We start from the raw sequence: 113,742 nt of genomic DNA on the forward strand, positions 1-113,742 counted from the left end.
CGAGGATTGAGTTACTCCAGGCGTAGCGCGAGCACCCGCATTTTTGGCCTAGACTGAACATTTGCTTCATTCGAACGATGGGGTGATTTCCGGATTCGGAAACCGAACAGGCCGTGATTACTCTGGCCTATAACCTTGCCCCTACGCGTGCGGCCGCATACGGTCATATTGGATTCCCACTTGTTCCGACCAGATGGCTCGGCAAATCGCCGATGCTGCTGGGCGGTTTGGGTCCGGAGGTGAAGGTGTCCGATGGCCAACAATGATCCCTCACAGGAGCCGCGACGGCCGGTCGACTTGCGCGGACCTCACGTCGCCGTCACGCCGGACGCGGTCGTCTTTGCCCTTGGCGAGGAACAGCGCGAAGCCGCGAAGCAATGCATGGAGAAGAACGGTAGGGTGACCTTCACGTTCCGCGAGATCTCGGTCACCGACTTACTCGAGCTAAAGGCCCTCGACGGGCCTGACGGCGGAGTCATCGTCGACTGACCGCTCGCTGCTTCGGGGGACGAGGCCTTGGGATGACGATGCTGTCGCAACCGAGCTTGGGCGTGGCCTACAGCAGTCGGACGCCAGGTTTCCTGGCCTCCAATCCGGATGCGGTTGATCACGTGGAGTTGCCGTTCGAGTTGCTTGAACACGCGCCAAAAGTCAGCGAGATCGCGAGGGCCAAGCCGGTCATCCTCCACTGCGCGAGCCTGTCGATCGCAGGATCCCTCCCGGCGCCGCCGACAACGCTCGCAGCGATCGACGACTGGAGCGCTCGACTCGCCTCGCCTTGGATCGGCGAGCACCTGTCGTTCATCTCCGCCGATCGAGCGGCGTCTGGCGAACACACCGATGAGTATGCGCCGGGCGAGCCGTACAACATCGGGTACACGGTGGCACCGCCGTGGAATGAGCACACGCTCCGGACGGTCGTGGCCGCTGTCGAGGCCGCCGGCAGGCGGCTTCGAGCGCCGCTGATTCTTGAGAACCCCCCGATCTACTTCCCGATCCCTAGCAGCACGATGACCCAGACGGAGTTCATCGGTGAGCTGTGTCGACGATCACCGGTCGGGTTGTTGCTCGACCTCGCCCACTTTTACATCACGTCGCGCACGATGGGCTTTGATCCGCTGCGCGAACTGCTCGCGCTACCGCTCGAGCGGGTTGTCGAAGTTCACATTTCCGGGGTCGATGAGGAGGTTGGCGCGTCGTGGGACAACCATGCGAGCCGGGCTCCGGACATCGAGTTCGAGCTACTCCAGCACGTGCTCGCCCATGGCGGCGTTCGCGCCATCACTTTGGAATACAACTGGTCTGCAGAGTTCCCGAACCGCGTACTCCTCGAAGAGATCGCTCGAGCACGTTCGGTCACATCTCAGGTTGCAACGTGACTACTGCCACGGCCGGTGCGGTAAACGCGATCTTGGCAAGGTCCATCATGGACCCGGCCTTCCTCGCAATGATGTGCACCGATCCAACGTCAGGGCTCCTTGGCCTCGACTTGGACGACGCCACCCGCTCCGACCTGCAATGCCTCGATTGGTCGCGGATCCGTCACTTCACTGGGTTCATCACTAAGGTGCACCACAACGACCTCTGGCCAGTCCTTCCCTACACCCGCGCCATCCTCAAGGCGTACCGCTTCGAGATCGAGTTCTTCGCACGCTATCGGCCGACATATCTACAGTTGCGCGCAACCGCAAGCACACGAAACGACAAGATCTCGAGGTTCCTGCGGTTCCTCGAATCGGAGATCTCGCCGCGTGACTTTCCGGGTCTGACAGACGTCGCTAGGCATGAGGAGGCACGGTGGCTTGCCGGAGCGGCAGGAAGCTCGACCAGAGGTCTATCCGACCCGGGAGCAGGCGAAGGGCTGGCGACCCGGAGCTCCCGTGACGGCTTGCGGCTCGTTCCGTTCGTGCGCGGAGTCCTTCGGATTGTCAGATTCGATACGGATCCTGAGGCGTCGATCAGGGCAATCAACCAAGGATGCTTCGGGGCGGGCGCGGTCATCACGCGGTCCCGTTGGATCGGCTACTGGATGGATCCACGCAAAGGTTGTGTCAGGCTCTTGGAACTCGACGCTGGCACGAGCGGGATCCTGGCCCAGGTCGATGGTCGACGCTCGCTTGCGACGGTGAACCGCCGTGCCGGCATGGCCGTTCCGATGACCAGAGGCGTTCTGGAAGTAGCCCAGACACAGGGACTGGTGGGTATGGATCGACCGATGCGATCGGGGAGTCGCGATGCGTCTCGTCCTTGTTGACAACCTTCTGCTGGAGCAGGGCGGCTGGACGCACCACTTCGATCTCCAACCGCACCTGGGACTGATCTCTCTCATCGCGGTCGCCGAAGCAAACGGCCATCAGGGGATCCTCTATGATCCGAAACTCGCTATCGCCCGCGGCGAGCTCGCATTAGACGCGTCCCTGTACATGGCGATGGCCGAGGCGATCCGCCGGCGCAAGCCCGATGTCGTCGGCTTCACGACCCTCGGCTGCAACTTCATCTGCACCCTAAAGGTGGCCGCCTATCTGAAGCGAGCAGATCCGGGCCTGCCGATCATCGTTGGCGGTCCCCATGTCTCGATTCTTCATCGGCAGGTGACGGAGCGCTTTCCGCAGTTCGACGTCGTCGTCCGCGGCGAAGCCGAGGCCTCTCTGCCGCGACTCCTGGAGGGTCTTCGCTCGGGAAACCTCGACGAGGTTCCGGGAGTGACCTTTCGCCACGATAATGAGATCGTTGAGACTCCCCAGAGTCCGCAGCTCATGGACCTCGACGAGCTGCCTTGGCCGGCCTTCGACCATTACCCGATCGAACAGGTCGGCCTCCGCGCCATCCGGGTCGAGGCCGGTCGAGGCTGTCCGTTCGACTGCACATTCTGCTCGACTGCTAGCTTCTTCGGGCGGCGGTACCGCCTCAAGTCATCTCGGCGCCTCGTGGCCGAACTGGATTTCCTCCACGCGCAATACGGCATCTCGGAATTCGCCTTGATGCACGACCTGTTCACGGTCAGCAAGGCCAAAGTCCGAGAATTCTGCGACGCGGTGGAGGATCGTGGTTACGGCTGGCGCTGTTCGGCACGGATGGATTGTGTTGATGCCGAGCTGCTTGCGCGGATGCGCGCTGCGGGCTGCCAGTCGATCTACTACGGCGTCGAGACCGGCTCACGGCGGATGCAGAAGATTGTGTCAAAGCACCTAGATCTGGATCTGTACGAGCCCATCCTTGACACGACGATCGCGCTCAACATGCGACCTACGGCGTCCTTTATCACAGGCTATCCTGAAGAAGAGCACGAAGACCAGGCGCAAACGCTCGATGCGATCGGTTCAAGCATAGGGCGCTATCCGGAGAGTCTGACCATCCAGCTCCACCTGCTCACACCTGAGCCAGGGACCGCGTTGATCGACCAGTTTGGTGACCGCCTCGCATACGACGGTCATATCTCCGACTTCAATTTCCCCACCCTTGAACCCGACGACGCCGACCTGATGGCGGAGCACCCGCAGGTCTTCATGAATCATCACTACTACCCTGGCGCACTTCCGCGCCGCCAGCATGTGTTCGTCACATCGGCCTACCTGTGCCTCTCCCAGCTAGGCTTCGTGCTCCTTCGGTATCTACTAGCCGACTTCGGCGGGAGTCTTAGCAGACTGATCTTCGCGATGCAGGATTGGACGGATCCGTCGGAGCCGGATCGCGTCGACCCCGATCTGATTGAACGCTTCATCACGCGGCGAGATTCGGGGCAGATGACCATCGGGTGTCGCTCGTGCGTTACCGGCTCGTGTGCGCGGAGTTGGTCAGAAGGGCGGAACGAGGATCGCAGTGGAACCGCCGCGAGTCGGGCGCGGCCAGCGAGTTGTCTGAGGCGCGGCACCGGCTTGCCTACACAGCCGTGGTGTTCTCGGGCGCCCATGCGGCCGCCGAGATCCTGGATCGTCTTGCGAAGGACTCCGATCCAGGTGCCATGCCGGTCGAGCTGCTAATGGAGCGGTCCGATTGGCTGTTGGTGGCGGATGATCAGCGTCATCGCCGGATCCGGAACTTCGCGCTGAATGCGGCAAGCCGCGCGCTCGTCGACTTTCTTGCTCAGGGGCGAGCGGTGGACGAGATCTTGAGAGCCTTCGGGCCGCCGTTGTTCGACGCGGACCAAACGATGGCCGCGCTGGGCTGGCTTCAAGGGCTGGGTGCGCTGGAGCCGGAAGGTCTAGCGTTGGATCTGCCTCCTGCGACTGGAGCTTCGGCCGCATGGGCGCCCGAGCACCCAATCTCGGCGGTGGCCGAATCTCCCATCGTATAGCGACTCATGGCTGGGCAAAGCGTCTTCGAGGTCATCGAGGGGTACTACCTTGCGCTGATCCTCGATGCTTTCCTCCGTACAGGCATACTCGATCGGTTGCGTGACGAGATAACCACAGGCGAGGCTGCCGTCCTTCTAGACGAGGATGAAGCGGTGGCGCGCGCGCTCCTGGAATTCGCGGCCGAAAGCTCCGACATTGTCGAGCGCGCACCCGCCGGAACGTATCGCCTTCGGGCGCGCTATCGTTCATGGTCATCGTTGCCCTTTCATCTCCACAAGCTGGTTGGCGCATACGGGCGACTCCTGGCGCAGTTGGGCGCAACGGCGAGCGCGCCTCAGGTGCCCGCGACCACGAGTCGCCTCGCCCAGGCCTACGCAGGGTTGCACCAGGAGGGGGCGACACTCGTGGGTGTGCTGCTCCGTGGCAGCGACGTACGTTCGCTCCTGGACATCGGATGTGGGCCGGGCCGATTGCTCGTGGAGCTGGCCGGGAGGGACGAAGCCTTCCGAGGCTGGGGCATCGACACTGACCCTTCGATGTGCAGCTTCGCAACCGAGCGCATCCGATCAGCTGGCCTCGATGGCCGCGTGTCAATCTGCCAGCACCCGTTCGAGGACGTGGAGTCACTCCAGATGTCGGGGCTCGACGACGTCGCCGCGATCCATGCCGGCAACGTGCTCAACGCCTTCTTCTGGCCGAGTTCGGCGCGGGCAGTTGACGTCGTCTCCGGCCTCACTCGCCGGTTCCCGGGTCGTCGGCTCTTCGTCAGCGACTATTACGGTCAACTGACCCACCGCCGCCGGATTGGGGTTGAGTATCGCCAGACCTTGCTCCAGGACGTCGCCCAGGCGGTCTCACATCAGGGCATCCCACCGCGCGACCGGGACGCTTGGTTGTCCATCTATCAGGATGCCGGAGCTGTCCTCCAGGACGTCGTCGAAGGCTCCGAGGCGGGTATTCGATGGTTCCTTCACACTGTCCGCCTGGGATTCCCCGCCGCAGGGGTCTAGCGAAACCGATCCGCCTGATGCGGCCAAGGAATGGCCTACGAAGGCCGCCGACCTCGCCAACACCGACGCCATGATCACCCTCGGCGTCCTGTTGGCCAGGCGGCTCGAGTCGCCGGATCTGGAGGGTGCTCGGGAGTGGTACCGCAGGGCCGCCGATGTCGGCGACAGGGGCGCGATGAACGATCTCGGGTTCCTGGCGGGCAGAGAGTGGTTGGACAGCCGGATTTCACGAGCTTGATGTCGCGGACCGCTGCGGGCCGCGGACTGCGTGGCACTTCCCCTACCGGCTACGTGAGTAGACAATCGAGCAGCCTCGACCCGACGGGGGCAGCCCTTCGGACGTCTAATCTAGGTGACGAGGTGGGCCCCGGCACTCTCGAGCAGCTGTCGTCAGGCTGCGGACCGCGGAGGGAGAGGAGCGATGGCAGGCTGTAGGCTATGCCCGCGCCCCCGTAGCTCAGGGGATAGAGCAGTGGTTTCCTAAACCATGTGCCGCAGGTTCGAATCCTGCCGGGGGCACTAAATGAGAGCACGATGCATGGTCGTCAACTGACGGAGTCAAGCTTGTGGCGCGGCCGTACTGATGACCTTGGCTCGGCGGTACTGCTTGGCATCCACAAGCCCGCTGTCCTTGAGTGACGCGATCGCACGACTTACGGTGCCTACGGATACTCCGTGGATAGCGGCGAGGTCTCTGGACAGTGGTAGTTCGGCGCCGATCGGGTACTTGCCGGCCCCGATCTCTGTCTGCAGCGTTGCCGCGAGTAGCTCGTACGCGTGCAGCGGCCGATGATGATTCTCATAGCTCGGGCGGGGAATTGTCTGGGCGAGTACGTCGGCCGCGGACTGGTCGGCACGGTCAGTCCAGGCCACATAAAACCTTAATGTTGTCGCTGCACTCGTGTGTCCGATCCGACCTTGCACGGTCTTGATGTCCACGCCGGCCGACAGCAGTTCGGTCGCGGAGTAGTGCCGAATCGAATGCAGGCGGGTGCTGCGGAGCCGGTGTCGCGTCGCGGCCCGGCGATACCGCTGTGTTGCCGTGTTGGGTTTCAGGGCGGACGAGAAGTCCGGGGAGCCGGAGAACATAAAGGCGTCTGCACTCAGCTCAAGACCAAGCCGCTTGCACTGCTCAGCGCACTGTTCCCGGTAGCTCTCCAGCAGCTCCATGGTCAGGTCGTCCAGTGTGACGTGGTGGTGCTGCTTCCGCTTTGTGACGGTTTCCAGGACCCGCCCGGCGAGCTGATCGCCGGCGCGCTTGATGTGCAGCCGTTTGCGGTCGGTGTTGAGGTCGGTCCACCGCAGGACGCACATCTCGCCACGTCGGCTGCCGGTGATCATGGTCAGCCAGAGAAATAGGCCCCAGTCGAGGCTCTTGAAGGCCTCGTTCATCAACGGGGTCAGCTCGTCAGGTGTTGGCGGGTCGGGCTCGGGTTGGTCGAAGCCCGGTGGATCGGCCATGGCGGGAACGTTTGTGCCGACGTAGCCCCACTTGAGCCCCTGCTTGAACGCCGCTGTGAGGATGAAGTGGATCGCCCGTACCGAGCTGTTCGCGAGCGGCTCGCAAACGTGGTCCTTTGCCTTATGGTTCGTGCCGCGGACGTTGTTGAATCGGCACGATTGCAGCAGGGCGTAGTACCCCTCCAGGAACTCAATCGAGGCCTTCGGATCAGCAGTGAACTTCTTGGCCTTCGCGACCTCGAAACGTGGGGCGATGTAGTCGCGGATCAACTGGTCTCGGCGCTGACGGGTGCGGCGCGCCTGGGTCGCCCGGACAGCACACCACTTGTCGATCAACTCTAGGACGGTCAGGTTGGTCCGCGCGTGCTTCTGCTCATCGACCTGGCTGAGCAGCCGCGTCAGTTCCACCTCGGCCTGATCCCAGTCGTCGACGGGCTCAGACTTCAGTACCAGGCGTTTGCCGGTGAGGGGATTGGTGCCAGCGGACACGATGGCGCGGAACGTTCCGTTTGAGCGCTCCTCGATGTGCCCCCGCCGCTTCGATCGCTTCGCCATGGCCGCAGAGTAGCAGGCATCTGTTCCCAAAACCGTTCCCGAGCGGGTTGTCTACGGGCTAGGCACGGCACATTTCCGCAGGTCAGAGGCTGCTCCGAGACCAATCTCACGCCTGCGACGCACGGTTTAGGAAACCGACGCTCTATCCCCTGAGCTACGGGGGCGCACGCGGGGACAGCTTAGCGGAGTTGGGGGGTGGGTCAGCCGGTCAGGGCGGTGACGCCGAGGTGGCCGGTGATGGAGTTGTACCGCTCGGCGTACAGGGTGGTGCAGCGGGAGGCGGCGCAGCCGGCGCCGGCGAAGGTGATGCCACGGATCGTGGCGGAGCTGGTGCCGCGGCGGGAGTACACGGGACCGCCGGAGTCGCCGCCGACGATCGCGACCAGGCCGCCGCGGGTGGCACGGATGACGTACGTCGTGCAGCCGTCGGCGTCGCAGTACTTCGCCGACGTCGAACGGACCGTGAGACTGCAGAGCGACGTACTGAAGCTGCCGGACTGGCAGATCACCGTGCCGACGCCGGGGTCGCCGCCGCCGGTGACGGTGCGCGTGTTGACGGTGTCGCCGGGGCCGTCGGTCCAGATCTTGGCGCCGTACGTGCTGCCCGTGACCAGGGACTGGTCGTAGTCCGGGTAGTTCGTGCGCACTGTGGTGGTGCCGTAGTAGTTGGTGCCTGACTTCCAGACCGTACCGGGGCCGCCGCAATGCCCTGCGGTGACGGAGCCGCGCTGGCCGTTGGAGCGCCGTACGACGGAGAAGCCGGCGGAGCAGTTCTTGAGTGCGGACGTGATCCGAGCACCGCCCCAGTGGCCGCCCTTCGGGGTGTCGCTCAGCCGGGATGTGCGTGCGAGCGAGCCGGCGACGAGCTGTACGCCGGGCAGGTCGCGGAGGCCCGCCAACGAAGCGGGAGAGGTCGTCGCCTCGTCGTACTCGACGACGACGTTCTCGCTCACCGGATCGAGGTCGGCGGCGTATGTCGTACGCGACGCGTCGGAGGACCACGAACGGTTGCCGACTGCGTTCCAGGCATCGGCGATCGACTGGGCCGAACGACAGCTGCGCTCCACCTTCACCAACGGCTTGCCGGCCGCGGGCAGGTTGCGGGCCATCGCGGACTCGTACTTCTTCGCATCCAGCTTCGCCGAGTCCACGACCACCTTGTAGCCGGTCGTGGCCGAGCCGACCACGCCGATGACACCCTGGCTCAGCCCGTACGGCAGACCGGAGGTCGGGCGGCCGGTCGCGTCCAGCGGTTCGAGGGACCGGACCGCGGCGGAGATGCCGTCTCCGAGCGATTCACCGAGCGGTCGCGCATCGGACGCCGACGTCGGCTGCGCCAGCCGCGTCGCGTCGGTCGAGCTAACACTCGGTTGCGCGTGGGAGCACACCGCGGCACCCGTCACCGCGCCCGAGGAAGGGGCGGTGAGGGCGATCGCGAAGAGTGAGATGGAGCCGAGTGTGACCAGCGGGACGGTGACAGAGAGTCGCACAAAGCTCCCCAGATCGGTGGACCAAACCACTAGATGGTCCGTTCAAGGACTCCGTTCCGTCAAGACCTGATCACCGTCCGCGAACAGATCCGGCTACCCTGCGCGAGCGTAACTGGCAAGTTGACGCCCGTCGGCGCCGAAGAACTGCAGTCTGTCGGCGCTGACCGCGATCCGCTTGGCGGCATGCAGTACGCCGGTGTGCGGCACGTTCTCGCAGCCGACCAGGTGCTGCGGACCGGACGTCGCGCTGAACGCGCCACGCTGACCGATGCTGTACGTCCCCTGCAGTCCGTTGCAGCCGTCCGAGCCCGTCCACGTCCCGTCCGCCTTGAACACCAGCACCGGGTCGTCCGGGCGGGCGGCCTGGAGCGTCTTGGCGCCGACCATCTGCACCGGGCGCCAGGTGCCGGCCACGGTCTGGGCCGAGACCACCTGTGATGTCGCACTCGCCGAGGCCGGCGCCTGCCCGGTGGCGACCGGCGGTTGCGTCGGCTGGTTCCGGGACCCGGCCAGCCCGAACCCGGCGACCGCGATCGCAGCCACCGCGACGGCGGCTGTGCCGGAAACGACCCAGGTACGGCGCTGTGCGCGACGGGCGCCCGTGGTGGCGCGCTCGGTCAGGTCCACGGCCTGCGGCACCGAGGCCGCGGCGCGTTCGAAGGTACCTCGCAGGTCATCCTCGAGATCGGTGTTGCTCACGACAACCTCTCATCAACACGGTTGGACTCGCCGGCCCCTGAATAGGCCGGCCGCCGCCGGAGCGACGCGAGCGCCCGGCTCGCGGTCGCGCGCACGGAGGACGGTTTGATGCCGAGCATGTCGGCGATCGTCTGGTCGTCCAGGTCCTGGTAGTAGCGCAGGACCAGGACGACGCGTTCCCGGGCGGACAGCGTCGCCAGCGCGCGCCACAGGTCGTCGGAGTTGGCGACCCGCGTGGCGTGGTCCGGCACGGTGCGCTGCGGGTCGAGGTCGGCCGTCGGCGCCTCGGTGAACGAGCGCCGGCGCGTCATCGACAAGTACTCGTTCACGAGGATCCGCCGGACGTAGTGATGCGGATCGTCCGCGTTGCGCACCTTCCGCCAGGAGCGGAACGCCTGCATCAGCGCGATCTGCGCCAGGTCCTCCGCCCGCTGGTAGTCGCCGGAGACCGTGAACCCGAGCCGCACCAGTTCCTGTCCACGGGCGGACACGTACTCCTCGAACTCCACTCGCCACTCCCTGGCTGGGCGTACAACTCCTCACATCTATTAGACGCATCGAGCCGCCCACGTGCTGCAACCGTTCCCGCACAGTTCGATCTCTAGTCGAGCAGGAACTCCCGCACCGCCGCCTTCCCACGCGGGTCCCGTTGCACGCTGTGACCGCTTCCGGGTACGACGACCAGCTCGGCGTGCCGTGCGTGCGCCTTCTCCCACCTGGCCCAGTCGAGCGGGCAGAACAGATCGTTGCTCCCGTGCAGGATCAGCGTGCGCGGGGTCAGTTCCTGTCCGGACGGGTACGTCGACACGCGGTCAGCCGGCCAGCGTAGACAGCCCTGGACCATCAGCTGGTTGTGTGCGGTCGCCATGTCGTACGGGTACAGCTGCTCAGGGTCGAGGCGCCGTACCGCGTCGTCGAGGGCGGTCTTGCGGTCGGACTTGCCGGACCAGGGAAAGCGGAGGTCCGAGCAGAGGGTGGCCATGTGCAGGCCCGCGGACAGCGTGCCGTAGGGCAGGCCCTTGCTGGTGGTCCGTTGGAGCAGCTTCTTCAGACCCATGTCGTCGCCGTTGCGCGCGGAGTGCAGTACGGCTGGGATGCCTTTGAGAGACGGGTTGACCGAGTTGAGGCTCGCGACCGCCAAGGTCTCCATCAGGTCAGTGCCGCTGACGCCGTGTTGCACCAGCCACGCCAGGTCCGCCACCGGATCCGTCTTGCACGCGGCGTCCTGGTGGCACGCCGCCTTGAGGACACCAGCGGTCGCGGCCATCAGATCCAGACCCATCGGGTCGAATCCCTTGTGCGGTACGACGGAGTCCAGCACGAGCGCCTGCACGTGACCCGGGTACTTCAGTCCGTACTGCGCCGCGGTGAAGCTGCCGTACGACGTCCCGTCGATCGTGAGCCGGTCCACCTTGAGGAACTGGCGCAGCTGCTCGATGTCGTCGACGGTGTCAGGGGTTCCGTAGTACCCAGCGCCGGAGCCGAGGTGCTGGGCGCACTCGTCCACAGCCGTGGCCGGTGGAGTCAGGAAGTCCGAACCGCCCACAGTCTCTTGCAGAGAAGGGCAATTGATGCCGTCAGGACCTGTGCCGCGCTGGTCGAACATGACAAGTCGGTACTCGCGCAGCACGTCAGGGTGCACGTTGCGCCGCAGGTTGGCGAGGAGCGGTACGCCGGGCTGTCCGGGACCACCGGTGAGCAGCAGGAGGACACCGCGGGACGCGTCCACGTTGTCGGCGGCGATGACGGCGAGGTCGAGCGACGGGCCGTCCGGGTGTTGCCGGTCGAGCGGGACGTGCAGCGTCGTACAGGTGAAGCCAGGCGTACAGGACGTGTTCTCTGCCGCCGGAGCCGAGCAAGCGGTGCAGGCCAGGGCGAGCGCGCACAGCAGCCGGATCGTTCGCATGCGCCCTCCCTCAGTGCGAGGGTGCGACACACGCGGCGGCCACCGCAACCTGCCTCGCGGGTCGACCTCGAAAGGGACCCGCAAGGCAGGCGCGGGTAGACCCCACTTCGGACGGCTTCGGGGTGCGCGTCCGGCGCGGGGTCAGCGCAGGCCGAGCGACTTCGTCAGCTCGGCGGTCACCTGGCGCGGCGCCGGCAGCGTGCCGGGCTTGCCCTGGCCTTCCAGCGAGGTCGCCACCAGACGGTGGCAGCCGAAGGCTTCAGCGGTGAACGACAGGACGCCGCGGTCGTTGTCGGTGAACCGCAGCACGTACGTGGGGCCGAGCTCCTTGGTGCACATGCTCGGCTTCTTCGCGACGGGTTTCGCCGCGTTGACCAGGGCGAGCAGGTCGGTCGCCTGCTTGCCCATGCGCTTGGTGGTGATCGTCGCGTAGTCCTGCCCGGTCGCCTGTGCGTCGTACTGGCAGATCGTCACGCTGACGGGGTTGAACTTCGAGGTGGCCGCGCCCTGGCCCCACACCGCCTTGTCGGTCGCGGCACGGACGGCCGTGATGGTTTCGGGGCAGTCCGTGCTCGGTGTACCGCTGGGACTGGCTGACGGGGTGGGCGACGGCATGGTCACCGTTTGGGTGGGCTGGGCGGCGGGCGGGGACGAGGCGTCCTCGGTGCCGCAGGCGGCGGCAACTCCGAGCACAGCCACGACAAGCGTCGCACCGATCAGGCCCCGTGTCCGTTGTGCACTCACGACTCGGTCCTTCCGGGTTGGCAAGGTCCACCATCATGGTGGAACGGGGTCACACCGCGCGTGCCGCAACATCACGGCGGCGCGTCTTTCCGGTCACGCCGCGGGATCGAGCCCCAACCGTGGCGCAGCTGTAACGTGCACGCGCTGGTCACCTACCTCCGGGTCACCGCGCAGCATTCCCGGAGGGCCCCGGTGACTCGGTAGCCTGGAGGCATGACGAGCCCGTACGAAGACGACGAGCCGCTGCTGCCGGAGCAGACGCGGGACGACGACCCGCGGACCTGGGGTGACAACGACTTCAGCAGCGACGACGACGAGCGCATCCTGAACGAGGTCCCCCCGCACCACGGATGACCGCGTCGGTTTTCCTCGTCCACGGCGGTCTCTGGGAAGCCATGGACGCCGAAGCGTTCTGGGGTACGACGGGAATCACCGACGGCCTGTCCGCGGCACTCGTGCCGGAGGGCATGGCAGTACTGGCGCCCGACCGGCTGCAGCGAGCCAGTGCGTGGGACGTCGAGGTCGCCGCGCTGGGTGAACAGCTGGCGAAGCGTTCCTGGCCGGTAAGAATCGTTGGAGCCTCCAATGGATGTACGGTTGCGGTGCTGCTGGCGTTGAGGTTTCCGGAGCTGGTTGATCGCCTCCTCCTGGCGTGGCCCGCGACCGGCGACGACGCCGCGGCGAACGAGCGCGCTCACGCCGGGATGGTGAATCGCGGGTGCCCGCCGGAGGTCGCGGACGAACTGCTCGCGGGCGGCATCCTGCGCGGTGTGACGGATGAACAGGTGGCCTCGCTGGCGCGAATTCGGGTGGGGGTCCTGCCGTCGGTACCGGAGAACGCTTCGCATCAGCGGAAGACGGTTGACGCCTTGCTGCGGTCGATCCGGGGGAGTCGTGAGCTGGTCGGGTGTCCCGAACCGCCGACACCCGCCTTTCGGATGAGCAACGACCCGCCGTACCTGGATCAGCTGCTGCGAACGATCGTGGAGTTCGTCAACTGAGGGGATGGGCGGGAGCTTCTGGCGCCCGGTCCCACACTGCTGGATGCGTTGTGCCGGTGAGCAGGCGGGCGTTGGCGAGCTCAGGGGCTGAGGTTGTACGCCCACCTGCTGAGGCTCACGACTGGCGGCTGCGCAGCAGGTCGCGGATCTCGGTCAGCAATTCCTGTTCGGTGGTCAGCGGGTCCGGCTCCGGCTCCTGCCCGCGCTTGCGGCGCTCGGCCAGCTTGTTCAGCGGCAGCACGATGAAGAAGTAGACGGCCGCGGCGACGAACAGGAAGCTCAACGCCGCGTCCAGGATCAGGCCGATCGAGAACTGAGCGCCGTTGATCTTGAAGTTCCCGACACCGGTGAGGTCCGCCTTGCCGAAGATCGCCGCGATCAGCGGGTTGATCAGCCCGTCGACGAGCGCGCTGACGATCTTGGTGAACGCGGCGCCGATGACGACGGCGACCGCGAGGTCGACGACGTTGCCGCGCATCACGAATTCCTTGAAGCCCTTGAGCATGTGGTGCCCTCCACGAAGCGGGTGGTTGTACCCGGACAACGTAGGGCTGCACCCCCGTCAGGGCGAGGGAGCGCGCCGGAACACGACACATCGTGCCGGCACAATCTCGAAGAGTGATCAGCTCGTGTCCGGCGTCAGTGCCACGGTGATCCGTGAGTTCGAACTGGCCTGAGCCAGTCGGGTGGCGACTTCCGGTGTGGTCGCCACCACGATCAACGCGCCCGACGTGGCCGATCGCGGCGTCGGCAACGCGACGACGGGCACGGCGCGGGCGAGCTGGCTCGCGGCGCCGGCGGTCGTGCTGTCGGCGGCGTACAGGTTGATGCGGTCGCCGACTCGGAGGAGCGCGGTGATGTCCGCGTCGTCGACGCGGAACGGATAGGCGAGTGAGCCGGGCGGCACGGCGGGTGGTGCCAGGAATCTGGCGTCGGTGAGCGGTTCGCCGGCTCTGACCGGTCCGCTGAGCACGCGGGTCGTCAGTTCGCTGCCGGGTCCGAGAGCACCGGCGGGCACGGAGCCGGGCGGCAGGTCGACGGTCCGCAGGTCGTCGCGCGCCGGGACGACGCCGCCGGTGAGGTCGCGCGCGGCGGCCAGCACCGCGACCGTCGGTGGGGGCGCGGGGGAGAGGGCCAGAAGTCCGAAGTACACGGCGGCCGCGGCGGCGACGCCGGCGAGGAGCCGACGGTGCCACCGGGCGGCACGCAGCAGGTCACGAAGCAGAGAAGGGATTTTCATGCCGGAGAAGATACGAGTTTCGCCGGCAGCCGCCCTTCAGTTATCCACAGGGTGCGCGGTCAGGCCGCGCTGGTGCCCGAGGACGAGCTGCTCGAGCCCGAAGAGGAACTCGAGGACGAGGAACCCGAGGACGACGACCCGGAGGAACCGTTCGACGACGACCCCGAGGACGCGGACCCCGACGAGGACGATCCGGACGACGCGTCGGCCTTCGCCGGCACCGTGCTCTTGCCGGACGACCGGCTGTCGGTCCGGTAGAAGCCGGAACCCTTGAACACGACGCCCACGGCGTTGAAGACCTTGCGCAGGCTGCCCTGGCAGTTCGGGCACACGGTCAAAGCATCGTCCGTGAAGCTCTGGCGCACCTCGAGCGCTTCACCACAGTCGGTGCACTGGTACTGGTACGTCGGCACTGTCGGTTCCCTTCAAGCCGCTGGCACTCCTACTACCCGACTGCTAATAATGCGCCAGCGGACCGAAGTATTCCAAACCCGGTCTCACGTACCTCAACTCTGGGTCCCTGTCCAGCCGACGCAGAGCAACGCAAAGTTGTGAGGGACCCCATTTGGGGTGGGCGGGGGGATTCTCTACGGTTGGTCCGTGCCACGCCTGCTTCGAGTCGTCGTCATCAGCGGAATCGCCCTCGCCACGGTCCTCCTGGTGATCGCCGGTACCGTCGTCTTCGTCGTCCGCCACTCGTTCCCGACGTACGACGGAACCATCGAGCTGGACGGCCTGGACGCCGAGGTCAGCGTGGTCCGGGACACCAACGGAATCCCGCAGATCTACGCCGACACCCCGGCCGATCTGTTCGCGGCGCAGGGGTACGTGCACGCGCAGGACCGGTTCTTCGAGATGGACTTCCGCCGGCACGTCACGTCCGGCCGGTTGAGCGAGCTGTTCGGCAAGACAGCGCTCGAGACCGACAAGTTCGTCCGGACGCTCGGCTGGCGGCGGGTGGCGGAGAAGGAGTTGCCGCTGCTCAGCCCGACCACCCGGCAGTACCTCGACGACTACGCCCGCGGCGTCAACGCGTATCTGACCAAGCACAGCGGCTCCGCCCTCAGCCTTGAGTACGCCGTCCTGTCCCTCCAGCCCGGCGGGCCCAAGAACTACACGCCGGAGCCGTGGACCGCGGCCGACTCGTTGTCCTGGCTGAAGGCGATGGCGTGGGACCTGGGCGGCAACCTGGACGAGGAGGTCACCCGGACGAAGCTGCTGGCCGCGATGTCGGCGCGCAACGTCGAGAGCCTCTACCCGCAATACCCGTACGACCGGAACCAACCGATCCTCTCCGCCGGCTCGGTCGGCAGGGACGGCAAGTTCACCACCTCTCCGGTCAGCACCGAGGTCCGGCGGAGCATGCTCACCCAGGACCTGCTCAAGTCGCTGGACTCGGTGCAGAAGGTCGCCAAGGGACTGCCTGAGCTGCTCGGCCAGGGCGACGGCGTCGGGTCGAACTCCTGGGTGGTCTCCGGTGACCACACGACCACCGGCAAGCCGCTGCTGGCCAACGACCCGCACCTCGGCGCTACCATGCCGGGGATCTGGACGCAGGTCGGCCTGCACTGCAACAACGTCGGCAAGACATGCCCGTTCGACGTCTCCGGCTTCAGCTTCTCCGGTCTGCCCGGTGTGGTGATCGGCCACAACAACGCGATCTCCTGGGGCTTCACCAACCTCGACCCGGACGTCCAGGACCTGTACCTGGAGCGGATCGAGGGAAACAACGTCCTCTACAACAACAAGTGGCGAGCCATGGCCACCCGCGAGGAGACGTTCAAGGTGGCCGGCCAGGACGAGCCGGTGAAGATCACCGTCCGCGAGACCCGGCACGGTCCGCTCATCTCGGACGTCGACGAGGACGAACGCAAGGTGGGTGAGTCGGCTGCGGCGCAGGCGAAGTACCCGACGGCGTACGGCGTCGCGCTGCAGTGGACCGCGCTGAACCCGGGCCGGACCGCGGACGCGCTGTTCGCGATCAACACCGCGCAGAACTGGACCCAGTTCCGGGCCGCCGCGCAGCAGTTCCAGGTGCCTTCACAGAACCTCGTGTACGCCGACACCGACGGCCACATCGGCTACCAGGCGCCCGGACTGATCCCGATCCGCACCACCGGCCGCGGCGACTGGCCGGTCCCGGGCTGGGATCCGAAGTACGCCTGGAAGGGGTACGTGCCCTTCGACGCGTTGCCGAGCGAGTTCGACCCGGCCGACGGCATCATCGTCACCGCGAACCAGGCGGTCGTGCCGAACACGTACACGTACTACCTGACCAACTCCTGGGACTACGGCTACCGCTCGCAGCAGATCCTCGACCGGATCAAGGCGGCCGGGAAGCTGGACGCGAACGCGATGGCGTCGATCCAGCTGGACACCAAGAGCAAGGCCGCCGAGATGCTGGTCCCGTACCTGCTCCGGATCAGCATCGACGACGCGTTCGACAAGCAGGGTCAGGACGTCCTGCGGAACTGGGACTTCACCCAGCCGCCGGACTCCGCGGCCGCGGCGTACTTCAACGTGGTCTGGCGCAACCTGCTCGCGCTGACCTTCCACGACCAGCTCCCCGAAGACACCTGGCCGGACGGCGGCTCGCGCTGGTTCGAGGTGATCCACACGCTGATCGGGCAGCAGAACAGCGGCTGGTGGGACAACATCGGGACGCCGCAGCGGGAGAGCCGCGACGACATCCTCCGCGAGGCCCTGATCAACGCCCGGACCGAGATCACCCAGAAGATGGCGCGGGAGCCGGCCAACTGGCAGTGGGGCCGGCTGCACAAGCTGACGCTGACCAACCAGACGCTGGGCAAGTCCGGGATCGGAGCGGTCGAGAAGATCTTCAACCGCGGCCCGTACGAGCTGGGCGGCGGTACGTCGATCGTCGACGCCACCGGCTGGGACGCCGCGAAGGGGTACGACGTGACCGCGACTCCGTCGATGCGGATGGTCGTGGACCTGTCGGACTTCGACAAGTCCCGCTGGGTCAACCTGACCGGTGTATCAGGCCATGCTTTCTCGTCGAACTACACCGACCAGACCGACCTGTGGGTCAAGGGCGAAACCCTCCAGTGGGCCTACACCAAGGGCGCCGTGGAGGCGACCCGCAAACACTCCCTGACCTTCACCAAGCCGGACAGCTAAAGGCCACCTGCGAACGGCATGGCTCGCCACTGGGTGGCGAACATGCGGATGCCGTCGGCCAGGGCTGGGAACTGCGGGACCAGGGGAGTGCAGACCAGGACCTGCAGTGCGCGTGCGAGGTCCATCACCTGCTGGACCTGCGGGTCCAGCGTCGGGAAACCGCGGGAGCGTGCTTCCTCGTCGTACGCGTGACACAGGTCGGGGCCGAAGCCTGCGAGGTCCCACTCGAGCGGGCCGATCGTCACGTCCTCGAAGTCGGCCCACAGCGGGCCGTCGACGGTAGTGATCAGGTTCCACGACGGTGCGTCGCCGTGCAGGGGCTGCACGGTCGCGGACGGGAAGACCGCCTCGAACCCGGCCCTGCTGGTCAGGATCGGCTCCAGCACCTTCCACTCGGCTCTTGCCCGGTCCACGTCCTCCTGCTCGAGCAAACCCGGCACTGCCTCGGCCGCTGCCAGGCCCGGGCCGATCAGCCGCAGGGGAGTCATCCAGGGCAGCTCTCCCGGGTACTTCGCGAGCAGGGCATGTAGCTCGGCTACGCGGGCGGTTGCCCCGATGTAGTCCGGTTCAGCTGCCTTGTCCACCTCGACGTACGTCCAGAACGTCATGGACAGTCCGTCCTGCTCCTTCGGCTCCAGTGGTACCAGCGGACTCGGCGGCACCACGGGGAGTCCCTGTTCCGCCAGCCAGGCCACCACGTCCAGCTCGCGCTGCTGGCGTCGTACGGCGGGCTCTGGTTCCTGTAGGCCGGCTGGGGGGTTCATCGGTACCCGTGCGACCACCGGGGACGGCAGCAGGTGCACGACCGTCGAGAACGCCTCGTAGAGGACTGTCGGGTCGGTGACCGTGAGGCCGAGGGTGCGTGCGGCTGTGGCTGCGGCTTGGACCGCGGTCTCAGTCATCCCGTGATCCTCGCAGAGGGATCAAGCGATTTGGCGTCAGTGCTGCGTCCACCGGCTGGTCGTGGGGGTCGTTCGGCAGGGCATCGACGATCTCCGTGTCGTAGACGGCGGCCCAGACCGGCGTATCGGGGCGGACGCGGGCGAGAGCGCGGTCGTACGAGCCGCCGCCGCGGCCGAGGCGCACGCCGTCATGGGTAACCGCTACGGCCGGGCAGATGACCAGATCGGCAGTAGCGATCGCGTCGGAGCCCAGGTCGGTCGGCGGCTCGGACAGACCGAGCCGGCCAGGCACCAGGTCGGCTGCGCCGGGTGCGACACCCCAGCCCAGGTCGTTGTCGGCGTACAGGATCGGCAGGAGCACCTCGCGGTCCGTCGCGAGCAGCCAGTCGATCAGCGCCCCGGTCTGCGGCTCGGGCCCTCTCGACACGTATAGCGCGATCCGGTGCACGTCCGGCAGTACCTGTTGGGCGCTCGCCAGTAGCCCCTCCGCCCGGGACCGCAGCCTCCGAGCGTCGAGGAAGTGCTGCCGCGCCACGGCCTTCGATGGGAACACCTTCTGATCGTAGGAGCGTGACGCGCGCAACACTGGGATTACCTGCCGTCCCCTAGGGTTGGTGCATGGGTGAGGTGGGTCTCAGACAAGCGCAGGAGAAGATGCGCGCCGCCGGTGCTGCCGACGTCGCGATACGCGTCTTCACGCACTACTACCGGCTGCTCGAGTCCGGACAGCAAGGAAAGATCCGCGAGGACGACATCGAGCCGGTGGGCGACCTGCCACACCTGGACCACCTGGACACCGACCCGGACGCGCTCCGCGCCGCTCTGGCCGAGACGGTGGTCATCAAGCTCAACGGCGGCCTCGGTACGTCGATGGGCGTCACCGGCCCGAAGTCCGCGCTGCCGGTCAAGGACGGGCTGAGCTTCCTGGACATCATCGCCCGGCAGATCCTGAGCACCCGGCGCGCGTACGACGTACCGCTGCCGCTGGTGCTGATGAACTCGTTCCGCACCAAGACCGAGTCGCTGCAGATCCTCAGCGAGTACGACGGACTCGCGGTGGACGGCCTGCCGCTGGACTTCCTGCAGAACATGGAGCCGAAGCTGCTCGCCGACGACCTGACGCCGGCCGAGTGGGAGCCGGACCCGGAGCTCGCCTGGTGCCCACCCGGGCACGGCGACCTGTTCACCGCGTTGGTTGCCTCGGGCACCCTCGACGCGCTGCGGGAGCACGGTTTCCGGCACGCGTTCATCTCGAACGCGGACAACCTCGGCGCCACCCCGGACCCGCGGATCGCGGCCTGGATGGCCGAGCACGACGTACCGTTCGGGATGGAGGTCTGCCGGCGGACGCGGTCCGATCGCAAGGGCGGGCACGTCGCGGTGCGGAAGTCCGACGGACGGCTGATCCTGCGGGACAGCGCGCAGGTGGCCGACGAGGACACGCAGTACTTCCAGGACGTCACCCGGCACCGGATGTTCAACACGAACAACCTGTGGATCGACCTGGACCGGCTCGCCGAGCTGATGGACGGGCACGACGGGATCCTCGGGCTGCCGATCCTCGTGAACCGCAAGACCGTCGACCCGGCCGACCCGTCCTCGCCGAAGGTGATCCAGCTGGAGACCGGGATGGGTACCGCGATCGAGACCTTCGACGGGTCGCAGGCGGTGATCGTGGACCGCAGCCGGTTCAAGCCGGTGAAGACGACGAACGACCTGCTGGTGCTGCGCTCGGACGTGTACGACCTCGACGAGACCGGCGATCTGACCACGACCCACGAGGGCGACGAGCCGTACGTCGACCTGGACCCGGAGTACTTCAAGATCCTCGCCGACTTCGACGCGCGGTTCCCGGCCGGGGCTCCGTCCCTGGTCCGGGCCGACCGACTCGCGGTGCGCGGCGATGTTGCCTTCGGCAAGGATGTGGTGGTGGTCGGCGACGTCGAGGTGACCGCGCCGGACGGTGAGCGCCGGGTGATCCCGGACGGGACCGAACTGCGTTGAGTGTGGGCGACCTGCTCGTCCGGCCGCTGGAGCCCTACGACACCGACGAGGCCGCTGCGGTCTGGTGGCGCTCACGGCACACCGAGGACTCCCAGTTGCCGCCGGCGATCCACACCGCGGAGCAGGTCGCCACGTGGTTCGCCGACGTACTGCTCCCGGACGGGCAGACCTGGGTCGCCCTCGACGACGGCCGGATCGTCGCGGTCCTCACCCTCGACGGCGACGACCTCGACCAGCTGTACGTCGCCCCGGAGGCGGCCGGCCAGGGCATCGGCTCCGCCCTCGTCGACCTCGCCAAGGATCTTCGCCCCGGCGGTCTGGCGTTGTGGACGTTCCAGACCAACACCCGCGCGCAGGCCTTCTACCTGCGGCACGACTTCCGCGAGGTACGCCGTACCGACGGCTCGGCGAACGAGGAACACGCCCCGGACGTCCGCATGGTCTGGGGCAACCACCCGGAATCGGACCTCACCTAGAACTCGACCGGACTTCTTCGAGCACCCTTCCGGAACTTGGCGTCGAAACCTCGGACGCGTGGATTAGGGTCGAGCTCGTGAGACGGAGTGTGGATGAGCATCTAGAGGTCGTACTTGGACGGGTGGCGGCCCTGCCGGCGTTCGACCAGCCGTTGATGGACGCGGTCGGGCTGGTGCTCTGCGAGGACATCGTCTCGGGGGTGAGCCTGCCGGGGTTCGACAACTCCGCCATGGACGGGTACGCCGTCCAGGCGGGTGACCTGGCCGGGGCCTCGGACGAGAACCCGATCAGACTGCCGGTGGTCGGGGAGTTCCGGGCCGGCCGCAGCGAGCCGATCGTGGTGACCCCCGGGACCTGTGTGCGGATCATGACCGGTGCGCCGATGCCGCGTGGGGCGGACAGCGTCGTGCCCGTCGAGTGGACCGACGGCGGGACGGTCAACGTGCGGATCACGCAGCAGCCGTCCCTCGGTGCCTCGGTGCGGCGCGCGGGCGAGGACGTGACGGCCGGGGCGCAGGTGCTCGACCGCGACACGGTCCTCGGTCCACGGCAGATCGCCGTACTCGCCGCGGTCGGGCGGGCCCGGGTGAAGGCGCGTCCGCGACCGCGGGTCGTGGTGATCTCGACCGGGGCCGAGCTGCGGGAGCCGGGGAGCCGGCTGGGCGACGGGCAGATCTACGACTCGAACAGCTACACCCTGGCGGCCTGCGCGCGGGACGCCGGGGCGGTGGTGTACCGCGTCGGCATCGTCGACGACGACCCGAAGCGGATCATGGACACGCTGTCCGACCAGTTGGTGCGTGCCGACCTGGTCATCACCACTGGCGGCGTCAGCATGGGCGCGTACGACATCGTGAAGGAGGAGCTCTCCAAACTCGGCACGGTGGACTTCCCGCAGGTGGCGATGCAGCCGGGCAAGCCGCAGGGGTTCGGCGTGATCGGTGAGGACGAGGTGCCGATCTTCACGCTGCCAGGCAACCCGGTCTCGGCGTACATCTCGTTCGAGGTGTTCGTCCGGCCCGCGCTGCGCAAGCTGATGGGGCAGATGCCGTACCGGCGGGCTCTGGTTCCGGGTGTGACGCTGGACGGGTTCAGCTCGCCCGCGGGGAAGCGGCAGTTCGTCCGCGCTGCGGCCACCTCCGGCGACGAGGGCTGGATGGCCAGTACAGTCGGCGGGCACGGCTCGCACCTGCTCGGCGGGTTGAGCCGGGCGAACGCACTGATCGTGGTGCCCGAGGACGTCACCTCGGTCCGCGCCGGCGATCACGTCGAGCTGATGCTGCTGGATAAGGAGACCGGATGACGCAGGACCCGGGCGCGACGACCACCGGCTCCGGTACGCCGGGACCGGGCGGGTTGACGCACGTCGACGAGACCGGGGCCGCGCGGATGGTCGACGTGTCCGCGAAGGACACCACGGTCCGGCGAGCTGTTGCCAGCGGCAAGGTTCTGGTCTCGGCCGAGGTCGTGGTGGCGCTGCGCGGTGACGGCGTACCGAAGGGGGACGCGCTCGGCGTCGCCCGGATCGCCGGGATCATGGGCGCGAAGCGGACGCCGGACCTGGTCCCGCTGTGCCATCCCATCGCGATCACCGGGGCCAAGGTCGACCTGGAGGTCGCGGACGACGCCGTACTGATCCGGGCTCAGGTGAAGACCACCGACCGGACCGGCGTCGAGATGGAGGCGTTGACCGCGGTCGCCGTCGCCGGTCTCGCCGTGATCGACATGGTGAAGGCACTGGATCCGGCTGCGGTGCTGACCGACGTACGGGTGGAGCTGAAAGAAGGCGGTAAGACCGGGCACTGGGAGCGGCCGTGAAGGCTCTCGTCGTCAGCGTCTCCAACCGGGCGGCCGCTGGGGTCTACACGGACACCACAGGTCCGCTGATCGCATCGCGGCTTGCTGAATGGGGCTTTGACGTCTCAGGACCTCAGGTGGTCCCGGACGGTGCACCGGTGGGTGAGGCGCTACGGGCGGCGGTCGAGGCGTCGTACGACGTAGTGCTGACGACAGGTGGTACCGGGATCTCGCCGACTGACGAGACACCCGAGCAGACGGCTGCCGTGCTGTCGAAGGTCGTGCCGGGGATCGCTGAAGCCATCCGGGCGTATGGCGTGGCGAACGGCGTACCGACGGCTGCGCTGTCCCGTGGGCTCGCAGGCGTCGCGGGTACGACGGTCATCGTCAACCTGCCTGGTTCGCGGGGCGGTGTGAAGGATGGTCTCGCCGTACTGGAGCCGCTGCTGCGACATGCGGTCGAGCAAGTGCACGGTGGGGACCACGTGCGGACGGACGTCGACTGATGGCAGTCGTGCAGTGGCCTGTGGAGCTCAAGCACGGGCAGGTCGGGTTGCGGCCACTGCGGGCCGGCGACGGAAGCGAGTGGGCCGCCGCGCGCCAGCGGAACGTCAGTTGGCTGCGGCCCTGGGACGCGACCCAGCCACCCGGTGCGGACGACGGCGCGCGAACGTTCCGCGCGATGGCACGCGACTGGAACCGGCAAGCGCGGTACGGACGGATGCTGCCGTTCGTCATCACGTACGGCGGTGCTGCGGGCGCCGGCGCACGATCGAAATGGCCGCTGGTCGGACAGCTCACCGTGTCCGGAATCACCTACGGTTCAGCGCGTTGGGCGAACCTCGGCTACTGGGTCGACGAGCAGTACGCCGGTCGCGGCATCGTGCCCACCGCCGTCGCGATGGCCGCCGACCACTGCTGGTTCACCCTTGGCCTGCACCGGATCGAAGTGGCCATCCGCCCGGAGAACAAGGCAAGTCTGCGGGTGGTCGAGAAGCTCGGCTTCCGGTTCGAAGGCGAGCGGCCGCGGTTCCTGCACATCGACGGCGACTGGCGCGATCACCGCATCTTCGCGCTCAACGTCGAAGAGGTCGGGCCCGGTCTCGTAGCGCGATTGCCCTGACTACGCTGCGTGCTGTTCACATCAGTCACACGAGTCTTCTTGCGACACACCGTGCCACGTACCCCATCTGGCCCTATCCGCACCTTAGCGTCGTCGCATGGGGACGACAGGGCTGATCTATGTGGCGATCGTCGCCGCGTGGGCCGCCTACCTCGTCCCGATGTGGCTGAAGCGGGGCGAAGAGGCGCGGCGCCGTCCGGTCGTGCCGTCGTCCGACGAGGCGCGCGTGCTGTCCCGCGACCCGTCGCGGACCCGGTACGTCGTACGCCCGGCCGCAACCACCGCCGCCGACGACTCGTCGCCACCGAAGCGGTACGTCCCCAATCGAGCCCGCCGGGTGGCCGCCATGCGCCGTCGGCGGGTGCTGTCGATCCTGACCCTTTCACTGCTGTCCGTCGTGGCGCTCGCCGGTCTCGGGATGCTGCCGTGGTGGACGGTGGCGATCCCGGGCACGCTGATCGCCGGCTTCGTCGTACTCACCCGAGTGCAGCTGCGCCGGCAGGCCCGCGCGCGGATGCAGGCCGCCGCCGAACGTCGTGCCCGCGCGCAAGCTCGCCACGACCGAGGCCCGGCCGGCAAGCCCGCGCCGTCGCCCGACGAGGAGATGACCATCGAGGTCAAGCTCCCCGCCGAGCCCGCCCCGAAGCCTGCCGCGGCTTCGACGAGGGAGGAGAAGCCGGCCGCCGAGGGCCTGTGGGACCCGGTGCCGGTCACGCTTCCGACGTACGTCATGAAGGAAAAAGCGCCCGACCGGACGGTCCGGACCATCTCCCTCACCGACGACGAAGTCTTCTCCAGCGCCCGTACGACGGACCCGTCCGAGAAGCCCGCGCCAGCCGAAGCGCCGGCCCCCCAGCCGGCCGAAGAGGTCGAGGTGAAGCGGGCCGTCGGCGACTGATATCCGGTTTTAGTCTGCGGGCCTCTACGTGTTAGAGTTTCGCGGTCGCCAGGGAAACCAGGCGACCAGCTTTGGGGCTGTGGCGCAGTTGGTAGCGCGCTTCGTTCGCAACGAAGAGGCCAGGGGTTCGAATCCCCTCAGCTCCACGAAGCCGATAGGCGAGGTGTGTCGCGCAGTTCCTGCGCTGACCGCCTCGCCTTCGTCGTGTTGCGCGACTGCGCTCCGCTCGCCGCAAGCGGCGGCTCCGCCACCCGCACCCCCTTGCGCCTTCGCTTAGCTCGGCTCCTAGGTCGGGTTGGGCGGTCAGTTCGGCTGCGGGGTTGGGTTGGACGGTCAGCTCGGCTGCGGGGGGTTGGGTCGTGCGGTTCGCTCGCCAGCTGGGCTGGGTTGGTCGGTTCACTCGCCAGCGTGGGTTGGGTTTGTTGTTAGCTGAGTGCTGTGGTTGCTGCTCGTAGTTCTTCCAGGGCGGCCAACGTGTGAGGGGCTAGGCCAGCTTCGTCTTGTTCTAGGGCTGTCCAGGTGGCGTAGCCCTGTTTGAAGGCTAGGACTCCTAGCTCGGCTGCTAGGTGGGCTATGGGGTCTGAGACGCCTCTTGATTTCAGGGCGTCTGTCATGGCTTTGGCTAGGCCTACCGTTTTCAGGGCGTCGCGTTGTTGGAGCTCTGTGCTGGCGGCTATGGCTGCTTTTAGGCGAGGGGCCAGCTCTCGGTTCATGGGCCCCATCTCGTTCGACGCGCGTTCCAGGCCGCCTGCTACTGCTTCCAGCGGGGTGGCGGAATCGGGAGCCGTGGTGATGCCTTCGACCAGGAGGCGGCAGAGGGTTTCCTGGCCGGCTACCAGGAGTTCTCGCTTGTCGGGGAAGTGGCGGAAGAACGTGCTCTTGGTGACGCCGGCGCGTTCGGCGATCTGGGCGACGGTCGTGGCGTCGTACCCCTGGTCGGCGAACAGGTCGACCGCGGCCAGGACCAACCGATCGCGCGCACCGGGTTGCCATCGAGCCATGACGCCCATTCTAGGTGATGGGACCTTTGTCCCGTCGAGTGCTACGGTGATGAGACAAAGGTCCCATGACATCGAGGAGCGTCTCATGCAGGTCTTCGTCACCGGCGGCACCGGCCTGATCGGTTCGGCCGTCGTCCGCGAGTTGCTCGACAACGGGCACTCCGTGCTTGCGCTCGCCCGTTCCGAATCGTCCGAGGCGGCTCTCCGGGAGGTGGGTGCGGCGACCGTTCGCGGCAGCCTTGCCGACCTGGATGTACTGCGTACCGGTGCGGCCAAGTCCGACGGTGTGATTCACCTTGCCTTCAGCAACGACTTCAGCAGCCCGGAGGCGCTCGCGGCGGGGGTCGCCGAGGAGAGCGCCGCGCTGCAGACCTTGGGGGACGAGCTGGTCGGCAGCGATCGTCCGCTCGTCACGGTGTCGGGTACGCCGTGGGTGCCCGGCAGGCCGTCTACGGAAGCTGACCCGCTGCCCCTCGATGGACCGGTCGGTGGTCGCGGCCGCTCCGTCATGGCGACGCTGGAACTGGCGTCGCGCGGTGTCCGAAGTGCGGCTGTCCGCATGCCGCGCACTGTCCACAATCAGGGCGACGGCGGATTCGCCGGCTTGCTCACGCAGATCGCGCGCCAGAGCGGTGTCTCCGGGTATCCCGGTGACGGTACGCAGCGTTGGCCCGCCGTACACGCGCTTGATGCAGCGGTCCTGTTCCGGCTGGTCCTCGAGAACGCGCCGGCGGGAACCGCCTGGCATGCGGTGGATGACGAGGGTGACGCCGTACGCGACATCGCAACGGTCATCGGCCGGCGCCTCGGTCTGCCGGTCGAGTCTGTCCCCGAGGCGACGTACGGTCCGCTCGGCCCGATCTTCGCAACCGACCAGCCGTCGTCCAGCGCCCACACCCGCCAGACCCTCAACTGGAACCCCCAGCACCCGAGCCTGCTCGAGGACCTGGAGAACCTCCAGCCCTGAACGCCGCTTCGCGCGGGGGATGGGCCGTCCGTCCAAATATGAGACATCAGCTAATCTTGACTCATTCCAGAAAACACGGGAGACTCTGGGCGTGCCGTCGGTTGAGGAGCTTCAGGGGTTGTTGCGTGGGGCTTCGTTGCGGGTGACTCGGCCGCGGCTGGCGGTGCTGGCCGCGGTGTACGGGCATCCGCATGCGGACACCGATTCGATTATCGGTGCCGTGCGCAACGAATTGCCGCAGGCGTCGCACCAGGCGGTGTACGACTCGCTGCACACGTTGACAGCGGCGGGCCTGGTACGGCGGATCCAGCCGCTGGGATCGGTGGCGCGGTACGAATCGCGCGTGGGTGACAACCATCATCACGTTGTCTGCCGGTCGTGCGGCGCCATCGCCGACGTCGACTGTGCGGTCGGGCATGCGCCCTGTCTGACCGCGTCCGACGACCACGGGTTCGTCGTCGACGAGGCCGAGGTCATCTATTGGGGCCGGTGCGCGGACTGCGCACGACGTACCTGACTTCCTTTGAAAACGTCCAGTCCTGGAAGGAATCTGATGTCCGAGAACCATGAGCCCCTGCCCGGCGAGGCCACCGCGGAGAGCCGCGGCGACGGCGAGACCGGTGGCTGCCCGGTGAACCACGGTCAGGGCGTGCACCCGACCAGCGGGAACGCCAACCGTGAGTGGTGGCCGAACCAGCTGAACCTGAAGATCCTGGCCAAGAATCCGGCCGTTGCCAACCCGCTCGGCGAGGAGTTCGACTACGCCGCCGAGTTCCAGACCCTCGACCTTGCCGCCGTGAAGGCGGACATCGCCGAAGTACTGACGACCTCGCAGGACTGGTGGCCGGCCGACTTCGGGAACTACGGCCCGCTGATGATCCGGATGGCCTGGCACAGCGCCGGCACGTACCGGATCCACGACGGCCGCGGTGGCGCGGGCGCCGGGCAGCAGCGGTTCGCGCCGCTGAACAGCTGGCCGGACAACGGCAACCTGGACAAGGCCCGCCGGCTGCTGTGGCCGGTGAAGAAGAAGTACGGTCAGAAGATCTCCTGGGCCGACCTGCTGATCCTCACCGGCAACGTCGCGCTGGAGACCATGGGCTTCAAGACCTTCGGGTACGCCGGTGGTCGCGAGGACGTGTGGGAGCCGGAGACGGACGTGTACTGGGGTCCGGAGACCACCTGGCTGGACGACAAGCGGTACTCCGGTGACCGCGACCTCGAGCGCCCGCTCGGTGCGGTCCAGATGGGCCTCATCTACGTGAACCCGGAAGGCCCGAACGGCAACCCGGACCCGGTCGCGGCGGCTCGCGACATCCGCGAGACGTTCGGCCGGATGGCGATGAACGACGAGGAGACCGTCGCGCTGATCGCCGGGGGGCACACGTTCGGCAAGACCCACGGTGCCGGCCCGGCGGAGAACGTCGGTGCGGAGCCCGAGGGCGCCCCGATCGAGCAGATGGGCCTGGGCTGGAAGAGCGCCTACAACACCGGCAAGGGCAAGGACGCGATCACCAGCGGCCTCGAGGTCACCTGGACCACGAAGCCGACCCAGTGGACGAACGACTTCTTCGAGATCCTGTTCGGCTACGAGTGGGAGCTCAGCAAGAGCCCGTCCGGTGCCAACCAGTGGGTCGCGAAGGACGCCGAGGCGATCATCCCGGACGCGTACGACGGCCCGAAGAAGCTGCCGACCATGCTGACCACCGACCTGTCGCTGCGGTTCGACCCGATCTACGAGCCGATCTCGCGACGGTTCAAGGACAACCCGGACGAGTTCGCGGACGCGTTCGCGCGCGCCTGGTACAAGCTGACCCACCGCGACATGGGCCCGCGCGTCCGGTACCTCGGCCCCGAGGTCCCGAGCGAGGTGCTGATCTGGCAGGACCCGCTGCCGGCCGTCGACCACGAGCTGATCAACGACGCCGACGTGACCGCGCTGAAGGCCGCGATCTCCGCATCCGGCCTGTCGGTGTCGCAGCTGGTCTCGACCGCGTGGGCGTCGGCTTCGACGTTCCGGGGCAGTGACAAGCGTGGTGGCGCCAACGGTGCGCGCATCCGCCTGCAGCCGCAGATCGGCTGGGAGGTCAACAACCCCGACCAGCTCGCGCAGGTACTGCGGACGCTCGAGGGCATCCAGCAGTCGTTCGGGAAGCCGGTCTCGCTGGCCGACGTGATCGTTCTCGCCGGCGGCGTCGGTGTGGAGATCGCGGCGAAGAACGCCGGGTACGACGTCGTCGTACCGTTCACGCCTGGTCGGGTGGACGCGTCGGCGGAGGAGACCGACGTCGACTCGTTCGCCGCGCTCGAGCCGGTTGCGGACGGGTTCCGCAACTACTACGGCAAGGGCAACCGGCTCCCGGCCGAGTACCTGCTGCTCGACCGCGCGAACCTGCTCAAGCTGAGCGCTCCGGAGCTGACGGTCCTGGTCGGCGGCCTCCGCGTTCTCGGTGCGAACTACGACGGTTCGAAGTACGGCGTACTGACCGACAACCCCGGCACGCTCACGAACGACTTCTTCGTGAACCTGCTCGACCTAGGCACCGAGTGGCACGCCACGGACGAGAGCCAGGAGACGTTCGAGGCCACCGTCAACGGTGAGGTCAAGTGGACCGGCACCCGCGCCGACCTGGTCTTCGGCTCGAACTCCGAACTCCGCGCCCTCGCCGAGGTCTACGCCAGCGACGACGCCAAGGAGAAGTTCGTCAACGAGTTCGTCTCCGCCTGGCACAAGGTCATGGAACTCGACCGCTTCGACCTCCACCGCTAAGCAGCACGCTGCAGGACTCGCGGGAAAGAATTTGTCACCAGTTGCAACTTTCTTTCCCAACTGTCTGACCGGAAGGCCGGCTCCGTCGATGGAGCCGGCCTTCTGGCTACCGCGGCCTCAGTTGCTGCAGGAGCGCGGCGGCGTCGACGGCTGTGCCGAGCCGCCGTCTGGGTCGACCAGGACGGGTCGGAGGTCGGTTACCCGGAGGGGGATGGAGCGGCTGAAGTCGAGAGGGATATCGCCCTGCATGCCGCCGCCGGTCCAGTGGACGGTCCAGTACGCCGTCGCCGTGACGTTGTACGCGCCGGCCTTCTCGCACCGGGAAGCCTTGCTGTACTTGTAGCCGCACGTAGGGGATGAGGGCACGTCTTTTAGCGACTTGCCGACCGCCATCTCGCGGGTGAACGCGGTGCCAGCGCCTTAACAAGTGACGGTGTCACCGGCACCCATCGACCACTCGATGCGGTCAACGGTGCCCGTCGCGATGATAGAGACGCCGCCGAGCGCCGCGGTCTTCGTCTGCGGTCCAGTCGTCGTCGGCCCAGGATCGGTCACCCACATCCAGATCGGCACGTTGACGATGCCGACGTGGTCCGCACTCTGCACGTACGGCGAAACTCGCAACTGCGGCGCAACAAAGTTCATCGTCTCCACCACCTGCCGAGCCGCAACCCGCGGATCGATTGTCCGCGTCTCACCCGGCGGCCGGTTTACAGACTCGGGCGTGATCTGGACGACCGGCCTGCCCTCGTCGACTCCAAGAATCAACCAGCATTCGTAGAACTTTGTACCCGGCGGATAGTCGCTGACTTCGCTCGGGGAGACCAAAGATCTGGGCCCGGCCAGCGGATGCAGATAGCATCCTGATGCTGCATCAAAGAACCCGTCCTCGGTCCGGCATGGCACCACCTGCCCTTCCCAGACGCAGGCAGACTCACCGGTCTTCTTGGCTCCGGGCGTTGTCTTGACGGAAACGGTCGGCGGATGACCGTCATCGCCCACGGAGTAGACGCATTGTCCAGCGCTCCAGCCGGTGACGCACCCGGGTGAGTCGGGTGTTGGGTCAGCGAATGCGGCGGATGTTCCGAGGACCGACAGAATCGCGGCGACGCCAAGGAGCTTGGACGTCAGCATTTCGTGGGTTTCCTGCTCTGCGCGAAGTCAGCTTTCCAAGAGCCTTGGACGCGGCGCATGCGCATCTCGTCAACGGTTTGGTTCGGTGTTCCAGGGAGTCTGACACTCTTGCCTTTGGAGTCCACGGCGCCGGCCTTGGAGGAGTCGACGCACGCGCTGAGGATCAGGCTGTCGATCTGACCACTGGCATTCGGCTTGCCGATGCTCAACGGCTTGATCCAGACGACCTGCAGACTTCCGACGGAGTGCCATTTGTAACCGCGGAACTTCTCTGCCTCGACGAGTTCGGCTTTCAGCATCACGCCGCTCGCGTACTTATTCAGTGCTGTCACGTTGCGGCCGCCGCTCCTGTACATCGCGTCCGTCGCGGCGACGAACCCTCGGTACGCAACCGAAGCCGCGGCCACAGCCACGTCCTCAGGCGTGTTGCTGGGAGTCGGGGACGGAGTGGGGGAGGAGGTGGGATCTGAGGTGGACGGCGGCGGGGCCGTGTTCGGTTGGCCGGCTTCTGGGGAGCCTTGGCAGGCGGTCAGCGCTAGGAGGGCGCAGAGGGCTGCGGTGGTGGTTCCGAGGGCCGGTCGGCGCGGCATGGAGGGCTCCGTTCTCTGGTGCTGGCGAGTTAAGCGTCGCATACGGAGGGTGTTCACCGACCCGGATATCCACAGCTCTGCAGCTTCCTGCAAGCGTGGACGGAGGCTGTGGATAAGCGGCTTGTGTAGGCGGCGGCGTCGTAGAGTCGGGCTGTGGCTACTGAAGGTTCTGCGATTCGGTCGGTGGATGACGTACGGCGGGATGTTGTCGGGGTGCTCGCTCGGTTCCGTCACGGGCAGACCATGCCGTTCAGCTTCGGTGATGACGGGGTGCAGGAGGCGGTGCTGCTGACCTACGACCAGTTCGAGGATCTTGGGGGTGAGTCGAAGTTCGAGCGTCGTCCTGGGGTGGTTTCGGCTGAGGTCGTGGGTGCGGAGCTGGGGTCGATGGTGGCCGCGATTCGGGCCGGGGCGTTTGCGCCGGTGGTGTGGGGTGATGGCGGTGAGCCGGAGGCCGTGATCATGTCGACCTCGCAGTACCGCCAACTGCGTGGCGACGACGAACCCCCACCCGGCACGATCGACGACCCGCCGCGTCTACGCCACCGAACCACTCCCGACCAGCCGTGCCATGACTCTCGACGAGATCGCCGCGATGATGGGGCCGTACAGCCAGCAGGTGCTCGAGGAGATTCGCCAGGAGAAGCGTGAGGAGGCGGAGGGCGCGCGGCGAGAAGACAACTCGCAATGAGCGAGGACTCGCCGAGGTACGAGATTCTTCTTGGCAAAGAGTTCGCGGTTGACCTGATGCGTCTTGCGGCGGCTGCGGAGAAGGACCCGCGAGGCCCTGCCGGATACCTCCATCGTCAGGTGCTGAAACAGATCGGCGACTTGGCGAGGGGACGACTGACGGGCGGCACACGCTGGGGTATGAGGCTGGGAAGGGGGATTTGCGGGACTGTGTGACTGCTTATCTGCAGTCCGATCCGCAGCGGAAGGCGGACTATCGGCTGGTGTTTCGGGAGATGCCGCCTGCCGGGCCTGGCGACCTTCCCCGCCGGGAGTTGCTGGCTGGGAAGCCGCGGCAAGGGTCCGGCAACATCTACGAGCACACGTGCGCCCGGCTCAATCGAAACCTCCATGATCGTCAGCCGGGTCTCAATGTGTTCGGTGATCGCATGCCGAGCCTCAAGCAGAACCAAGCCCAGCGCCGAGCCGAACTCGATGCGAATCGCGCGGTTGCACACGCCTTCTCCGGCCAGGTGCCCTTGGCAACGTCGCGACGACTGGCGACCTCCGGCTTCGGACAAGCTCGCGCAGACTCCTCACCACGACCGGACCTCCGCCTCGACCGCTGACCACGGCAAAAGCCGCGGAGTCCAGCCGTAGGGGTCCAGGCCCTCACAATTGCACTGCGACGGAAGGTGTGAGCGTGCAGCGGCCCACGTGCCGGAATTGTGATGGCCTGGGCCTCCGTATCAGCGCCGAGGCCGGGACTGACAGACGCGGCCGTTTCGTCGATGGCCGGTACGACGTATCCGTCCACGGAACAGTGGACCCCAGCCCACGTGGGCCGGCTGATGGGGCCTTGCGTTAAATCTTCGGTATCCGCGGGTGAGCCAAGCGTTTGCGGTACGTTCGCGGCATGGCGAAATACCCCAGGATCCGCGAGCAGCATATCGCCGTTTTCGGAGAGAGCGGCTCCGGGAAGACGGTGCTCGTTTCCTCGTTCTTCGGCCCCACGCAGGAGGGCTCGTATTCGAATGACCTGTGGGACCTCGTCGCAGACGACACCGGCCAGGGCAACCGGCTCTACCAGAACTACCTCGGCATGCGAGACCGCGGGAGGGCGCCGGCACCCACCCGATTCGCGGCCACCACTTACTACTTCTCGGTGAAGCTCAAGGGTGGAGACAACGCCGCGGCGAAGAAGAGGCCATTCGACGCCCTGCGACTCGCGTGGCACGACTACCCGGGGGAATGGTTCGAGGAGTCGCCGAGCAGCGAGGAAGAGGCCAATCGTCGCGTCGACACCTTCCGGTCACTGCTGCGTTCCGATGTCGCGCTCCTGCTGGTGGATGGCCAGAAGTTGCTGGACTATGCGGGCGAGGAGGAACGGTACCTCAAGTCGCTCCTGACGAACTTCCGCCAAGGCGTGCTGCGACTCAAGGACGACCTCCTGGACGACGAGGACCGCCTCGTCGAGTTCCCGCGCATCTGGATCATGGCCCTGTCGAAGGCGGATCTCTTCCCAGACTGGGACGTCTACTCGTTCCGCGATCTCGTGATCGAAAGGGCGGCGAGCCACCTCGACGACCTGCGCTCGACGCTCAAGGACTTTGTGGACACTCCTGACGCGCTCTCGGTGGGCGAGGACTTCATGCTGCTCTCATCGGCCAAGTTCGAACTCTCCGTGGCCGGCGCGGAGCCGGCGGAGATCGATGTGACCCAACGGGTCGGGCTCGATCTCATCCTGCCGGTGGCTTCAATGCTTCCCCTGGAGCGCCGCGTTCAATGGAACGAACGGATGGAGATCCCCCGGAAGGTACTCGACACCCTGGCGGACGGCGCTGAGACCGTGGCTGGGGTCCTTGTGGGCGGCAAGCTCCTCAGTGTCGACAAGTTGTTGGCGAAGTTGCCGAGGGTCGGCCCAGTCGTTAAGGTCGCGCTCCCTGTCCTCGTTGCGGCCGCCAAGATGGCTGGGTCGCAAGTCAGGGAGATCAATTCCCAGGCTCGGAAGGACCACGACTTCCTGACCGCGACGCTCACGCAGTTCAGGCTGGACCTGGACCAAGGCGTCAAGGACAAGCTGCTCATCAGGAGCCTCAAGTGAGCTCTGAGGGCATACCCGAGAGCCTCATCTGGGCCACTCGTGGGCGCTCCTGGGGGTTCCGCTTCCTCCTCAACGGAGGGCGGTCCGACCCACTCTTGGACTACGAACGTAGCTTCGCGGGTCTCGAGGACGAGCCGGCCACGTGGCGCCGTGCGGCAGGGAAGGTCGCGCTGCGGTTTCCCGATCCGTTAGGTCGGAAAGATGCGGCCGGTCGCGTCATCCCACACGAGTTCGTCGTTTCCGGAGACGTCGCCAAGGAGATCGAGTCGGTCGAAGACGGCCTGCAACAGATCTGGCCGCTCGTGGCAGGGGCGTATGCCAGAGTCTGGGATGCCGAGGGTCCACCCTCGGTTGGAGACCTCGGCTTCCCCACCCAAAACCTTCCCTAGCAGAGCGACTGGTCAATCAGGGTTCGTGTGCTGTTCGTCGCTGCTTGTGTTGGGGTGGCGACGGTATGTGCGCCGACGGGCCGTGCCGTGCTTTCTGGCTGCTTTCAATCTGGTTGGGGGCGTGGCAGGCTGGCTGGGTTTGGATACGGGTGGAAGGGGTCTGGCATGCGGTTTCATCATGATCGGGAGCCGGCGGGAGATCTGACCTTCAGTGACGTGTTTCTGGTGCCCAACCGGTCGGGGGTGGCGTCCCGGCTGGATGTGGATCTCAAGACGTCGGACGGGACCGGGGCGTCGATTCCGGTGGTTGCGGCAAACATGACCGCGGTGTCGGGGCGGCGGATGGCCGAGACGATCGCGCGTTGTGGTGGTCTCGCGGTGATTCCGCAGGACATCCCGGTCGATGTGGTCGCGGACGTGGTTGCCTGGATCAAGGAACGGGATCCGGTCCACGACACCGCCTTGACCCTGCCGCCGACCGGGACCGTCGGCGAGGCGCTCAACCTGCTGCCGAAGCGCAACCACGGCGCGGTGATCGTCGTCGACCAGGGGCGGCCGGTCGGTGTGGTGACGGAGGCCGACTGCTCCGGCGTCGACCGGTTCACCCAGCTGGATGCGGTCATGTCCCGCGAGCTACTGACGGTTCCCCACGGGATCGACCCCGAGAGGGCGTTCGACCAGCTGCACGATGGCCGGCACCGGCTCGCTCCGGTTGTTGACGCGGACGGCCGGATCGTGGGCATCCTCACCCGCCAGCGTGCCCTTCGCGCCACCCTGTACGAACCGGCCCTCGATGCCGGTGGCAAGCTCCGCGTGGCCGCCGCGATCGGGATCAACCGCGATGCCGAGCAGAAGGCGAAGGCGTTGCTGGACGTCGGTGTGGACGTTCTCGTCATCGACACCGCGCACGGTCACCAGGAGCGGATGCTCGAGGTCGTCGAACGGGTTCGCGCTCTCGGCCCGCAGGTGCCGATCGTGGCCGGAAACGTCGTCACCGCCGAAGGTGTCACGGACCTGGTGAACGCCGGGGCGGACATCGTGAAGGTCGGCGTCGGTCCGGGTGCGATGTGCACGACCCGGATGCAGACGGCCGTCGGGCGCCCGCAGTTCTCCGCCGTGCTGGAGTGCGCGACCAGGGCGCGCGAGCTCGGCAAGCACGTCTGGGCGGACGGCGGCGTACGGCATCCGCGTGATGTCGCGCTCGCGCTGGCCGCGGGGGCGTCGAGCGTGATGATCGGATCCTGGTTCGCCGGTACGTACGAGTCGCCCGGCGACCCGCACCGGGACAGCCAGGGCCGGATCTACAAGGAGAGCTTCGGGATGGCGTCGGCCCGAGCCGTCCGGTCCCGGACCGCCGAGGACTCGCCGTTCCAGCGGGCCCGGAAGAGCATCTTCGAGGAGGGTATCTCGACCGCCCGGATGTACCTGGACCCGGAGAACCCGAGCGTCGAGGACCTGCTGGACTCGATCGTGTCCGGCATCCGCAGCTCCTGCACGTACGTCGGCGCAGCCAACCTGACCGAGTACCACGAGCGCGCCGTCGTCGGCCTGCAGACGGCCGCCGGGTACGCCGAGGGCAAGCCGCTCGACACCAGTTGGCTGTAATCGACTACAGCGTCCTCATCCCCGGAATGAGACTCCGGGCCCGGCAAGATCATGCGCCGGGCGATGGTCACGCTGGGCGATCGGTGGCACGGTGTAGTCAACAGGGGGAGGAAGGGCACCGAACCATCCGTCGGGGGGTCGGGGTCACGCCGGGGGCGGCGGGACCGATCGACGCGGGGGCTCAACAGGTATAGGTGTCCTGCTCGTGGTCGTGGGTGGTGCCGGGGTTCGGCCGAGGCTTGGGAGGGCGACTCGGGAGCCTGGAGGTACCACCCACGACCGGCTTTTCACCACATGTTCCACTGCATCACTTGGCAAGTCGCTGGTACAGCGCGATAGTCGAGGGATCGATACAGCAGAGGTGTGTGTGGGGAGCCGACGTTGTGGAGGCAGACAAGGTCGCCCCGCTGAGGATTGACGCGGAGACCGCGATCATCCTGCGCGAGGCATACCACAAGATCGAGGCGTTGTTCCGGTCCGACCATTACAGCCTGTACGACTACGTCCGGGTGGTGGCCGGGAAGATCGCGCGCGTCGACGCCTTCTACGTCGGGTTCCTGCAAGGCAGCAGCCGGGTGCGCTACCCGTACGGGTACGACGATGGAGAGTACGTGAACCCGGACACCCACATCTTCGGGCCGAACGGGCAGACGGCCTGGCTGATCAAGAACCGGCACACCTACCGGTTCGCCTACGACAACGGTTCCACGCTGCACGCCGGCGTACCGGTGGGGGACCTGAAGCGACGGTCAGAGGACGCGGTGACGGTGCCGATCTTCCGGCCCACCAAGGACGGGCCCGATCAGCTGTTCGGGATGCTCTCGATGCAGAGCTACGAGCGCGGGTCGTACGACGACAACGCGGTGCGGGCGTTCGAGTGGCTGTGCGAGGTGGTCGAGCGGGTACTGACCCGTGAGGGGGAGGACCGGGAGTCGTTGCGCCGGCTGCCCGCGGGCGACGTCGGCCCGAACCTGCTGACGTCCGACCACGTGATGGAGTACCTGACGCACCGGGTCGCATCGATCCGGGAGATCGCGGCCGAGGCGCTGGCCGAGCCGGACGTGGGCACCGCCGTCCACAGGCACCTGGGGCGGATCGTCGACGCCGCCGAGCACATCCAGTCCGAGCTGATCGAGATGCTGATGGAGACCGACGAGGGCCCCGAGCGCCGGTTCAGCAGTCTGACGAAGGCCCAGCAGGCCGTCGCCGTCCTGCTGACCGACGGTCTCGACAACGACCAGCTGGCGGCTGAGCTCGGCGTCAGCCTCAACACCGTCAAGACCCACCTCAGCGCGATCCTCCGCAAATACGGTTTCCGCTACCGCTCCCAGGTGGCCGACGACGTCCGCAGGTACCTGGCCCGCTAGTACGAGCGGGCCACGTAGGCGACCAGGTCCGGCTCGTCGTCGTTCAGCGGCAGCGAGCCGTCCGAGCGTTGCAGGCAGCGGACGGTGATGCCCGATTCGGCCAGGCGGTCCTCGCCCTGCTCGCCCACGGCGTCGTACGGGATGCGCGCCCAGCCGGACGCGGCAGCCTCGATCGCCTCGTCGATGGTGGAGGCGGCGGTGATGCGGGCGGTCTGCCTGGCGGTTGCATCGGCCAGCAGGTAAGCCTGGTCCGCTTCGATCGCGGCGACGACGTGGGCCGTGAGTTCGGTCAGGCTGACGGCGGCCTTGGCGGAGTCGCGCAGTCGTCGTACGACGGTGGCGTTGCCGGCGGCGAGGTCGCGGGGGCCGACCTCGATGCGGATCGGGACGCCCTTGAGCTCCCAGTTCACCGCGCGTCGCCCGAACGGCTGGTCGGCGCGGTCGTCGACGGTGACGCGCAGTCCGGCCGCTGTCAGCTCGTCGGCGATACCGCGGGCCGCCGCGATCGCCTCATCCTTGACGGCGAGTACGACGACCTGCACCGGAGCGACTGCAGGCGGGACCCGGAGGCCCGCGTCGTCGCCGTGCACCATGATCAGGCCGCCGACCATCCGGGTACTGCTGCCCCAGGAGGTGGTCCACGCGAGCTCACGCCGTCCCTCGCTCGACAGGTATCCGATGCCGAACGCGTGCGCGAAGTTCTGCCCGAGCTCGTGCGACGTACCCATCTGCAGGGCCTTGCCGTCACCCGTCATCGCTTCGAGCGTCATCGTGTTCACAGCGCCTGCGAACCGTTCTCGCCGCGTCTTGCGGCCGACGACGACCGGGATCGCCAGCACGTCGACCATGACCTCGCGGTAGACGTCGTACAGGATCTTCGTCGCGAAGGCGCGGGCGTCCTCGGCGGAGGCGTGCGCGGTATGTCCTTCCTGCCAAAGGAATTCGGTGGTGCGCAGGAACAGGCGCGGGCGCAGCTCCCAGCGGACGACGTTCGCCCATTGGTTCAGCAGCAGCGGGAGGTCCCGGTAGCTCTGGATCCACTTGGCCAGATATTCGCCGACAACGGTTTCCGAGGTCGGCCGGATGATGGCGGGCTCCTCGAGTTGTTTGCCGCCGGCATGCGTCACGACCGCGAGCTCCGGGCTGAAGCCCTCGACGTGCTCGGCCTCGCGCTGCAGGTAGCTCTCCGGAATCAGCAACGGAAAGTACGCGTTCTGCGCCCCGGTCGCCTTGATCCGGCGATTCATTGCCTCCTGCAACAGTTCCCAGATCCCGTATCCGTACGGTCGCACCACCATGGTCCCCCGCACCGGCCCGTTGTCAGCGAGCTCGGCCTTGGCAATCACATCCTGGAACCATCGCGGAAAGTCCGTTGCCTGCGCGGCAAGCACGGATCGGGAAGCTGTCATGCCCGCCAGTGTAGGAACGCGACCGGGTGGCGGCCACGCATTTCCTCAGCAGAACAAGCAGCTCCCGGCGCCCTTGCGGGCACCGGGAGCTGGGAGAGAGATGAGCCGACGCGAGGTCTGGGGTCGAGGTTGGTCGGCTCGCCCTGGCGGTTGTGCGGTGTGGCGGTTACAGGGAAGCCAGAGCGTCGTTCCAGGTCTTTGACGGGCGCATGACGGCTGCTGCCTTGGCCGGGTCCGGCTGGTAGTAGCCGCCGAGGTCGGCCGGGCTGCCCTGGACAGCGATCAGCTCGTCGACGATCGTCTGCTCGTTCGCGGCCAGGGTCTCGGCGAGCGGGGCGAAGGCCTTGGCCAGGTCCGCGTCGTCGGTCTGCGCGGCCAGCTCCTGTGCCCAGTACAGCGACAGGTAGAAGTGGCTGCCGCGGTTGTCGATGCCCCCGACGCGACGGGTCGGGGACTTGTCCTCGTTCAGGAACGTGGCGGTCGCCCGGTCCAGGGTGTCGGCCAGGACCTGCGCCCGCGCGTTGCCGGTCGCCTGGGCCAGGTGCTCGAAGCTCGCGGCCAGCGCGAAGAACTCGCCCAGGCTGTCCCAGCGCAGGTAGTTCTCCTTGACCAGCTGCTGCACGTGCTTCGGCGCCGAGCCGCCCGCTCCGGTCTCGAACAGGCCGCCGCCGGCCATCAGCGGGACGACCGACAGCATCTTCGCGCTGGTGCCCAGCTCGAGGATCGGGAACAGGTCGGTCAGGTAGTCACGCAGCACGTTGCCGGTCACCGAGATGGTGTTCTCGCCGCGGCGGATCCGCTCCAGCGACAGCTTGATCGCGTCGACGGGCGCCAGGATCCGGATGTCCAGACCCTCGGTGTCGTGGTCGAACAGGTACTTCTGGACCTTCGTGATGATCTGGGCGTCGTGGGCACGGGTCTCGTCCAGCCAGAACACCGCCGGGTCGCCGGTGGCGCGGGCCCGGTTGACGGCCAGCTTGACCCAGTCCTGGATCGGGGCGTCCTTGGTCTGGCAGGCGCGGAAGATGTCACCGGCCGAGACCGCCTGCTCGAGCACGACGTCGCCGGCCTGGTTCACCAGCCGGACGGTGCCGGTCGTCTGGATCTCGAAGGTCTTGTCGTGCGAGCCGTACTCCTCGGCCTTCTGCGCCATCAGGCCGACGTTCGGCACCGAGCCCATGGTGGCGGGGTCGAACGCGCCGTTCGCGCGGCAGTCGTCGAGTACGACCTGGTAGATACCGGAGTAGCTGTGGTCCGGCAGTACGGCGAGGGTGTCGTGCTCCTCGCCGTCCGGGCCCCACATGTGCCCCGACGTACGGACCATGGCCGGCATCGACGCGTCGACGATGACGTCGGACGGGACGTGCAGGTTGGTGATGCCCTTGTCCGAGTCGACCATCGCGAGCTTCGGGCCGGCGGCCAGCTCGGCGTCGAAGGAGGCCTTGATCTCGGCACCTTCCGGCAGGTTCGCGATCCCGTGCAGGATGCCGCCGAGGCCGTCGTTCGGGGTCAGGCCGGCCTTCGCGAGCACGTCGCCGTACTGCGCGAACGTCTCCGGGAAGAAGGCGCGGACGACGTGACCGAAGATGATCGGGTCCGACACCTTCATCATGGTGGCCTTCAGGTGCACCGAGAACAGCACGTCCTCGGCCTTCGCCCGGGCGACCTGGGCGGTCAGGAACTCGCGCAGCGCCGCCACGCGCAGGACGGACGCGTCGACGACCTCGCCCGTCAGCACCGGGACCGACTCGCGCAGCACCGTCGTGGTGCCGTCGTCACCGGCCAGCTCGATCCGCAGCGAGCCCGCGGACTCGATCACGACCGACTTCTCCGTCGCGCGGAAGTCGTCGTTGTCCATGGTCGCGACGTTGGTCTTCGACTCGGCGCTCCAGGCGCCCATCCGGTGCGGGTGGGCCTTGGCGTAGTTCTTCACCGAGGCCGGGGCGCGGCGGTCCGAGTTGCCCTCGCGCAACACCGGGTTCACCGCGGAGCCCTTGACCTTGTCGTAGCGGGCCTGGATCTCCCGCTCCTCGTCGGTCTTCGGCTCGTCCGGGTACTCCGGCAGCGCGTAACCCTGGGACTGCAGCTCGGCGATCGCTGCCTTCAGCTGCGGGACCGAGGCCGAGACGTTCGGCAGCTTGATGATGTTCGCCGCGGGCGTCTTGGCCAGCTCGCCGAGCTCGGCGAGCGCGTCCGCGATCCGCTGGTCCTCCTTGAGGTACTCCGGGAAGAGCGCCAGGATCCGGCCGGCCAGTGAAATGTCCCGGGTCTCCACGCCGACACCGGCCTGGCCGGCGTACGCCTGGACGACAGGGAGGAACGAGTACGTGGCGAGCGCCGGAGCCTCGTCGGTGTGGGTGTAGATGATCGTCGAGTCAGTCACGGGCCCACCTTATCCGGCGTACGTCGTACTCCTACGTGGGCCGGATCACGCCCAGGACCTAGTCGAGGTCGTCGGGATGCGCCAGGGTGATGCCGCTCGCGACGGTGACCGCGCTGGTGAATGCCAGAGTGTCGATCGGGGAGGAGGCTGCAACTGTCGCGCCGGACAGCGAGGCGAGGCCCTTGGCGCCGTCCCAGGTGCAGTCCACGAACACCGCTTTGGCGGCCTTGACCTGGGAGAACTCCACGCCGGACAGGTCGCAGCGCCGGAACACGGCGCCCGTCAGGTCGGCGGAGACGAAGTCGGCGCTCTGCAGGCGGCAGTCGGTGAGCTCGACCTTGAAGAACTTCGCGAACCGGAACGACGCGAAGTCGAGCACGGTGTCCTGGATCGTCACGTGCTGGAGGTTCGCGCCCGGTCCGGCGAACCCGATCATCCGGGAGCCGGTGATCGCGACCCGGGTCAGGGCCGCGTCGGACCAGCGGGAGTTCGCCAGGTCGCACTGGGTGAGCTCCGTGTCGACCAGGATCAGCTTCTCCAGGTCGGATCCGGCCAGCTTGCTCCGCGTGAACCGGCAACCGCTGATCTCGAGGTGCTCGGCCTCCAGATCACTCAGATCCACGTCCTCCAGCCCCAGATCGAGCAACCGCTCCTCGTCCTCGATCTCGTCGGGCAGGATGGACTCGAGCTGCGCCCGCAGGCGAGGACCGGCGATCTTCACGCCCCCGACCGTAGCGGGGTTCGCCGACAGTTCACGACGACCGGAGGTAGTGGGCGGCGGCGCCGATCAGGGCGGACTGTTCGGTGTCGTGCGTCGCGGAGGCGGGGAAGTCGAGGACCGATTCGACCAGGTCGAAGGCTCCTGAGATCGAGCCGCCGAGAACGGTTCTTGTTACGCCGAAGCGGTCCAGCCAGGGCTTCAGGGCGGCGGCCAGGTCGGTGAAGCAGGCTGTCAGGACCTCCTGCGCGGCGGTGTCGCCGGTGCGGGCCTGGTCGGCGATCTCCTTGACGCCGGGGGCTTCGGTTCCGGTGCTCTCGGCGTACCTGCGGAGGATCGCGCGCGCGGAGATCGAGTCCTCCAGGGGCTTCCCGGCGTACGTCGTCTTGTAGAGCTCACCGCCCGGCGGGACGCAGTCGCCCTCGCGGACCACGCGGCCGTCGGCGAGGAACGCCGTACCGATGCCGGTGCCGATCGTGACGCCGACGCAGCGTTCGACGCCGCGGACCTCGCCCGCGGTCCACTCGCCGACCGCGAACGCCTCCGCGTCGTTCATGAACAGCAACCGGTCGATGCCCAGCTCGCTGCTCAGCGCGGCGCCGAGGTTGAACCCGTACAGCTGGTCGAACTTGCCCTGCCCGCGGTACCACGCGACCCCGGTGGCGAAGTCGAACGGACCGGGGAGCGCGACCGCCAGACCGTTTGCCAGCGGCAACTTCCGGGCCGTCTCCGCGAGCTGCTCGACCACCACCTCGGCAGCCTGCTGCGACTCGAGCTTCGCCCGGTCCACCTCGGTCACGTCCCACGTGCCGGGCGCCACCACGGCCGCCGTGACGTGGCTTCCCCCGATCTCCAGCACAGCTACGTCCATCCGCACATCATCGCAGGACGTCAGTACCGCTCCTTGAACACCGCCTGTCCGGAGTCGTTGTACATCGTGATGTAGATCGGGTCGGTGTTCCCCTTCCTGATGTCGTCCGTGTAGACGCGGTGCACCCAGTACCCGTCCTTGACGGTGGCGTCGCCTTGCTGCCCGAGGCCGGTGAACGCGATCCGGGTGACTCCCTCCGGCACCCGGCCCGCGTAGCTGTACCGCACACCCGTGCAACTGGTCTGCCGGTAATCCCTCTCCACCGGCCCGTTGCCGCACCCCATGCTCCAGTAGCGCTGGATCTGGTACGCGCGGGTGACGATGCCGACGTTCAGCAGCGTCGCCCCGAACCCGCCCAGCGGTTGCTTCTGGATCGGCACCCCCGCCACGCAGTATGCGTACTGCGATCCGTCGGGCGACCGGCGGACCGTCATCGCGCCGTCGGCATCGCTCACCTCGACGACCTTGTCGGTCCAGTTGGCGACCACCTGCCGTCGCCAGGCGTCGTCGTTCGCGGTCCGGAAGAAGTCGTCGGACCTCGCGCACAGGTCGGTGATCGCAGCCGGCTGGGAGACGGTCGCCGGCTGCGGCTTCGTCCGGGGGTCTCCGATCCGGCCCACCAGCAGTACGGCGACCACAGCAGTCGCGGTGCCGACGACCGTGGCTGCGCCCAGCATCGCGCGACGGCGCCGGGTCCGGTGCCGACCGGCCGCGACCAGTTCGGTCACGTCGGGTGCGAACGACGTACCGCGGTCGGTGGCCTGGTCCATCAAGGTCTTCAGTTCGCCCGTCATTTCATCCCCACCAGGTCGGAGAGTTCGGCCAGGGACGGATGGGCGCGCAGCTTCTCCAGGGCGCGCAACGTCTGGCTCTTCACGGTTCCGGGTCGGCAGTCGAGGGCGATCGCGGTCTCGTCGACGGACAGTTCGTCGAAATACCGCAGTACGACGCACGCTCGCTGCCGGGGCGGTAGCTCGGCGAGGGCCTTGGTGATCACCATCCGGTTCTCGACGACGCCCAACGCGTCGGCGTCGGCCTCGTTGGCGAACTACTCGTCGCCGCCGACGACCTCCTGGCTGGACTTGCGGCGCAGCGCGTCGAGGGTGGTGGAGACCACGACCTTCCGCGCGTACGCACCGACCGCGCCCTTGCGCTGGATCCGGCCCCAGACCCGGTACAGCCGGATCAGGGCCTCCTGGGTCGCGTCCTCGGCCCGCCGCCAATCGCCGCACAGAAGGTAAGCGGTCCGGCACAGAGAGTTGGCGTGATGCGTCACAAACTCGACGTAGTCCTGCTCCGTCTCCGCTCTCACGCGCGGCGCTCCCCAGTCATGCCGAGTCGAACGTGGTGGGCCGCATGAATGGTTGCACGACTACGGCACACTTTTTCCGTGCCTCAAGTCATGCTCGACGGTGTCCGGGTCAGCTACCACATGTACGGCAGTGGGCCGGTGTGTATCGCGCATCCGGGTGGACCGGGGGTGCACTGGCCGTACCTGCGGATGCCGGACCTCGAGCAGCACCTGACGATGGTGTACGTCGAACCGGTCGGTACCGGGAACTCGGACCTGCTCCCGGACGGCGACTACTCGATGGAGAGGTACGCGTCCTTCGTCGAGCAGCTTGCTCGACATCTCGGCGCCGAGCCGGTCTTCCTGCTCGGTCACTCGCACGGCGGCTTCGTCGCGTTGCAGACCGCGCTCGACCACCCCGAGCGGCTGCGCGGCGTGATCGCCTATGACTCGATGGCCTACAACGGCCCGGAGCTCGGGGCGCAGGCGTTCAAGAATCTCGAGGCGTACGTCGCGGCGCGGCCGGCCGGCGATCCGATCGCGGCGCAGGTGCTCGCGGCGTGGCAGGAGCAGCCGGTCGGTCGCGAGGCCGAGCTCGACGCGCTCGAGCGGCTGCTGCCCGTGTACTTCAACGACTTCGAGGCGATCGACCCGCGGATCGGGGAGTGGAAGCAGACGGTCGACCTCACCGTCGACCCGAACCGGCAGGACACGCTCTGGGACATCCGCGGACGGCTCGGTGAGATCACCGTACCGACGCTGGTGCTCGTCGGGACCGCGGACTTCATCTGCCCGGAGAACTCGGCCCGTGAGCTGGCCGACGGGATCCCCGGGGCCGAGCTCGTGGTGCTGAAGGAGAGCGGTCATTTCGGTCACGTCGAGGAGCCGGACGCGTTCCGCGACGCCGTACTGCGGTTCACGTCGCAGCACTGAGGGAACCAGGCGGCGCCCCGGTCCGTAGAGTGACTGGAGCGAGGGGATACACATGCCGACCGAGAGCAGGACGACGTCCGCGGTCGCGGCGCTGAGCGTCGCGGTGGCGGTGGTCGGTCATGCGCTCGTCGGGGGCGGCGGCGTGCCGCTGGGCGTCGTACCTCCGCTGGTGGCGTTGGCCGCCGTCTGCTGGCTGCTCGGCGAGTACCTGGCGGGGGAGCTGCTGCTGACGGGGCTCGTCTTGGCCGGGGTGCAGTTGTTCGTGCATGTCGCGTTGGACTCGGTCACCATGCATCACGGGATGTCGATCGCGAGCAGCCTGATGATGACGGGGACCCACCTGGGTGCGTTGCTGGCGGGCGTCCTCCTGATCGGCCAGGCGCACCGGTGGGTCCATCGGGTACGGCGGGTGTTCGCGCGGCTGCTGCCCGAACTGCCGATGTCGCGTCCGGTACGCCGGGTCGACGCGGAACACGTTTTCTTCGCGGCGTGGACGCCGAGCGGATCCCGGCTCGGCACGAGCGTCTCCGGCCGCGGGCCTCCCGGCGTACGAGTAACTGCTTTCTGAGCCGGCCGATCGCGCCGGACTACTCGTATGCCTTGAAAGGTTCTCTCATGCCCAAGAGATTCGCCCTGCGCGCCGGCGCGATCGTCGCGGCCTCCGCGCTCGTCGTGATCGGCGCCGCGAGCTCGGCGTCGGCGCACGTCACGGTGTCGTCGCCGGACGCCAAGCCCGGCGGGTACGCCAAGCTGGTGTTCCGCGTGCCGACCGAGTCGGACAACACCAGCACCACGAAGCTCGTCGTCTCGTTGCCCAAGGACCATCCGTTCGCGCACGTGGGTGCGCAGGTGAAGGACGGATGGAAGGTGGAGAAGAAAGAAGAGAAGCTGCCGGCCGCGGTGAAGGTCGGTGACGTCACGCTGACCAAGGCGATCACGACGGTCACCTGGACCGCGACCGCGGTCGGGATCCCGCCGAACGACTTCGACGAGTTCTCGCTGTCGGTCGGGAAGCTGCCCGAGGGCGTGGACGCCTTGAGCTTTCCGGCGGATCAGACCTACAGCGACGGCGAGGTGGTGAAGTGGGCCGATGTCGCCAAGGACGGTGCCGAGGCCGAACATCCGGCGCCCACGTTGAAGCTGGCGGCGGCGATCACGCCGGTTGCGGCGACGACCTCTGTGGATTCTTCTGACACGTTGGCGCGCTGGCTCGGCGGCGGTGGTTTGCTGGTCGGGCTGCTCGGTCTGGCCTTCGGGCTGCGGCCTCGTCGTGCCGCAGCTGTTGTGGAGAAGCAGTAGCCGTGCGCCGATTGATCGCAGTACTGGTCGCGTCGCTGTACACGCTGGTGGCTTCCGCCGGCGTGGCAGTGGCGCACGCCAAGCTCGAGTCGATGACGCCGACCGACGGTTCGTCGATGGCCGCGCCGCCGACGAAGGTCATCCTGACCTTCAACGAGCCGGTCGGGTCCAACGGGACGCAGGTGCAGGTGAAATCGCCTAGCGGCACGAACGTCGCGAATGGTGCCGTCCAGGTGGTCGACAACACGGTCACCCAGCCGGTCGGCGCGATGATCGAGGCCGGCAGGTACACGGTCGAGGCCCGCGTGGTCTCGTCCGACGGTCACCCGATCACGGTCAGCGGCGCCTTCACCGTTACGCACGCCGGCCATCCGGCCACCCAACCGGCCGATGCTCCGGCGCAGCCCGAGGGCAACTCCAACACGGTGACGATCGTCGCGATGTGCTTGGTGATGCTCGTGGTCGTGGCGTTGGCCGTGGTGATCGTCCGCCGCCGGCCGGCCTCGTGAAACGTGCTTTCGTCCCGGCCGGGATAGTTGCTACCGGCATCGTTGTGATGGTGGCGGCGTTGTTCGCCGCCGGTGGTGCGCCGAAGCGGGCGCCGGACGGCCTGCTCGGCGCCGGACTGGCTGTTTCCTGGGCGGTCCCGGTACTGCGGATTGTCGCGGATGCGGCCGCGGTAGCAACCGGGGGAGCTGTGCTGGCCGTCGTACTGTTCCTGCCCGCGAAGGACGGAAAGCTCGGAAACAAAGCGATCCGCGCCTGTCAGGATGCAGCCTTGGCCGCCGGGATCTGGGCGGTCGCGAGCATCGGCGGGCTGATTGCGACGGCGACCGTGATTCTCGGGATCCCGCTGTCCCATCTGGCTGAGCACGCGGACGCGGCCGGCCAGCTGAGCCAGGTCCGCGCGCTCGCAGTCGCCGTCGTGCTCACCGCCGTACTCGCCGTGATCTTGAGCGGCGCCAAGACGTTGCGCACGGCCCGACTGGCCGCCGTACTCACGATCGCTGCGCTTATCGGACCGCTCCTCACCGGCCACGGCGCGATCGATCGCACCAGCCTGTGGTCCGTCCTCGCCACCGCATCGCTCGTCGTCCACGTCGTCGCCGCGACCGCGTGGATCGGCGGACTGGGTGCGGTACTGCGCTACACCCGCTCTCGCGAGGCCGTCGAGCTGTTCAGCACGCTCGCCTTCGTCTGCGCGGTGACGATGGGCGTCACCGGACTCCTCACCGCCGAGATCCACCTGGGCGGTCGCGAGGACGGCTGGGGCCTGATCACGCAATGGGTGACATCCGGGTACGGCGTTCTGGTGCTCGGGAAGGCGCTCGCGTTCGCGCTCCTGGTGTTCATCGGCCGGCTGCATCGGCAGAGCACGATCCCGCGGGTGGCGACCGGCGACGCGGGGTCGTTCCGGCAGCTAGCAGTGCTAGAACTCGCGGTGATGGCCGGCACGATCGGCCTCGCCGTCGCCCTGTCGCGCACCCCTTGACGTGAGTCGGTGACATGTCAACGTCCGTCCGTACAATGGATGGATGAAGGAACCGGAGTGGCTCGGGGTGCAGGAAGCGGGGCTCTGGCAGTCGTACCGTGACACGCATCGCGAACTGATGCGTGCCCTCGAGGCCCGGATGATCACGAACTCGGGCCTGTCCGGCGCCGACTACGCGCTGCTGCACCCGCTGTCCGAGGCCGAGGACGGCCTGCTCCGCACCCGCGACCTCGGCCGTTCGGTCGGCTGGGAACGCAGCCGCTTGTCGCACCAGGTCAGCCGGATGGAGAAGCGCGGCCTGGTCACCCGTGAGGAATGCACCTCGGACGCGCGCGGCTCGATGGTCCGCCTCACCGCACTCGGCCGCAAGGCGATCGAATCCGCCGCCCCCGACCACGTCGCCGCCGTCCGCACCTACTTCCTCGACCACCTGACCGCGGACGAGCAGGCCCAGCTCACCATCCTCCTCAACCGCATCGCTGCCAACCTCCCCACCACCTGCGCCAGCCCCGACTGCGACGAGTAACCCGGCCACGCGCCGGAGGGCTACGCGACCGCCTTCTCGGTGACCGTCTGCAGGATCCCATCCGCCGTCCGAGGGTGATCGGTGCGGTTGTTCACCGTGAGGCTGCTTGGTCGAGATCGCCCTGAGCTTCCGCCGAAAGGTCCTGCCAATCGGCCCAGGTCTTGAGCCGGTCGGCGTAGGCCTGCTGGATCATCGGGTAGAAGCCCTGCCCGAACAGCACCCGCAACGGCGGGTGGTCGGAGTCGGCGAGTTTGAGGAGTGCCTGCGCCGCCGCGGCGGGATCACCAGCGGGCTGCTTGCCGGTGGCCGCGCCGAGTCGGAGGCGGAGGCCGTCGTACGCCGGATCCTTGTCTGCCATGTGACCGTTGGCGAGTGGATCGGGGTTCTTGCCGTTCCTGGTGGCGAAGCCGCCGGGCTCGACGATGGTGACCTTGACGCCGAAGTCGGCGACCTCACCGGCGAGCGCCTCGTTCAGACCTTCCAGGGCCCACTTGGAGGCGTGGTAGGCGCCGCCGAGGGGCATCGCGACGAGACCGGCGGCTGAGGACAGTTGGATGATGTGGCCGGAGCGCTGCCCGCGCAGAAAGGGCAGCGCGGCCTGGATCACCCACACCGCACCGAACAGATTGGTCTCGAGCTGGTCACGCAGCTCGCGCTCGGCGAGTTCCTCGACCGCACCGATCTGGGCGTAGCCGGCGTTGTTCACGATGACGTCGAGGCGGCCGAAGTACGCCACGGCCTGCTCCACCGCGCCGAAGACGGCCGCCTTGTCGGTGACGTCCAGCGCGAGCGGGAGCACCGCGTCGCCGTAGTTGCCAACCAGCTCGTCGAAGCTCGCGGTACTGCGGGCAGTCGCGGCGACCTTGTCGCCGCGCGACAGGGCCGCCTCGACGAATTCGCGGCCGAGGCCGCGGGACGATCCAGTGACGAACCAGACCTTGCTCATGATGTTTACCTTCCTACCTGCGTTGGCCGAACTGACGACCATGAGGCACCGCAGATCCGCGCTTTGTGACACCGCAGAGGTGTGACGCAGCCCACCCGGCAGGCGTGTCACGCGGAGGTGAGGGCCGGTGTCTTGTGGCAAAGCAGGCTGAGAAGCAACAACCGGGAGCAGGTATGAACGAGCACAGCGAGGCAGCGTCGGGTTCCGGCGGGCCGCCTCTCGACGGCTGCCAGATGGACTCCGCCACCGACGCCTTCGTTGCCCACCGCAACCTGCTGTTCACCGTCGCCTACGAGATCCTCGGCTCGGCAGCCGACGCCGAGGACGTGCTCCAGGAAACCTGGCTGCGCTGGATCAAGGTCGATGTGAGCGAGGTGTCCGACCGGCGTGCTTACCTGGTCAGGATCACCTCCCGGCAGTCGCTCAACCGGCTGCGCACCATGAAGCGTCGCAAGGAGACGTACGTCGGCGCTTGGCTTCCCGAGCCGATGCTCACCACGCCGGACGTGGCGGAGGACGCCGAGCTCGCCGAGAGCGTGTCGATGGCGCTCATGCTCGTCCTGGAGAGCCTCTCGCCGACCGAACGTGTCGTGTTCGTGCTGCGCGAGGTTTTCGGTGTCAGCTACGACGAGGTGGCGGCCGCCGTCGGCAAGAGTCCCGCGACCGTCCGTCAGATCGCGCACCGCGCCCGCCGGCATGTCGACGCCCGTCGCCCGCGCGAGACCATTTCTGCCGGCCAGGCTCGGGCGGCTCTGGAGACGTTCCAGCGCGCACTGGAAACCAGGGATCTGCAGGGCCTACTCGATGTGCTCGCCCCCGAGGTCGTCCTGGTGAGCGACGGTGGCGGCGTGAAGACGGCCGCGCCACAGCCGGTCATCGGTGCCGAGAAGGTGGCCCGCTACTACCTCGGCGGCACCGCCAAGGCGGAAGCCGCGATCACCTGCGAGGCCACCGTGGTCAACGGCAATCCGGCATTGCTCGTCCACGTGAACGGCGAGTTCGACGGCATCTTGGCGATCCGCGTCGAGAACAACCACATCACCGGCCTCTACTACGTCCGCAACCCACAGAAGCTGACCCGCGTCGCCTCCACAACCCCACTCACCCTGCGATGAGCACACCGGTCCGCCGAGGCGTTCCGGTCAGCGTCTAACCATCCGATCTGCGATTCGAGTGCTCATGGCTGGGGGTCGTTCCAGGTACTCGGGGGTAGGCGGTGGTGACACGCCGTTACGGCGGGCGCTGGGTGGAGTGTGCCCGAAAGAATGATCGCGTCGGGTTCGGATGCGCGCTGGATTTGACAATCGTTTTCACTAAAGGTGAGGATGTGGCGCGTGTCCGAGGCTTTGGGTAGGCGTGGGTTCCTGGGGATGGCCGGGGTTGCCGGGCTGGCGGCGATCACCGGATGTGGGGCGGACGGGGGTGCGGCCGCGCAACCCAGGCAGGGCGGACGGTTGCGGGCCGTGTACGCCGGCGGCGGGGCGAAGGAGGTGCTCGACCCGCACGTGCAGAGCCTGTTCGTGGACATCGCGCGGCACAAGGCGATCTACGAGAAGCTGGTCGAACTCGGCCCGGATCTGAAGCCGGTACCGCGGCTCGCGTCGAAGTGGGAACACGACGGGACCGCGACCACCTGGCGGTTCAGTCTGCGCGACGCGACCTTCCACGACGGCGCGAAACTCGTCGCCGAGGACGTCCTGTACAGCATCGCCCGGATCGTGGATCCCGCCGTACCGGAGCGGGTCGCGCAGTCGTCGCTCGCGACGCTGGATCTCAAGCGCAGCAAGGCGATCGGCCCGTCGACGGTCGAGCTGGTGCTGAACCAGCCGAACGCGGAGTTCCCCGCGCTGCTGGCCGGAATCGGCACGCAGATCGTGCGGAACGGGTTCAAGGATCCCACCAAGCCCGTCGGCACGGGAGCCTTCCGGTACGTGTCGTTCGAGGCCGGCCGCTCGATGGTCGCTTCGCGGTACGACGACTACTGGGACGAGCCCGCGCGGATCGAGGAGCTGCACATCCTCTCGGCGGACTCCGAGGCGCGGGCGAACGCCGTACAGGGTGGTCAGGCGGAGTACGCCAACGACATGACCGCGACGTTCGCGCGGACCGCGGAGGCCGGCAAGGCGGTGCGGATCGTGGCGGCGAAGGCCAGCACGATGCAGGCGTTCGTGATGAAGGTCGACCGGGCGCCGTTCGACAATCCCGACGTACGGCTCGCGTTCAAGCTGGTCGCGGACCGGCAGCGGCTGGTGGACGTGGTCCTCGCCGGGCGGGGTGAGGTGGGGAACGACCTGTTCGGCAAGGGGTATCAGTACTATCCGGCCGACCTGCCGGCCCGCGAGCGTGATGTCGACCAGGCGAAGAGCTTGCTGAAGAAGGCGGGGCTGGCGGGCAAAGAGGTGGAGATCTTCACCGCGGACGCGTCGGCCGGGTTCGTCGAGGCGGCGACGCTGTTCGCTGAGCAGGTTGCGGAGGCGGGGGTGCGGTTGAAGGTGACGACCGGGAGCCCGCAGACCTACGCGAAGGACCTGCTCACGAAGGGGGCCATTGGCAACCATCGGTCGGGGGCGATGCCGATTCCGCAGTACGTCACCGATCGGTTGCTGTCGCATTCGCCGTTCAACGTGACGCATTGGCGGCGGCCGGCGTTCGATACCGCGTTCGCGGCGGCGCGGGCGGTGACGTCGGAGGAGGAGCGGTCGGCGAAGTACGGCGTACTGCAGAAGACCGTGCGGGACGAGGGCGGGATTCTCGCGTGGGGGCTGCCGGACTACCTGATCGCGGTGTCGTCGAAGGTGCAGGGCGTGCAGGCGGTGCCGCCGAACACCTTGGACCAGGGCCGGTTCGACAAGGTGTGGCTGGCCTGAATGCGATCGTACGCCGCCCAACGGGCGGGGCTCGCGATCGTTCAGTTGGCTGTGCTCTCGGTGCTCGTGTTCGTCCTGACGTCGTTGCTGCCGGGAGATGCGGCGGACCTGCGGTTCACCGAGACGCTGACGCCGTCGCAGGTCGCTGCGCTTCGCGCCGAACTCGGTCTCGACCAGCCTCCTGTCGAGCGGTTCGTGCACTGGCTGGGCAATGTGCTGACCGGCGATCTTGGTACGTCGTTGATCAGCGGGGGACCTGTGGTCGACATCGTGCGGCACTCGATCGGCGCGACGCTGGTCCTCACGCTAGCAACGCTAGCGATCGTCGTACCGCTGGCCGTCGCCCTGGGCATCGTGATGGGGACCCGTGAGAACGGACGCGTCGACCGTGCGATCACGTCGATCACGTTGGCGTTGTCGGCGATCCCGGACTTCGTGATCGCGGTCGTCCTGGTCGCCGTGTTCTCGCTGAAACTCGGCTGGTTGCCGGCGACGTGGATCGGCGGCAACCTCCTGTCTTCGCCGGCCCTGTTGATCCTTCCCATCGCCGTACTCTTCGGCCGGACGGTTTGCCTGCTGTCGCGTCAGGTCCGCGCCGGGACAGTTGCCGCTCTGAACGCCGAGTACGTGACGCAGGCCCGACGGCTCGGCATCCCACGCCGTCAACTCCTGCTCCGCCACGTCCTCCCGAACGCGGCCGTTCCCGGCGTGCAAGAGCTGGCCCGCACCGGCGACACCCTCCTGGGCGGTGTCCTGGTCGTCGAAGCCATCTTCGCCATCCCCGGCTTCGCCACTGCGCTCGTGGACGGCGTGGAGACCCGAGACATCCCGACCGTCCAGGGCCTGACGCTCGTGCTGGCCGTCGCGGCCCTCCTCATCAACCTTGGCGCAGACCTCGTCTGCAACCGGTTGGTCCCCCGAACGGCGCTGCTCCGATGAGCCCGCGCGAGGGTGTCGCCAGCGATCGACGCCTGCGGATGCCGCGCGGCGTGTCAGTCGGCGTGTCGGTGGGACTGGTTGCGGTGCCGTTGGTTGTTGCAGTCCTGGGGCCGCTGCTGCCGTACGACGCTCGGCCCGGCCTGCCCTACTCGCCCGAGGGCGTGTTGGGGACGGATGGGTTGGGCCGGGATGTTCTGGGGTTGTTGCTGGTCGGTGGGCGGTCGGCGTTGGGGATGGCGATCGGTGCGGTGGTGCTGGCGTATCTGGTCGGTGGACTGATCGGACTGACGGCCGCGTCGACCCGGCATCGATGGCTGGACGAAGGCATGATGCGGCCTCTCGACGTACTGCTGCCGCTCCCGTCCCTCCTCGTGATCAGCGTGGTCGCGGTCGGCTGGCGCGCGTCCGCGATCGCAATCACCGTGGCCGTAGCGATGGTGAACGTCCCGACCGTCGCACGACTCGTCCGAGCGGCTGCCCTGGACGCGGCCAGCGGACCGGTGGTCGAGGCGCTCCGGATGCAACGGGAGTCGTGGTTCACGATCCAGCTCGGGTACGTCGGACGCTCGGTCCTCGGCCCGGTCGCGGCGGATCTCGGCACGCGGATCACGCTCGCGGTGTTCCTCGTCGCCTCGGTCAACTTCCTGGGGCTCGGTCTGAGCCCGACCGCGCCGGACTGGGCGGTCAGCGTGTCCCGCAACCGCGAAGGACTGCTTCTCCAACCCTGGTCGGTCCTCGCCCCGGCGCTCCTTCTCGTCTCGTTCACGTTGGGCTTCAACCTCCTCGCCGACCGACTCGTGCACAGGTCGCGCCGTCTCGTGGAGAGCGCGCGATGACGCCGGTGGTGCGCGTGACCGGGTTGTCCGCGACCGCCGGGGAAGCGGTGCTGGTGGACGGGGTTTCGTTCGAGGTCGTCGCGGGGGAGGTGACCGCTCTCGTCGGCGCCTCCGGGTCGGGGAAGACAACCTCAGCGCTAGCGCTGCTAGGAGAACACGGTGACGGCGTACAACTGGGCGGACACGTCGAGGTCGACGGTCAGCTGGTTGTCGACAGCAACGGAGTGACTGCCGCCGCGCCGACGGTACGCGGCCGCGTCGTCGCCTACATGCCGCAACATCCCGGCAGTGCGCTGAACCCCGCCCGGCGGATCGGGACGACGCTGCAGGAGCTGGCGAAGCTGCACGACGGCGACGCCCGCGAGGCCGTCCGCGCGGCGCAGTTGCCCGGAGACCGCTCAACCCTCAAACGTTTTCCGTATCAGTTCTCCGGTGGCCAGCGGCAACGAGTGGCGCTCGCGCAAACGCTCACCTGCCGGCCGAAGGTACTCGTGCTCGACGAGCCGAGCACCGGTCTCGACTCGATCACCCGGCTGCAACTCGTCCACGAACTCAGGGGCCTCGCCGCCACCGGTCTCGGGATCTTGCTGCTCAGTCACGATCTCGACCTCGTCCGAGCCCTCGCGTCCCGTGTTGTCGTCCTCGATGCCGGTCAGGTGATCGCCACCGACGTACTCCCACCTGCACCGGATCTGAAGGTCACGGGAACCTCTGCTGCCGGGCAACCGTTGCTAACGGCAATGAACCTGTCTGCCTCGCTGCGTCCCCGCGGGCGCGACGTCGTCCTGCACGAGGCCGACCTCGCCGTCCGCGCCGGCGCCTGTCTCGGGGTCGTCGGCCGGTCCGGCAGCGGCAAGACCACCTTGGCCCGCTGCCTGGCGGGCCTGCACGAGCGCTACACCGGCAGCATCCTGCTCGACGACGAACCGCTCCCGGTCCTCCGGAAGCGGACCCGCGACCAGCACCGCCGCGTCCAGTACGTCTGGCAGGAGGTCCGTGGCTCCTTCGACGAACGCCGTCCTGTCGACCAGCAGGTCGCCCGTACGGCGCAACGCCTCCGCGGACTCGCGCCGGACAAGGCGCACGCCGAAGCCGTCGCCACGCTGGCCCGTCTCGGGGTCGCCGCGATCACCGCCGCCCGCGCGCCGAGCCGGCTGTCCGGCGGCGAGCTGCAACGAGCGGCTCTCGCGCGAGCAGTGCTGGCGAACCCCGACGTACTGATCTGCGACGAGATCACCACCGCCCTCGACGACCAAGGTACGGCGCTCGTACTCGACCTCCTGACCGAGCTCAAGGACCGCGGTACGGCGCTGATCTGGATCGGCCACGACCTGCGCCTGGTCGCGGCCGTCGCGGACCGGGTCCTGGTCCTCGACGCCGGCCGGGTGGTGGAGCAAGGCCCGCCCGCGACGATCACGACCGAGCCACACCACGAGCTGACCCGGCGGCTGGTCGCAGCCACCCGGATCGGCAACCCCCAATCCCCGCCCGCAGAGACTCCGCCCGTGCTGACAACCGACTCGAGGAGCGAACCGCGCCGATGACGCGACTGCACGACCACCTGGCGGAGGCCATCAAGGACCCGGACCCGATCCGCGTCAGTTCCGGCACCGGGGACGACTTGATCTGCCTGCGGTTCGAGACCATGAAGGTGTACTCCGCGCTCGGTGCCGTCCGCCGGCTGCTGGAGACCGGGCAGGTCCGGCCCGGTGACACGCTGATCGACAGCTCGAGCGGGATCTACGCGCACGCGCTCGCGCTCGCCTGCCACCGGTACGGGATGAAATGCCACATCGTCGGCTCCACGACAGTCGACCGGACGCTGAAGATCCAGCTGGAGATCCTCGGCGCGACCATCGAGCAGGTGCCGTCGTCGAACAACCTGCAGCTCGACCAGAACCTGCGCGTCCGCCGGATCGGCGAGATCCTCCGCGACAACCCGACGTACCACTGGATGCAGCAGTATCACGACGACATCCATTACCTCGGGTACGGCGCGATCGCGGATCTCGTGGCGGAGCTGGTGCCGACCGGTCCGCTGTGCCTGGTCGGCGGTGTCGGTACGGGCGCCTCGACCGGCGCGATCGCGGCGTACCTGCGGGAGCGCGGCCGGGACGTGAACCTGGTCGGCGTGCAGCCGTTCGGGAGCATCACGTTCGGGGCCGGGCACACGCAGGACCCGGAGATGATCATCGCGGGGATCGGGAGCTCGATCGAGTTCCGGAACGTGCGGCACGAGCTGTACGACCGGTTGCACTGGGTCTCGTTCGACTATGCGATGTCGGCGGCGGTGGATCTGCTCCGCACGTCCGGCGTTTTCGCGGGGCTGTCCGCCGGGGCGGCGTACCTGTCGGCGTTGTGGGAGCACAACTGCGACCGCGGCCGGAAACACGTTTTCCTGGCCGCGGACACCGGCACGCGGTACGTCGAGTCCGCCTTCGCCCGGCACGCCGAGGCGCGACCGATGGCGTCGATGCGGCCGCGGGAGATCGACTCGCTGGACGAACTCGCGGTGCCCTGGTCGGCGATGTCGTGGGACCGGCGGGACTCCGCACAGGTTCAGCGCGAGAAGTTTCCATCTGCGACTCCGTCGCATTAATGTGAGGCACGACAACCCGAAAGGCCGGCTGATCTCCCATGACTCTATTGAATGCGCGCCTCCGGCGCGCGGGTCATGGGGCTGTGACTCCCGGCCTTCCCTCGTCGCTCCAGTCGCTTCGCTCCCTCCGCTCCTCAGTCCAGGCCGGGAGGCCCCATGACCCGTTCCGTGGCTGATCTGACCGCAGAGGTTCTCGCCGGAGCGCGTGGTCCGGCACCGGCGGACCTCGACATCACCAGTGCGTTCTGGCTGCACCACACGACGCGCCTGCCTGGTGCCGACGTCACCTATCGGAACTACTACGTGCTGTTGCGGGTAGAAGAGGTGTTCGGTGCCTGCTCCTTCGAGTCGGGTGAGCTCGACCCGGCGTACTGCGCCGACACCTCCGGCCGCACGCTCGCCGACGTACTCTCCTCCAACGACCCGCTCCCCGTCCGGATCGCCGCGCTGGACGCCTACCTGGCCGCGGTCGAGCCGCACCACACAGTGCCGTACGCCGAGGAAGTCGTCCTTCCCGCTGGTACGCCGGATGTTCGTGCCCGCGCCCGTGACGCCGCTGTCGCCGGACTCCTGCACGTTGCCGAAGGCACCAAAGTTGCCTTGATCGGGGTCGTCAACCCGCTCGTCGGCGCCATCACGGAACGCGGGGGCGTCTGCCTTCCGTGCGACTTCAACCTCCGCGAGACCGCCTCCGGCCTGCCCGTTTCCCGCGACATGACCGAAGTGATCGACGCAGCCGACGCGGTCGTCGCCACCGGTATGACACTGTCCAACGGCAGCTTCGACGTACTCCTTACTCGTTGCCGTGAGCAATCGAAGCCGCTCGCCGTCTACGCTCAGACCGGTAGTGCGGTCGCCCGTGCTTTCCTCGGCGCCGGCGTTACCGCGCTGTCCGCGGAACCCTTTCCCTTTTCCCAGTTCAGCTCCCGCCCGAGCAGCCTCTATCGCTACAGGACGGATACATGAGCACCCAGCAGAACCTCACCGCACCCGCGGCAGCAGTCCCGGGCGATCTTCGGATGGCCCGCAGGCTGTGGCCTTTCCTGCTGGCGTCGACGGTGAGTCTGATCCCGTTCACGGTGTTCGGGATGTATCTGGTGCCGATCTCCGAGGCCGCCGGCGGGAGCGTTGCGGAGATCGGTGGACTGCGCGGGCTCGGTGGGCTGGCAGCGCTAGCCGTCGGCGTTGTGCTGGCGCCGCTGATGGATCGCGTGCCGCGTGAGCTGGTCGCCGCGGGCGGGCTCGCGCTGCTGGGTGTCTCGGCCGCATTGGGGGCCGTGGGCAACGTGTTTGCGCTGGCCGCGTTCTGCCTGCTGATCGGGGCGTCGACCTCGATCCTGGCGCCGTCGATCGGCGCCGCGGCCGCGGATCGGTTCAGGTCGCCGGCCGCCGCGGGCCGTGCGGCGACGCTGTTGTCCGCGACGACGTCGGCGATGGCGATGCTGGCGGCTCCGGTGCTCGCCGGGCCGGGACTGGTCTGGGGCTGGCGGGGCAACCTGCTGGCGGCGGCAGCGATCTCACTCGTCCTGGCGGGCGCCTTCTTCTGGCGCGGACGCGGCCGGAAGGCGCCGATCACCAACCGGGAGCGGATGAGTTACCTGGCGACGTACCGCGAGCTTGCCCGGATCCCTGGCGCGCTCCCGCTGGTTGCCATCGCGATGCTGCGGACCGCGGCCTTCATGGGCTACCTCGCTTACCTCGCGGCGTTCTACGACGAGAAGTTCGACCTGGCGCCGGGTTGGTTCGCGCTGGTCTGGTCGCTCAGCGGCGCATCGTTCTTCCTCGGCAACCTCCTCTCCGGCCGGTACCTCGCCACCGATCGCCCGTGGATCTCCCCCGAACGACTCCTCGCCGGCGGCATCACCGTCGCCCTGCTCGCGGTCTCCGCGTTCTACTTCTCTCCGACGCTCCCGCTCACGCTGTTCCTCACCGCACTGATGGGCGCCGGCCACGCAACGGTCGCGGCCTGTGTCACCACTCTGCTGGTCCGCCGCAGCGGTGAGCTCCGCGGATCCGCGCTCAGCGTCAACGCGGCCGGCATGAGCCTCGGCACGTTCCTCGGCGCCGCGATCGGCGGCCTCGGCCTAGGCCTCGGCGGCTACCCCGGTACGGCGATCACCTTCGCGGCGATCACCACCACCGCCCTCCTCCTCGCCCTCCGCATCCACCGCGTGCCGGAGTGAAGCATCCTTGAGCACCCATCAACCATTTGGGCACCCCGAAAACGGTTGACGGGTGCTCAAGGACGACGTGGATCAGGGGCGATTCGGGGATTTATCGGGGTCCTCAGCGAGCCGATTGCGATATATCGTTCCGTTTCATGGAGAACCTGCCCGACCGCCCGCACCCGCACGCGCATCTGCGGGCGTCCGACATTGATCGTGATCAGGTGGTCGACGTACTGCGGGAGGCCCTGATGTCGGGCCGGTTGACGCAGGAGGAGCACGCCGAGCGCCTCGAGCAGACGCTGGAGGCGAAGACCCTCGGCGAGCTCGAACCGATCACCCGCGACCTCGTCGTACCCGGTCAGCCGACCCCCGCGGCGCAACCCGCCGCGGCCGCGTCCACCAGCCTGGTGCCGATCGAGGAGCCGGCCGACCCGGAGCAGAGCTTCGACACGATGGTGGCGATCTTCGGCGGCGGCGAGCGGAACGGCCGCTGGCGGGTGAAGCGCCGTACCAACGCGTTCGCGGTGTTCGGCGGGCACGACCTCGACATGACCAACGCGGTCTTCGAGGGCCGCGAGGTGACGATCTGGGCGTTCGCGGTGTTCGGCGGTATCGACATCACCGTCCCGGAAGGCGTGACGGTACGCAACGAGGGCGTCGGCATCTTCGGCGGCTTCGGCGCCCGCGGCAGCGACAACCCCGACCCGAACGCACCCGTCGTCGTGGTCAAGGGCCTGGCACTGTTCGGCGGCGTCGGCGGCCAGTCCTCGGCCAAACGCCATGGCAAGAAGAAGTCCAAGGGACACGGGCACTTGGGGCACTGAGCAATTCGGGTGCGGTACGGCGCTCCGGGCTCATAACCTTCGGCCATGGCCGACCAGTCCTTCGTCCCAGCCGACTTCGACGTGCCCACCGAGCTGATCACGCCTCGGTTCCGGCTGGAACCGCTCGGGCCTGAACACAACGCCCCCGACTACGCCGCGTGGACCGGCAGCATCGACCACATCCGTGCGACGCCGGGCTTCCAGGGCAGTTGGCCGCCGGTCGACGGGATGTCCCTCGAGGCGAACCTCGGCGATCTACGACGTCACGCCGATGATTTCGCCGGGCGCCGTGGATTCACCTACACGGTGATCGAGTCGGGGAGCGACGAGGTGATCGGGTGCGTGTACATCTATCCCGCCCGCCGGGACGCGCGGATCACCGACGTTCGCTCCTGGGTACGTGGCGACCGGGCCGAGCTGGACATCGTCCTGTACGACGCCGTGAGCAGTTGGCTGACGACGCACTGGCCGTTCGACTCGATCGACTACGCGTCACGCCCTAGATCCAGGTCTTGAACCACATGCGGCTGAGCCAGGCCGGGTGGGGGGAGGACCTCGTCGGTCAGGATCGGCCAGATGTAGGCGAAGTTCAGCACTACGAGGACCGTGAAGGCGCCGACCACCGCGGTGCCGATCAGCCGGCGTGGGGTCGCCGTACTCATCGCCTCCCGGGCCGGGCCGAGGACCTTGCCGAGGATCAGCGCCAGCGCCATCACCGTGAACGGGATCATCGTGACGGCGTAGAAGAAGAAGATCGGCCGGTCGTCGAACGCGAACCACGGCACCCAGCACGTCACGAACCCGACGATCGGTATGCCGAGCCGCCAGTCACGCGTGCCTATCCACAGCACCAGTGCCGCGATCAGCGCGAGCGCACCTCCCCACCACAACAGCGGCGTACCGAGGGCAGAGATCACCTGCAGGCAGTTGGTCCCGGCCGGTGCGTTGCAGCCCGGCGTACCGGGCTTGATGTCGTTGACCGCGTCGAAACCGATCGGGCGGGCGATGATCGGCCAGCCGGCCGGGTTCGACGCGTAGGGATGGGTGGCGTGCTTGATGTAGTCGCCGGTGTGGAAGGCGAGCACTTCCTTGTGGTACGCCAGCAGCGACCGGAAGTCGTCCGGCACGACCTTCATCACGCCGTGCGCCGGGTTGCTCGCGGCCCAGTTGTGGTCGTAGGCGTTGTCGTGCAGCAGCCAGCCGGTCCAGGTCGCGACGTACGTGACGACCGCGACCAGCACCAGGCTGACGAACGCCGGGATGCCGTCGACCAGGGCCGACTTCACGAACGCGAACCGTACGCCGAGCGCCCGCCGGGCCCCGAAGTCCCAGGCGAACGCCATCACACCGAACGCGGCGAGCACCCAGACCGCCGACCACTTGGTGCCGAGCGCGAGGCCGAAGCAGATACCCGCGGCGATCCGCCACGGCCGGATCAGCAGCCAGCGGCCGATCGTACGGCGCTCGCCGTCGGTGACCGGCTTGTCGAGGGTCTCGGCGTGCCGGCGGCGGGTCCAATCGCGGTCGGCGACCAGGCAGGAGACCGCCGCGACCAGCCAGAACGCCAGAAAGATGTCGAGCAGCGCGACCCTGGACATCACGAAGTGCAGGCCGTCGACCGCGAGCAGCAGGCCCGCGATGCAGCCGATCAGGGTCGACCGGGTCATCCGGCGTACCGTCCGGATCAGCAGCAGCACAGTCAGCGTGCCGAACAGCGCCGGCATGAACCGCCAGCCGAACGGGGTCATCCCGAACAGCTGCTCGCCGGCGGCGATCATCCACTTGCCGACCTCGGGGTGCACGGTCAGGCTCGGGGTGTCCTTGAAGACGTCCAGGTTGCCGGCCAGGATCGCCTTGTCCGCGGCGCCTTCCGGCTGGTCGATGAACTGCCGTGCGTAGCCGAACTTGAGCAGGCTGTACGCATCCTTGGCGTAGTACGTCTCGTCGAAGACGAACTTCACCGGGTTGCTGAGGTGCCAGAACCGCAGTACGCCGGCCAGCACGGTGATCACCAGCGTGGCGATCCAGCCGCCGTCGAAGTCCCGCGGCATCGCCGGGTACAACCGCTCCTTGAGCGGCGGCAGCCGTCTCCCGAGCGCGTCCCGCCCGAGCGTCTCCCGCTCCGCGCCGGCGTCACTCCGCCGTACCGTCCCGTCCTCGATCACAGCAGCCACGCCCGCCATCGTACGGACGCCCCGGTACCACCGCCTCCCCGCGTCTGTGCGAGCGGCTGGGATGATGACCTGATGAGCGGGCGGCTGGTGTTGGCGGGGACGCCTATTGGGGACGTGTCGGATGCTTCGGCGCGGTTGGGGCGGGTGTTGGTGGGGGCGGATGTGGTGGCCGCGGAGGATACGCGGCGGTTGCGGCGGTTGACGTCCGAGCTGGGGATTCAGCTGAGCGGGCGGGTGGTCAGCTACTTCGAGGGAAACGAGCGGGAGCGTACGCCGGAGTTGCTGCAGGCGCTGCTGGACGGGCAGACCGTGGTGGTGGTGACGGACGCGGGGATGCCGAGCGTGTCGGACCCGGGGTACCGGCTGGTGGCGGCGGCGATCGAGGCCGACGTCCATGTGACCGCGGTACCGGGACCGTCGGCGGTGCTGACGGCGCTCGCGTTGAGCGGGCTGCCCGTGGACCGGTTCACGTTCGAGGGGTTCCTGCCGCGCAAGCCGGGGGAGCGTGCGCGACGGCTCGGCGAGCTCAAGGACGAGCCGCGGACCATGGTGTTCTTCGAGGCGCCGCACCGGCTCACGCAGTCCCTGGAGGCGATGGCCGAGGCGTTCGGCGCGGACCGGCGTACGGCGGTGTGCCGGGAGCTCACCAAGACGTACGAAGAGGTGAAACGCGGCCCGCTCGACGACCTCGTGACCTGGTCGAAGGACGGCGTCCGGGGTGAGATCACCGTGGTGGTGGCCGGGGCGGACCCGCACAAGGTCATGACCCCGGAGGACCTGGCCCGGGAGGTGGCGAAGGACGAGGAGGCAGGTACGCCGCGCAAACAGGCGATCTCCGACGTCGCGAAGCGCTTCAACGTCCCGAAACGGACCGTGTACGACGCCGTACTCGCTGCTCGGGACCCTGGTAAATAACACTGGCGCCCGGCACTACCCTTAATTACATGTCCGAGAAGGCCTATTACGTCACCACCCCGATCTACTACGTCACGGCCCCGCCGCACATCGGCAGCGCCTACACGACGGTGGCCGGGGACGTCCTGACGCGCTGGCACGCGCAGCGCGGCGAGCGCAAGTGGTACCTGACCGGTACCGACGAGCACGGCGAGAAGGTGATGCGCAGCGCCGAGGCGCAGGGCATGTCGCCGCAGGCCTGGACGGACAAGCTGGTCGAGGAGTCGTGGAAGCCGGCCTGGGTCGACGTCGACATCGCATACGACGACTTCATCCGGACCACCGAGCAGCGGCACACCGAGCGGGTCCGCGAGTTCTGGCAGAAGCTCTACGACAAGGGCGATGTCTACAAGGGCGAGTACGAGGGCCTGTACTGCGTCGGCTGTGAGGAGTTCAAGCTCCCTGCGGACATCCGGACCGACGAGGACGGCACGCAGCGGTGCATCATCCACGGCACCGAACTGGAGACGGTCTCCGAGACCAACTACTTCTTCCGGCTCTCGGCGTACGGCGACAAGCTCCTGGAGCTGTACGAGTCGCAGCCGGACTTCGTTGCGCCCGCGAGTGCCCGCAACGAGGTGATCGCGTTCGTGAAGCAGGGTCTGCAGGACCTCTCGATCACGCGATCGACGTTCGACTGGGGCATCCCGGTCCCGTGGGACGAGGACCACGTCCTGTACGTGTGGATCGACGCCCTGCTGAACTACGTGACGGCTGCGGGCTACGGCACCGATCCGGAGCGGTTCGAGGAGCTGTGGCCGGTCGACGTACACCTGGTGGGCAAGGACATCCTCCGGTTCCACGCGGTGATCTGGCCGGCGATGCTGATGGCCGCCGAGGTCGCCGTACCGCGCCAGGTGTTCGCCCATGGGTGGCTGCTGGTCGGCGGCGAGAAGATGAGCAAGTCGAAGCTGACCGCGATCGCGCCGCACGAGATCACCGACCACTTCGGCTCGGACGCTTTCCGGTACTACTTCCTGCGCACGATCCAGTTCGGGTCGGACGGTTCGTTCTCGTGGGAGCACCTGAGCGCGGTCTACACCTCCGAGCTCGCCAACGGCCTCGGCAACCTGGCCAGCCGGATCGCGGCCATGGTCGGCAAGTACTTCGACGGCGCGCTGCCGGAGCCGACCGACCACGGACCGGCCGAGCAGGCGCTCGCGGACAAGCTCGCGCAGACCGTCGCGACTGCGGACAAGGCCCTGGACACTCTCGCGTTCCAGGACGCCCTGGCCGCGATCAACGAGCTGGTCGGCGCGGTGAACGGGTATGTCACCGAGCAGGAGCCGTGGAAGGTCGCGAAGGACGACACGAAGCGGGACCGCCTGGCGACGATCCTGTACTCCGCCGCCGAGGTCCTGCGCGCGGTCGCCGTACTGCACAACCCGACGATGCCGAAGACGTCCGCGAAGCTGTGGGAGCTGCTCGGCGCGGAGGAGAAGCTCGGCGCCCTGAACGACCAGCGGGTACAGGACGCCGGCACCTGGGGCCAGCTCCCGGCCGGCGCGACCCTGACCAAGGGCGAGCCCCTGTTCCCGCGTCTCGAAGAAAGCTGAGAAAAAGTTCGGCCGCGCTGTCGAAGGCGCGGTGGTGGCTCCGATAACGGGGTGAAAGTGACCCTGATCGATCGGAGCGAACGATGAGTGAGCGTGTAGTTCCTGGAGTGGGCCGGTCCGCCGCACGGATCCGGACGATCGCCGTCTGGGCCGTGCGCGTGGCCCTGGCCGTGCAGTTCGGAGCCGGTGGCGCCGGCAAGGTCGCCGGCTCCGAGCAGATGGTGCGGATGTTCGACGACATCGGCGCCGGTCAGTGGCTGCGGGTGTTCGTCGGCGTCCTCGAGATCGCCGGCGCGATCGGGCTGCTGGTCCCGCGTCTGGCGGCGGCCGCGGCCCTGGGGCTGGTCGCACTGATGGCCGGCGCGGTGGTCACCAACGTCGCGGTTCTCGGCATCGCGCCGACCGTGCCGCTGGTGTTCGGTGTGCTGGCCGCGGTGGTCGCGTACTCCCGGCGGCACCAGGACAGCCGGGGAGGCCGCCATGTCTGAGCAGTCACCTGTCGAGGCCCTGCGCAGTCTCGCACCGTTGATCGGGACCTGGACCGTCGAGGGGCCCGGGCATCACGGGACCGTCAGCTACGAATGGTTCGAGGACGGCGCGTTCGTCGTGCAGCGGATCGAGTTGGTCAGCGACGGCGAGACCAGCCGCGGCGTCGAGTACATCGGCCTGGACACCGAAACCGGTACACTCCGGTCCCACTACTTCTCGAACACCGGCAAGATCCTCGAGTACACCTACCAGCTGGCCGGCAACACGTTGACGATCTGGTTCGGAGACACCGATTCGCCGGCCAGGTTCGTCGGGGAGTTCAACGCGGACCAGTCGGTGAACACCGGTGCCTGGGAGTGGCCGGGCGGCGGGTACGAGTCGACCATGACGCGGGTGGGGTGATTCGGCAGTGAAGTACATGATCATGACGTTCGGGGACGAGTCGGCCTGGGACACCCTCGGGCTCGGCGGCCGGGAGTCCACCTGGTCGCAGGAACAGGTGGACGCCCACTTCCAGGCGATGGGCGAGTTCTACGCCGAGCTCACGGCCAACGGTGAGCTCGTCACCGGTTTCGGCCTGGCCGATCCGTCGCACACGATGACGATCGAGATCGTCGACGGCCGCCCGGTCGCCTCGGACGGTCCGTACGCCGAGGCGAAGGAGGTGCTCGCCGGTTTCGGCATCATCGAGGTCGACTCACACGACCGGGCGGTCGAGCTGGCGGCGCGCTTCTCGGCGCTGGTGGAGACCCGGGTCGAGCTGCGGCCGGTGATGGAGCAGGGCGGCCAGGAGATGTGACCGGGCCGGCCGAGGAGCTCCCCGGAGACCTCCGCATCGAGGACCTGCTGCGCGAGCTCGCGCCGCGGGTCCTCGCCGCTGTCACGCGGCGGTTCGGCCGGTTCGATCTCGCCGAGGACGCCGTCCAGGAAGCGTTGCTGGCGGCGGTGACCGGCTGGGCCGAGGACGGCGTACCGCCGAATCCCGCCGCCTGGTTGACGACGGTCGCCGTACGCCGGATGACCGACATGCTGCGCAGCGAGCAGGCCAGGCGCCGGCGGGAGCAGCTGGACGCGACCCGCAGCCTGCCGCAGAGTCTGCTCGACGGCGGCAGCGACAGCATCAGCACTGCCGACCAGGACGACACCCTGGTGATCCTCTTCCTGTGCTGCCATCCGGATGTGCAGCCGGCCAGCCAGCTGACGCTGACCTTGCGGGCCGTCGGCGGTCTGACGACGGCCGAGATCGCGCGAGCACTGCTGGTGCCGGAGGCCACCGTCGGCCAGCGAATCAGCCGCGCGAAGCAGCGGATCAGCCAGTCCGGCGCACGGTTTCGGCTGCCGGAGCCGGAGGAGCGCCGCCAACGGCTCGACGTCGTGATGCAGGTGCTGTACCTGATCTTCAACGAGGGCTACACCGCCTCGTCGGGTACGGCGTTGCAGCGGGTCGAGCTCGCCGCGGAGGCGATCCGCCTGACCCGGATGCTGCGCGAGAAGCTCCCGTCCGAGCCCGAGGTCGGAGGCCTGCTGGCGCTGATGCTGCTGACGCACGCGCGCCGCCGCGCCCGCACCGGTCCGACCGGCGACCTGATCCCGCTGGCAGAACAGGACCGGACCCGCTGGGATCGCGACCTGATCGCCGAAGGTGTCGCGCTGCTCGAGGAGGTGCTGCCGCGACGACGACCCGGCCCGTACCAGCTGCAGGCCGCGGTCGCCGCCGTCCATGCCGAGGCGGAGCGGTTCGAGGACACCGACTGGGCGCAGATCGTCGCGCTGTACGACGTCCTGGTCCGGATGTCCGCGGATCCGATGGTCCGGCTGAACTCGGCGGTCGCCGTCGCCATGCACCGCGGACCGGCAGCCGGCCTCGCGCTGCTCGACAGCCTGGCCGCCGACCCGAAGCTGGCCGACCACCACCGCCTGGCCGCCGTCCGCGCACACCTCCTGGAACAGTCGGGCTCCCTGGAGGACGCGCGCCAGGCCTACCTCACCGCGGCCAAGCTGACCGTCAGCGCCCCGGAGCAGCGCTATCTTCACTCTCGGGCAGCGCGTCTGGGAATGCACGAGCAGCCGCCGGCCTTCGAATGAAGAGATCATCAAACGACGGAGGCAGCGGTATGCGGGCTGTGGTGTTCGAGGAGTTCGGCGGTCCCGAGGTGCTGGAGGTGCGGGACGTTCCTGAGCCGCAGGCCGGGCCCGGGCAGGTGCGGATCCAGGTACGCGCGGCGGGGGTGAATCCGTTCGACTACAAGGTTCGCCGCGGTCTGACGAACGCTGCGCTGCCGCTGATCCCTGGGTTCGAGGTCGCCGGTGTGGTGGACGAGGCCGGTGACGGCGCGGAGTTCGCGGTCGGTGACGAGGTCGTCGGCTGGGCGGTGGGTGGTGCGTACGCCGAGTACGCGATCGCCGGCACCGTGACGCGCAAGCCCGCCGGCGTCAGCTGGGAGCAGGCGGTCAGCATCCCGGTGGCCGGTGAGACCGCGCAGCGGGTGCTCGATCTGCTCGAGGTGAAGTCCGGCGAGACGATCCTGATCCACGGCGCCGCGGGTGCGGTCGGCGCGATCGCCGTACAGCTCGCCAAGGCGGCGGGCCTGACCGTCATCGGTACGGCGTCGGCGGTGAACCACGGGTACCTGCAGGTGATCGGGGCGATGCCCGTCGCGTACGGCGACGGGCTCGTCGAGCGCGTTCGCGCCGCCGCCCCGCAGGGCGTCGACGCCGTGTTCGACAGTGCTGGGAAGGGCGGGCTGCACGAGTCGGTCGAGCTGCGCGGCGGCACCGAGCGGATCGTCACGATCGCGGACTACGCCGCGGCCGGTGAGCTCGGCATCCAGACCTCCGGGGGCGGTGGGAACCCCGAGCGGATCCGGGCGGGGCTGGATGCGCAGCTGCAGGCCGCCGCCGACGGCACGCTCGTCACCCGGATCGCCGAGACGCTCGCGCTCGCGGACGCGGCCAAGGCTCAAGAGCTGAGCGAGTCCGGCCACGCCCGCGGCAAGATCGTCCTCCGTCCGTAGGCGGACCCCCCGCACTCACCAACCCGCGCCCGCGTGGGCCTGCCACAGCGGCCTACGCGTGGCCGCACGCGGCCGCCGCCGGTTGGTGAGTGGCGGAGGTCCGGCGCTTACCCGTACGCGAAGCGGGACGGCGGGGTCGGTACGTCGTCCACGCGCGGATCCCAGCGGTCCACGAAGGTCACCCCGGCCGGGACCTCGACGCACTCCGTCGAGGTCCAGCCGCGGGTGAGGGTTCCGAAGTCCGGCACTTCCGGGTGGTAATGCGGCTTCCCGGTGCCGAGCAGGTCGCGGGCCATCGGCGCGCTCAGCGCCTGGTACCGGAAGTCGGCCGACAATCGCAGTTGCTTCGTCCGGTTCGGCATCGCGCCGTGCACGGTCAGACTCCCGAACAGCAGCACATCGCCAGGCTGGTACGACGTCGTACGCCACTCCGGATGGTTCTCGTCGGCCTCGGCCCGCATCATGCCCGGCCCGTCGGACGCCTTCACCGGCAGCACGCCGAGCCGCGGCGACCCGGCCAGCACTCGCAACCCACCGATCTCCGGCGGCGCCGCACTCAACGGCAACCAAGTGGTGAGCGTGTCGACAGACCCCTGGATGAACCGGTAGTCCTGATGGATCGGGGTCGGATTCGCTCCCGGCGACGGCGGCGCGATCCGGCAGATATGCGCCGGATGCGCGAACGCGTCCTCACCCAGCAACCGGCCGGCGAGCTCCAGCAATTCCGGCCGCACGGCCAGCTGATGAAACGCCTCGGTGCTCTGGATCGCCGTGTAGGCCCCGAAGAACCCCGCCGATCCTTCCTCCACGGCCCGCCCCGACGCGACCAACTCCCGCGGATCAGCATCCCGCGCCAGCCAATCGCTGTCGTAGAGGATCCGCGCCAACTGCTCGTGAACATCCGCCACGACATCACGCGGCAGCAACCCCCGGAAGAACAGATAACCATCGCTCGCGAGCCGAGACCGTAGTACGCCGGCGTCCTTCAAGTCGTCGTACGAGTCCGTCAGTTCTTTCACTTGTCATTGCCAATCTTGTCCATGGCCGCTGCGATGTCGGGGACGGCGATCTTGTCGAGGTACAGGTCGTTGACGGTCTTGTTGATCTCGGGGGACTTGGCGGTCCAGCCTTCGGCGATCGGGAGGTTGACGGTGCTGCCGGCGGCCGAGTCGAGGAACGGCTGGACGTCGATGCCCTTCTGCTTCCAGAACGCCTGGTAGCCGGCGCCCGCGTTGTTGAGCGCCGGGATGATGTAGCCCGCGTCGCCCATCAGCTTCTGTGCCTGCTCCGAGCCGAGGAAGGCGACGAGCTTGCCTGCCTCGTCGGGGTGCTTCGTCTTCGCGAACATCGCCTCGGAGAGTCCGTTGATCACCACCGTCCGCCCGGCCGGGCCGGCCGGCATCGCGGCGACCCCGATCGGGAACTTCACCTCGGGCAGCGCGAACGGGAGCAGCGCGTTGTTCGCCGGGAACATCGCGACCTCGCCGCGGTAGAACATCTCGGTCGCCTGCCCGGTCGGCGGGTTCGTGCGGGTGCCGTCCGGAGACACCTTCCACTTGAACACCAGATCGCGCGCGAACTGCAGGGCCTCGACCGACTTCGGACTCGCGAAGTCGAAGGCGCCGTACGGCTTGTCCATCGCGTGGCCGCCGTTCGACGCGATCCAGTTCAGCCACTGGGTCTGGCTGTGGTTCCAGGAGCAGAAACCCCACTGCTTGCTGCCGACGGTCAGCTTGCGCGCCACCTCGAGGAAGCTGCCCGAGCCGTCCGGCGCCCAGGTGAGCTCGGCCGGCATCGTGATCCCGGCCTTCGCGACCAGGTCCTTGTTGTAGAGCAGGCCGACGATGCCCATGTCCTTCGGCATTCCGAGCTGCTTGTCCTCGAACTTGTACGACTGCACCACGTTCGGGTGGTACGAGTCGAGTTTCAGACCGGCCTTCGAGATCAGGTCGTCGAGCGGTGCGAGGACGCCCTTGCTGGCGAAGTCCGGGAAGTAGTCGACGGTCAGCCAGAACACGTCCGGCGCCTTGCCGCTGGCGAGTTCGGTGGTCAGCTTGGTCCAGTACTGGTCCCACGGCAGGACCTCCATCCGGACGGTGATGTCCGGGTTCTGCTTGGTGAACTCCGCGAACACCGCCTTGTAGCCGACCTCCTGCTGCTCGTCCCACAAGCGGTACACGAGTTCGACCTTGCCGCCGCTGCTCGCCTTGTTGTCCGACGAGCCGCAGCCGGCCAGCGCGAGCACACTGCCGGCGCCGATCAGAAAAGTCCTCCTGGACAAGGACATGAGAGCCTCCGTACTACTTGAGCCCGGTAACAGCGACCGAGCGGACGATGAAGCGCTGGAAGACGATGAACAGCACGAGCAGCGGCGCCAGCGCGATCAGGCTGCCGGCCATCACGGCGTTGTAGTCGACGCCGATTTCCCCCTTGAACAAGGCGATCCCGACCGAGAGCAGCCGCTTGTCCTCGCTGCTGGTGATGATCAGCGGCCACAGGAAGCTGTTCCAGTTCGCCACCACGGCGAGGGTGGTGACGGTGACCAGGATCGGTTTCGACAACGGCAGCACGATCGACAGCAGCGTCCGGACCCGCCCGGCGCCGTCGATCCGGGCCGCGTCCTCGAGATCCGCGGGGATGCCGCGGAAGAACTGGCGGAGCAGGAAGATCGCGTACGGCGTACCGAGCATCGTCGGCAGCATCAGCCCGGCCCAGGTGTCGACCAGGCCGAGCTTCTGCATCATGAGGTACAGCGGGATCATCGTGACCACCGGCGGCACCATCAGTGTCGACAAGTACACCCAGAACAACGCGTCCCGGCCGGGGAACGAGAGCCGTGCGAAGGCGTACGCCGCCAAGATCGCGAACACCACCTGACCGAGCGTGATCCCGGCCGTGACCAGCGCGGTGTTGACCAGGTAGCCGCCGAAACCCGAGTTGAACAGTCGCTCGAACGCCGCCGTACTCGGTGGCAGGCCTGGCTCCCACGGCATCGTCTCGGACAGTTGCCCGGGGCCCTTGAAGGCGGTGAGCACGGTCAGGAAGTACGGGAAGATCGCGAACAGGCAGCCGGCCACCAGGACGGCGTAGGTGAAGATGCGCAGTCTCATCCGGACACCTCATAGGTCGTACGGCGTTCGAAGTAGACGAACTGGGAGATCGTCGCGATCAGCACCACCGCGAACAGCAGCACCGAGATCGTGGACGCGTAGCCGAAGTCGAACTTGCGGAACGCCTCGTCGTAGATCAGGTACGTCGCCACCTCGGTGCTGTCACCGGGCCCGCCCTCGGTCATCACGAAGATCGTGTCGAACGCCTGGAAGGAGCCGATCACATTGGTGATCAGCACGAACAGCATCGTCGGCCGCAGGAGCGGCAGCGTGATCGTGAAGAAGTGCGCGACCGGGGACGCGCCGTCCAGCGACGAGGCCTCGCGCAACGACCGCGGGATGTTCTGGAGACCGGCCAGGAAGAACAGCATGTTGTACCCGGCGAACTGCCAGATGTGGACCGCCGCGACGCTCGGCATCGCCAGCACCGGTGACGACAGCCACGCCGGGCCGTCGATCCCGAACACACCCAGGAACTGGTTCAGGGCACCCCGGCCAGGGTCGAAGATCCAGCTCCAGACCAGGCCGAGCGCGACCGGCGTCGCCATCCACGGAATCACGAGCAACGCCCGGAAATACTTCATTCCGCGCAGTTTCCGGTCGACCAGGAGCGCCAGGAGCAGCGAGAGGATCGTCGTACCGGGCACACAGATCACCACGTAGTACACGGTGACCAGCAGCGAGTGCCAGACGTCGGAGTCGGTGAACAACCGTTGGTAGTTGGCCAGCCCGACGAACTCGGGAGTCGAGAGCAACTTCCAGTCGAACAGGCTGAGCACCAGTACGATCACGACCGGCGCGAGCAGGAAGCCGAGGACGCCGACCAGGCTCGGCGCCAGCAGCGCGTACGCGACGGCCGCCTGCCGTCCGCCTCCGATCCGGCGGGTACGCCGGGGTGCTCGCCTAAGCATCGGGATCCTTCAGCGGGTGCGGGCGCGGCGAGCTCGGGACGAGCAGCTCGCGGGTGCGATCGAGTCCCCACCGGTCGAGGGCGCCGATCGGGTCGCTCGACATCCGGAGGCCTGGACCCGTCGCGATGTGCTGCGCCCAGTGCTCGCGCTCCTGGACGTCGGGCCGCACGATCAGGCAGTCGGAGTCGTTCGCCCACCACCGGCCGTGCAGGAACTCGCGCGCCACCGAGGTGGACCGCGCGCCCCGCTGGCCGGGCTGGCTGATGTCACCCGACGGTGGGTCGACCAACGGATCGGTGTCGGGCGAGATCCGCATGCAGTCGACGAGTCCGAGGCTCGGGAGGATCGGAGCGCCGCAGCCGTGCAGGATCCGGTTGGGTCCGACGGCCTCGCGCAGCAGGTGCATTCCGTGCCGGTACGCCGTGACGCCGTCGACCTGCTCGTGGCGCGGCCCGTCGATCGCCCCGGCGTACACGAAGTCGAGTTTGAAGTGGTCGTACCCCTGGCGGCACAGCTCGGTGAAGACGTCCTGGATGTGGTGTGCGGCGCCCGGGTGCGTCACGTCGAGAACCAGTTGCTCCTGGCCCCAGTTGGTGCCGGCGCTGATCCCGGGGACCAGCCACTCCGGGTGGTGACGCGCGGTCTCGCTGCCGCTCGCGACCAGGAACGGTGCGACCCAGATGCCTGCGCGACGACCGCTCGAGCGGATGTCGGCGGCGAGCGTGACAGTCGACCCGAAGTCGTCCCGCGGTGTCAGCCAGTCGCCGATCGCGGCTTGGTACCCCTCGTCGAGAAGGACCAGATCGACGCTCAGGTCATGCTGGTCGAACTGGCGTACGTCGGTCATCACGTCGCGCTCGGTGACCTTGCCCCAGTACGCGTACCAGCTGCACCAGGACGGTCCGAACACGCGGACCGGCGGGGCACCGGCCGCGAAGGCGTCGGCCCAGTCGGCGAGTGCTTGATTGGCGTTGGCCTGCGTCGAGGTTGTTTGCTGTACGGCGCCATCGGCCGAGATCACCAGTCGGTTGCCGTGGAGGTCCGCGCGGATCGACGGGACCTGGTCGGGACTCGTCGCCGCGATGACCGTGACCTCGCCGGCCGTCGCGACCGCGAGCAGGCCCTCGCCCTGGAAGCGGCCGGCGTCGACGCCCGGACGGTACGCCATCACGTGATGATTCGGCGCCGTCGGACGCGGTGGACGCGCGTCGAGCCGGTACCAGCCACTCGGGCTCCACGACTGCCATCCGTGCTCGAAGACCAGCGTGGAGGCGTCGTACTCGAGCTCGGCGACGGGGCTGAAAGGCACGGATCCCTCGTTTCCCTGGGGTGCAGGATCTTGCTGACGTTCCGCTAATCTTGGGGTGCCTACGAGGAGATCCACCATGACGGAGCCTGCTGACTTCGAGCACGATCTTGCTACCCAGGTGCTCATCGAGCTGTACAGCGAGATCCCGCCGCCGAGCAAGTTGGTGACCGGCCACTTCCACAGCGGCGGCGACTATCGCGTCGTACGGCCGGACGGTGTGGGCAGTTGGTACCTGCTCTACACCGCGTCCGGCACGGGGCGGTACATGATCGGCCAGAACAAGCTGATGCTGCGCCACGGGGACGTCGTACTGGTGAGTCCTGGGACACCGCACGACTACGGGACCGTCGGGACGTACTGGGAGTCGTGGTGGGCGCACTTCCAACCGCGCCGCGAGTGGCACTCCTGGTTGTCGTTGCCACAGGCAATGCCCGGGCTGTCCTACGTGCGGTTGACCAGGTCCTCGGAGACGGACCGCGTGGTGTCCGCATTCGATCGGCTGCATCGCGACGCGCAACGCGCCGGGCTGTCCCCGACCGGCGACACCGAGCTGCACCTGCTCGAGAAGAGTGTTGCCACCGAGCTGACCATGAACGGCATCGAAGAGGTGCTGCTGACCGCGGTCGCGAGCCTGCGCCGGGAGACGCAGCACCTGGACGCCCGCGTACACCTGGTGCTCGAGGCAATCACCGCCGACCCGGCCCGGCCGCACACCCTGACGTCATTGGCCGGGCTCGCGCAGGTTTCGGTGTCCCGCCTCGCCCACCTGTTCAAGGAGCAGGTCGGTGACTCGATCATGAACGTCGTCCTCGCGCTCCGGTTGCAGCGCGCGGCCGAACTGCTCGGCGCCACCGACATGTCCGTCGCACAGATCGCGGCCGCGGTCGGCTTCGACTCCCCGCACTACCTGAGCCGCCAGTTCGGCCGTCGGTACGGCATGTCCCCGACGGCCCATCGCGCCGCGGTCAGGAAGCCGGAGCTAGAGCTATATTGAGCTCGGTCGCCGCCGCGTAGTCCGCCCCGCCGGCCAGTCCTACGAGCCGCACGTAGCGTGCCGTCGTACCCGCGGGGAAGCGAGCGATCTTCGCGTCGACCGTGCCGTCCCAGGTTCCCTTCGTCACCGACGTGAACGTAGTGCCGTCGGTGCTCGTCTGGACGTCGTACGACGAGATGCGGCCGTTCGGTACGTCGGCGTCCTGGCGTGGTGTGTAGACGAGCGCTTCGATCGCACGTGGCGTCTTGAGATCGAGAGTGATGTACTGCGGGAGCGGGGCATGTGGGCTCCAGTTCGAGTGCCACATGGTTGTGCAGCTGCCGTCGATCGCGGCGGATGCGCTGTACGCGGACGATCCCTGGCTCGTGGCGGTCGCCGTCATCTCGTTCTGCGGAAGCAGGGTCAGCGGGCCGAACGGTCCGTCGGCCGGTGGCGGCGTACCCGGGATCGCGGTCACCCGCCCGAGATTCGGTGCCTTGAGCAACGGGTTGGTCCGCAGGTAGTTGAGGAAGACCTCCTGACCCATCCGCGGCGCCCTTTCGAGGTTCGTGTACTGCTGGAACCCCGGATAGCCGTACTGCGTTCCGTGCAAGGGCATCGCCGCGCTGGTCGTAACCCGGTAGGTCCTGTCGAGTTGAAGAGACTCGCCGTTGATCAGGACCTTGGCCGGATCGACGCGGTCGCCGACCGGGCGGCCGAGGTCGTAGGTGTAGCGGAAGTTGGCCGAGGTCGCGAGTGCGGACAGTCGGCTGCAGCCGTACGCCGGCGGGATCCACTGCTGCTCCAGGACAGCCTCGACTGTCGAGCCCTTCATCGTCAGCGTGGTGATCGGCGAGATCCCGGCAACCGGCCACGCCTCGCCGTACGTCACCGTGCCGGCTTCCAGCCCGGCGGCGATCACGTCGACGCCGAGATCGGCCGGTACCAGCGCGAAGTCGCCGTCGGCTTCAGCCTTGTAAAGGTCCGCGACCAGGTTGCCGGTGCGGCTCTCGGCGGTCCGCGCGAAATCGAGGTCACGATCGAGCTTGATGAGCGGCTCCTGCTGCCGGGCGGTCCACTTGTCCATCCAGTACTTCACGATCTTCTGGACTCCCGGGTCCGGCGTGACGTCCTTGGTGACCGCGTGGTTGGTGGCAGTGGTCTTCGAGCGGATCACGTCACCGGTCGCCGGATCGAGTTCCAGGTTCACCTCGCCGAGCACGCGCCCGTGATTGCTCGCTTCCAGGACCGGCCGCGGTACGCCGTTCGGATCCGGGATCATGCAGTTGAACGCGGTGTGCCAGTGGCCGCCGAGGATCACATCGATATCGGGGGACATCGCCCGGGCGGCATCGAAGATCGGACCGGTCGGGTTCTTGCACTCGTCGTACAGGCCGCCCTGCTGACCGCCCTCGTGCATGCTGACCACGATCGCGTTAACGCCTTGGGCCTTCAGCTCGGCCGCGGCCTGGTTCGCGGCGTCGACGACGCCCTGGAACTCGAACCCCGACCCCTCGATCGACAGCGTCTCGGTCGGCGTCCCCGGGAAGCCGAGCCCGATGAACCCGATCCGCTGCGAGCCGGCCTGCGCGATCCAGTACGGCGGGAGCACCGGGCGCTTCGTCCGCGGGTCGACGATGTTCGCCGCGTGGTACGCGTAGTCGGTGCCGTGGAAGTTCCGGCCGGTCGAGTCCTTGAAGCAGCTGTCGAAACCGGGCTTGCCGTAGCAGGCGCCGGTGGTCATCCGGCGCAGGAACGGGAACTCGCGGTCGAACTCGTGGTTGCCCGCGACATCGAAGTCCATCCCGAACGCGTTGAGCACCTCGATGGTCGGCTCGTTCGCGAACGCCTGCGTGTAGTCGGGCCAGCCGCTGAACTGGTCACCCGAGCCGATCAGGAAGCTGTTCGGCTTCCGGAGCCGGTCGAGGTGGGCCTTCAGGTACCCGGCGCCGCCGACCTGCTGGGTTCCGGACGGGCCGGCGATGGTCAGGTTCTCGGTCTCGGACAGGTAGCCGTGCAGGTCGGTCAGGCTGAGGATCTGCACGGGGATCGGTGCGGCGGCCTCGGCCGGTAGCGCGGTGGTTCCAACCACCAGGCCGAGGAGGGCGAGAACTGAGCTGATCCTGGTTCTTACGGACATCGGCTGCTCCTGTTCGGTCGGGCGGGACCTCGCTGCAACGTACTGGCCGCCCTACGCCGGAGGACATGGCCTCGAATGCTGACTTCCTGCACGATCCGGCTGACGCTTTTCTACAAGCGCATGGCGGAGGGGAACCGTACTGTCGGGGCAGAAGGGAGTTTCACAATGACTGGGATCGTGGCAGTAGCCGAGATCGACATCGACGCGCCGACCGCACGAGTGTGGAACGTACTGACGAGTCCGGAGCAGCTGAAACAGCTGTGGTTCGGCGCCGAGGTAGACACCGACTGGAAGGTAGGCAGTCCCATCACCTGGACCGGCGAATGGGAAGGCAAGCCCTACCAGGACAAAGGCGAAATCCTCGCCGTAGAACCCGGCCGGTTACTGAAGTTCACCCACTTCAGCCCCCTCACGGGCCAACCCGACGTACCGGAGAACTACCACACCCTCACCTACACGCTGACCGCCAACACCCACCTGAAACTAGAACAAGACAACAACGGGAGCGAGGACGAGGCCAAGCACTCCCAGGGGATGTGGGAACAACTCCTGGCCAAGGTCAAACAGTCCGCCGAATCCTCCGAATAGCAGGTTGTTCCGGTAGATCGGGGAGCGCGATCCGGGGACGTGCGACAGGTAATGGTGGGTCGGCACCTGCTGTTGCCTGTCCCCAGTCACCAGCGCCTGTCCCCACTCCCCACCGCCCCTCGCGCCGGTGAGGCGGTCGGTGACTCAGTAATCTGGGGGACATGTCTGATGGTGTGGAGGTGGGTCGGCCGACTCGGGAGCGGGCTGCGGTGGGGGAGGACGGGCGGTCGCGGGACCGGAGCCGGCCGGCGGTGCCTGATCCGTTGCCGATGAGTGTGGTCGACGCGCACTGCCACCTTGATATCGCCGACGGCGAGGACGGGGACTGGCTGAGCCCGGCCGAGGCGATCCGGCTGGCCAAGTCGGTCGGCGTGACCCGGATCGTCCAGGTGGGTTGCGATCTGCCGGGCGCGGTGTGGGCTGTCGAGGCTGCCACGCAGTACCCGAACCTGGTCGCCGGCGTCGCCCTGCACCCGAACGAGGCGCCGAAGCTGAAAGCGGCCGGTGAGCTGGAGAGCGCGCTGGCCGAGATCGAGCAGCTCGCGGCGAGCTCGGACAAGGTCCGGGTGATCGGTGAGACCGGGCTCGACTACTTCCGCACCGGTGAAGACGGCCGGGCCGCGCAGCACGAGTCGTTCGCCGCGCACATCGAGCTGGCGAAGCGCCTGGACAAGACGCTGATGATCCACGACCGGGACGCGCACGACGACATCCTGCGCATCCTCGATCGCGAAGGCGTGCCGGACCGGGTCGTGATGCACTGCTTCTCCGGCGACACCGAGTTCGCCCGCGAATGCGTGAACCGCGGCGCCTACCTGAGCTTCGCCGGCGTCGTAACGTTCAAGAACGCCCAGTCCCTCCGCGACGCCCTGGCCGTGACCCCCCTCGACCGCATCCTCGTCGAAACCGACGCCCCGTACCTGACGCCATCGCCGTACCGCGGCAAACCGAACGCGTCCTACCTCATCCCGCACACGGTCCGCAAAATGGCCGACGTCCTCAACATCTCCGTCCCAGAACTCTGCGCATCCCTGAACGACAACGCGAATCGCGCCTTCGGAGGATCCTGGTAACGGTCCGGTACGACGAGGCAACTGTCGCCGCCGAGGCCTACCTGGCGGCGAAACTGTCTTCGTTACGGTCCGGACGCCGACCGTCAACGTTTCCGCGGGCCGTTGCGCGGGGTGCCGGACGAGCGCAGTCTGAGGGCGTCGGCCCGGTTCCGGGCCGAGCTGCGAGGGGGAGAGGCAATGAGCGTTCTGATGACGATGAGGGTGACTGGGGACCCGACAGCGATCGAGAAGCTGGCCGCCGACAACGGCGCGCTTTTCCAGGGGGTGCTGGCGGACGCGACCGGTCGCGGTCTGATCTCGCATCACTTCTACGGCAGCGGGACCGAGGTGCTCGTCGTCGACGAATGGCCCGACGAAGCGACTTGTCAGGCGTTCTTCGAGCATTCCGGACCGCAGATCCAGCAGATCATGGAGCAGGCCGGTGTGACGGCAGAGCCGCAGCCCGAGTTCTGGCGGCACCTGGAGGTCGGCGACGACGTCGGGTGATGCCGCTGGTAGACACCTCTCATGGAGTTCAGTGAGGTGGTTCGGCGGCGGCGGATGGTGCGGAACTACGACCCGGATCGTGTGGTGCCGGACGACGTCCGGGAGCGGATTCTGGGGAACGGGTTGCGGGCGCCTTCGGGTGGGTTCAGTCAGGGGTGGGCGTTCCTGACGTTGGAGGGGGACGAGCGGGAGCGGTACTGGCGGATTTCGGCCGAGGATCCGGATCCCAAGTATGTTGAATGGATCACAGGGCTGCGCCGGGCGCCGTTGCTGATTCTGGCCTTCGCGCACAAGGACGCGTACCTCGATCGGTACACCGAACCGGACAAGGGCTGGACCGATCGGGACGAGGGTCGCTGGACCGCGCCGTACTGGTACGTCGACACCGGGATGGCAGTCCTGCTGATGTTGCAGACGGTCGTCGACGAAGGCCTGGGAGCCTGCTTTTTCGGGCCTCCCGCGGACAAGGTGGGCCGGTTGCTCAAGGAGTTCGGCGTACCCGAGGGGTTCGATCTGGTGGGGGTGTTGTCGGTCGGTCACCGGGCCCCGGACAAGCGCTCGCCGTCGCTGAAACGGGGGCGCCGGACGACCGCCGAAGTGGTGCATCGGGGGCAGTGGGGCAATCACACGGTGTGAGTACGCCGTTACACCTTTTTCCGACTCGCCGACCAGGGGATTGGCGCTTCCGCGACTTCTTCGTTATGGTCCCGTGATGTTGGCCGGGATCGGGGAAGATTCCGGGCAGCACAACCCCTCGGCGGGATCAGAAGCTCCGGGCAGCCAGTCCGGCGTCGCGATCGGTGCCTGTGCTGTCCCACCCCGTGCCCGGGTAGCCCTACCTGGGAGCTTTAGTGCGTAAGTCCATCATCGTGGCCGTCGGTGCGACGGCTGCGTTCGCCGTCGCGGGTGGCTCCGTGGCATACGCCGCGAAGAGCAAGACGGTCAGTGTCTCCGTCGACGGCCAGGTGCGGAAGGTGCACACCTTCGGCTCCACCGTGGCAGACGCCCTGAAGGCCGAGAAAGTTCAGGTCGGTGAGCACGACGTGGTCGCGCCCGGCATGGACTCGAAGCTGAAGGACGGCCAGGAGATCGCCGTGCAGTACGGCCGGCAGCTGACGGTGAACGCCGACGGCACCAAGAAGGCCTACTGGACCACCGCCGACAGCGTGAACGAGGCGCTCGCCGACCTGGGTCTGCGGTACGACGGGGCGCAGCTCTCCACGAGCCGTAGCGCGCCGCTCGGCCGCCAGGGCCTGGAGTTGACCATCACGACGCCGAAGACCGTGCAGATCGTGCACCTCGGCAAGACCGTGACGATCAAGTCGCTGGCCGGCACCGTCGGTCAGGCCCTCACCGAGGCGAAGCTGCGCTGGGACTCCGACGACCGGATCACCCCGGCCGCCGCGACCCCGCTGAAGCTCGGCGTGAACAAGATCGGTTTCGTGCAGGTCCTGCAGAAGACCGTCACCAAGACCGAGACGGTCGCGCACGGCACCGACGAGACCAAGTCGGCGACGCTGGAAGTCGGCACCAAGAAGACCACGACCAAGGGCACCGACGGCTCCAAGACCGTCACGTACCTGTACACCTACCTGGACGGCAAGCTGTCGACCACCAAGGTGGTCGGGTCGAAGCTGGTGGCCAAGGCGGTCGACGAGCAGGTCCTGGTCGGCACCAAGCCGAAGCCGGCGGAGCCGACCACGACCACCACGACCACCGAGACCGACACGCCGGCGAGCAGCAACGTCGGTGCGTGGGACCGGATCGCCGAGTGCGAGTCGGGCGGCAACTGGTCCATCGACAGCGGCAACGGGTACTACGGCGGTCTGCAGTTCGACCACGGCACCTGGGCTGCCTACGGCGGTACGGCGTACGCCTACAACGCGAACGGTGCATCGAAGGCGCAGCAGATCGCGATCGCGGAGAAGGTCAAGGCCGACCGCGGCGGCTACGGCGCATGGCCTGTCTGCGGCAAGCGCGCCTAGTGCAAGACTGACGAGGTGACCTCGTCTGATTCATCCACATCAGCCGGACCGAGACTGCTCGGTCCGGCTGATGTGCGTTCGCTGGCCGCGTCCCTCGGGGTGCGTCCGACCAAGCAGCGCGGCCAGAACTTCGTCATCGACCCGAACACGGTGCGCCGGATCGTGCGGGCCGCCGACCTGACGGAGGGCGAGACGGTTCTCGAGGTCGGCCCGGGGCTCGGGTCGCTGACGCTCGCACTGCTCGCGGAAGGGCACCGGGTCACCGCGGTCGAGATCGACCCGCTGCTCGCGCAGGCGCTGCCGTCGACCGTCGCGTCGTACGCGCCGCACCAGGCCGACAGGCTGACCGTGGTCGAGGCCGACGCGATGGACGTGACGCCCGCGGAGATCGGCGAGCCGACCGCCTGCGTGGCGAACCTCCCGTACAACGTCGCCGTCCCCGTCCTGCTGCACCTGCTCCGGGTCTCGGACTCGCTGCGGCACGGCCTGGTGATGGTGCAGTCCGAAGTCGCGGACCGCCTGGCGGCCGGACCGGGTTCGCGGACGTACGGCGTACCGTCCGCGAAGGCCGCCTGGTACGCCGACGTACGGCGCGCTGGGCCGATCGGACGGAACGTCTTCTGGCCGGCGCCGAACGTGGACTCCGGGCTCGTCGCGTTCGAGCGCCGCGAACCGCCCGTGACGGAGGCAAGCCGCGAGGAGGTGTTCGCCGTGATCGAGGCCGCGTTCTCGCAGCGCCGTAAGACGATCCGCTCCGCGCTGGCCCGCTGGATGCCGGACCGCGCACGCCTCGACGAGGTGCTCAGCGCCGCAGGAATCGACCCGCGAGTACGCGGGGAGATGCTCGGGATCACAGAGTTCGCCGCCCTCGCCGGTGCAGGTCGGACGGTGTAATGCCCCCAGGGCATGCCGAGGTCTTCCGCGCCTGCTGCGTGGCACTCGGCGGGCACCTCGCGGCACTGTGGCGAAGGCCACGATGCTCCGCATCGCGACCTCCACCCCAGCACCCCGAGGCACTCCGCCGAGCACCTGCTCGCGACGGCGCGGAAAACCTCGGCATGCCCTAGCCTGTCCGACGTGCCACCTTCTGCTGAGGTCACGGTGCGGGCGCCGGCCAAGATCAATCTCGGTCTGTCGGTCGGTCCGCCGCGCCCGGACGGGTTCCACCCGGTCGCCACGGTGTATCAGGCCGTTGCCCTGTACGACGACGTGACCGCGGTACTGCGGGACGGCGACGGCGAGGTCTCGGTCGAGATCTCCGGCGACTTCGCGGACGACGTGCCGACCGACGAGACCAACCTCGCGGTGCGGGCGGCGCAGTTGCTGCAGGCGGAGTACGACGTCGACGAGGGCGTCGACCTGACGATCCGCAAGACGATCCCGGTGGCCGGCGGGATGGCCGGCGGATCGACTGACGCGGCAGCGACCCTGGTGGCGTGCAACCGGCTGTGGGGCCTGCAGCTGACCCAGACCGAGCTGCAGCACCACGCTGCGGAGCTCGGCAGCGACGTACCGTTCTGCCTGGTCGGCCACACGGCGCTCGGTCAGGGCCGTGGCGAGCAGGTCACCGAGGTGATGTCCCGCGGGACGTTCCACTGGGTGTTCGCGATCGCTGACGGCGGGTTGTCGACGCCGGACGTCTACCGCGAGCTGGACCGGATGCGTCCGCTGCGTCGCGTCGAGGCGCCGCAGGTCCGTCCGGAGCTGATGTCCGCCCTGCTGTCCGGGCAGCCAAGCGCACTCGCCGTTGCGCTCAGCAACGACCTGCAGGCCGCGGCGTTGTCGCTGCGTCCCGAGCTGGGGGAGACGCTCCAGTTCGGCCTCGACCAGGGTGCTCTGGCCGCGCAGATCTCCGGCTCCGGCCCCACGTGCCTCTTCCTCGCCGCCGACAGCCGCAGCGCCGTCGACCTGGCCGTGGAGCTCGCCGAATCCGGCCGCTGCCGCATGGTCCGCCAGGCCGAGGGCCCGGTCCCGGGCGCCCGGATCCTGCCCGCCACCATCAGCCGCTAGAAAATCGCTCGTCCTGGGGCTCTGGTGGTGTTACCGTCCGAGAGAATCCATCGACACAGAGACAGACACCGACAGGAGACCGGGATGCGCCGCGGATCGATCCACCCCATGGGTACTGATCGTTTCGACGCATTCGCGAGGACTCTTGAACTCTCTGACGATGGGTATTGTGGCGCATGTCGACGCCGGTAAGACCAGCCTGACCGAGCGGCTGCTGTACGCCGCCGGCGTCATCGACCGGGTCGGCCGGGTCGACGACGGGAACACGCAGACCGACTCGATGGACCTCGAGCGGAAACGCGGCATCACGATCCGCTCGGCGGTGGTGTCGTTCGCGCTCGGCGACCTGCCGGTGAACCTGATCGACACTCCCGGGCACTCCGACTTCATCGCCGAGGTCGAGCGCGCGCTGTCCGTGCTGGACGGCGCGGTGCTGGTGATCTCCGCGGTCGAGGGCGTGCAGCCGCAGACGCGGTTGCTGATGCGCACGCTGGACCGGCTGCGGATCCCGACGCTGCTGTTCGTGAACAAGATCGACCGGGTGGGTGCGCGGTACGACGAGTTGCTCGCCGACATCCGGCGCTTGCTGACGCCGGCCGCCGTACCGATGGAGTCGGTGGCGGAGCTCGGCCTGCGTACGGCGTCCGTCGTACCCCTGCCGCTGCAGCGCGCCGAAGTGAGCGAGATGGTTGCCGAGCGCAATGATTCGTTCCTCGAGCTGTACCTCGAAGGCGCCGCGGCCGACAACGCGGCCGAACTGCGGCGCCAGGTAGCGAAGGCCGAGATGTATCCGGTGTACTTCGGATCCGCGATGACCGGAGTCGGGATCGCCGAGGTGATCGAGGGCATCCGCACATGGTTGCCGCGGGCAATCGCGGTGCCGGAGGACGAGCTACGGGCCCGGGTGTTCAAGGTTGAACGGGGTGCGGCCGGGCAGAAGATCGCGTCCGCGCGGATCGTCAGCGGGACGCTGGCCGCGCGGACCTCGGTCGCGGTGCATCCCGTGGACGGTCCGGCGTACCAGGTCCGGCCGAGCGGGATCGATGTGTTCGGCGACGGCGGCCGGCACCCGGTGGATCGGGCCGAGGCCGGTCAGATCGTGGCGTTGCGGGGACTGAAGAGCATCCGGATCGGCGATCAGCTCGGCGTACGGACGGCGGACGTGGGGCGGCTGTTCGCGCCGCCGACGCTGGAGACCGTGGTGAGTGCGCGGGACCGCGTGAAGTTGTTCCAGGCGTTGACGCAGCTCGCCGAGCAGGATCCGCTGATCCGGGTCCGGAAGGCCGACGAGATCACGGTGAGCCTGTACGGCGAGGTGCAGAAGGAGGTGATCGCGTCACTGCTCGAGTCCGAGTACGGCGTCGACGTCACCTTCAGCGAGACGACCCCGATCCATGTCGAGCGGTTGATCGGCACCGGTGCGGCGACCCGCGAGATCACTGAAGGCCCGTGGGCGGCGGGGGTCGGTTTCCGGGTCTCGCCGGTTGCCGAGGGCATCGAGTACAACCTGGAGGTGGAGCTCGGCGCGTTGCCGCGGGCGTTCCACACGGCGATCGAGGAGACGGTCCGGCTGACCCTGCACCAGGGGCTGTTCGGCTGGGAGATCCCGGACATCCGGGTGGATCTCACGCACACGGCGTACTGGAGCCCGGTCACCGTGGCGGCCGACTTCCGCCGCCTGGTGCCGCTCGTCCTCCTGCAAGCGATCGCCGAGGCCGGTACGACGGTCCTGGAGCCGGTCAACCACTTCGAGCTCGATGTTCCGTCCGACACCGTCTCTCGGGTCCTCGCGCACGTGGCCGAACATCGCGGCGTCGTCACGCAGACCAGCCTCACAGAGACACAGGCCCACATCGAAGGCACTATCCCGGCCGCCACCACACACCCCTTCGAGTCCATGCTCCCGACCCTCGGCCGAGGCGAGGCCCTCCTCGCCACCAGCTTCGACAGCTACAGCCCTGTCCCAGGTCCGGCCCCCAGCCGCGCCCGCACGGACGGCAACCCCCTCAACGAGAAGCAGTACGTCCTGAACCTCAGTCGAGCTGTTTGAGGATGGTGGAGATTTCGGCGACGGCTTCGGGGCGGTCCGGCCAGTGGGCGGTGATGCAGATGAGTTCTCGGAGGTGGAGGAGCGGGAGGCGGTCACGCCAACCAGCGGCCAGCGGGTGGACCTCCTCGTAGGCGTCGAAGAACGTCTCGGAGAGATGGCCGTAGATGAGGAGGGTGGCCAGGTCGGCCTCGGGCCAGCCGTAGTGGACGGCAGGGTCGATCATGGCCGGGCCGCCGTCGGGCGCCGGGAGGAGGTTGCCGTGCCACAGGTCGCCGTGGAGGAGGGACGGCGGCTGCGGCGGGATCAGCTCGGGGAGGCGGTTGGCGACGCGTTCGAGGCGGCGGCGATCGGCTTCCGGGAGCTGGTTGTGGCAGTTCGGCTCCTCCAGGTAGCGGAGCAGGCGGTGCTCGGCGAAGAACGCGTGCCCGTCGCTTGTCCACGGGTTCCGCTGCGGGAGAGTGCCGAGGTAGTTGTCCTGGTGGTACCCGAACTTGTCCGCGGTCTGGTGATGCTGCAGCGCCAGCGCCCGCCCGGCGTCTTCCCAGTACGTCGGCGACGGTTCCGACGTACCGAGGTCAGACAGCACGATGAACGCCGGCGTCACCCGAAGGACGTCTGGTACGGCGAATCCGCCGGGTGCACGCAGCGCGTCGAGACCGTCGGCCTCCAGCGCGTACAGGTCCGCCGGCAGGCCGTCCTGCGTCTTCACGACCACCGATTCGCCGAGCGTCGTCCGCACGCGGAACGTCTTGCTGGCGTAGCCGCCTTCCAGCGGATCGGCGGCGATCGCGTCGCCGAGGGACAGTCCTTCGAGCCAGGCGGTAGTCAACACCTGGACGATCCTGGCACGATCCGGGGAACGGTGTCCGCGTCAGCTACCCTTGGGCGCGTTATGGCGGCACCTAACTTGGTCAATCTGGAAGCTGTTTCGAAGGGCTTCGGGACCCGCACACTGCTCGACTCGGTCAGTCTCGGCGTAGGCCGTGGTGAGCGCATCGGCGTGGTCGGGCGCAACGGCGACGGCAAGTCGACGCTCCTGCAGGTCCTGGCCCGGCGTGAGGAGCCCGACAGCGGCCGGATCACCCACAACCGCGAGCTACGGCTCGGGTACCTCGGTCAGAGCGACGACCTCGACCCGGACCAGACCGTCCTGCACGCGGTGCTAGGCGATGTCGAGACCTACACCTGGGCGGCCGACCCGCGGGCGCGCTCCGTCATGGAGCACCTGCTCGGCGAAGTCGACCACCAGGCGCAGGTCGGCAGCCTGAGCGGTGGTGAGCGCCGCCGGGCCTCCCTGGCCAGACTCCTGCTCACCGAGGTCGACCTGCTGATTCTCGACGAGCCCACCAACCATCTCGATATCGAAGCCGTCAGCTGGCTCGCCGAGCACGTCGTCGACCGGGCGGGCGCGCTGATCGTGGTGACCCACGACCGCTGGTTCCTCGACGAGGTCTGCACCGACACGTGGGAGGTGCAGGGCGGCCGCGTCACGTCGTACGACGGTGGGTACGCGGCGTACGTCCTCGCCAAGGCCGAGCGGGCCCGCACCGCGCAGGTCACCGAGGCCAAGCGGCAGAACCTCCTGCAGAAGGAGCTCGCCTGGCTGCGTCGCGGCGCGCCCGCCCGCAGCACCAAGCCGAAGTTCCGGATCGAGGCGGCCAACGCGCTGATCGAGGACGTGCCGCCGCCGCGGGACAAGCTCGCACTGTCGCAGCTGGCGACCGCGCGGCTCGGCAAGGACGTGTTCGACGTCGAGGACGTCAGTCTGAGCTTCGGCGACCGGAAGATGCTCGACCACGTCACGTTCCGGCTCGGTCCGGCCGACCGGATCGGGCTGCTCGGCCCGAACGGCGCCGGCAAGACCACGTTCCTGAAGGTCCTGACCGGGCAGCTCGCGCCGGACCGCGGCCTGGTCAAGCGGGGCAAGACTGTCCGGATCGCCAACCTGTCGCAGACCCTCGAGGAGATCGACGGCACGGTCACCGTCCTCGACCACATCACCGCGATCCGTCGTACGGCGGCGCTCGCGGGCCGGGGCGGTGAGCTGACGTCGTCGCAACTGCTCGAGCGCTTCGGGTTCACCGGCGACAAGCTGACGACGCGGATCTCGGACCTGTCCGGTGGTGAGCGGCGCCGGCTGCAGGTGCTGCGCATCCTGCTCGACGAGCCGAACGTGCTGATCCTCGACGAGCCGACCAACGACCTGGACGTCGAGACGCTGACCGTGCTCGAGGATTTCCTGGACAGCTGGCCCGGCGTCGTCGTCACCGTCACCCACGACCGGTACTTCCTGGAGCGGGTCAGCGACATGGTTTACGCGATCATGGGTGACGCCCGGGTCCGGCATCTGCCGCGCGGTGTCGATCAGTATCTCGACGAACTCGCGGCCGGAATTCCGCGGCGGCCGGCGTCGAATGCGTTGACGCCGGCCACAGAAGTGTCCACCGATTTGTCAACGGCGGAAAACGGCCAGGTAGTTGAACGCCCGACGGCTGATGCGGCAGCGGCCCGGGCGGCGAAGAAAGAACTGAACCGGATCGAGCGGCAGCTCGCGAAGATCACCGAGGCCGAGACGAAACTGCACGACCAGCTGGCCGCTAGTGCGAGCGACTACGAGCGGCTCTCCGAGCTGGACGCCGAGCTCCGCAAGCTGGCCGACGAGCGCGGCGAGCTGGAAACGGCGTGGTTCGAAGCGGCGGAACGCGCGGAGTAGCAGGAGTTTCGAGCTGCGGCGCCCCTCCGATCCCCTGTCATTCGGAGGGGGCGCCGAGCTCGTGGGTGAGCGGGCCCCGTGCCGGCCGGCGTTGTTCGAGCCCCGAGCCCCGGACACCGCGCGGCCACTTTCGGCGGACCACCTCTTGCCGCCGAAGTCACCGTGTTCTGACATTTTGTAGTCGATCAACCACCGACGGTGACGACCCTAGTAGTGGGCCCAGCCGGTGTCGACAGTGGTCGGCTACAGCAATCTCTCGATCTCGTTGCAACTAGCAACGATCGGACCCGGACCGAAGTGACGGGTCGTCTTTTCGGATAATTCCGGGGTATTTCGGCCGTGCTTTGTCCGTACGAACAAGCGGCTTTGCAGGCGACGCAAACGATTGTTTCGGTCAGTGCTTTTCCAGGTCGAACGGGCGGACCAGCTCGCGCAACGCCCGGGCGATCTTCTGCTGGTCGCCGTCGCTGAGGCCGCCGAGCAGCGCGCGCTCGTGGGTGAGCAGGTCGGCCATCGCGGCGTCGACCTTGTCCCGGCCGGCGGGCGTCAGCTGGACCAGCACGCCGCGGCGGTCATGCGGATCCGGCAGCCGCTCGACCAGGCCGCGGGCGGCCAGCCGGTCGACCCGGTTGGTCATCGTGCCGGACGTGACCAGGGTTTCCTTGAGCAGCTTGCCGGGGGACAGTTGGTACGGCGTACCCGCTCGACGCAGGGCCGCGAGGACGTCGAACTCCCAGGACTCCAGGCCGTGGGTGCCGAAGGCCTGGCTGCGGGCGCGATCGAGATGCCGCGCCAGCCGGCTGACCCGGGACAGCACCTCCATCGGTGCCACGTCGAGATCGGGGCGCTCGCGGCGCCAGGCTTCGATCAGCCGATCGACCTCGTCCTCCATGCGTTCGAGAGTACCCATCAAGACTCTTGACATCAAGACAAGTCGGAGGGCTAGAGTATCTCGACGTCAAGATAAATCATCTGAGAGGGGCAGCCCGATGCGCACGTCACCGGTGTGGAGTCCAGAGCAGTACGGCACGTACGCCGACGAGCGTGCCCGGCCGTTCCGGGACCTGGTCGAGCGGGTCCGGGCGACCGACGTACGGACCGTGGTCGACCTCGGCTGCGGACCGGGCGCGTTGACCGCGACGCTGCGTCAGGTCTGGCCGGAGGCCGTGATCCGCGGGATCGACAGCTCGCCGCAGATGCTCGAGGCGGCCGCGCAGTACGCCGACGACCACCTGAGCTTCGAGCTCGGTGACGTCCGCGAGTGGAGCGTCGAGCCCGGTTCGCTGGATGTGATCGTCACGAACGCGACGCTGCAGTGGGTGCCGGAGCAGCTCGACCTGCTGCCCGGGTTCGTCCGGGCGCTGCGGCCGGGCGGGTGGTTGGCGATCCAGATCCCGGGCAACGGTGATGCTCCGTCGCACGCGATCCTGCGAGAGCTGGCCGGCCGCGAGCCGTACGCCGAGTACGCGAAGGACACGTCGCTGCGTCCCGACGTACCTGGTCCGGCCGAGTACGTCGACGCGCTCAGCGCGGAAGGTTGCGTGGTGGACGCGTGGGAGACGACGTACTTCCACCTGCTGTCCGGCGACAACGCCGTATTGGAGTGGGTGAAGGGGACCGGCGCGCGGCCGGTGCTGCAGTCGCTGCCGGACGACGTACGTCCGAAGTTCGAGGCGGAGTACGGCGCTCGGCTGGCGGAGGCCTATCCGCAGCGGGACTACGGGACGCTGCTTCCGTTCCGGCGGATCTTCGCGGTTGCGCACAAGAAGGGATGACCATGCGGCTCGATCATGTGCAGGTGTCTTGTCCGCCCGGTGGTGAGGACGTGGCGCGGGCGTTCTATCGCGATGCGCTCGGGATGACCGAGGTGGAGAAGCCGGAGCTGCTCAAGCCGCGCGGCGGGTGCTGGTTCAAGGCCGGTGCTGCGGAGATCCACGTCGGCGTGGAGCAGAACTTCACGCCCGCGAAGAAGGCGCACCCCGCGCTGGCCGTCGACAACCTGGACGCGTTGGCTTGCCGGCTGGCAGATCTGGGTTTCCCGGTGACCTGGGACAACGACACAATCCCGGGCCGCCGCCGCTTCCACACCGCCGACGGCCACGGGAATCGAGTCGAGATCGTGTGAAGAAGCGGCTCGCCCGGCCCCCTCAAGCTGGGCGAGCCGCTGGCTTATTCGGTCGCCAGTGCGCCGGCTGGTGCGACCTTGGCCGCGCGGCGGGCGGGTAGCACCGAGGCGAGCAGGCCTGCGACGGCGGCGACGGCGGCGATGGTGATCAGCAGGGTCCCGGGTACGGCGTACTCCACGCCGCCCTCGACCGTCTGGCCGCCCATCAGCGCGCTCGTCCCGGTCCAGCCGTAGATCAGACCGAGTGCGATCCCGAGACCGGCCGCGACCAGTGCCATCAGCAACGACTCGACCGCGAGCATCCCGCGCAACTGGCGGCGGGACAGCCCCATCGCCCGGAGCAGCGCGTTCTCCCGCGTCCGCTCCAGCACCGACAGGCTGAGCGTGTTACCGACCCCGACCAGTGCGATCAGCACCGAGACCCCGAGCAGACCGATGCCGACGATCAGCAGTACGTCGAAGACCTTGGTGTAGCTGGTCCGCTCGGCCAAGCCGCCCTGCACGGACAGATCCTTGACGGTCGGGATCGACTGCTCCACGGCGTCGACCACGTCGGCGCCGTCCGCCTTCGGGTCCGACGCCAGCCAGAACCCGGTCACGGGCGCACTCGGCACCAGCTTCGCGAGATCGGCCGAGGTCGCGGTGATCGGGTCGACCCCGATCGCCAGCCGGGCGGTCAGCGTGACCTTGTGCTGCCCGGACACGATCGTCACCGGCGAGCCGTCCTCGAGCTTCAGCTGCTGCATCACCGGGTAGGTGACCAACGCCGTACCCGGCTTCAGCTTCTCGCTCAGCGCCGCGTTGTGGATCACCGAGCGCGCCTTGCCCGCGTCGATACCGGTCACGTCGATCTCTTCGCCGCCGGCCTTCACGGTCACCGTGCTGATCGGGACGACCTGGGTGATGCCCTTGATGTCGCGGAGCTGCTGCTCGGCGCTCGCCGGCATCTTCTCCTTGTACGTCGTCACCATCAGATCGACCGGGTACTGGCCGTCCATCGACACATCAAACGTTTTCCGTACCGAGGCGATCCCGACGCAGGTGAGGCTGATCAGGGTCACGCCGATGAGCAGTGCCGACGTGGTGGCCGCCGTACGCCGGGGGTTGCGGACCGCGTTCGCGACGGCGATCCGGGCGGGTACGCCGCCACTGCGGGCGGGGAGTGCGCCGATCACGCGGATCAGTGCCGGGACGAGCAGGGCGCCGACCGCGAGGATGCCCATGAACGAGATGGTGCCGCCCACGACACCGATCAGCACCTGGTGCTGCTTGGCCCCGACCGCCAGCAGTAGGCCGCCGCCGGCGAGGAGCAGGAAGCCCAGGACCAACCGCAGTACGCCGGCCTTGGTCGTGGCCGCCGGAGCCACCTCGGGACGAAGCGCTGCCAACGGCGCTACCTTGGTTGCCCGCCGGGCGGGTACAACGGCTGCCAGGAGCGTGACTGCGACACCTATGACCAGCGGCAGGAACAGCGACACCAGGTCCAGGTGCAGTGGTACGGGCGGAATACCCCAGTCGAACTCGCGGGACAGCGCCAGGCCCAGCGCGGACAGGGCGACACCGAAGACGACACCGATCGCGGACGCGATCACGCCGACCACGGTGGCCTCGGCGAGGACAGACGAGAAGACCTGCCGGCGGGAGGCGCCCACGCAGCGCAGCAGCGCCATCTCGCGGGTGCGCTGGGCGATCACGATCGTGAAGGTGTTGCCGATCACCAGGCAGGCCACGAACAACGCGATCAAGGCGAACATCCCGAACACGCCGCCGAGGACGTCGATACCGTGGGTCAGACCCTCCACCTCGTGCTGGATGAACGCCTCACCGGTGAAGACGGTCAGACCGCTCGCCACGACGGCCTGCGCGGCGTCGGTCAGTTGCTGCTGGCTGACGCCGGGCTTCGCGGCCAAGGCGACTCCCCGGGTGAATGCGCCCGGGTCGAAGATCTTCACCGCGGCCGGAGTCGCGACCGCGGAAGCGCTTCCTACGTACTTCGAGTCGTCCACCAGTCCGACGACGGTGACGGTCCACGACTTGCCGTCGTACGAGCTGATCCGCAAGCTCTGGCCGACGCCGATCTTGTGCTTGGCTGCAATCCGTGCCGGGAGGGCGATCTCGTTCGTTGCGGTCGGCAATCGTCCGGACGAGGTGCCGGGGCCGGCGATCTGCGCCGTGCTGTAGAGCGCGTCGATCGGGACCGTGGTACCGCGGACGAGGTCGGGGAACGCGAAATCCATGTACGCGGTCGTCAGTGTGACGACCGCCGCGGCCTGTGGCAGTTTCTGCACCTTGGCGATGTCGGCGGGGGAGATGGTCGCGTTGTCCGGGTAGACGACGGCGTCAACGCCCTTGTACTGCGCGCCGATCGTCTCGTCGACGCCGTGCGACGCGGACGCGTGCACGATCATCGCGAGCGAGCCGAAGCCGACCCCGAGGACGATCGCCAGACAGGCGGCGACCAAGCGGCCCATGTGGGCGCGCAGCGAAGAGAGGAGCGAACGTCGCACGTCAGGCCCCCAGCTGACGCAGCGCGTCGAGAACGCTCTCCGGGGTCGGCTCCCGCAGCTCGCCGGCCAGCTTGCCGTCGGCAAGCATCACGACGCGGTCGGCGTACGACGCCGCGAGCGGGTCGTGCGTCACCATCACCACGGTCTGGCCGAACTCGCGGACCGAGCGGCGCAGGAAGCCGAGCACCTCGGCGCCGGACCGCGAGTCCAGGTTGCCGGTCGGCTCGTCGGCGAACACGACCTCCGGCCGGCCGACCAGGGCCCGCGCCACCGCGACCCGCTGCTGCTGGCCGCCGGACAGCTCGGACGGGCGGTGCGTGAGCCGGTCGCCGAGCCCGAGGACCTCGATCAGCGTGCTCAGCCACTGCTGGTCCGGCTTGCGGTTGCCGAGCTCGAGTGGGAGCAGGATGTTGTCGTTCGCCGACAGCATCGGGAGCAGGTTGAACGACTGGAACACGAAGCCGACCCGGTCCCGGCGGATCTTGGTCAGCTCCGCGTCCGGCAGCCGGGTCAGCTCGGTCTCGCCGAGCAGCACCTGGCCCTCGGTCGGGGTGTCCAGCCCGGCGAGGCAGTGCATCAGCGTCGACTTGCCGGACCCCGACGGACCCATGATCGCGGTGAACTGGCCGACCCCGAAGTCGACCGAGACCCCGTCGAGCGCGGCGACCGCGGTGTCGCCCTGTCCGTACACCTTGCGCAGCTCGTGCGCCCGGATCGCGGTCCGCGGCTGCCCGTCCTGCGGCAACCGCCCGGCCGCAAGCTCTCCGGTCTGCAAGCTCATCTCACTCCTCAACTCAACTGAACGTTGGTGAAGAAGTTAGTCAGCGCGCGGCGGGATCTCGTCGGACCGGAGACTGCAGTATGCGTACGACCTGGGTATTACTTGGTCGGGCGGACGAGCCCGGTCTCGTACCCCAGGACGACGAGGGCGACCCGGTCCCGCAGGCCGGTCTTGGCCAGGATCCGCCCGATATGCGTCTTGACCGTTGCCTCGGACAACGTGAAGAGCTTGGCGATCTCGGTGTTCGACAGGCCGCGGGCGACCTCGACGAGCACCTCGCGCTCGCGGGCCGTCAGGTCGGCAAGGTCCGGTCGCTCGGTCTGCTCGTCGGGCAGGGCGCCGGCGAAGTGCTCCAGGAGACGTCTCGTCGTACTGGGGGAGACGACGGCGTCGCCGGAGTGCACCTGCCGGATCGCGTTCAGCAGGTCGGCGGGCGGGGTGTTCTTGAGCAGGAAGCCGGACGCGCCGGCCTTGATCGCGGCGAACGCGTACTCGTCCAGGTCGAACGTGGTCAGCACGATGACTCTCGGTGCCTCGGGCAACGACTGCAGCCGGCGGGTGGCCTCGACGCCGTCCAGCCGCGGCATCCGGACGTCCATCAGAACCACGTCGCACGCGGTCACCTGGATCTTCTCGAGCGCCTCACCGCCGTCGCCCGCCTGGCCGACCACCCGCATGTCGGCCTGCGAGTCCACGAGCATCGTGAAGCCCGCTCTGACGAGTTCCTGATCGTCCACGAGGAACACCCGGATCACGTCGTCTTCCATTACTCTCCAGTCGGCAGGTTGTACGGCAGTCTGGCGATCACCTCGTAACCACCGCCAGCCTTCGGTCCGGCGCTCACCGTACCGCCCGAGACCGAGGCGCGTTGCCGCATCCCGACCAGGCCGTGACCTGGGTCCGAGCTCGGCGCGACGCCGGCGCCGCGGCCGTCGTCGGTGACCACCACGGTCAGCATCTCGCGCCCGAAGTCCAGGCTGACGGAGGTGCGTGCCCCCGGCCCGGCGTGTTTCAGCGTGTTCGTCAGCCCCTCCTGCACGATCCGGTACGCCGTCAGCCCGAGCAGGGCCGGGAGATCGCGGGGTTCGCCGGTGACCTCGTAGCTGACGCTGAGACCGGCTTCCCGGACGTTCTCGATCAGCTCGGGCAGGCTGGAGACGCCGGGCTGCGGGCGGGGCTGGTTCGGGTCGAGCTCGTTCTGCTCGTCCTGCTTGAGCAGGCCGAGCATCTTGCGCATCTCGGTCAGGCTCGCGCGGCCGGTGTCGCCGATCGTGGCGAGGGCCTTCTTCGCCGCCTCGGGCGACTGGTCCGCGGCGTACAGCCCGCCGTCGGCCTGGACGATCATGATCGACAGGCCGTGCGCCACCACGTCGTGGATCTCGCGGGCGATCCGGGTCCGTTCGTTGCTCACGGCCAATTTCGCCTCGCGGTCGCGGTCCCTTTCGAGCTGGGCGGCCCGCTCCTCGAGCTGAGCGACGTACAGGCCGCGGGTACGGCGGCGCTCGCCGAACGCCCAGACGCCGAAGACGAGCGCGCCGAGCGCGACCATCATCGTGACCTGCTGCTTCCAGTCCGAGTTCGCCCAGTACCGCGAGGTCGCCATCAGGACGCCGAGACCGCCGATACCCAGCGCGATCCGGCTCAGGCGTACGTCGCCGTACACGGAGATGGCGTACAACGCGACCAGCAGACCGACGTTGCCGGGCATCAGTTCGATGCCGATGAGCCACTGCAGGACGGCGACCGAGCAGACCGCGAAGAAGACCAGTTCGGGGTGGGTGCGGCGCCAGATCAGCGGGACCAGCATGCCGAACGCGAGGATGCCGCCCAGGTGCGCCTGCGCGAGCGACAGGAAGCCGAAGATCATGCAGAGGCCGCCGGCCAGCAGCAGGTCGAACGCCCTGCTCCGGGCAGGCAGCGGCCGCGCGGTCAACATCCCCGTCATGCTGGCCAGGGTACGGGTCCCGGACTTGGCGGGGGTCATTCCACAGTCGGATGTCGGCGTACGACCAGAGGCTGTTACTTGTGCGGGCGGGTCGCGAGAACCGGCTTGACCTCGAGGCCGGACAGGCCGTTCCAGGCGAGGTTGACCAGGTGCGCGGCGACGTCCTGCTTCTTCGGTTTGCGGGCGTCCAGCCACCACTGGCCGGTGAGCGCGACCATGCCCACCAGCATCTGGGCGTACATCGGGGCGTTCTTCGGCTCCAGCCCGCGGCGCTTGAACTCCTCGGCCAGGATGTGCTCGACCCGGGTCGCGACGTCGCTGAGGATCGAGATGAACGAGCCGGTGGCCGACCCGACCGGCGAGTCGCGGACCAGGATCCGGAACCCGTCGGAGTTGTTCTCGATGTAGTCGAGCAGCGCGAGCGCCGCCTGCTCGACGAGTTCGTGTGCCCGGCCGGCCGTCAGCGCGCCGGTGACGCCGTCGAGCAACGCCCGTACCTCGCGGTCGACAACCACGGCGTACAGGCCTTCCTTGCCGCCGAAGTGTTCGTACACCACCGGCTTGGAGACCTCGGCACGATGTGCGATCTCCTCGACCGAGGTCGCCTCGTAGCCCTTCTGGGCGAACAGGCCGCGGGCGATGGTGATGAGCTGCTCGCGACGTTCGGCACTGGTCATCCGGATCCGGCCGGACCGCCGCGGTTTGGGTTCCGTCACGTCGTGATCACGTCAGCATCATGCCGCACTTCGGGTATTGCGGGTGGGAGTTTTACGGTCACGCAGCCTTGAGCGTACGGGGCGAAGAGTCCACACGACGGGCCTCCAGCCGCTCCTTGACCGGCCAGCGGACGTCGGACGCCCAGCCCTGCTTCTCGAAGAACCAGATGCAGCGGGCGGACGTGTCGAGCTGTCCCTTGAGTACGCCGTGCCGCGCGCAGGTCGGGTCGGAGTGGTGCAGGTTGTGCCACGACTCGCCCTGGCTCAGGATCGCCAGCCACCACACGTTGCCGGACTTGTCGCGGCTCTTGAACGGCCGGTCGCCGATCGTGTGGCAGATCGAGTTGATCGACCAGGTGACGTGGTGCAGCAGCGCGATCCGGACCAGGCTGGCCCAGAAGAACGCGGTCAGCGCACCGGTCCACGACCAGGACCAGAGGCCGCCGATGACGGCGGGCGCGAGGAGGCTGACGGCCACCAGCACCGGGAACATCCGGGACACCCTGACGACGTCCTTGTCCTTCAGCAGATCCGGCGCGTACTGCCGCTGCGGGGTCTGCTCGGTGTCGAACAGCCAGCCGACATGCGCGTGGAAGAAGCCCTTGGTGAGCGCGCCCAGCGTGTTCCCGTACTTCCAGGGGCTGTGCGGGTCGCCGTCGCGGTCGGAGAACTTGTGGTGCTTGCGGTGATCGGCCACCCAGCGGATCACCGGGCCCTCGATCGCCAGCGAGCCGGCGATCGCGAGGGCATACTTGAGCGGGCGGTTCGGCTTGAAGGACTTGTGCGTGAACAACCGGTGGAAGCCGATCGAGATCCCGTGACCGGCGATCGTGTAGAACACCACCGCGAGTACGACGTCCCGCCAGCCGAGGAGCCCGCCCCACGCGATCGGCACCGCCGCCAGCACCGCCAGGAACGGGACGCCGATGAACAGCGCCAGCGCGACCTGCTCCCAGAGCTTCTTCTGCTCACCGCCGAGCGTTCCGGTGTTCACGTCCTCGTCGACCGGCACGGTACGGGTGGGCGCATCCGGGGTGGCAACGGCGGGTGGAGTCATATCGGTCAATCCCTCAGCTCAGCGTGTCCTTACCTACGCCACCGTAACCTACGGGACCGTAGGTAAGGAACCCCTGAGCGTGTCATCCACCCCACTCATGGCAAACTGTCCCGGCAACCACGATCCCCCGTGGGGTAATCGGCAGCCCGCGAGACTTTGAATCTCGAAGACCAGGATCGAAACCTGGCGGGGGAGCTAGTACGTACGGCGTATGCCCGCCAGATGGTGGGCTGAGGTGGATGTAGCAACCCGACGCGGTGCTCCTCCGTCGCCGTGCTACGCGCCGCCCCCACCCACCCGGCGCTCAACGCGCCATTTAGCGCTTCGCGCGCGACCGCCTGGTACTGGTGCCGACTCGTGAACCAAGCGCCGAACCACCCGCGACCGCCAACTACGCCGCTCCCGGGATTCTTTGGCCCTCGAGCAGTGCAACTGGGGCGTTTTCTATTCGGACGAGTGCCGGGCCTGGTTCAGGTTCGATTGGTGTGGGCCTGCGAGCCAGTCCTGTGACAGGCGGGGGTCGGGTGGGTCTTCTCCTTGGCGTAGTGCGTTGATGTAGGCGCGGTCGGCGTTCAGGCGGGCTGCCACTTCGGGACCCTTGGCGACTGCGCCGTGGCCGGGGATCAGGATGTTGACGTCGCGGGCGGCCTCGGCGAGGCGGTCGAGTGCTGTTTCGTAGGCGCTGACCTGGTCGGGGCGGCGGGCGTCGAGGAGCGGGATCAGGACGTCGGAGAGCATGTCGCCGGCGATCAGGACGCCGCGGTCGGCGAGGAGTACGGCGGCGTGGCCGATGGCATGCGCCTGATGCTCGACGATTTCGCCCGGTATGGGTCCTCCATCCGCGGGCAGTGGGCTGAGGAGCCCGATCAGCTCGAGCGGGACGCCCTCCGCGCTCTCCGCCGCCATCGCCTGCGCTCGCTCGCGCGCTTCAGCGGCAACCGTCGTACAGCCGAGCGTGGCGTACCGCGGCACGTCGCCGTACCGGGAATGCCAGAGCAGGTGATCCCAGTGCGGATGCGTCGAGAACCCGGCGATCACCGGAACCCCGAGCCGGTCCACGTCATCGGCGAGCTCGCTCAGATCGGCCCCGTCGATCCCGGGATCGACCAGCACCAACCCGCCCTCCCCACGCACCACAACGGCATTGCTCCAAACCCACTCGCTCTGCCGCACCCAAACGCCGTCAGCCACCTCAGTCAACATCCGCTCACTGTGTCAGCTGTCCCCACCCAGATCTACTGGTCGTGGGATGACTGGTGTCGTGCGGGTGGTTGTGGCCGGCGATGAGCCCAGATGACGGCGGCCGTCCAGGTCAGAAACGCCAGTACGACGCCGACCGCACCGCCGGCTCCTGGTACGTCGACAAGGCTCCCGAGGACGGCGCCCATCGCGCCCAGGGGCAGCACCGCCGCCCACAGCAGTGCGAACGCATCGCCACCCGTACCGAGATCGCGTAGCCGCTTGTCGAGCGGACGGCGGCCTCCCATCAGCAGCACGATCTGCGCGCTGATCACCACCGCGACCACCAGCCCAAGCACCAACGGAACGGTCCCCACAACCCCAGTGTGCAGACCAACAGGCTGACAGGTTGTTTTACCGGTGGCGTGTTGTAGGGCAGCGGGCCTCCCCCGAACCCGCACCACAACCGGCCAACGCAACCCGCAGACACCTTACTGCAGCTCAGGTCAGGGGCTTCTTGTAGAAGGTGGCGGAGTCTTGGTAGTCGAGGGCCAGGTAGAACGGGCCTGCTCGGCGGCTGGCTAGGGCGAGGTAGGCGGCGTCTTTCGACTTGGCCCATTGCTCGGCGTGTTCCATCAGCAGGCGGCCTATTCCGGACTGCCGCAGAGTTTCGTCGACCATGACTTCCTCGACCCAGGCGACGGGACCATTGGCGAGGAAGGTGAGGTGACTGTTGGCCAGCAGGTAGCCGACGATTCCAGCGTCAGCGGTCTCGGCAACCAGTAGCAGGGTGTCGGGTACGTCGACCAGCTGCTTCCAGGTCGCGTCGAACGCGGACCGTTCGGGAGTGAACGAGGTGGCGAACGCCTTGGCGAGCGGCCAGACGTGCTCGCCGTCTTCAAGACGGGCTGGACGGATGACCACCGATGGATCAGGCACTCAGTCTCCTGCGGGTAGGTCGGTCAGTAGTTTGCCGAGTTGTGGTGGGAAGACTGTTTCGGCGGTCTCGATCAGCTCCTGCGCGGTCCACCAACGGAACCCGAGGACCGTGGTGGTTTCGTACTCGCTCAGCTGTGCCGGTGCGGGCGTGAAGTGCGCGACGCGGTGCAGGAGCCATTCCTCGTGTACGTCGACGGTCTCGCCGTTGAACTCGTACGTGTGATCCCGCGTCCACACGTGGATCCCGGTCGGCAGATCGCGCAGACCGGTCTCATCGTACGCCTCGCGCGCGGCGGCGGCCTGCAGGGACTCGTCGGCCTCGACGCCGCCGCCGACCGGATACCAGCATTCGGCCTGGGTCTTCGGGTCCTTGGCGTGGATGAGGAGCACGCGATCCTCCTCGTCCAGCAGCAGAAGCTTGACCGCGAGCCTCACCATCAGAGGCTGACCCAGCGCCGGTACTTGTCCAGGTCGACGTTGCTGCCGCACACGATCGTGAACACCTGCCGTCCGGCGAAGCGGTCGCGGTCTTCGAGGATCGCGGCGATGCCGAGCGCGGCCGATGGTTCGACGACGAGGCCGGCGTGGTCGAGCAACATGCGCAGACCGATGACGATCGACGATTCCTGAACGAGTACGGCGTCATCGGCGACGACGAGGAGGTCGTCGAGGACCTCCGGGATGGGGATGCGGCCCGCGACGCCGTCGGCGATCGTTTTCGTCGCGTCGGTGGTGACGACGCGACGCTGATGCCAGGAGTGCGTCAACGCCGGTGCGCCGAGCGGCTGAACGCAGATCACCTCGGCCGCGGGCGCGAGCGTCTTCAGCACGTACCCCACCCCCGTCGCCAATGCGCCGCCGCCGAGCGCGATCAGCACCGCGGGGCGATCGCCCGGTTCGATCCGCGGCGCCAGTTCGAGTCCGATGGTTGCCGCGCCTTCGCACGTCTCGAGGTCCAGGCTGTCCTCGAGCAGCCGAATCCCGTCGTACTGCGCGATTGCGGCAGCCCGTTCGCGGGCGAGTTCGTGGTCGCCGTCGACGAGTTCGAGTTTGGCGCCGAGCGCGCGGATCCGGTCGAGTTTGGTCGTGGTCGCGAACTGTGAAGCGACGACCGTGACGTCGAGATCGCGGTCGCGGCTCGACCAGGCGAGAGCTTGGCCGAGGTTGCCGGCGCTCGCGCACACCACGGCTCGTGAGCCGCCGTGGGCGAGTTGGCTCGCGACGACCTCGGTGCCTCGGCCTTTGAAGCTGCGGACCGGGTTGGCCGTCTCGAGCTTGATGTTGATCGCGCAGCCGAGCAGCGGTTCCAGCGCTTCGCAGCGATACAAGGGACTGTCGAGGAACACCGGATCGATGACCTCATGGGCCGCGCGAATCCGATCCATGTCGAGCCGCGTCGCCTGCACGACCCGCAGCTTACGCAATCGCGCGGATGGATGGTCTGTGAACACCCGCCGGGGTAATACTTGTTCACCGCCCGCCCAGACCCCGCTGACGTCAGGTCAAGGCAGGCAGCCAGGGGTGGTTGGGGTGGCGGGGGGCGATGTGGTCGTGGAGCCAGGCGCGGCGGGTCGGATCCAGGTTGGCGGCGACGTCGTTGAAGTCGTCGGTGTCCTTCGGGCGGTCGCTGCGGGACTTGAACAGGAGCACGAGTTCCGGCGCGAGGTACGGGATGCCGTCGGTGGTCGTGAGCGTGATCTCGTCGAGCGGTTTGCGGACGGTGCCGCGGCCGCGGTGGTAGATCCAGTCGTCGCCGTCGGACGCAGCGAGGATGATGCGGACCGGGGCCGGGAACAGGTCGTCGGGGAACGCCAGTACGTCGGGGCCTGGCGTCAACGTCTCGCCTGGTTCCCAAGGGCGTTGGTCGCCGGTGTTCGGGTTCTCGACCGTGGGTCGCGGGTCGGTGAACGTGGCGGCGACCAGGTCGAGGTCGCGGGCCAGGACGAGTACGTCGACGTCGGTGTGCGGACGCCGTACCCGATCGGCGAACAGGTCGAGCGCCCACCCGCCGGCGATCCAGTAGCGGCTGGGGTAGGCGGCGAACAACGCCCGTACGGCGTTCAATACTTCGAGATGCATCGGGGACTCCCTCGCATGAGGTCGGATGCGGTGAGCCCCGGTGAGAGTCAGAGCCGCCAGAAGAAGATCCGAGGCGGCACCGCGCAGGAAACGCGCACAGCAACCACCTCCTCCTCGCCCTGACACTCAGCGCACGATCGTAGCGACGCCACGAGAGTCGAGCACGTGCTTTTCAGCCGTCCAGGAAGTCCCGGATGTGTTGTGCCCAGACTTCGGGTCGTTCGAAGTGGCACATGTGGGCGGTGTCGGGGATGACGGCCAGTTGGCTGGGGACGGCTTCGTGGAGGCGGTGGGCCAATTGGACGGGGAAGCCCATGTCCTTCTCGCCGTGCAGGATGAGGATGGGTTTCGCGAAGGCTCGGAGGATCTGTTCGGGATCGGCGGTGATCCACGGGTGCATGAGGCCGTTCATCGCGCGTTCGTACGACCAGTCGCCCTGGTCGGTGTCGAGGGATTCGAGCAGTTGCAGGTACGCCGGTGCGCGGGCGAGGTCCCACACGAAGATCGTCGAGTTGCGCAGGGTACCGTTCGCCTCGTCCTCGACCCGTTGGCGGCGCTGGTACTCGTCCCAGTCCACGAGGTAGGCAGCAGCATCCGCGGACGAGTACGCCGACGTCGACGCGAGCACCAACCGCCGTACCTGCTCCGGATGCTTGTGCACGAACTCCATCGCCGCCCGCCCACCCGTCGAGAACCCGACAAGGTCGACCGCCCCGAGCCCGAGTCTCTCGATCAGCCGATGCGTGTCCTGTACGACGTACTCCGGCTGCAGATCGTCGTCGGGCAACCCCCGGCTGCTCCGCCCGCACCCGCGGAAGTCGAACATCACCACGTGGTGATCCCGGGCCAACGGCTCGAACCCGGGCACCAGGTACCCGTGCCCGACATCAGGCCCGCCGTGCAGCACCACCACAGAAGGCCGATCGCTCCGCCGCCCGAGCTCCCGGACGAACAGCGTGACGCCTCCGACATCCACCAGCGCACCCATAGCGCAAGGATTCCAGGCCCTTCCGACAATACTGGTGCGATGGCGGAACTGGAGAAGTCGACCTGGACGGCGGCCGACTTCGAGGTGATGGGCTGGCACGACTGCCGCGTGCACGCGGTGAGCATCGGCGTCCGCGAGGCCGGGTTTCCCTGGCAGCGCGTACTGCTCGATCTCGACTACATCGTCCGGTGGGTGGATCCGGCGTTCGCGCAGCGGCACTTCACGTTCTGGATCGCGCCGTCGACCTTGGTGTTCGACGAGGCGTGGAACATCTCGGGCGAGCTCGAGCCGGCGAACGAGCTGCTCGAGATCGCCGACCTGCACCGGCTCGACCCACCCGACGACCGCCCGGACCCGCTGTGGCACCTCGAGGGCCACAACTTCGACCTCCGCCTCCGAGCACCCGGCTTCACGCAGTACGTCCGCACACCACCCGTCCACAGCAAGTCGCAGTACCTGACCCACCCCGAACGCGGCGGCCTCAGCTTCGCCGAACGCTCGTACGGTTGAGCCGCTGCTCGACTTCGGCCTCCTGACCATGCCCGGCGACCGGGTCTTCGACGCGGCCGCCAGCTGCGCCTACTCCCTGATCATCGCCAACGCCCACGACGAAGACCCCTACAACCGCGACACCCATGTCCCCCTGACCGCAAACATCTTCAACAGTCCCCGGGTCACGGCGCTGCTCAGCCGATAACGCAGAAGACCGTTCCGTCGGGGGCTTTCAGGACTACGAAGTCGGCATTGGGTGGGTAGGTCCAGTCTTCTACTCGTTCGGCGCCGAGGCCGATCAGACGGTCTACTTCGGCTTCCGTGGTTGAGGTTTCCTTGTCCACCCAGAGGTCGAGATGGGTACGGTCGGTGCTGTCCAGGTGGACTCTGGTGGCCGGGGTGCCGGGTGCTGGGGCGAGGAAATCCCCGTTGTCTGGATCGGGAGTGAGGTCGAGGGCCTGGCGCCAGAAGTCGGCCGCAGGGCCGGTGTCCGGGACGTTCAGGATGACTGCTCCGAGTCTGAGGGCCATGCCTCCCAGGCTTGCAGAAATGGAGGCGTAACGCAGCAGAAGATCACTGAGAGTTACCGACCTCACCGTCTGCTGTCCCGGCGGGGGTGACATCGATCTCGCAGTCCCCGTGCGAGTGGGTATCCGATAAGCAAGTAGGCTTGCGCGGGCGCTGCTTGGGGTGCCCATGCTGATACTTGTCGAAAGAACTCGCAGGGAACTCGAGGAGAAGACCGCGTGACTTCCCATCGCCCCGCGGCGGTTGTCATCATGGCCGCCGGTCTGGGCACCCGGATGAAATCGTCGACCCCGAAGGTGTTGCACGAGATCGGCGGGCGCAGTCTCGTCGGGCACGCCGTGCTGACCGCCCGGGCGCTCAGCCCCGAACACCTCGTGGTCGTGGTCGGCAACGGCCGCGAACTGGTCGAGGAACATCTCAAGGTCGTCGACCCGGAGGCCCGCACCGCCGTCCAGGAGCAGCAGCTGGGCACCGGCGACGCGGTCCGCGCCGGGCTGACCGCCGTACCGGCCGACTTCGACGGCTCGGTGATCGTGACGTCTGGCGACGTCCCGCTGCTCGAGGCGGAGACGCTGCACGACCTGATCGCCGAGCACGACAAGCACGGCAACGCGGTCACCGTCCTGACCGCGCGGGTCCCCGACCCGACCGGGTACGGGCGGATCGTGCAGGGCGCGGACGGCACCGTCGCCGCGATCGTCGAGCACAAGGACGCCACCCCCGAGCAGCGGGCGATCGACGAGATCAACGCCGGCATCTACGTCTTCGACGCGGCCACCCTGCGGGACGGTCTCAGCCGGCTCACCACCGACAACGCCCAGGGCGAGCTCTACCTGACCGACGTGATCAGCATCGCCCGGACCGACGGCAAGCGGGTCGGCTCGCATGTCACCGGCGACGCGATGCAGACCGAGGGCGTCAACGACCGGCTCCAGCTCGCCACGCTCCGCGCCGAGCTGAACCGCCGTACCCTCGTTCGCCTGATGCGCGAGGGCGTCACGATCGTCGACCCGAACACCACCTGGGTCGACCAGACCGTCGAGGTCGCCCGGGACGTCACCCTGCTGCCGAACACCCAGCTGCACGGCGCCACCACGGTCGGCAGCTGTACGACGATCGGCCCGGACACCACGCTGACGGACGTGGAGATCGGCGAGAACGCGACGATCATCCGGACGCACGGAACGCTCGCGGTGATCGGGGACGGCGCGTCGGTCGGCCCGTTCGCGTACCTGCGCCCGGGCACCAAGCTCGGCGTGAAGGGCAAGATCGGCACCTTCGTGGAGACCAAGAACTCCACCATCGGCGACGGCGCCAAGGTCCCGCACCTGACGTACGCCGGCGACGCCACGATCGGTGAGGGCACGAACATCGGCGCCGGCACGATCTTCGCGAACTACGACGGCCTCAAGAAGTACCCGACGCACATCGGCAAGCACTCGTTCATCGGCAGCCACTCGGTGATCGTGGCCCCGCGGACGATCGCGGACGGCGCATACCTGGCGGCCGGTACGGCGCTCACCGAGGACGTCGGCCCGGGCGAGATCGCGGTCGCACGCGGCCGGCAACGCAACATCAAGGGCTGGGTCGCCCGCAAGCGGCCCGGCACCAAGACCGCCGCGGCGGCCGAGGCGGCACTCGCCGACCAGCAGCCGGTGGACCAGCCGGACGAGCAGGCCTGAGCGGTACAGAATCAACGGGAGGCGCGGGCGATGAGCGGGATGAAACGAACCACCGAGAAGAACCTGATGGTTTTCTCCGGCCGGGCGCATCCCGGTCTCGCCGAGGAGGTGGCCACGGAGCTCGGGTCCGGCCTGGTCCCGACCCAGGCGTACGACTTCGCCAACGGCGAGATCTACGTCCGGTTCGAGGAGTCGGTCCGGGGCAGTGACGCGTTCGTGATCCAGAGTCACACCTCGCCGATCAACGAGTGGATCATGGAGCAGCTGATCATGGTCGACGCGCTGAAGCGGGCGTCGGCCAAGCGGATCACCGTGGTGCTCCCGTTCTACGGGTACGCGCGGCAGGACAAGAAGCACCGCGGCCGGGAGCCGATCTCGGCCCGGCTGATGGCCGACCTGTTCAAGACCGCGGGCGCGAACCGGCTGATCTGCGTGGACCTGCACACCTCGCAGATCCAGGGCTTCTTCGACGGCCCGGTCGACCACCTGATGGCACTGCCGATCCTGAGCGACTACGTGCGGCAGAAGTACGGCGACCAGCAACTGGCCGTGGTGTCGCCGGACGCCGGCCGGATCAAGGTGGCCGAGCAGTGGTCGGCGCGGCTGAACAACGCGCCGCTGGCCTTCATCCACAAGACCCGCGACATCGACCGACCGAACGAGACGGTCGCGAACCGGGTCGTCGGTGAGGTCAAGGGCCGGGTCTGCATCCTGGTCGACGACATGATCGACACCGCCGGCACCATCACCAAGGCGGCCGACGCGCTGTACGCCGAGGGCGCCGCGGGCGTGGTCATCGCCGCGACGCACGCGATCCTGTCCGGGCCCGCGGTGGACCGGCTGAAGAACTGCCAGGCCAGCGAGGTGATCGTCACCAACACGCTGCCGATCGCCGAGGAGCGCCGCTTCGACAAGCTCACCGAACTGTCGATCGCGCCGCTGATCAGCCGAGCCATCCGCGAGGTCTTCGAGGACGGCTCGGTGACCAGCCTCTTCGACGGCCGCGCCTAACTTTCGGCGGCGGCCCGGCGCCACGCGTAGTACGCGATGGCGATCCCGCCGGCCGCCATCGGGATCTGCACGGCCAGCCCGATCCACCCGTTCCCCGGGACCACGAAGCTGATCACGACGAACAGCACGAGCAGCGGAACCCAGCGCGGTACGGCGTGCGACCGCCACAACCCGACCACCTGGATCACTGTTCCGAGGGCGACCACCAGCGCGCCGGCGAGCAGCGGACCGAACAGGTGCAGCAGGTCGTCGTTCGCGTTGTCGATCACCGCGCCGCCGGTCGTGGCATCGACCCCGGTGGCGACGTAGTACGTCGCTGCGAGCACGCCGACACCGACCGCCTGGAACGCGATCCCGATCCACATCAGAAAGCCGCCGGTCGTGGCCCAGGCCGCACCGCGCTCGCGGACGAGGTAGGTGGTGAGGAAGGCCTGAGCCGGTACGCCGAGGAGCGCGCTCACGCTCAGGACGACCAGCAGGCCCCACCAGCGGTCCCGCAGCGGCTGGATGTCGGCATACGAGTAGGTCTCGCCGCCGCCGGACGGTTCGGGCCAGAGCACGCCGCCAGGCGTCGCGATGACGTTGCTGATGGTGAGTACGAGGCCGATCGCGCCGATGCGCCGGCGGGTGACAGGATCGGCAGGTACGACGTTCGGCCGGACAGTTGTGGTGGACATCGGGACCCCTCCCGCGAGTAATTCGGACAGCTCCAGCGAACGTCCTCAGGGCCGGTCGGCACATCGCAGGGAGCACGGACCCGGATCTCCGTGCCAGCTCGGAGTCGATCCGGCCGAAACCGGCCTTACCCTGACGACATGCGGTGGCCGCGGTGGGTCGCGCTCGGTTCCTTCCTGCTGGCTTTGACGCTGGTAGCGGGAAGCTCCTGGCTGCTGGTCGCGTACCGCACCGGCCCGCACACGCTGCGGAACTTCATCGGCCTGGCCGCGATCGGAACCGCGATCGCGGCAATCGGGCTCGCGGTCACCCGCCGGCAGCCGGCCAACCCGGTCGGGGCGATCCTCGGCTGGATCGGCGCGATCGCCGTGTTCCTGATCGCGCGCGATGTCTACTACAACGCCGTCGTACACGATCCGGGGCGCTTGCCACTCGACAGCCGGGTGGTCGCCTGGCTCGACGAAAGCGGCTGGTGGCTGCTGGTCGCGGTCGCGTTCCTGCTGCTCTACTTCCCGACGGGTCAGCTGGTGAGTCGTCGGTGGCGAGTGGTTCCCCTGGCGCTGCTGGTGCTCGGCGTAGGCCAGCAGGCCTTCGGTGCGTTCGCCTCGGAACCGTTCCTGTCGCCACTCCAGCATGTGCCTCGGCCGTACCTCCCGCTGTCCGGCGTCCTTGCCGTGCTGAGCGAGGTCGTGTTCTTCGGATTCCTGGCGCTCTGTCTCACCGCGGTCGTTCCCGTGGCGATCCGGTACCGCGGCTCGACCGGCGCAGTCCGTGCGCAGCTGAAATGGCTGCTGCTCGCGGGCCTGGCCGCCGTCGTCTACCCGCTCGTGTGCCTGGCCGAGATCCTGGTCACCGGTCGCAGCGGCATCGTGGCAACCGCCTTCGGGATCCTCGCACTGGTGTCCATCCCGGCCTCCGTCGCCGTGGCCATGCTCCGGCACGATCTGTACGACGTCGACCGGGTGCTGGCTGACACCGTCAGCTACAGCATCGTGATGGTCGTCCTGCTGGGCACGTACGCCGTCGCAGCCGTCTCACTCGGATTGGTACTGGGGCGCGACTCGGCCCTGGTCGCCGCCGCAGCGACTGCCGTCTGCGCGTTGATCCTGGCGCCGTTGCGAACCCGGCTGCAGCGCGCAGTCGATCGGCGGCTCTACCCGCCGCGACGGGCTGCCCTGCTGGCGATCGAGGATCTGCAGCGGCGGATCCACACCGAGCAGGCCCAGCCGGAGGACCTCGAGTCCGCGCTGCGGGGCGCGCTTCGCGATCCGGCTCTTCGCGTCGGTCTGCTGGTCCCGGGCGCGTCCGGCTTCGTCGACGCAGCAGGTGCACCGGTGGCCGGGCCGCGGCTGGTCCCGGTGCTGTTGGGCGGCGAGCAGATCGGCGTACTCGCGTCCGGCACGACGTCTCCCGCCGTACTGAAGGCTGTGGCCGCCGCGGCCGCCAGTCTGGTGGAGGTGACCCGGTTGCGCGCGGAGCTGGCCGGTGCATTGCGCGAGGTGGCCGCGAGCCGCGCGCGGCTGGTGCAGGCCGGTGACGAGGAGCGGCGGCGGCTGGAGCGTGATCTGCACGACGGCGCGCAGCAGCGGCTGGTCGCGTTGGGTATGGCGCTACGGCTTGCTCAGCGGCATCTGGACGACGGGACGGTCGACGTGAACGGGCTGCTCGACCAAGGCGTCGCCGAGCTCGGTACGGCGGTCGCCGAGTTGCGGCAGATCGCCCACGGCCTGCGCCCGACCAGCCTGGACGACGGGCTGCACGCCGCGTTGAGCGCGATCACCCAGTCGCTGCCGATACCGGTCCAGTTGCAGATCCCGGCCGATCTTCCCGACGAGTTGGCGACGACGGCGTACTTCGTGGCCGCCGAGGCGGTGACGAACGCGGCGAAGTACGCCAATGCCACGTCGATCGTGGTCCGGGTGGCGCGGTCGGCCGATGCGATGCGGGTCCGGATCGAGGACGACGGGTGCGGGGGAGCCGTACCGCGGCCGGGTTCCGGCCTGAGCGGACTGCTGGATCGGGTTGCGGCGGTCGGCGGTGCGCTGGAGCTGAGGAGTCCGGCCGGCCGCGGTACGACGGTGGAGGCGGTGCTGCCGTGCGAATCGTGATCGGCGAGGACTCGGCGTTGTTCCGGGAAGGGCTCGCGCGTCTCCTGGCCGATGCGGGGCACGAGATCGCAGGCCTGGCCGCGGATGCCACGAGCCTGGTGACCGTGGTGGCGGAGACCCGTCCGGACCTGGCCGTCATCGACGTCCGGATGCCGCCCGACGGGACCGACGACGGTGCACGGGCCGCCCGCCGGCTGCGGGTGCTGAACCCAGAGCTCGGGATCGTCCTGCTCTCCCAGCACGTCGAGACCCGGCACTCCGTCGAACTGGTCGCGACCGGCCGCTTCGGCTACCTGCTCAAGGACCGCGTGCTGGCGGTCGACGAGTTCCTGGACGCCCTGGACCGGGTCGCGGCCGGTGGGTCGGCCCTCGATCCGGAGGTCGTCAGCCGGTTGATCGGCCGGCGGCAGGCCGACGACCGCCTCGCGCCGCTGACCCCGCGTGAGCGCGAGGTACTCGCGCTGATGGCCGAGGGTTGCACCAACGTCGGCATCGGCCGGCGGCTGTTCCTGACCGAGCGGACCGTCGAAACGCACGTCGGCAGCATCCTGGCGAAGCTCGGCCTGCTCACCAACGACGAACAGCACCGCCGGGTGCTCGCGGTCCTCGCCTATCTTGGAGGGCACTGACCGCTCTCCCGAAGGACTGGCGCCATGCGAATCGCTGTCTTCCACCCAGGAGCGATGGGCTCGAAGCTCGCGGTGCAGTTGGTCGCCGCCGGCCACGAGGTGCGCTGGGTGCCGGACGGTCGCAGTGCCGCGTCGAAGGCGCGGGCCGAGGAGGCCGGGCTGATCGGTGCATCGTTCGCCGATGCGGTCGGTGGCGCCGAGGCGGTGCTCTGTTCTTGTGCGCCGCAAGGGGCGGTCGACATCGCCAAGCAGGTCGGCGCTGCGGGCTTCGCCGGCTTGTACGTCGAGGCGAATCCGCTGTCCCCGGCATCGCTGCGTGAGGCCCAGTCCGCCGTACCTGATGCGACGTTCGTCGACGCCGGCGTGGTCGGGCCGCCGCCGACTGGTGGGCCTAGCCCGACGCATCTGATGCTGTCCGGTACGGCGGCCGACCAGGTCGCCACGTTGTGGGCCGGTACCGCGGTCACCCCGATGGTGGTCGGCTCCGAACCAGGTGCGGCCAGCGCGGCGAAATCGTCGTACGCGCTGTACAACAAGGGCAAAGCGGCGCTGGCCGTGCTCGCCTTCCAGTTGGCCGAGAAGCACGGTGTCACCGAGGCGCTGATCGCCCAGCAGACCCGCGCCGATGCCGGCTCCCTGAAGGACCCGGCCCTCCCGGAACAACTCCGCAGCGTCGCCTGGCGCTGGGGCCCCGAGTTCGACGAACTGGCCGAGACCTTGGACGCCGCAGGACTCGAAGGCGACGCGGCCCGAGCCCTCCGACAGGTCTGGACCAGACTCAGCTGAACCTCCGGAAAAGCGGTCACCGCAAGCCTGTCGTACCGGGAGCAAAGTGCCTCGGGCGGACGGATTTCCCGTCTGGCCGGGCTCGTGGGTAGACTGTTTTGGTTGCCTCGGCGAGGGACGCCCCCCGGAACTGTTGGGCGCGGCTCCGTGATCGACGCGGTGGTTCGTTGCCTGACGCCTTCTCGGGGTCAGCAGGCGCCCGCTGAGGCCGCAGCCGAGTTCCATCCAGCCAACAGATCACCGCAACGCTTTTGAGGAGTTCATCTCGTGGCCGAGGTCAAGATCCACGCCGAATCGCGTACGGAGTTCGGTAAGGGAGCTGCCCGCCGAATCCGCCGGGACAACAAGGTGCCCGCCGTCCTCTACGGCCACGGCACGGACCCGGTGCACATCACGCTGCCCGGTCACGACACCATGCTGGCCCTGAAGACCGCCAACGCCCTGCTGCTGATCGAGGTCGAGGGCAGCGAGTCCCACCTGGCGCTGCCGAAGCAGGTGCAGCGCGACCCGATCAAGGGCTTCATCGAGCACGTGGACCTGGTCATCGTCCGCCGCGGCGAGAAGGTCCAGGTCGACATCGCGGTGCACCTCGAGGGCGAGGCCGTCAGCGACGCCCTGGTCGTCCTGGAAGCGCAGAGCATCCTGGTCGAGGCCGAGGCGACGCACATCCCCGACGGTGTCACCGTCTCGATCGAGGGCCTGGAGGTCGGCGCCCAGATCCACGCGTCGGATCTGCAGCTGCCGACCGGTACGACGCTGGCCATCGAGCCGGACACCCTGGTCGTGAACGTCACCGCGCAGCCGACCGCCGAGCAGGTCGACGCGGAGATGGCCGAGGCCGAGGCCGAGGCGGGCGTGCAGCGGGACGAGCCGACCGCCGCCGAGGAGCCGGTGGCCGCCGCGGCCGAGTAGTCTGCACTCGGCAGCAGCAGCTGAACTTCAGGAGGGCCGGGATCCGTGGCGGACGACGTGTGGTTGGTCGTCGGACTGGGGAATCCCGGCCCTTCGTATGCCCGCACCCGGCACAACATCGGGCACCTGGTCGCCGACGAGCTGGCGGCCCGGACCGGTGCGAAGTGGAAGCAGAGCAAGCAGGTCAAGTCCGAGGTGATCGAGACCCGGATCAGTGGCCTGCGGACGGTCCTGGCCAAGCCCCGCTCGTACATGAACGAATCCGGCGGGCCCGTCTCCGGGTTGCTGAAGTTCTTCAAGCTCGACCCGGCCAACCTGGTCGTGCTGCACGACGAGCTGGACATCGACTTCGGGGTGCTGCGGTGCAAGTTCGGCGGCGGCGACAACGGCCACAACGGGCTGAAATCGCTGCGGAAATCGCTTGGCACCGGTGAGTACTATCGAGTTCGGTTCGGTGTGGGTCGTCCGCCGGGCCGGCAGGCGCCCGCCGACTTCGTCCTGAACGAGTTCTCCTCGACCGAACGCAAGGACCTCCCGTTCGCCGTCGACCGGACCGCGGACGCTGTCGAGTCCCTGCTCACCGACGGCCTCGAAGCAACTCAAGGGAAGTACAACTCGTGAAGCTCAGCGGTCTGGTCGACACCCTGATCACCGATCCGGTGGTGGCCGAGGCCGTTCGTGATGCCCGCGGTGACAGCGTCACGACCCTCGACCTGAGCGCACCCACACCGGTGCGCCCGGTCCTGCTCGCCGCGCTGGCCGCGGCCCAGAACGGCGCCGGCCGCCCGGTGCTCGCCGTCACCGCCACCTTCCGCGAGGCCGAGGAGCTCACCGAGGCCCTCCAGTGCCTCGTCGAGGAGCCCGGCACGGTCGCCTACTACCCGGCCTGGGAGACGCTCCCGCACGAGCGCCTGTCGCCGCGCTCGGACACGGTCGGCCGGCGGCTCGCCGTACTGCGTCGTCTCGTGCATCCGGATCCGTCCGACGAGACGACCGGTCCGATCCGGATCCTGGTCGCGCCGGTGCGGTCCGTGCTGCAGCCGCAGGTCGCCGGACTCGCGGACCTGCGGCCGGTGCAGCTGCACGTCGGCGACACGGTCGAGCTCGAGGACGTCGTCGAGCGGCTCGCTGCCGCGGCGTACCACCGGGTGGACCTGGTCGAGCGGCGCGGTGAGTTCGCGGTCCGCGGCGGCATCATCGACGTCTTCCCGCCGACCGAGGAGCACCCGCTGCGGGTGGACTTCTTCGGCGACGACGTCGAGGAGATCCGGTACTTCGCGGTCGCCGACCAGCGCTCGCTCGAGATCGCCGAGCACGGTCTGTGGGCCCCGCCGTGCCGCGAGCTGCTGCTGACCGACGAGGTCCGCGCGCGGGCCGCCGAACTGGCGAAGGACCACCCCGAGCTGGCCGAGCTGTTCGAGAAGCTCGCCGAAGGGCATGCCGTCGAGGGCATGGAGTCGCTGGCGCCGGTGCTCGTCGACGAGATGGAGCTGCTGGTCGACCTGATGCCGGCCGGTACGCACGTGGTTGTGAGCGACCCCGAGCGGGTGCGGGCACGGGCGCACGACCTGGTGGCGACCAGCCAGGAGTTCCTGGAGGCGTCGTGGGCCGCGGCTGCCGGTGGTGGCGAAGCCCCGATCGACTTGGGTGCGGCGGCGTACATGTCGCTCGGCGACGTTCGGTCGCAGGCCCTGGGCAGAGGCCTGGCCTGGTGGAGCCTGTCGCCGTTCGCGGCCGCGCCGACCGACGCGCCCGAGCTCCGGGACTCGATGGGGGAGCGGGTCGCGTTCGACATCGACACCGAGGCCGGTGCTGTCACCAGCAGGATCCTCGCCGCGCACGAGGTCACCCCGTACCGCGGTGAGACCGCGGCGGCGGCCGAGGACATCCGCGGCTGGCTGCGGGACGGCTGGCGGGTCGTCTGCGTCACCGAGGGTCACGGTCCCGCACAGCGCCTGGCCGAAGTGTTCTCCGAGGCCGAGTTGCCGGCGCGGGCGGTCGAAGGGATCGAGGAGATCCCCGAGCCCGGCGTCGTACTGATCTCACAGGGGCAGCTCGAGCACGGGTTCATTGCCGACGGCATCAAGTTCGCGGTGCTCACCGAGAACGACCTGGCCGGCCAGCGCTCGGCGGCCGAACGCCGTTCCCAGCAACGGATGCCGTCGCGCCGCAAGAAGACGATCGACCCGCTCGAGCTGCAGCCGGGCGACTTCGTCGTGCACGAGCAGCACGGCGTCGGCCGGTACGTCGAGATGATGCAGCGGACCGTCGGCTCCGGCTCGCAGAAGGCCACCCGCGAGTACGTCGTGATCGAGTTCGCGCCGAGCAAGCGCGGACAACCCGGCGACCGGCTGTACGTGCCGACCGACCAGCTCGACCAGGTCACCCGGTACGTCGGTGGCGAGCAGCCGAGCCTGGACAAGATGGGCGGCGGCGACTGGGCCAAGCGCAAGGGCCGCGCCCGCAAGGCGGTCCGGCAGATCGCCGGCGAGCTCATCAAGCTGTACGCCGCGCGCCAGGCGACCAAGGGCCACGCGTTCGCCAAGGACACCCCGTGGCAGCGGGAGCTGGAGGACGCGTTCCCGTTCGTGGAGACGCCCGACCAGCTCGCCACCATCGACGACGTCAAGCACGACATGGAACGGGTCATGCCGATGGACCGGATCGTCTGCGGCGACGTCGGCTACGGCAAGACGGAGATCGCCGTACGCGCGGCCTTCAAGGCGGTGCAGGACGGCAAGCAGGTCGCCGTACTCGTCCCGACGACGCTGCTCGTGCAGCAGCACTACGCGACCTTCGCCGAGCGGTACGCCGCCTTCCCGGTCAACGTCGCCCCGCTGTCGCGGTTCCAGACCGACAAGGAGGCCAAGGCGACGATCGACGGTCTCGCCGACGGGTCGGTCGACGTGGTGATCGGGACGCACCGGCTGTTCAGCGGCGAGGTCGCGTTCAAGGACCTCGGGCTGGTCGTGGTCGACGAGGAGCAGCGGTTCGGCGTCGAGCACAAGGAGCAGCTGAAGCGGCTGCGGACCGCGGTCGACGTACTGACGATGTCCGCGACCCCGATCCCGCGGACGCTGGAGATGTCGATCACCGGCATCCGCGAGATGTCCACGATCGCCACCCCGCCGGAGGAGCGGCACCCGGTGCTGACCTTCGTCGGTGCCTACGAGGAAGGCCAGGTGACCGCCGCGATCCGGCGCGAGCTGCTCCGCGAGGGTCAGGTCTTCGTCGTCCACAACCGGGTGAACACGATCGAGAAGGCGGCCGCGCGGATCCGCCAGCTGGTGCCCGAGGCGCGCGTCAGCGTCGCGCACGGCCAGATGAACGAGCACACCCTCGAGAACGTCATCCAGGGCTTCTGGGAGAAGCAGTTCGACGTGATCGTGTGTACGACGATCGTCGAGTCCGGGATCGACATCTCGAACGCGAACACGATGATCGTCGAGCGCGCCGACCTGCTCGGCCTGTCCCAGCTGCACCAGCTCCGCGGCCGGGTCGGTCGCGGCCGGGAGCGTGCGTACGCGTACTTCTTCTTCCCGCCGGAGAAGCCGCTGACCGAGACGGCGCACGACCGGCTGGCCACCATCGCGCAGCACTCGGACCTGGGCGGCGGTATGGCGGTCGC

At 68.1% G+C, this 113,742-nt stretch carries 114 protein-coding genes, 3 tRNA genes and 1 pseudogene (1 of these 118 only partly in view); 71 read left to right on the top strand and 47 right to left on the bottom strand.

The annotated features are described in order from the left end of the window. Positions 1-252 precede the first annotated feature (252 nt). The 7 genes from EV647_RS23215 to EV647_RS23245 all read left to right on the top strand — a co-directional run bounded on the left by EV647_RS23215 (position 253) and on the right by EV647_RS23245 (position 5,824). Positions 253-489 (top strand): hypothetical protein, encoded by a 237-nt coding sequence (locus EV647_RS23215; RefSeq protein ID WP_134006278.1) that lies wholly within the window; start codon positions 253-255, stop codon positions 487-489. Positions 490-521: 32 nt separating this feature from the next. After that, positions 522-1,379: a DUF692 family multinuclear iron-containing protein gene (locus tag EV647_RS23220; protein ID WP_134006280.1), complete on the top strand. Its 858-nt coding sequence runs from the start codon at positions 522-524 to the stop codon at positions 1,377-1,379. Beyond that, positions 1,376-2,254, top strand: a complete 879-nt coding sequence (locus tag EV647_RS23225) for a hypothetical protein (protein WP_134006282.1) — start codon at positions 1,376-1,378, stop codon at positions 2,252-2,254. Before EV647_RS23220 ends, EV647_RS23225 begins: the two co-directional genes overlap by 4 nt. Beyond that, positions 2,235-3,980: a B12-binding domain-containing radical SAM protein gene (locus EV647_RS23230; protein ID WP_134006283.1), complete on the top strand. Its 1,746-nt coding sequence runs from the start codon at positions 2,235-2,237 to the stop codon at positions 3,978-3,980. Before EV647_RS23225 ends, EV647_RS23230 begins: the two co-directional genes overlap by 20 nt. Continuing rightward, on the top strand, positions 3,962-4,294 hold the full coding sequence (locus tag EV647_RS23235; protein WP_134006285.1) for a hypothetical protein: 333 nt from the start codon (positions 3,962-3,964) through the stop codon (positions 4,292-4,294). The genes EV647_RS23230 and EV647_RS23235 overlap by 19 nt, the downstream gene beginning before the upstream one ends. A gap of 6 nt (positions 4,295-4,300) precedes the next feature. Next, entirely contained in the window at positions 4,301-5,305 is a 1,005-nt protein-coding gene (locus EV647_RS23240; protein ID WP_134006287.1) for a cyclopropane-fatty-acyl-phospholipid synthase family protein, read from the top strand. Between the two features lie 446 nt (positions 5,306-5,751). Next, positions 5,752-5,824 (top strand) — tRNA-Arg (locus EV647_RS23245). Positions 5,825-5,863: 39 nt separating this feature from the next. On the opposite strand, the gene EV647_RS23250 is transcribed toward EV647_RS23245, so the two are convergent. From EV647_RS23250 to EV647_RS23275, 6 genes are all read right to left on the bottom strand, one after another. Beyond that, a complete protein-coding gene (locus EV647_RS23250) occupies positions 5,864-7,321 on the bottom strand; it encodes a tyrosine-type recombinase/integrase (RefSeq protein ID WP_134006289.1) in 1,458 nt (485 codons plus the stop codon). A 200-nt stretch (positions 7,322-7,521) separates the two neighbouring features. Then, on the bottom strand, positions 7,522-8,811 hold the full coding sequence (locus EV647_RS23255) for a S1 family peptidase (RefSeq protein ID WP_238177351.1): 1,290 nt from the start codon (positions 8,809-8,811) through the stop codon (positions 7,522-7,524). Between the two features lie 93 nt (positions 8,812-8,904). Continuing rightward, entirely contained in the window at positions 8,905-9,510 is a 606-nt protein-coding gene (locus EV647_RS23260) for an META domain-containing protein (protein ID WP_134006291.1), read from the bottom strand. Beyond that, positions 9,507-10,019: a SigE family RNA polymerase sigma factor gene (locus tag EV647_RS23265; RefSeq protein ID WP_134006293.1), complete on the bottom strand. Its 513-nt coding sequence runs from the start codon at positions 10,017-10,019 to the stop codon at positions 9,507-9,509. The genes EV647_RS23260 and EV647_RS23265 overlap by 4 nt, the downstream gene beginning before the upstream one ends. A gap of 92 nt (positions 10,020-10,111) precedes the next feature. Further along, a complete protein-coding gene (locus tag EV647_RS23270) occupies positions 10,112-11,416 on the bottom strand; it encodes an alpha/beta hydrolase (RefSeq protein ID WP_134006296.1) in 1,305 nt (434 codons plus the stop codon). 141 nt (positions 11,417-11,557) lie between these two features. Then, positions 11,558-12,160: a hypothetical protein gene (locus EV647_RS23275; protein WP_238175593.1), complete on the bottom strand. Its 603-nt coding sequence runs from the start codon at positions 12,158-12,160 to the stop codon at positions 11,558-11,560. Between the two features lie 213 nt (positions 12,161-12,373). Here EV647_RS23275 and EV647_RS42135 point away from each other — a divergent pair, with 213 nt between their 5' ends. Beyond that, on the top strand, positions 12,374-12,514 hold the full coding sequence (locus EV647_RS42135) for a hypothetical protein (RefSeq protein WP_166658505.1): 141 nt from the start codon (positions 12,374-12,376) through the stop codon (positions 12,512-12,514). Then, positions 12,511-13,161, top strand: coding sequence for an alpha/beta hydrolase (locus EV647_RS23280; protein WP_134006298.1), 651 nt, complete (start codon positions 12,511-12,513; stop codon positions 13,159-13,161). Before EV647_RS42135 ends, EV647_RS23280 begins: the two co-directional genes overlap by 4 nt. Positions 13,162-13,276: 115 nt before the next feature. Here the strand turns inward: EV647_RS23280 and mscL are convergent, their stop codons facing one another. The 3 genes from mscL to EV647_RS23295 form a co-directional block, all read right to left on the bottom strand. After that, on the bottom strand, positions 13,277-13,666 hold the full coding sequence (gene mscL / locus EV647_RS23285) for a large conductance mechanosensitive channel protein MscL (RefSeq protein WP_134006300.1): 390 nt from the start codon (positions 13,664-13,666) through the stop codon (positions 13,277-13,279). A 117-nt stretch (positions 13,667-13,783) separates the two neighbouring features. Then, positions 13,784-14,401, bottom strand: a complete 618-nt coding sequence (locus EV647_RS23290; RefSeq protein WP_238177352.1) for an SAF domain-containing protein — start codon at positions 14,399-14,401, stop codon at positions 13,784-13,786. Between the two features lie 59 nt (positions 14,402-14,460). Further along, entirely contained in the window at positions 14,461-14,814 is a 354-nt protein-coding gene (locus EV647_RS23295; RefSeq protein WP_134006302.1) for an FmdB family zinc ribbon protein, read from the bottom strand. A 187-nt stretch (positions 14,815-15,001) separates the two neighbouring features. Between EV647_RS23295 and EV647_RS23300 the strand changes: the two genes are divergently transcribed. Continuing rightward, on the top strand, positions 15,002-17,542 hold the full coding sequence (locus EV647_RS23300; protein ID WP_134006304.1) for a penicillin acylase family protein: 2,541 nt from the start codon (positions 15,002-15,004) through the stop codon (positions 17,540-17,542). Here EV647_RS23300 and EV647_RS23305 read toward each other — a convergent pair. Together EV647_RS23305 and EV647_RS23310 are read right to left on the bottom strand one after the other, a co-directional pair. Next, the gene (locus EV647_RS23305) at positions 17,539-18,444 is read right to left on the bottom strand and encodes a phosphotransferase (RefSeq protein ID WP_134006306.1); all 906 of its coding nucleotides are present in this window, start codon (positions 18,442-18,444) and stop codon (positions 17,539-17,541) included. The two genes, EV647_RS23300 and EV647_RS23305, sit on opposite strands and share 4 nt — an antisense overlap. Further along, positions 18,437-18,997, bottom strand: coding sequence for a 5-formyltetrahydrofolate cyclo-ligase (locus EV647_RS23310; protein ID WP_134006308.1), 561 nt, complete (start codon positions 18,995-18,997; stop codon positions 18,437-18,439). Before EV647_RS23310 ends, EV647_RS23305 begins: the two co-directional genes overlap by 8 nt. Before the next feature lie 65 nt (positions 18,998-19,062). Between EV647_RS23310 and EV647_RS23315 the strand changes: the two genes are divergently transcribed. The 8 genes from EV647_RS23315 to EV647_RS23350 all read left to right on the top strand — a co-directional run bounded on the left by EV647_RS23315 (position 19,063) and on the right by EV647_RS23350 (position 24,889). Further along, the gene (locus EV647_RS23315) at positions 19,063-20,448 is read left to right on the top strand and encodes a UTP--glucose-1-phosphate uridylyltransferase (RefSeq protein ID WP_134006310.1); all 1,386 of its coding nucleotides are present in this window, start codon (positions 19,063-19,065) and stop codon (positions 20,446-20,448) included. A 2-nt stretch (positions 20,449-20,450) separates the two neighbouring features. Beyond that, on the top strand, positions 20,451-20,924 hold the full coding sequence (locus EV647_RS23320; protein ID WP_134007551.1) for a GNAT family N-acetyltransferase: 474 nt from the start codon (positions 20,451-20,453) through the stop codon (positions 20,922-20,924). 77 nt (positions 20,925-21,001) lie between these two features. Then, on the top strand, positions 21,002-22,228 hold the full coding sequence (glp, locus tag EV647_RS23325; protein WP_134006312.1) for a gephyrin-like molybdotransferase Glp: 1,227 nt from the start codon (positions 21,002-21,004) through the stop codon (positions 22,226-22,228). Beyond that, positions 22,225-22,743 (top strand): cyclic pyranopterin monophosphate synthase MoaC, encoded by a 519-nt coding sequence (gene moaC, locus EV647_RS23330; protein ID WP_134006314.1) that lies wholly within the window; start codon positions 22,225-22,227, stop codon positions 22,741-22,743. The genes glp and moaC overlap by 4 nt, the downstream gene beginning before the upstream one ends. Continuing rightward, a complete protein-coding gene (locus EV647_RS23335) occupies positions 22,740-23,228 on the top strand; it encodes a molybdenum cofactor biosynthesis protein B (protein WP_134006316.1) in 489 nt (162 codons plus the stop codon). Before moaC ends, EV647_RS23335 begins: the two co-directional genes overlap by 4 nt. Further along, positions 23,228-23,845: a GNAT family N-acetyltransferase gene (locus tag EV647_RS23340; RefSeq protein WP_133782722.1), complete on the top strand. Its 618-nt coding sequence runs from the start codon at positions 23,228-23,230 to the stop codon at positions 23,843-23,845. The genes EV647_RS23335 and EV647_RS23340 overlap by 1 nt, the downstream gene beginning before the upstream one ends. 97 nt (positions 23,846-23,942) lie before the next feature. After that, on the top strand, positions 23,943-24,743 hold the full coding sequence (locus EV647_RS23345; protein ID WP_134006318.1) for a hypothetical protein: 801 nt from the start codon (positions 23,943-23,945) through the stop codon (positions 24,741-24,743). 73 nt (positions 24,744-24,816) lie between these two features. Next, positions 24,817-24,889, top strand: a tRNA-Ala gene (locus EV647_RS23350). Between the two features lie 279 nt (positions 24,890-25,168). On the opposite strand, the gene EV647_RS23355 is transcribed toward EV647_RS23350, so the two are convergent. After that, complete coding sequence (locus EV647_RS23355; protein ID WP_134006320.1) at positions 25,169-25,744, bottom strand: TetR/AcrR family transcriptional regulator; 576 nt, start codon at positions 25,742-25,744, stop codon at positions 25,169-25,171. An 85-nt stretch (positions 25,745-25,829) separates the two neighbouring features. On the opposite strand from EV647_RS23355, the gene EV647_RS23360 reads away from it, so the two are divergent. The 3 genes from EV647_RS23360 (at position 25,830) to katG (ending at position 29,481) form a co-directional block, all read left to right on the top strand. Then, entirely contained in the window at positions 25,830-26,711 is an 882-nt protein-coding gene (locus tag EV647_RS23360) for an SDR family oxidoreductase (RefSeq protein ID WP_134006322.1), read from the top strand. A 91-nt stretch (positions 26,712-26,802) separates the two neighbouring features. Next, complete coding sequence (locus tag EV647_RS23365) at positions 26,803-27,228, top strand: Fur family transcriptional regulator (protein ID WP_238177353.1); 426 nt, start codon at positions 26,803-26,805, stop codon at positions 27,226-27,228. 36 nt (positions 27,229-27,264) lie between these two features. After that, entirely contained in the window at positions 27,265-29,481 is a 2,217-nt protein-coding gene (gene katG, locus EV647_RS23370; protein WP_134006326.1) for a catalase/peroxidase HPI, read from the top strand. 117 nt (positions 29,482-29,598) lie between these two features. Here the strand turns inward: katG and EV647_RS23375 are convergent, their stop codons facing one another. The 3 genes from EV647_RS23375 to EV647_RS23385 are packed head-to-tail and all read right to left on the bottom strand — an operon-like array spanning position 29,599 to position 31,022. Further along, complete coding sequence (locus EV647_RS23375) at positions 29,599-29,847, bottom strand: hypothetical protein (RefSeq protein ID WP_134006328.1); 249 nt, start codon at positions 29,845-29,847, stop codon at positions 29,599-29,601. Positions 29,848-29,901: 54 nt separating this feature from the next. After that, positions 29,902-30,615, bottom strand: a complete 714-nt coding sequence (locus EV647_RS23380) for a hypothetical protein (RefSeq protein WP_134006330.1) — start codon at positions 30,613-30,615, stop codon at positions 29,902-29,904. Continuing rightward, positions 30,609-31,022: a hypothetical protein gene (locus EV647_RS23385; protein WP_134006332.1), complete on the bottom strand. Its 414-nt coding sequence runs from the start codon at positions 31,020-31,022 to the stop codon at positions 30,609-30,611. The genes EV647_RS23380 and EV647_RS23385 overlap by 7 nt, the downstream gene beginning before the upstream one ends. 673 nt (positions 31,023-31,695) lie before the next feature. On the opposite strand from EV647_RS23385, the gene EV647_RS23390 reads away from it, so the two are divergent. From EV647_RS23390 to EV647_RS23410, 4 genes are all read left to right on the top strand, one after another. Continuing rightward, positions 31,696-31,896: a hypothetical protein gene (locus EV647_RS23390; RefSeq protein WP_134006334.1), complete on the top strand. Its 201-nt coding sequence runs from the start codon at positions 31,696-31,698 to the stop codon at positions 31,894-31,896. 894 nt (positions 31,897-32,790) lie between these two features. Next, positions 32,791-33,978, top strand: a complete 1,188-nt coding sequence (locus EV647_RS23395; RefSeq protein WP_134006336.1) for an ATP/GTP-binding protein — start codon at positions 32,791-32,793, stop codon at positions 33,976-33,978. 554 nt (positions 33,979-34,532) lie between these two features. Further along, positions 34,533-35,972: a GuaB1 family IMP dehydrogenase-related protein gene (locus EV647_RS23405; protein ID WP_134006337.1), complete on the top strand. Its 1,440-nt coding sequence runs from the start codon at positions 34,533-34,535 to the stop codon at positions 35,970-35,972. A 383-nt stretch (positions 35,973-36,355) separates the two neighbouring features. Beyond that, a complete protein-coding gene (locus EV647_RS23410; RefSeq protein WP_134006338.1) occupies positions 36,356-37,339 on the top strand; it encodes a helix-turn-helix transcriptional regulator in 984 nt (327 codons plus the stop codon). Here the strand turns inward: EV647_RS23410 and proS are convergent. The 7 genes from proS to EV647_RS42635 form a co-directional block, all read right to left on the bottom strand. Beyond that, positions 37,336-38,748: a proline--tRNA ligase gene (gene proS / locus EV647_RS23415; protein ID WP_134006339.1), complete on the bottom strand. Its 1,413-nt coding sequence runs from the start codon at positions 38,746-38,748 to the stop codon at positions 37,336-37,338. The genes EV647_RS23410 and proS overlap by 4 nt on opposite strands. 166 nt (positions 38,749-38,914) lie before the next feature. Then, positions 38,915-41,131 (bottom strand): NADP-dependent isocitrate dehydrogenase, encoded by a 2,217-nt coding sequence (locus EV647_RS23420; protein WP_134006340.1) that lies wholly within the window; start codon positions 41,129-41,131, stop codon positions 38,915-38,917. 58 nt (positions 41,132-41,189) lie between these two features. Further along, entirely contained in the window at positions 41,190-41,852 is a 663-nt protein-coding gene (locus tag EV647_RS23425) for a pentapeptide repeat-containing protein (RefSeq protein ID WP_238177354.1), read from the bottom strand. Positions 41,853-41,883: 31 nt separating this feature from the next. Beyond that, complete coding sequence (locus tag EV647_RS23430; protein WP_134006341.1) at positions 41,884-42,720, bottom strand: ROK family protein; 837 nt, start codon at positions 42,718-42,720, stop codon at positions 41,884-41,886. Positions 42,721-42,740: 20 nt separating this feature from the next. After that, a complete protein-coding gene (locus EV647_RS23435; RefSeq protein WP_134006342.1) occupies positions 42,741-43,514 on the bottom strand; it encodes a hypothetical protein in 774 nt (257 codons plus the stop codon). Next, positions 43,511-43,741: a sigma-70 family RNA polymerase sigma factor gene (locus EV647_RS42630; protein ID WP_202876291.1), complete on the bottom strand. Its 231-nt coding sequence runs from the start codon at positions 43,739-43,741 to the stop codon at positions 43,511-43,513. Before EV647_RS42630 ends, EV647_RS23435 begins: the two co-directional genes overlap by 4 nt. Before the next feature lie 27 nt (positions 43,742-43,768). Next, a complete protein-coding gene (locus tag EV647_RS42635) occupies positions 43,769-44,032 on the bottom strand; it encodes a sigma factor (protein ID WP_202876292.1) in 264 nt (87 codons plus the stop codon). Positions 44,033-44,110: 78 nt separating this feature from the next. Between EV647_RS42635 and EV647_RS23445 the strand changes: the two genes are divergently transcribed. From EV647_RS23445 to EV647_RS23470, 6 genes are read left to right on the top strand one after another with little or no spacing between them, the layout of a single operon-like run. Then, positions 44,111-44,944 (top strand): alpha/beta fold hydrolase, encoded by an 834-nt coding sequence (locus EV647_RS23445; protein WP_202871176.1) that lies wholly within the window; start codon positions 44,111-44,113, stop codon positions 44,942-44,944. Positions 44,945-44,996: 52 nt separating this feature from the next. Beyond that, positions 44,997-45,512: a hypothetical protein gene (locus tag EV647_RS23450; RefSeq protein WP_134006345.1), complete on the top strand. Its 516-nt coding sequence runs from the start codon at positions 44,997-44,999 to the stop codon at positions 45,510-45,512. 47 nt (positions 45,513-45,559) lie between these two features. Further along, positions 45,560-46,243, top strand: a complete 684-nt coding sequence (locus tag EV647_RS23455) for a YcnI family protein (RefSeq protein ID WP_134006347.1) — start codon at positions 45,560-45,562, stop codon at positions 46,241-46,243. Positions 46,244-46,245: 2 nt separating this feature from the next. Next, positions 46,246-46,752, top strand: a complete 507-nt coding sequence (locus tag EV647_RS23460; RefSeq protein WP_134006349.1) for a copper resistance CopC family protein — start codon at positions 46,246-46,248, stop codon at positions 46,750-46,752. Continuing rightward, on the top strand, positions 46,749-47,735 hold the full coding sequence (locus EV647_RS23465) for a copper resistance D family protein (protein WP_238177355.1): 987 nt from the start codon (positions 46,749-46,751) through the stop codon (positions 47,733-47,735). Before EV647_RS23460 ends, EV647_RS23465 begins: the two co-directional genes overlap by 4 nt. 43 nt (positions 47,736-47,778) lie before the next feature. Continuing rightward, positions 47,779-48,261, top strand: a complete 483-nt coding sequence (locus EV647_RS23470) for a MarR family winged helix-turn-helix transcriptional regulator (protein ID WP_134006351.1) — start codon at positions 47,779-47,781, stop codon at positions 48,259-48,261. Positions 48,262-48,352: 91 nt separating this feature from the next. Here the strand turns inward: EV647_RS23470 and EV647_RS23475 are convergent, their stop codons facing one another. Continuing rightward, positions 48,353-49,207 (bottom strand): SDR family NAD(P)-dependent oxidoreductase, encoded by an 855-nt coding sequence (locus EV647_RS23475; RefSeq protein WP_134006353.1) that lies wholly within the window; start codon positions 49,205-49,207, stop codon positions 48,353-48,355. A gap of 173 nt (positions 49,208-49,380) precedes the next feature. Here EV647_RS23475 and EV647_RS23480 point away from each other — a divergent pair, with 173 nt between their 5' ends. The 10 genes from EV647_RS23480 to EV647_RS23525 all read left to right on the top strand — a co-directional run bounded on the left by EV647_RS23480 (position 49,381) and on the right by EV647_RS23525 (position 59,956). After that, complete coding sequence (locus EV647_RS23480) at positions 49,381-50,322, top strand: RNA polymerase sigma-70 factor (RefSeq protein ID WP_134006355.1); 942 nt, start codon at positions 49,381-49,383, stop codon at positions 50,320-50,322. 210 nt (positions 50,323-50,532) lie between these two features. Further along, positions 50,533-52,074, top strand: coding sequence for an ABC transporter substrate-binding protein (locus tag EV647_RS23485; protein WP_134006357.1), 1,542 nt, complete (start codon positions 50,533-50,535; stop codon positions 52,072-52,074). Continuing rightward, positions 52,075-53,013, top strand: coding sequence for an ABC transporter permease (locus tag EV647_RS23490; protein WP_134006359.1), 939 nt, complete (start codon positions 52,075-52,077; stop codon positions 53,011-53,013). After that, complete coding sequence (locus EV647_RS23495) at positions 53,010-53,849, top strand: ABC transporter permease (protein ID WP_238177356.1); 840 nt, start codon at positions 53,010-53,012, stop codon at positions 53,847-53,849. The genes EV647_RS23490 and EV647_RS23495 overlap by 4 nt, the downstream gene beginning before the upstream one ends. After that, complete coding sequence (locus EV647_RS23500) at positions 53,846-55,393, top strand: ABC transporter ATP-binding protein (protein ID WP_134006361.1); 1,548 nt, start codon at positions 53,846-53,848, stop codon at positions 55,391-55,393. The genes EV647_RS23495 and EV647_RS23500 overlap by 4 nt, the downstream gene beginning before the upstream one ends. After that, a complete protein-coding gene (locus EV647_RS23505; RefSeq protein ID WP_202876294.1) occupies positions 55,390-56,448 on the top strand; it encodes a pyridoxal-phosphate dependent enzyme in 1,059 nt (352 codons plus the stop codon). The genes EV647_RS23500 and EV647_RS23505 overlap by 4 nt, the downstream gene beginning before the upstream one ends. Positions 56,449-56,604: 156 nt before the next feature. Next, the gene (locus EV647_RS23510; RefSeq protein ID WP_134006363.1) at positions 56,605-57,414 is read left to right on the top strand and encodes a Rossmann-like domain-containing protein; all 810 of its coding nucleotides are present in this window, start codon (positions 56,605-56,607) and stop codon (positions 57,412-57,414) included. Next, positions 57,411-58,631: an MFS transporter gene (locus tag EV647_RS23515; protein WP_238177357.1), complete on the top strand. Its 1,221-nt coding sequence runs from the start codon at positions 57,411-57,413 to the stop codon at positions 58,629-58,631. Before EV647_RS23510 ends, EV647_RS23515 begins: the two co-directional genes overlap by 4 nt. Positions 58,632-58,768: 137 nt before the next feature. After that, complete coding sequence (locus EV647_RS23520; protein ID WP_134006365.1) at positions 58,769-59,440, top strand: DUF1707 domain-containing protein; 672 nt, start codon at positions 58,769-58,771, stop codon at positions 59,438-59,440. Positions 59,441-59,485: 45 nt separating this feature from the next. Further along, positions 59,486-59,956, top strand: coding sequence for a GNAT family N-acetyltransferase (locus EV647_RS23525; protein WP_134006367.1), 471 nt, complete (start codon positions 59,486-59,488; stop codon positions 59,954-59,956). On the opposite strand, the pseudogene EV647_RS23530 reads toward EV647_RS23525, so the two are convergent. After that, positions 59,940-61,491 (bottom strand): annotated as a pseudogene (locus tag EV647_RS23530) (dolichyl-phosphate-mannose--protein mannosyltransferase). The gene EV647_RS23525 and the pseudogene EV647_RS23530 sit on opposite strands and share 17 nt — an antisense overlap. A 195-nt stretch (positions 61,492-61,686) precedes the next feature. Here EV647_RS23530 and rsmI point away from each other — a divergent pair. From rsmI to EV647_RS23565, 7 genes are all read left to right on the top strand, one after another. Next, positions 61,687-62,529, top strand: a complete 843-nt coding sequence (gene rsmI / locus EV647_RS23535; RefSeq protein WP_134006368.1) for a 16S rRNA (cytidine(1402)-2'-O)-methyltransferase — start codon at positions 61,687-61,689, stop codon at positions 62,527-62,529. A gap of 29 nt (positions 62,530-62,558) precedes the next feature. Continuing rightward, positions 62,559-64,124, top strand: a complete 1,566-nt coding sequence (gene metG / locus EV647_RS23540; RefSeq protein WP_134006369.1) for a methionine--tRNA ligase — start codon at positions 62,559-62,561, stop codon at positions 64,122-64,124. 83 nt (positions 64,125-64,207) lie between these two features. Then, entirely contained in the window at positions 64,208-64,612 is a 405-nt protein-coding gene (locus EV647_RS23545; RefSeq protein ID WP_134006370.1) for a DoxX family protein, read from the top strand. Next, positions 64,605-65,015, top strand: coding sequence for a hypothetical protein (locus tag EV647_RS23550; RefSeq protein WP_134006371.1), 411 nt, complete (start codon positions 64,605-64,607; stop codon positions 65,013-65,015). The genes EV647_RS23545 and EV647_RS23550 overlap by 8 nt, the downstream gene beginning before the upstream one ends. A gap of 16 nt (positions 65,016-65,031) precedes the next feature. Continuing rightward, positions 65,032-65,412 carry a YciI family protein gene (locus tag EV647_RS23555; protein ID WP_238177406.1) on the top strand — a complete coding sequence of 127 codons (381 nt, stop codon included), beginning with the start codon at positions 65,032-65,034 and terminating at the stop codon, positions 65,410-65,412. Continuing rightward, the gene (locus EV647_RS23560; protein WP_202876295.1) at positions 65,409-66,698 is read left to right on the top strand and encodes an RNA polymerase sigma factor; all 1,290 of its coding nucleotides are present in this window, start codon (positions 65,409-65,411) and stop codon (positions 66,696-66,698) included. Before EV647_RS23555 ends, EV647_RS23560 begins: the two co-directional genes overlap by 4 nt. 29 nt (positions 66,699-66,727) lie before the next feature. After that, entirely contained in the window at positions 66,728-67,627 is a 900-nt protein-coding gene (locus EV647_RS23565; protein WP_134006373.1) for an NADP-dependent oxidoreductase, read from the top strand. Between the two features lie 107 nt (positions 67,628-67,734). Here EV647_RS23565 and EV647_RS23570 read toward each other — a convergent pair whose 3' ends face one another. From EV647_RS23570 to EV647_RS23590, 5 genes are read right to left on the bottom strand one after another with little or no spacing between them, the layout of a single operon-like run. After that, positions 67,735-68,646 (bottom strand): phytanoyl-CoA dioxygenase family protein, encoded by a 912-nt coding sequence (locus EV647_RS23570; protein ID WP_134006374.1) that lies wholly within the window; start codon positions 68,644-68,646, stop codon positions 67,735-67,737. Continuing rightward, on the bottom strand, positions 68,643-69,914 hold the full coding sequence (locus tag EV647_RS23575; RefSeq protein ID WP_134006375.1) for a sugar ABC transporter substrate-binding protein: 1,272 nt from the start codon (positions 69,912-69,914) through the stop codon (positions 68,643-68,645). Before EV647_RS23575 ends, EV647_RS23570 begins: the two co-directional genes overlap by 4 nt. 13 nt (positions 69,915-69,927) lie before the next feature. After that, a complete protein-coding gene (locus EV647_RS23580) occupies positions 69,928-70,737 on the bottom strand; it encodes a carbohydrate ABC transporter permease (protein ID WP_134006376.1) in 810 nt (269 codons plus the stop codon). Then, positions 70,734-71,648 (bottom strand): carbohydrate ABC transporter permease, encoded by a 915-nt coding sequence (locus EV647_RS23585; protein ID WP_238175587.1) that lies wholly within the window; start codon positions 71,646-71,648, stop codon positions 70,734-70,736. Before EV647_RS23585 ends, EV647_RS23580 begins: the two co-directional genes overlap by 4 nt. Further along, positions 71,641-72,957 (bottom strand): glycoside hydrolase family 36 protein, encoded by a 1,317-nt coding sequence (locus EV647_RS23590; protein ID WP_202876296.1) that lies wholly within the window; start codon positions 72,955-72,957, stop codon positions 71,641-71,643. The genes EV647_RS23585 and EV647_RS23590 overlap by 8 nt, the downstream gene beginning before the upstream one ends. A 76-nt stretch (positions 72,958-73,033) precedes the next feature. Here EV647_RS23590 and EV647_RS23595 point away from each other — a divergent pair, with 76 nt between their 5' ends. Next, entirely contained in the window at positions 73,034-73,951 is a 918-nt protein-coding gene (locus EV647_RS23595) for a helix-turn-helix domain-containing protein (protein WP_134006378.1), read from the top strand. Here the strand turns inward: EV647_RS23595 and EV647_RS23600 are convergent. Next, the gene (locus EV647_RS23600) at positions 73,923-76,070 is read right to left on the bottom strand and encodes a discoidin domain-containing protein (RefSeq protein ID WP_134006379.1); all 2,148 of its coding nucleotides are present in this window, start codon (positions 76,068-76,070) and stop codon (positions 73,923-73,925) included. The two genes, EV647_RS23595 and EV647_RS23600, sit on opposite strands and share 29 nt — an antisense overlap. A gap of 165 nt (positions 76,071-76,235) precedes the next feature. Between EV647_RS23600 and EV647_RS23605 the strand changes: the two genes are divergently transcribed. From EV647_RS23605 to EV647_RS23640, 8 genes are all read left to right on the top strand, one after another. Continuing rightward, on the top strand, positions 76,236-76,658 hold the full coding sequence (locus tag EV647_RS23605; protein WP_134006380.1) for an SRPBCC domain-containing protein: 423 nt from the start codon (positions 76,236-76,238) through the stop codon (positions 76,656-76,658). A gap of 161 nt (positions 76,659-76,819) precedes the next feature. Further along, positions 76,820-77,731, top strand: a complete 912-nt coding sequence (locus EV647_RS23610; RefSeq protein WP_134006381.1) for a TatD family hydrolase — start codon at positions 76,820-76,822, stop codon at positions 77,729-77,731. Positions 77,732-77,908: 177 nt separating this feature from the next. Next, on the top strand, positions 77,909-78,217 hold the full coding sequence (locus EV647_RS23615; RefSeq protein ID WP_134006382.1) for a hypothetical protein: 309 nt from the start codon (positions 77,909-77,911) through the stop codon (positions 78,215-78,217). 21 nt (positions 78,218-78,238) lie between these two features. Then, positions 78,239-78,853 carry a nitroreductase family protein gene (locus EV647_RS23620; RefSeq protein ID WP_134006384.1) on the top strand — a complete coding sequence of 205 codons (615 nt, stop codon included), beginning with the start codon at positions 78,239-78,241 and terminating at the stop codon, positions 78,851-78,853. A 215-nt stretch (positions 78,854-79,068) separates the two neighbouring features. Beyond that, entirely contained in the window at positions 79,069-80,202 is a 1,134-nt protein-coding gene (locus EV647_RS43115; RefSeq protein ID WP_134006386.1) for a resuscitation-promoting factor, read from the top strand. A gap of 15 nt (positions 80,203-80,217) precedes the next feature. Beyond that, positions 80,218-81,096, top strand: coding sequence for a 16S rRNA (adenine(1518)-N(6)/adenine(1519)-N(6))-dimethyltransferase RsmA (rsmA, locus tag EV647_RS23630; protein ID WP_134006388.1), 879 nt, complete (start codon positions 80,218-80,220; stop codon positions 81,094-81,096). A gap of 183 nt (positions 81,097-81,279) precedes the next feature. Continuing rightward, positions 81,280-82,212: a 4-(cytidine 5'-diphospho)-2-C-methyl-D-erythritol kinase gene (locus EV647_RS23635; RefSeq protein WP_238175586.1), complete on the top strand. Its 933-nt coding sequence runs from the start codon at positions 81,280-81,282 to the stop codon at positions 82,210-82,212. Between the two features lie 160 nt (positions 82,213-82,372). Beyond that, positions 82,373-84,262, top strand: coding sequence for a translation factor GTPase family protein (locus EV647_RS23640; protein WP_202876297.1), 1,890 nt, complete (start codon positions 82,373-82,375; stop codon positions 84,260-84,262). Here EV647_RS23640 and EV647_RS23645 read toward each other — a convergent pair. After that, positions 84,246-85,094, bottom strand: a complete 849-nt coding sequence (locus tag EV647_RS23645) for a fructosamine kinase family protein (protein ID WP_166680420.1) — start codon at positions 85,092-85,094, stop codon at positions 84,246-84,248. The two genes, EV647_RS23640 and EV647_RS23645, sit on opposite strands and share 17 nt — an antisense overlap. Positions 85,095-85,154: 60 nt before the next feature. Between EV647_RS23645 and EV647_RS23650 the strand changes: the two genes are divergently transcribed. After that, positions 85,155-86,975, top strand: a complete 1,821-nt coding sequence (locus EV647_RS23650) for an ABC-F family ATP-binding cassette domain-containing protein (protein WP_134006394.1) — start codon at positions 85,155-85,157, stop codon at positions 86,973-86,975. 394 nt (positions 86,976-87,369) lie between these two features. On the opposite strand, the gene EV647_RS23655 is transcribed toward EV647_RS23650, so the two are convergent. After that, positions 87,370-87,867 (bottom strand): MarR family winged helix-turn-helix transcriptional regulator, encoded by a 498-nt coding sequence (locus tag EV647_RS23655; protein WP_134006396.1) that lies wholly within the window; start codon positions 87,865-87,867, stop codon positions 87,370-87,372. Between the two features lie 97 nt (positions 87,868-87,964). Here EV647_RS23655 and EV647_RS23660 point away from each other — a divergent pair, with 97 nt between their 5' ends. Together EV647_RS23660 and EV647_RS23665 are read left to right on the top strand one after the other, a co-directional pair. Further along, positions 87,965-88,750 (top strand): methyltransferase domain-containing protein, encoded by a 786-nt coding sequence (locus EV647_RS23660; RefSeq protein ID WP_134006398.1) that lies wholly within the window; start codon positions 87,965-87,967, stop codon positions 88,748-88,750. 2 nt (positions 88,751-88,752) lie between these two features. Further along, positions 88,753-89,100, top strand: coding sequence for a VOC family protein (locus tag EV647_RS23665; protein WP_202876298.1), 348 nt, complete (start codon positions 88,753-88,755; stop codon positions 89,098-89,100). 44 nt (positions 89,101-89,144) lie between these two features. Here EV647_RS23665 and EV647_RS23670 read toward each other — a convergent pair whose 3' ends face one another. The 6 genes from EV647_RS23670 to EV647_RS23695 all read right to left on the bottom strand — a co-directional run bounded on the left by EV647_RS23670 (position 89,145) and on the right by EV647_RS23695 (position 96,106). Further along, a complete protein-coding gene (locus EV647_RS23670; protein ID WP_134006402.1) occupies positions 89,145-91,607 on the bottom strand; it encodes an ABC transporter permease in 2,463 nt (820 codons plus the stop codon). A 1-nt stretch (position 91,608) separates the two neighbouring features. Further along, positions 91,609-92,388, bottom strand: a complete 780-nt coding sequence (locus EV647_RS23675; protein WP_134006404.1) for an ABC transporter ATP-binding protein — start codon at positions 92,386-92,388, stop codon at positions 91,609-91,611. Between the two features lie 98 nt (positions 92,389-92,486). Beyond that, positions 92,487-93,155, bottom strand: a complete 669-nt coding sequence (locus EV647_RS23680) for a response regulator transcription factor (protein ID WP_134006406.1) — start codon at positions 93,153-93,155, stop codon at positions 92,487-92,489. Next, positions 93,155-94,333, bottom strand: a complete 1,179-nt coding sequence (locus EV647_RS23685; RefSeq protein ID WP_238177359.1) for a sensor histidine kinase — start codon at positions 94,331-94,333, stop codon at positions 93,155-93,157. The genes EV647_RS23680 and EV647_RS23685 overlap by 1 nt, the downstream gene beginning before the upstream one ends. A 74-nt stretch (positions 94,334-94,407) precedes the next feature. Further along, the gene (locus EV647_RS23690) at positions 94,408-95,049 is read right to left on the bottom strand and encodes a TetR/AcrR family transcriptional regulator (RefSeq protein WP_133782853.1); all 642 of its coding nucleotides are present in this window, start codon (positions 95,047-95,049) and stop codon (positions 94,408-94,410) included. A 58-nt stretch (positions 95,050-95,107) separates the two neighbouring features. Then, positions 95,108-96,106 carry an acyl-CoA desaturase gene (locus tag EV647_RS23695; RefSeq protein ID WP_134006410.1) on the bottom strand — a complete coding sequence of 333 codons (999 nt, stop codon included), beginning with the start codon at positions 96,104-96,106 and terminating at the stop codon, positions 95,108-95,110. Positions 96,107-96,229: 123 nt separating this feature from the next. Here EV647_RS23695 and EV647_RS42140 point away from each other — a divergent pair. Then, positions 96,230-96,301 (top strand) — tRNA-Gln (locus tag EV647_RS42140). A gap of 249 nt (positions 96,302-96,550) precedes the next feature. Here the strand turns inward: EV647_RS42140 and EV647_RS23700 are convergent. The 7 genes from EV647_RS23700 to EV647_RS23730 all read right to left on the bottom strand — a co-directional run bounded on the left by EV647_RS23700 (position 96,551) and on the right by EV647_RS23730 (position 101,291). Beyond that, positions 96,551-97,309, bottom strand: coding sequence for an MBL fold metallo-hydrolase (locus tag EV647_RS23700; protein ID WP_134006412.1), 759 nt, complete (start codon positions 97,307-97,309; stop codon positions 96,551-96,553). A 32-nt stretch (positions 97,310-97,341) separates the two neighbouring features. Then, positions 97,342-97,662, bottom strand: coding sequence for a hypothetical protein (locus EV647_RS23705; protein ID WP_134006414.1), 321 nt, complete (start codon positions 97,660-97,662; stop codon positions 97,342-97,344). Between the two features lie 124 nt (positions 97,663-97,786). Continuing rightward, positions 97,787-98,224 (bottom strand): GNAT family N-acetyltransferase, encoded by a 438-nt coding sequence (locus EV647_RS23710; RefSeq protein WP_134006416.1) that lies wholly within the window; start codon positions 98,222-98,224, stop codon positions 97,787-97,789. Beyond that, on the bottom strand, positions 98,225-98,659 hold the full coding sequence (locus EV647_RS23715; RefSeq protein ID WP_166680421.1) for an NUDIX hydrolase: 435 nt from the start codon (positions 98,657-98,659) through the stop codon (positions 98,225-98,227). 2 nt (positions 98,660-98,661) lie between these two features. Next, positions 98,662-99,630, bottom strand: coding sequence for a threonine/serine dehydratase (locus EV647_RS23720; protein WP_134006420.1), 969 nt, complete (start codon positions 99,628-99,630; stop codon positions 98,662-98,664). A 91-nt stretch (positions 99,631-99,721) separates the two neighbouring features. Beyond that, the gene (locus EV647_RS23725; RefSeq protein WP_134006422.1) at positions 99,722-100,303 is read right to left on the bottom strand and encodes an amino acid transporter; all 582 of its coding nucleotides are present in this window, start codon (positions 100,301-100,303) and stop codon (positions 99,722-99,724) included. A 172-nt stretch (positions 100,304-100,475) separates the two neighbouring features. Continuing rightward, positions 100,476-101,291 carry an alpha/beta fold hydrolase gene (locus EV647_RS23730; protein ID WP_134006424.1) on the bottom strand — a complete coding sequence of 272 codons (816 nt, stop codon included), beginning with the start codon at positions 101,289-101,291 and terminating at the stop codon, positions 100,476-100,478. Between the two features lie 39 nt (positions 101,292-101,330). On the opposite strand from EV647_RS23730, the gene EV647_RS23735 reads away from it, so the two are divergent. Together EV647_RS23735 and EV647_RS42145 are read left to right on the top strand one after the other, a co-directional pair. After that, the gene (locus EV647_RS23735) at positions 101,331-101,801 is read left to right on the top strand and encodes a hypothetical protein (RefSeq protein ID WP_134006426.1); all 471 of its coding nucleotides are present in this window, start codon (positions 101,331-101,333) and stop codon (positions 101,799-101,801) included. 28 nt (positions 101,802-101,829) lie between these two features. Then, entirely contained in the window at positions 101,830-101,988 is a 159-nt protein-coding gene (locus EV647_RS42145) for a hypothetical protein (protein WP_166680422.1), read from the top strand. On the opposite strand, the gene EV647_RS23740 is transcribed toward EV647_RS42145, so the two are convergent. Continuing rightward, positions 101,978-102,313, bottom strand: coding sequence for a VOC family protein (locus EV647_RS23740; protein WP_134006428.1), 336 nt, complete (start codon positions 102,311-102,313; stop codon positions 101,978-101,980). The genes EV647_RS42145 and EV647_RS23740 overlap by 11 nt on opposite strands. 216 nt (positions 102,314-102,529) lie before the next feature. Here EV647_RS23740 and glmU point away from each other — a divergent pair, with 216 nt between their 5' ends. After that, positions 102,530-103,993: a bifunctional UDP-N-acetylglucosamine diphosphorylase/glucosamine-1-phosphate N-acetyltransferase GlmU gene (gene glmU / locus EV647_RS23745; protein WP_134006430.1), complete on the top strand. Its 1,464-nt coding sequence runs from the start codon at positions 102,530-102,532 to the stop codon at positions 103,991-103,993. A gap of 30 nt (positions 103,994-104,023) precedes the next feature. After that, positions 104,024-105,004, top strand: a complete 981-nt coding sequence (locus tag EV647_RS23750) for a ribose-phosphate diphosphokinase (RefSeq protein WP_130384252.1) — start codon at positions 104,024-104,026, stop codon at positions 105,002-105,004. On the opposite strand, the gene EV647_RS23755 is transcribed toward EV647_RS23750, so the two are convergent. Further along, a complete protein-coding gene (locus EV647_RS23755; RefSeq protein WP_134006432.1) occupies positions 105,001-105,681 on the bottom strand; it encodes a hypothetical protein in 681 nt (226 codons plus the stop codon). The genes EV647_RS23750 and EV647_RS23755 overlap by 4 nt on opposite strands. Positions 105,682-105,819: 138 nt before the next feature. Here EV647_RS23755 and EV647_RS23760 point away from each other — a divergent pair, with 138 nt between their 5' ends. From EV647_RS23760 to mfd, 6 genes are all read left to right on the top strand, one after another. After that, complete coding sequence (locus EV647_RS23760; RefSeq protein WP_134006434.1) at positions 105,820-107,787, top strand: histidine kinase; 1,968 nt, start codon at positions 105,820-105,822, stop codon at positions 107,785-107,787. Next, positions 107,775-108,416 carry a response regulator transcription factor gene (locus tag EV647_RS23765; protein WP_134006436.1) on the top strand — a complete coding sequence of 214 codons (642 nt, stop codon included), beginning with the start codon at positions 107,775-107,777 and terminating at the stop codon, positions 108,414-108,416. Before EV647_RS23760 ends, EV647_RS23765 begins: the two co-directional genes overlap by 13 nt. Before the next feature lie 24 nt (positions 108,417-108,440). Then, the gene (locus EV647_RS23770; RefSeq protein WP_134006438.1) at positions 108,441-109,202 is read left to right on the top strand and encodes a DUF1932 domain-containing protein; all 762 of its coding nucleotides are present in this window, start codon (positions 108,441-108,443) and stop codon (positions 109,200-109,202) included. Positions 109,203-109,469: 267 nt separating this feature from the next. After that, positions 109,470-110,114, top strand: a complete 645-nt coding sequence (locus EV647_RS23775; protein ID WP_133782881.1) for a 50S ribosomal protein L25/general stress protein Ctc — start codon at positions 109,470-109,472, stop codon at positions 110,112-110,114. A 45-nt stretch (positions 110,115-110,159) separates the two neighbouring features. Beyond that, on the top strand, positions 110,160-110,735 hold the full coding sequence (pth, locus tag EV647_RS23780) for an aminoacyl-tRNA hydrolase (protein WP_131468239.1): 576 nt from the start codon (positions 110,160-110,162) through the stop codon (positions 110,733-110,735). Then, positions 110,732-113,742 carry the 5' portion of a transcription-repair coupling factor gene (gene mfd, locus EV647_RS23785; RefSeq protein ID WP_134006440.1) on the top strand. It continues 619 nt past the right edge of the window, so 3,011 of the gene's 3,630 nt are visible here — the first part of the coding sequence; its start codon is at positions 110,732-110,734; the stop codon falls past the right edge of the window. The genes pth and mfd overlap by 4 nt, the downstream gene beginning before the upstream one ends.

It is taken from the genome of Kribbella sp. VKM Ac-2566 (assembly GCF_004366005.1).
In the GTDB taxonomy this organism is placed as follows: domain Bacteria; phylum Actinomycetota; class Actinomycetes; order Propionibacteriales; family Kribbellaceae; genus Kribbella; species Kribbella pratensis.

Coding starts and splice junctions, on each gene's coding strand:
- EV647_RS23555 (WP_238177406.1), top strand. CDS start 65,032: ATGATCATGACGTTCGGGGACGAGTCGGCCTGGGACACCCTCGGGCTC.
- EV647_RS23600 (WP_134006379.1), bottom strand. CDS start 76,070: ATGTCCGTAAGAACCAGGATCAGCTCAGTTCTCGCCCTCCTCGGCCTG.
- EV647_RS23605 (WP_134006380.1), top strand. CDS start 76,236: ATGACTGGGATCGTGGCAGTAGCCGAGATCGACATCGACGCGCCGACC.
- EV647_RS23450 (WP_134006345.1), top strand. CDS start 44,997: ATGCCGACCGAGAGCAGGACGACGTCCGCGGTCGCGGCGCTGAGCGTC.
- EV647_RS23695 (WP_134006410.1), bottom strand. CDS start 96,106: ATGACTCCACCCGCCGTTGCCACCCCGGATGCGCCCACCCGTACCGTG.
- EV647_RS23615 (WP_134006382.1), top strand. CDS start 77,909: ATGAGCGTTCTGATGACGATGAGGGTGACTGGGGACCCGACAGCGATC.
- EV647_RS23755 (WP_134006432.1), bottom strand. CDS start 105,681: ATGTCCACCACAACTGTCCGGCCGAACGTCGTACCTGCCGATCCTGTC.
- EV647_RS23230 (WP_134006283.1), top strand. CDS start 2,235: ATGCGTCTCGTCCTTGTTGACAACCTTCTGCTGGAGCAGGGCGGCTGG.
- EV647_RS23580 (WP_134006376.1), bottom strand. CDS start 70,737: ATGAGACTGCGCATCTTCACCTACGCCGTCCTGGTGGCCGGCTGCCTG.
- EV647_RS23550 (WP_134006371.1), top strand. CDS start 64,605: ATGTCTGAGCAGTCACCTGTCGAGGCCCTGCGCAGTCTCGCACCGTTG.
- EV647_RS23520 (WP_134006365.1), top strand. CDS start 58,769: ATGGAGAACCTGCCCGACCGCCCGCACCCGCACGCGCATCTGCGGGCG.
- EV647_RS23220 (WP_134006280.1), top strand. CDS start 522: ATGACGATGCTGTCGCAACCGAGCTTGGGCGTGGCCTACAGCAGTCGG.
- EV647_RS23480 (WP_134006355.1), top strand. CDS start 49,381: ATGAACGAGCACAGCGAGGCAGCGTCGGGTTCCGGCGGGCCGCCTCTC.
- metG (WP_134006369.1), top strand. CDS start 62,559: ATGTCCGAGAAGGCCTATTACGTCACCACCCCGATCTACTACGTCACG.
- EV647_RS23595 (WP_134006378.1), top strand. CDS start 73,034: ATGACGGAGCCTGCTGACTTCGAGCACGATCTTGCTACCCAGGTGCTC.
- EV647_RS23675 (WP_134006404.1), bottom strand. CDS start 92,388: ATGAGCTTGCAGACCGGAGAGCTTGCGGCCGGGCGGTTGCCGCAGGAC.
- EV647_RS42145 (WP_166680422.1), top strand. CDS start 101,830: ATGCCCGGCGACCGGGTCTTCGACGCGGCCGCCAGCTGCGCCTACTCC.
- EV647_RS23305 (WP_134006306.1), bottom strand. CDS start 18,444: ATGACTGAGACCGCGGTCCAAGCCGCAGCCACAGCCGCACGCACCCTC.
- EV647_RS23665 (WP_202876298.1), top strand. CDS start 88,753: ATGCGGCTCGATCATGTGCAGGTGTCTTGTCCGCCCGGTGGTGAGGAC.
- EV647_RS23505 (WP_202876294.1), top strand. CDS start 55,390: ATGACGCGACTGCACGACCACCTGGCGGAGGCCATCAAGGACCCGGAC.
- EV647_RS23545 (WP_134006370.1), top strand. CDS start 64,208: ATGAGTGAGCGTGTAGTTCCTGGAGTGGGCCGGTCCGCCGCACGGATC.
- EV647_RS23500 (WP_134006361.1), top strand. CDS start 53,846: ATGACGCCGGTGGTGCGCGTGACCGGGTTGTCCGCGACCGCCGGGGAA.
- EV647_RS23680 (WP_134006406.1), bottom strand. CDS start 93,155: ATGGAAGACGACGTGATCCGGGTGTTCCTCGTGGACGATCAGGAACTC.
- EV647_RS23725 (WP_134006422.1), bottom strand. CDS start 100,303: ATGCATCTCGAAGTATTGAACGCCGTACGGGCGTTGTTCGCCGCCTAC.
- EV647_RS23735 (WP_134006426.1), top strand. CDS start 101,331: ATGGCGGAACTGGAGAAGTCGACCTGGACGGCGGCCGACTTCGAGGTG.
- EV647_RS23290 (WP_238177352.1), bottom strand. CDS start 14,401: ATGAAAATCCCTTCTCTGCTTCGTGACCTGCTGCGTGCCGCCCGGTGG.
- EV647_RS23315 (WP_134006310.1), top strand. CDS start 19,063: ATGGGTGAGGTGGGTCTCAGACAAGCGCAGGAGAAGATGCGCGCCGCC.
- moaC (WP_134006314.1), top strand. CDS start 22,225: ATGACGCAGGACCCGGGCGCGACGACCACCGGCTCCGGTACGCCGGGA.
- EV647_RS23280 (WP_134006298.1), top strand. CDS start 12,511: ATGACCGCGTCGGTTTTCCTCGTCCACGGCGGTCTCTGGGAAGCCATG.
- EV647_RS23395 (WP_134006336.1), top strand. CDS start 32,791: ATGGCGAAATACCCCAGGATCCGCGAGCAGCATATCGCCGTTTTCGGA.
- EV647_RS23380 (WP_134006330.1), bottom strand. CDS start 30,615: ATGCTGACGTCCAAGCTCCTTGGCGTCGCCGCGATTCTGTCGGTCCTC.
- EV647_RS23760 (WP_134006434.1), top strand. CDS start 105,820: ATGCGGTGGCCGCGGTGGGTCGCGCTCGGTTCCTTCCTGCTGGCTTTG.
- EV647_RS23685 (WP_238177359.1), bottom strand. CDS start 94,333: ATGACGGGGATGTTGACCGCGCGGCCGCTGCCTGCCCGGAGCAGGGCG.
- EV647_RS23610 (WP_134006381.1), top strand. CDS start 76,820: ATGTCTGATGGTGTGGAGGTGGGTCGGCCGACTCGGGAGCGGGCTGCG.
- EV647_RS23700 (WP_134006412.1), bottom strand. CDS start 97,309: ATGTTGACTGAGGTGGCTGACGGCGTTTGGGTGCGGCAGAGCGAGTGG.
- EV647_RS23485 (WP_134006357.1), top strand. CDS start 50,533: ATGTGGCGCGTGTCCGAGGCTTTGGGTAGGCGTGGGTTCCTGGGGATG.
- EV647_RS23270 (WP_134006296.1), bottom strand. CDS start 11,416: ATGCGAACGATCCGGCTGCTGTGCGCGCTCGCCCTGGCCTGCACCGCT.
- EV647_RS23475 (WP_134006353.1), bottom strand. CDS start 49,207: ATGAGCAAGGTCTGGTTCGTCACTGGATCGTCCCGCGGCCTCGGCCGC.
- EV647_RS23215 (WP_134006278.1), top strand. CDS start 253: ATGGCCAACAATGATCCCTCACAGGAGCCGCGACGGCCGGTCGACTTG.
- EV647_RS23575 (WP_134006375.1), bottom strand. CDS start 69,914: ATGTCCTTGTCCAGGAGGACTTTTCTGATCGGCGCCGGCAGTGTGCTC.
- EV647_RS23360 (WP_134006322.1), top strand. CDS start 25,830: ATGCAGGTCTTCGTCACCGGCGGCACCGGCCTGATCGGTTCGGCCGTC.
- EV647_RS23650 (WP_134006394.1), top strand. CDS start 85,155: ATGGCGGCACCTAACTTGGTCAATCTGGAAGCTGTTTCGAAGGGCTTC.
- EV647_RS23470 (WP_134006351.1), top strand. CDS start 47,779: ATGAAGGAACCGGAGTGGCTCGGGGTGCAGGAAGCGGGGCTCTGGCAG.
- mscL (WP_134006300.1), bottom strand. CDS start 13,666: ATGCTCAAGGGCTTCAAGGAATTCGTGATGCGCGGCAACGTCGTCGAC.
- EV647_RS23355 (WP_134006320.1), bottom strand. CDS start 25,744: ATGGCTCGATGGCAACCCGGTGCGCGCGATCGGTTGGTCCTGGCCGCG.
- EV647_RS23640 (WP_202876297.1), top strand. CDS start 82,373: ATGGGTATTGTGGCGCATGTCGACGCCGGTAAGACCAGCCTGACCGAG.
- EV647_RS23510 (WP_134006363.1), top strand. CDS start 56,605: ATGACCCGTTCCGTGGCTGATCTGACCGCAGAGGTTCTCGCCGGAGCG.
- EV647_RS23770 (WP_134006438.1), top strand. CDS start 108,441: ATGCGAATCGCTGTCTTCCACCCAGGAGCGATGGGCTCGAAGCTCGCG.
- EV647_RS23345 (WP_134006318.1), top strand. CDS start 23,943: ATGGGGACGACAGGGCTGATCTATGTGGCGATCGTCGCCGCGTGGGCC.
- EV647_RS23740 (WP_134006428.1), bottom strand. CDS start 102,313: ATGGCCCTCAGACTCGGAGCAGTCATCCTGAACGTCCCGGACACCGGC.
- EV647_RS23340 (WP_133782722.1), top strand. CDS start 23,228: ATGGCAGTCGTGCAGTGGCCTGTGGAGCTCAAGCACGGGCAGGTCGGG.
- rsmI (WP_134006368.1), top strand. CDS start 61,687: ATGAGCGGGCGGCTGGTGTTGGCGGGGACGCCTATTGGGGACGTGTCG.
- EV647_RS23250 (WP_134006289.1), bottom strand. CDS start 7,321: ATGGCGAAGCGATCGAAGCGGCGGGGGCACATCGAGGAGCGCTCAAAC.
- EV647_RS23565 (WP_134006373.1), top strand. CDS start 66,728: ATGCGGGCTGTGGTGTTCGAGGAGTTCGGCGGTCCCGAGGTGCTGGAG.
- EV647_RS23660 (WP_134006398.1), top strand. CDS start 87,965: ATGCGCACGTCACCGGTGTGGAGTCCAGAGCAGTACGGCACGTACGCC.
- EV647_RS23655 (WP_134006396.1), bottom strand. CDS start 87,867: ATGGAGGACGAGGTCGATCGGCTGATCGAAGCCTGGCGCCGCGAGCGC.
- EV647_RS42135 (WP_166658505.1), top strand. CDS start 12,374: ATGACGAGCCCGTACGAAGACGACGAGCCGCTGCTGCCGGAGCAGACG.
- EV647_RS23750 (WP_130384252.1), top strand. CDS start 104,024: ATGAGCGGGATGAAACGAACCACCGAGAAGAACCTGATGGTTTTCTCC.
- EV647_RS23430 (WP_134006341.1), bottom strand. CDS start 42,720: ATGGACGTAGCTGTGCTGGAGATCGGGGGAAGCCACGTCACGGCGGCC.
- EV647_RS23525 (WP_134006367.1), top strand. CDS start 59,486: ATGGCCGACCAGTCCTTCGTCCCAGCCGACTTCGACGTGCCCACCGAG.
- EV647_RS23585 (WP_238175587.1), bottom strand. CDS start 71,648: ATGCTTAGGCGAGCACCCCGGCGTACCCGCCGGATCGGAGGCGGACGG.
- EV647_RS23515 (WP_238177357.1), top strand. CDS start 57,411: ATGAGCACCCAGCAGAACCTCACCGCACCCGCGGCAGCAGTCCCGGGC.
- EV647_RS23235 (WP_134006285.1), top strand. CDS start 3,962: ATGCCGGTCGAGCTGCTAATGGAGCGGTCCGATTGGCTGTTGGTGGCG.
- EV647_RS23495 (WP_238177356.1), top strand. CDS start 53,010: ATGAGCCCGCGCGAGGGTGTCGCCAGCGATCGACGCCTGCGGATGCCG.
- EV647_RS23730 (WP_134006424.1), bottom strand. CDS start 101,291: ATGGGTGCGCTGGTGGATGTCGGAGGCGTCACGCTGTTCGTCCGGGAG.
- proS (WP_134006339.1), bottom strand. CDS start 38,748: ATGACAGCTTCCCGATCCGTGCTTGCCGCGCAGGCAACGGACTTTCCG.
- EV647_RS23455 (WP_134006347.1), top strand. CDS start 45,560: ATGCCCAAGAGATTCGCCCTGCGCGCCGGCGCGATCGTCGCGGCCTCC.
- EV647_RS23620 (WP_134006384.1), top strand. CDS start 78,239: ATGGAGTTCAGTGAGGTGGTTCGGCGGCGGCGGATGGTGCGGAACTAC.
- EV647_RS23240 (WP_134006287.1), top strand. CDS start 4,301: ATGGCTGGGCAAAGCGTCTTCGAGGTCATCGAGGGGTACTACCTTGCG.
- EV647_RS23405 (WP_134006337.1), top strand. CDS start 34,533: ATGCGGTTTCATCATGATCGGGAGCCGGCGGGAGATCTGACCTTCAGT.
- katG (WP_134006326.1), top strand. CDS start 27,265: ATGTCCGAGAACCATGAGCCCCTGCCCGGCGAGGCCACCGCGGAGAGC.
- EV647_RS23435 (WP_134006342.1), bottom strand. CDS start 43,514: ATGACGGGCGAACTGAAGACCTTGATGGACCAGGCCACCGACCGCGGT.
- EV647_RS23490 (WP_134006359.1), top strand. CDS start 52,075: ATGCGATCGTACGCCGCCCAACGGGCGGGGCTCGCGATCGTTCAGTTG.